108 protein-coding genes and 1 pseudogene (1 of these 109 running past the window's edge) are annotated in these 113367 nt (G+C 70.8%); 72 read left to right on the top strand and 37 right to left on the bottom strand.

What is annotated here, in order from left to right; genetic code table 11:
• On the top strand, positions 1-687 hold the 3' portion of the coding sequence (locus tag OIE67_RS31500; protein ID WP_106245532.1) for a GntR family transcriptional regulator. 27 nt of this gene lie to the left of the window's left edge; only the last 687 of its 714 coding nucleotides appear in the window; the start codon falls outside the window, past its left edge; the stop codon is at positions 685-687.
• Here the strand turns inward: OIE67_RS31500 and OIE67_RS31495 are convergent.
• On the bottom strand, positions 684-2177 hold the full coding sequence (locus OIE67_RS31495; RefSeq protein WP_326627260.1) for a carboxylesterase/lipase family protein: 1494 nt from the start codon (positions 2175-2177) through the stop codon (positions 684-686). The two genes, OIE67_RS31500 and OIE67_RS31495, sit on opposite strands and share 4 nt — an antisense overlap.
• A gap of 76 nt (positions 2178-2253) precedes the next feature.
• Between OIE67_RS31495 and OIE67_RS31490 the strand changes: the two genes are divergently transcribed.
• The 3 genes from OIE67_RS31490 to OIE67_RS31480 all read left to right on the top strand — a co-directional run bounded on the left by OIE67_RS31490 (position 2254) and on the right by OIE67_RS31480 (position 4875).
• Positions 2254-2847 (top strand): TetR/AcrR family transcriptional regulator, encoded by a 594-nt coding sequence (locus OIE67_RS31490; RefSeq protein WP_326627258.1) that lies wholly within the window; start codon positions 2254-2256, stop codon positions 2845-2847.
• Positions 2848-2975: 128 nt separating this feature from the next.
• Positions 2976-3935, top strand: a complete 960-nt coding sequence (locus tag OIE67_RS31485) for an ornithine cyclodeaminase family protein (protein ID WP_326627256.1) — start codon at positions 2976-2978, stop codon at positions 3933-3935.
• A gap of 46 nt (positions 3936-3981) precedes the next feature.
• Positions 3982-4875 (top strand): LysR substrate-binding domain-containing protein, encoded by an 894-nt coding sequence (locus tag OIE67_RS31480; protein WP_326627254.1) that lies wholly within the window; start codon positions 3982-3984, stop codon positions 4873-4875.
• Here the strand turns inward: OIE67_RS31480 and OIE67_RS31475 are convergent.
• On the bottom strand, positions 4872-5480 hold the full coding sequence (locus OIE67_RS31475) for an NAD(P)-dependent oxidoreductase (RefSeq protein WP_326627252.1): 609 nt from the start codon (positions 5478-5480) through the stop codon (positions 4872-4874). The two genes, OIE67_RS31480 and OIE67_RS31475, sit on opposite strands and share 4 nt — an antisense overlap.
• An 82-nt stretch (positions 5481-5562) precedes the next feature.
• Complete coding sequence (locus OIE67_RS31470) at positions 5563-6474, bottom strand: LysR family transcriptional regulator (RefSeq protein WP_326627250.1); 912 nt, start codon at positions 6472-6474, stop codon at positions 5563-5565.
• Between the two features lie 118 nt (positions 6475-6592).
• Here OIE67_RS31470 and OIE67_RS31465 point away from each other — a divergent pair, with 118 nt between their 5' ends.
• The 9 genes from OIE67_RS31465 to OIE67_RS31425 all read left to right on the top strand — a co-directional run bounded on the left by OIE67_RS31465 (position 6593) and on the right by OIE67_RS31425 (position 15686).
• Complete coding sequence (locus OIE67_RS31465; RefSeq protein WP_326627248.1) at positions 6593-7720, top strand: FAD-dependent monooxygenase; 1128 nt, start codon at positions 6593-6595, stop codon at positions 7718-7720.
• Positions 7717-9588 carry a CocE/NonD family hydrolase gene (locus tag OIE67_RS31460; RefSeq protein ID WP_326627247.1) on the top strand — a complete coding sequence of 624 codons (1872 nt, stop codon included), beginning with the start codon at positions 7717-7719 and terminating at the stop codon, positions 9586-9588. The genes OIE67_RS31465 and OIE67_RS31460 overlap by 4 nt, the downstream gene beginning before the upstream one ends.
• 35 nt (positions 9589-9623) lie before the next feature.
• Positions 9624-10127 carry a nuclear transport factor 2 family protein gene (locus tag OIE67_RS31455; RefSeq protein ID WP_326627245.1) on the top strand — a complete coding sequence of 168 codons (504 nt, stop codon included), beginning with the start codon at positions 9624-9626 and terminating at the stop codon, positions 10125-10127.
• A gap of 6 nt (positions 10128-10133) precedes the next feature.
• On the top strand, positions 10134-10448 hold the full coding sequence (locus OIE67_RS31450) for an NIPSNAP family protein (protein WP_326627243.1): 315 nt from the start codon (positions 10134-10136) through the stop codon (positions 10446-10448).
• 163 nt (positions 10449-10611) lie between these two features.
• Positions 10612-12309 carry an AMP-binding protein gene (locus OIE67_RS31445; RefSeq protein ID WP_326627241.1) on the top strand — a complete coding sequence of 566 codons (1698 nt, stop codon included), beginning with the start codon at positions 10612-10614 and terminating at the stop codon, positions 12307-12309.
• Between the two features lie 66 nt (positions 12310-12375).
• Positions 12376-12999, top strand: coding sequence for a DedA family protein (locus OIE67_RS31440; protein WP_106245515.1), 624 nt, complete (start codon positions 12376-12378; stop codon positions 12997-12999).
• 44 nt (positions 13000-13043) lie between these two features.
• Positions 13044-13829: an MOSC domain-containing protein gene (locus OIE67_RS31435; RefSeq protein WP_326627238.1), complete on the top strand. Its 786-nt coding sequence runs from the start codon at positions 13044-13046 to the stop codon at positions 13827-13829.
• Positions 13819-14769 carry a PDR/VanB family oxidoreductase gene (locus OIE67_RS31430; protein ID WP_326627236.1) on the top strand — a complete coding sequence of 317 codons (951 nt, stop codon included), beginning with the start codon at positions 13819-13821 and terminating at the stop codon, positions 14767-14769. Before OIE67_RS31435 ends, OIE67_RS31430 begins: the two co-directional genes overlap by 11 nt.
• On the top strand, positions 14766-15686 hold the full coding sequence (locus OIE67_RS31425) for an acetamidase/formamidase family protein (protein ID WP_326627235.1): 921 nt from the start codon (positions 14766-14768) through the stop codon (positions 15684-15686). The genes OIE67_RS31430 and OIE67_RS31425 overlap by 4 nt, the downstream gene beginning before the upstream one ends.
• Before the next feature lie 69 nt (positions 15687-15755).
• On the opposite strand, the gene OIE67_RS31420 is transcribed toward OIE67_RS31425, so the two are convergent.
• From OIE67_RS31420 to OIE67_RS31400, 5 genes are all read right to left on the bottom strand, one after another.
• Positions 15756-16829 (bottom strand): adenosine deaminase family protein, encoded by a 1074-nt coding sequence (locus tag OIE67_RS31420; protein WP_326627234.1) that lies wholly within the window; start codon positions 16827-16829, stop codon positions 15756-15758.
• Positions 16826-17878: an ABC transporter substrate-binding protein gene (locus OIE67_RS31415; RefSeq protein WP_106245509.1), complete on the bottom strand. Its 1053-nt coding sequence runs from the start codon at positions 17876-17878 to the stop codon at positions 16826-16828. Before OIE67_RS31415 ends, OIE67_RS31420 begins: the two co-directional genes overlap by 4 nt.
• A gap of 61 nt (positions 17879-17939) precedes the next feature.
• Positions 17940-18917, bottom strand: coding sequence for an ABC transporter ATP-binding protein (locus tag OIE67_RS31410; protein WP_326627231.1), 978 nt, complete (start codon positions 18915-18917; stop codon positions 17940-17942).
• A complete protein-coding gene (locus OIE67_RS31405; protein WP_326627229.1) occupies positions 18914-19705 on the bottom strand; it encodes an ABC transporter permease in 792 nt (263 codons plus the stop codon). The genes OIE67_RS31410 and OIE67_RS31405 overlap by 4 nt, the downstream gene beginning before the upstream one ends.
• Positions 19702-20493, bottom strand: a complete 792-nt coding sequence (locus tag OIE67_RS31400) for an ABC transporter permease (protein ID WP_245956114.1) — start codon at positions 20491-20493, stop codon at positions 19702-19704. The genes OIE67_RS31405 and OIE67_RS31400 overlap by 4 nt, the downstream gene beginning before the upstream one ends.
• A gap of 165 nt (positions 20494-20658) precedes the next feature.
• Here OIE67_RS31400 and OIE67_RS31395 point away from each other — a divergent pair, with 165 nt between their 5' ends.
• Positions 20659-21600, top strand: a complete 942-nt coding sequence (locus tag OIE67_RS31395; protein WP_326627226.1) for a LacI family DNA-binding transcriptional regulator — start codon at positions 20659-20661, stop codon at positions 21598-21600.
• Positions 21601-21624: 24 nt separating this feature from the next.
• On the opposite strand, the gene OIE67_RS31390 is transcribed toward OIE67_RS31395, so the two are convergent.
• On the bottom strand, positions 21625-22296 hold the full coding sequence (locus tag OIE67_RS31390) for a TetR/AcrR family transcriptional regulator (RefSeq protein WP_407674916.1): 672 nt from the start codon (positions 22294-22296) through the stop codon (positions 21625-21627).
• 181 nt (positions 22297-22477) lie between these two features.
• Between OIE67_RS31390 and OIE67_RS31385 the strand changes: the two genes are divergently transcribed.
• The 7 genes from OIE67_RS31385 to OIE67_RS31355 all read left to right on the top strand — a co-directional run bounded on the left by OIE67_RS31385 (position 22478) and on the right by OIE67_RS31355 (position 32102).
• Positions 22478-23737, top strand: coding sequence for an oxygenase MpaB family protein (locus tag OIE67_RS31385; RefSeq protein ID WP_326627222.1), 1260 nt, complete (start codon positions 22478-22480; stop codon positions 23735-23737).
• 45 nt (positions 23738-23782) lie between these two features.
• Positions 23783-24994 carry an oxygenase MpaB family protein gene (locus OIE67_RS31380; protein WP_326627220.1) on the top strand — a complete coding sequence of 404 codons (1212 nt, stop codon included), beginning with the start codon at positions 23783-23785 and terminating at the stop codon, positions 24992-24994.
• An 8-nt stretch (positions 24995-25002) separates the two neighbouring features.
• Complete coding sequence (locus OIE67_RS31375) at positions 25003-27285, top strand: molybdopterin cofactor-binding domain-containing protein (RefSeq protein WP_326627218.1); 2283 nt, start codon at positions 25003-25005, stop codon at positions 27283-27285.
• 15 nt (positions 27286-27300) lie between these two features.
• A complete protein-coding gene (locus OIE67_RS31370; RefSeq protein ID WP_326627216.1) occupies positions 27301-27777 on the top strand; it encodes a (2Fe-2S)-binding protein in 477 nt (158 codons plus the stop codon).
• 165 nt (positions 27778-27942) lie between these two features.
• Positions 27943-30018: a right-handed parallel beta-helix repeat-containing protein gene (locus OIE67_RS31365; protein ID WP_326627214.1), complete on the top strand. Its 2076-nt coding sequence runs from the start codon at positions 27943-27945 to the stop codon at positions 30016-30018.
• A gap of 58 nt (positions 30019-30076) precedes the next feature.
• On the top strand, positions 30077-31066 hold the full coding sequence (locus tag OIE67_RS31360; protein ID WP_326627212.1) for a phosphotransferase family protein: 990 nt from the start codon (positions 30077-30079) through the stop codon (positions 31064-31066).
• 139 nt (positions 31067-31205) lie between these two features.
• Positions 31206-32102, top strand: a complete 897-nt coding sequence (locus tag OIE67_RS31355) for a helix-turn-helix domain-containing protein (protein ID WP_326627209.1) — start codon at positions 31206-31208, stop codon at positions 32100-32102.
• Positions 32103-32219: 117 nt separating this feature from the next.
• Here OIE67_RS31355 and OIE67_RS31350 read toward each other — a convergent pair whose 3' ends face one another.
• Complete coding sequence (locus OIE67_RS31350) at positions 32220-33047, bottom strand: SAM-dependent methyltransferase (protein ID WP_326627207.1); 828 nt, start codon at positions 33045-33047, stop codon at positions 32220-32222.
• A 153-nt stretch (positions 33048-33200) separates the two neighbouring features.
• Here OIE67_RS31350 and OIE67_RS31345 point away from each other — a divergent pair.
• Both OIE67_RS31345 and OIE67_RS31340 read left to right on the top strand, forming a co-directional pair.
• Positions 33201-33547, top strand: a pseudogene (locus tag OIE67_RS31345) (IS5/IS1182 family transposase); the annotation flags it as partial.
• A 145-nt stretch (positions 33548-33692) separates the two neighbouring features.
• Positions 33693-34337, top strand: a complete 645-nt coding sequence (locus OIE67_RS31340) for a DUF6461 domain-containing protein (protein WP_326627205.1) — start codon at positions 33693-33695, stop codon at positions 34335-34337.
• 51 nt (positions 34338-34388) lie between these two features.
• On the opposite strand, the gene OIE67_RS31335 is transcribed toward OIE67_RS31340, so the two are convergent.
• The 5 genes from OIE67_RS31335 to OIE67_RS31315 all read right to left on the bottom strand — a co-directional run bounded on the left by OIE67_RS31335 (position 34389) and on the right by OIE67_RS31315 (position 38360).
• Positions 34389-34790: a DNA-binding protein gene (locus OIE67_RS31335; RefSeq protein WP_326627203.1), complete on the bottom strand. Its 402-nt coding sequence runs from the start codon at positions 34788-34790 to the stop codon at positions 34389-34391.
• Positions 34787-35035 carry a type II toxin-antitoxin system CcdA family antitoxin gene (locus tag OIE67_RS31330; protein ID WP_326627201.1) on the bottom strand — a complete coding sequence of 83 codons (249 nt, stop codon included), beginning with the start codon at positions 35033-35035 and terminating at the stop codon, positions 34787-34789. Before OIE67_RS31330 ends, OIE67_RS31335 begins: the two co-directional genes overlap by 4 nt.
• Before the next feature lie 193 nt (positions 35036-35228).
• A complete protein-coding gene (locus OIE67_RS31325; protein ID WP_326627199.1) occupies positions 35229-36824 on the bottom strand; it encodes an ATP-binding protein in 1596 nt (531 codons plus the stop codon).
• A gap of 97 nt (positions 36825-36921) precedes the next feature.
• Positions 36922-37167 carry a hypothetical protein gene (locus tag OIE67_RS31320; protein WP_326627197.1) on the bottom strand — a complete coding sequence of 82 codons (246 nt, stop codon included), beginning with the start codon at positions 37165-37167 and terminating at the stop codon, positions 36922-36924.
• 74 nt (positions 37168-37241) lie between these two features.
• The gene (locus tag OIE67_RS31315; RefSeq protein ID WP_326627195.1) at positions 37242-38360 is read right to left on the bottom strand and encodes a hypothetical protein; all 1119 of its coding nucleotides are present in this window, start codon (positions 38358-38360) and stop codon (positions 37242-37244) included.
• A 319-nt stretch (positions 38361-38679) separates the two neighbouring features.
• Between OIE67_RS31315 and OIE67_RS31310 the strand changes: the two genes are divergently transcribed.
• Both OIE67_RS31310 and OIE67_RS31305 read left to right on the top strand, forming a co-directional pair.
• On the top strand, positions 38680-39504 hold the full coding sequence (locus OIE67_RS31310; protein ID WP_326627193.1) for an IS5 family transposase: 825 nt from the start codon (positions 38680-38682) through the stop codon (positions 39502-39504).
• Positions 39505-39660: 156 nt separating this feature from the next.
• Complete coding sequence (locus OIE67_RS31305; RefSeq protein ID WP_326627191.1) at positions 39661-39993, top strand: hypothetical protein; 333 nt, start codon at positions 39661-39663, stop codon at positions 39991-39993.
• Positions 39994-40210: 217 nt separating this feature from the next.
• On the opposite strand, the gene OIE67_RS31300 is transcribed toward OIE67_RS31305, so the two are convergent.
• A complete protein-coding gene (locus OIE67_RS31300) occupies positions 40211-41128 on the bottom strand; it encodes a GlxA family transcriptional regulator (RefSeq protein ID WP_326627190.1) in 918 nt (305 codons plus the stop codon).
• A 134-nt stretch (positions 41129-41262) separates the two neighbouring features.
• On the opposite strand from OIE67_RS31300, the gene OIE67_RS31295 reads away from it, so the two are divergent.
• Positions 41263-42033 carry a DJ-1/PfpI family protein gene (locus tag OIE67_RS31295; protein ID WP_326627187.1) on the top strand — a complete coding sequence of 257 codons (771 nt, stop codon included), beginning with the start codon at positions 41263-41265 and terminating at the stop codon, positions 42031-42033.
• Positions 42034-42331: 298 nt separating this feature from the next.
• Entirely contained in the window at positions 42332-43081 is a 750-nt protein-coding gene (locus tag OIE67_RS31290) for a phosphotransferase family protein (RefSeq protein ID WP_326627185.1), read from the top strand.
• Between the two features lie 24 nt (positions 43082-43105).
• On the opposite strand, the gene OIE67_RS31285 is transcribed toward OIE67_RS31290, so the two are convergent.
• Together OIE67_RS31285 and OIE67_RS31280 are read right to left on the bottom strand one after the other, a co-directional pair.
• Positions 43106-43390, bottom strand: coding sequence for a hypothetical protein (locus OIE67_RS31285; protein ID WP_326627183.1), 285 nt, complete (start codon positions 43388-43390; stop codon positions 43106-43108).
• 52 nt (positions 43391-43442) lie between these two features.
• Positions 43443-44411 carry a golvesin C-terminal-like domain-containing protein gene (locus OIE67_RS31280; protein ID WP_326627182.1) on the bottom strand — a complete coding sequence of 323 codons (969 nt, stop codon included), beginning with the start codon at positions 44409-44411 and terminating at the stop codon, positions 43443-43445.
• A 259-nt stretch (positions 44412-44670) separates the two neighbouring features.
• Here OIE67_RS31280 and OIE67_RS31275 point away from each other — a divergent pair, with 259 nt between their 5' ends.
• Genes OIE67_RS31275 through OIE67_RS31240 form a run of 8 tightly spaced genes read left to right on the top strand, consistent with a single transcriptional unit; the run spans position 44671 to position 53115 of the window.
• On the top strand, positions 44671-45975 hold the full coding sequence (locus OIE67_RS31275; protein WP_219912067.1) for a hypothetical protein: 1305 nt from the start codon (positions 44671-44673) through the stop codon (positions 45973-45975).
• A gap of 10 nt (positions 45976-45985) precedes the next feature.
• A complete protein-coding gene (locus tag OIE67_RS31270; protein ID WP_326627178.1) occupies positions 45986-47311 on the top strand; it encodes an extracellular solute-binding protein in 1326 nt (441 codons plus the stop codon).
• Between the two features lie 2 nt (positions 47312-47313).
• A complete protein-coding gene (locus OIE67_RS31265; RefSeq protein ID WP_326627176.1) occupies positions 47314-48219 on the top strand; it encodes a carbohydrate ABC transporter permease in 906 nt (301 codons plus the stop codon).
• A complete protein-coding gene (locus OIE67_RS31260; protein ID WP_326627174.1) occupies positions 48216-49109 on the top strand; it encodes a carbohydrate ABC transporter permease in 894 nt (297 codons plus the stop codon). Before OIE67_RS31265 ends, OIE67_RS31260 begins: the two co-directional genes overlap by 4 nt.
• 3 nt (positions 49110-49112) lie before the next feature.
• Entirely contained in the window at positions 49113-50198 is a 1086-nt protein-coding gene (locus OIE67_RS31255; protein ID WP_326627172.1) for an ABC transporter ATP-binding protein, read from the top strand.
• Between the two features lie 22 nt (positions 50199-50220).
• On the top strand, positions 50221-51147 hold the full coding sequence (locus tag OIE67_RS31250) for an acetylxylan esterase (RefSeq protein WP_326627170.1): 927 nt from the start codon (positions 50221-50223) through the stop codon (positions 51145-51147).
• A 43-nt stretch (positions 51148-51190) separates the two neighbouring features.
• Positions 51191-52036: an acetylxylan esterase gene (locus tag OIE67_RS31245; protein ID WP_326627168.1), complete on the top strand. Its 846-nt coding sequence runs from the start codon at positions 51191-51193 to the stop codon at positions 52034-52036.
• Positions 52033-53115, top strand: coding sequence for an aminotransferase class V-fold PLP-dependent enzyme (locus tag OIE67_RS31240; protein ID WP_326627166.1), 1083 nt, complete (start codon positions 52033-52035; stop codon positions 53113-53115). The genes OIE67_RS31245 and OIE67_RS31240 overlap by 4 nt, the downstream gene beginning before the upstream one ends.
• Before the next feature lie 7 nt (positions 53116-53122).
• Here the strand turns inward: OIE67_RS31240 and OIE67_RS31235 are convergent, their stop codons facing one another.
• The 4 genes from OIE67_RS31235 to OIE67_RS31220 all read right to left on the bottom strand — a co-directional run bounded on the left by OIE67_RS31235 (position 53123) and on the right by OIE67_RS31220 (position 57934).
• Positions 53123-54598: a glycoside hydrolase family 130 protein gene (locus tag OIE67_RS31235; protein ID WP_326627164.1), complete on the bottom strand. Its 1476-nt coding sequence runs from the start codon at positions 54596-54598 to the stop codon at positions 53123-53125.
• Entirely contained in the window at positions 54598-55599 is a 1002-nt protein-coding gene (locus OIE67_RS31230; protein ID WP_326627162.1) for a glycosyltransferase, read from the bottom strand. The genes OIE67_RS31235 and OIE67_RS31230 overlap by 1 nt, the downstream gene beginning before the upstream one ends.
• Positions 55596-56726, bottom strand: a complete 1131-nt coding sequence (locus tag OIE67_RS31225; protein ID WP_326627160.1) for a glycosyltransferase — start codon at positions 56724-56726, stop codon at positions 55596-55598. The genes OIE67_RS31230 and OIE67_RS31225 overlap by 4 nt, the downstream gene beginning before the upstream one ends.
• 200 nt (positions 56727-56926) lie before the next feature.
• Positions 56927-57934 carry a glycosyltransferase family 4 protein gene (locus OIE67_RS31220; protein ID WP_326627158.1) on the bottom strand — a complete coding sequence of 336 codons (1008 nt, stop codon included), beginning with the start codon at positions 57932-57934 and terminating at the stop codon, positions 56927-56929.
• A gap of 385 nt (positions 57935-58319) precedes the next feature.
• Here OIE67_RS31220 and OIE67_RS31215 point away from each other — a divergent pair, with 385 nt between their 5' ends.
• From OIE67_RS31215 to OIE67_RS31200, 4 genes are all read left to right on the top strand, one after another.
• On the top strand, positions 58320-58676 hold the full coding sequence (locus OIE67_RS31215) for a hypothetical protein (protein ID WP_326627156.1): 357 nt from the start codon (positions 58320-58322) through the stop codon (positions 58674-58676).
• Between the two features lie 157 nt (positions 58677-58833).
• A complete protein-coding gene (locus OIE67_RS31210; RefSeq protein ID WP_326627154.1) occupies positions 58834-59145 on the top strand; it encodes a UBP-type zinc finger domain-containing protein in 312 nt (103 codons plus the stop codon).
• A gap of 18 nt (positions 59146-59163) precedes the next feature.
• Complete coding sequence (locus OIE67_RS31205; protein ID WP_326627153.1) at positions 59164-60171, top strand: acyl-CoA desaturase; 1008 nt, start codon at positions 59164-59166, stop codon at positions 60169-60171.
• A 145-nt stretch (positions 60172-60316) separates the two neighbouring features.
• Positions 60317-61291: a LysR family transcriptional regulator gene (locus OIE67_RS31200; protein ID WP_326627151.1), complete on the top strand. Its 975-nt coding sequence runs from the start codon at positions 60317-60319 to the stop codon at positions 61289-61291.
• A 32-nt stretch (positions 61292-61323) separates the two neighbouring features.
• Here OIE67_RS31200 and OIE67_RS31195 read toward each other — a convergent pair whose 3' ends face one another.
• Entirely contained in the window at positions 61324-61629 is a 306-nt protein-coding gene (locus OIE67_RS31195; protein WP_326627149.1) for a hypothetical protein, read from the bottom strand.
• Positions 61630-61817: 188 nt separating this feature from the next.
• On the opposite strand from OIE67_RS31195, the gene OIE67_RS31190 reads away from it, so the two are divergent.
• Positions 61818-62660, top strand: coding sequence for an alpha/beta hydrolase (locus tag OIE67_RS31190; RefSeq protein ID WP_326627147.1), 843 nt, complete (start codon positions 61818-61820; stop codon positions 62658-62660).
• A gap of 68 nt (positions 62661-62728) precedes the next feature.
• The gene (locus OIE67_RS31185; RefSeq protein ID WP_326627145.1) at positions 62729-63862 is read left to right on the top strand and encodes an AI-2E family transporter; all 1134 of its coding nucleotides are present in this window, start codon (positions 62729-62731) and stop codon (positions 63860-63862) included.
• A 16-nt stretch (positions 63863-63878) separates the two neighbouring features.
• Here the strand turns inward: OIE67_RS31185 and OIE67_RS31180 are convergent, their stop codons facing one another.
• The 6 genes from OIE67_RS31180 to OIE67_RS31155 form a co-directional block, all read right to left on the bottom strand.
• A complete protein-coding gene (locus tag OIE67_RS31180) occupies positions 63879-66212 on the bottom strand; it encodes an ATP-dependent Clp protease ATP-binding subunit (RefSeq protein ID WP_326627143.1) in 2334 nt (777 codons plus the stop codon).
• 524 nt (positions 66213-66736) lie between these two features.
• On the bottom strand, positions 66737-67426 hold the full coding sequence (locus tag OIE67_RS31175; protein ID WP_326627140.1) for an HAD family hydrolase: 690 nt from the start codon (positions 67424-67426) through the stop codon (positions 66737-66739).
• Positions 67423-68148, bottom strand: a complete 726-nt coding sequence (locus OIE67_RS31170) for a glycerophosphodiester phosphodiesterase (RefSeq protein ID WP_326627139.1) — start codon at positions 68146-68148, stop codon at positions 67423-67425. The genes OIE67_RS31175 and OIE67_RS31170 overlap by 4 nt, the downstream gene beginning before the upstream one ends.
• An 85-nt stretch (positions 68149-68233) precedes the next feature.
• The gene (locus OIE67_RS31165) at positions 68234-69571 is read right to left on the bottom strand and encodes an ABC transporter substrate-binding protein (protein WP_326627137.1); all 1338 of its coding nucleotides are present in this window, start codon (positions 69569-69571) and stop codon (positions 68234-68236) included.
• Positions 69572-69614: 43 nt separating this feature from the next.
• Positions 69615-70487, bottom strand: a complete 873-nt coding sequence (locus OIE67_RS31160; RefSeq protein ID WP_219911928.1) for a carbohydrate ABC transporter permease — start codon at positions 70485-70487, stop codon at positions 69615-69617.
• Entirely contained in the window at positions 70487-71467 is a 981-nt protein-coding gene (locus OIE67_RS31155) for a carbohydrate ABC transporter permease (protein WP_326627134.1), read from the bottom strand. The genes OIE67_RS31160 and OIE67_RS31155 overlap by 1 nt, the downstream gene beginning before the upstream one ends.
• 137 nt (positions 71468-71604) lie before the next feature.
• Between OIE67_RS31155 and OIE67_RS31150 the strand changes: the two genes are divergently transcribed.
• The gene (locus tag OIE67_RS31150; RefSeq protein WP_181307621.1) at positions 71605-72384 is read left to right on the top strand and encodes a DeoR/GlpR family DNA-binding transcription regulator; all 780 of its coding nucleotides are present in this window, start codon (positions 71605-71607) and stop codon (positions 72382-72384) included.
• Between the two features lie 113 nt (positions 72385-72497).
• Positions 72498-72998, top strand: coding sequence for a CAP domain-containing protein (locus OIE67_RS31145; protein ID WP_326627130.1), 501 nt, complete (start codon positions 72498-72500; stop codon positions 72996-72998).
• 54 nt (positions 72999-73052) lie between these two features.
• Here OIE67_RS31145 and OIE67_RS31140 read toward each other — a convergent pair whose 3' ends face one another.
• Positions 73053-73961: a hypothetical protein gene (locus OIE67_RS31140; RefSeq protein ID WP_326627128.1), complete on the bottom strand. Its 909-nt coding sequence runs from the start codon at positions 73959-73961 to the stop codon at positions 73053-73055.
• 503 nt (positions 73962-74464) lie between these two features.
• Here OIE67_RS31140 and OIE67_RS31135 point away from each other — a divergent pair.
• From OIE67_RS31135 to OIE67_RS31065, 15 genes are all read left to right on the top strand, one after another.
• A complete protein-coding gene (locus OIE67_RS31135; protein ID WP_326627126.1) occupies positions 74465-75223 on the top strand; it encodes a hypothetical protein in 759 nt (252 codons plus the stop codon).
• On the top strand, positions 75213-76943 hold the full coding sequence (locus OIE67_RS31130; protein ID WP_326627123.1) for a serine/threonine protein kinase: 1731 nt from the start codon (positions 75213-75215) through the stop codon (positions 76941-76943). Before OIE67_RS31135 ends, OIE67_RS31130 begins: the two co-directional genes overlap by 11 nt.
• 132 nt (positions 76944-77075) lie before the next feature.
• A complete protein-coding gene (locus OIE67_RS31125; protein ID WP_326627122.1) occupies positions 77076-78344 on the top strand; it encodes a glycoside hydrolase family 16 protein in 1269 nt (422 codons plus the stop codon).
• A 40-nt stretch (positions 78345-78384) separates the two neighbouring features.
• Positions 78385-81162: an AfsR/SARP family transcriptional regulator gene (locus tag OIE67_RS31120; protein ID WP_326627119.1), complete on the top strand. Its 2778-nt coding sequence runs from the start codon at positions 78385-78387 to the stop codon at positions 81160-81162.
• Positions 81163-81227: 65 nt separating this feature from the next.
• The gene (locus OIE67_RS31115; protein WP_326627117.1) at positions 81228-81626 is read left to right on the top strand and encodes a hypothetical protein; all 399 of its coding nucleotides are present in this window, start codon (positions 81228-81230) and stop codon (positions 81624-81626) included.
• Between the two features lie 5 nt (positions 81627-81631).
• Positions 81632-83350 (top strand): serine/threonine-protein kinase, encoded by a 1719-nt coding sequence (locus tag OIE67_RS31110; RefSeq protein WP_326627115.1) that lies wholly within the window; start codon positions 81632-81634, stop codon positions 83348-83350.
• Between the two features lie 54 nt (positions 83351-83404).
• Positions 83405-83872, top strand: a complete 468-nt coding sequence (locus tag OIE67_RS31105) for a hypothetical protein (RefSeq protein ID WP_326627113.1) — start codon at positions 83405-83407, stop codon at positions 83870-83872.
• A 163-nt stretch (positions 83873-84035) separates the two neighbouring features.
• A complete protein-coding gene (locus OIE67_RS31100; RefSeq protein ID WP_326627111.1) occupies positions 84036-86462 on the top strand; it encodes a hypothetical protein in 2427 nt (808 codons plus the stop codon).
• Between the two features lie 138 nt (positions 86463-86600).
• Positions 86601-87314, top strand: coding sequence for an RraA family protein (locus OIE67_RS31095; protein WP_326627109.1), 714 nt, complete (start codon positions 86601-86603; stop codon positions 87312-87314).
• Positions 87311-88477 carry a pyridoxal phosphate-dependent aminotransferase gene (locus OIE67_RS31090; RefSeq protein ID WP_326627107.1) on the top strand — a complete coding sequence of 389 codons (1167 nt, stop codon included), beginning with the start codon at positions 87311-87313 and terminating at the stop codon, positions 88475-88477. The genes OIE67_RS31095 and OIE67_RS31090 overlap by 4 nt, the downstream gene beginning before the upstream one ends.
• Positions 88478-88492: 15 nt before the next feature.
• Positions 88493-89110, top strand: a complete 618-nt coding sequence (locus OIE67_RS31085) for a TetR/AcrR family transcriptional regulator (RefSeq protein ID WP_326627105.1) — start codon at positions 88493-88495, stop codon at positions 89108-89110.
• Positions 89111-89364: 254 nt separating this feature from the next.
• Entirely contained in the window at positions 89365-89487 is a 123-nt protein-coding gene (locus OIE67_RS31080; RefSeq protein ID WP_326627103.1) for a hypothetical protein, read from the top strand.
• A 91-nt stretch (positions 89488-89578) separates the two neighbouring features.
• Positions 89579-90376, top strand: a complete 798-nt coding sequence (locus OIE67_RS31075) for an alpha/beta fold hydrolase (RefSeq protein ID WP_326627101.1) — start codon at positions 89579-89581, stop codon at positions 90374-90376.
• A gap of 95 nt (positions 90377-90471) precedes the next feature.
• Complete coding sequence (locus OIE67_RS31070; protein ID WP_326627099.1) at positions 90472-91575, top strand: DUF3500 domain-containing protein; 1104 nt, start codon at positions 90472-90474, stop codon at positions 91573-91575.
• A 250-nt stretch (positions 91576-91825) separates the two neighbouring features.
• Complete coding sequence (locus OIE67_RS31065) at positions 91826-93232, top strand: MFS transporter (RefSeq protein ID WP_326627097.1); 1407 nt, start codon at positions 91826-91828, stop codon at positions 93230-93232.
• A gap of 145 nt (positions 93233-93377) precedes the next feature.
• Here the strand turns inward: OIE67_RS31065 and OIE67_RS31060 are convergent, their stop codons facing one another.
• The 3 genes from OIE67_RS31060 to OIE67_RS31050 form a co-directional block, all read right to left on the bottom strand.
• Positions 93378-94142 (bottom strand): DUF899 family protein, encoded by a 765-nt coding sequence (locus OIE67_RS31060; RefSeq protein WP_326627095.1) that lies wholly within the window; start codon positions 94140-94142, stop codon positions 93378-93380.
• 183 nt (positions 94143-94325) lie between these two features.
• Entirely contained in the window at positions 94326-94985 is a 660-nt protein-coding gene (locus OIE67_RS31055; RefSeq protein ID WP_326627093.1) for a hypothetical protein, read from the bottom strand.
• Positions 94986-95133: 148 nt separating this feature from the next.
• Positions 95134-96180: a hypothetical protein gene (locus OIE67_RS31050; protein WP_326627091.1), complete on the bottom strand. Its 1047-nt coding sequence runs from the start codon at positions 96178-96180 to the stop codon at positions 95134-95136.
• A 343-nt stretch (positions 96181-96523) separates the two neighbouring features.
• Here OIE67_RS31050 and OIE67_RS31045 point away from each other — a divergent pair, with 343 nt between their 5' ends.
• The gene (locus tag OIE67_RS31045; RefSeq protein ID WP_326627088.1) at positions 96524-97822 is read left to right on the top strand and encodes an MFS transporter; all 1299 of its coding nucleotides are present in this window, start codon (positions 96524-96526) and stop codon (positions 97820-97822) included.
• Between the two features lie 42 nt (positions 97823-97864).
• Here the strand turns inward: OIE67_RS31045 and OIE67_RS31040 are convergent, their stop codons facing one another.
• Positions 97865-99307: a sulfatase family protein gene (locus OIE67_RS31040; RefSeq protein WP_326627086.1), complete on the bottom strand. Its 1443-nt coding sequence runs from the start codon at positions 99305-99307 to the stop codon at positions 97865-97867.
• 259 nt (positions 99308-99566) lie between these two features.
• Between OIE67_RS31040 and OIE67_RS31035 the strand changes: the two genes are divergently transcribed.
• A complete protein-coding gene (locus tag OIE67_RS31035; protein ID WP_326627084.1) occupies positions 99567-100136 on the top strand; it encodes a hypothetical protein in 570 nt (189 codons plus the stop codon).
• Entirely contained in the window at positions 100136-100840 is a 705-nt protein-coding gene (locus OIE67_RS31030) for a hypothetical protein (protein WP_326627082.1), read from the top strand. Before OIE67_RS31035 ends, OIE67_RS31030 begins: the two co-directional genes overlap by 1 nt.
• A gap of 49 nt (positions 100841-100889) precedes the next feature.
• Here the strand turns inward: OIE67_RS31030 and OIE67_RS31025 are convergent, their stop codons facing one another.
• The gene (locus OIE67_RS31025; protein ID WP_326627080.1) at positions 100890-101903 is read right to left on the bottom strand and encodes a LacI family DNA-binding transcriptional regulator; all 1014 of its coding nucleotides are present in this window, start codon (positions 101901-101903) and stop codon (positions 100890-100892) included.
• Positions 101904-101977: 74 nt separating this feature from the next.
• On the opposite strand from OIE67_RS31025, the gene OIE67_RS31020 reads away from it, so the two are divergent.
• Positions 101978-103234, top strand: a complete 1257-nt coding sequence (locus OIE67_RS31020) for an MFS transporter (protein ID WP_326627078.1) — start codon at positions 101978-101980, stop codon at positions 103232-103234.
• Between the two features lie 116 nt (positions 103235-103350).
• On the opposite strand, the gene OIE67_RS31015 is transcribed toward OIE67_RS31020, so the two are convergent.
• Positions 103351-104226 carry a hypothetical protein gene (locus tag OIE67_RS31015; protein ID WP_326627077.1) on the bottom strand — a complete coding sequence of 292 codons (876 nt, stop codon included), beginning with the start codon at positions 104224-104226 and terminating at the stop codon, positions 103351-103353.
• Positions 104227-104715: 489 nt separating this feature from the next.
• On the opposite strand from OIE67_RS31015, the gene OIE67_RS31010 reads away from it, so the two are divergent.
• Positions 104716-105456 carry a DUF6461 domain-containing protein gene (locus tag OIE67_RS31010; protein ID WP_326627075.1) on the top strand — a complete coding sequence of 247 codons (741 nt, stop codon included), beginning with the start codon at positions 104716-104718 and terminating at the stop codon, positions 105454-105456.
• Positions 105457-105558: 102 nt separating this feature from the next.
• Positions 105559-105711, top strand: a complete 153-nt coding sequence (locus tag OIE67_RS31005; RefSeq protein ID WP_326627073.1) for an NUDIX hydrolase — start codon at positions 105559-105561, stop codon at positions 105709-105711.
• On the opposite strand, the gene OIE67_RS31000 is transcribed toward OIE67_RS31005, so the two are convergent.
• On the bottom strand, positions 105705-106364 hold the full coding sequence (locus OIE67_RS31000; RefSeq protein WP_326627071.1) for a TetR/AcrR family transcriptional regulator: 660 nt from the start codon (positions 106362-106364) through the stop codon (positions 105705-105707). The genes OIE67_RS31005 and OIE67_RS31000 overlap by 7 nt on opposite strands.
• Positions 106365-106425: 61 nt before the next feature.
• Between OIE67_RS31000 and OIE67_RS30995 the strand changes: the two genes are divergently transcribed.
• The 8 genes from OIE67_RS30995 (at position 106426) to OIE67_RS30960 (ending at position 113263) form a co-directional block, all read left to right on the top strand.
• Positions 106426-107088, top strand: a complete 663-nt coding sequence (locus OIE67_RS30995; protein ID WP_326627069.1) for a class I SAM-dependent methyltransferase — start codon at positions 106426-106428, stop codon at positions 107086-107088.
• Between the two features lie 146 nt (positions 107089-107234).
• Positions 107235-108887 (top strand): malonate decarboxylase subunit alpha, encoded by a 1653-nt coding sequence (mdcA, locus tag OIE67_RS30990; RefSeq protein ID WP_326627067.1) that lies wholly within the window; start codon positions 107235-107237, stop codon positions 108885-108887.
• A gap of 7 nt (positions 108888-108894) precedes the next feature.
• Positions 108895-109767, top strand: coding sequence for a triphosphoribosyl-dephospho-CoA synthase (locus tag OIE67_RS30985; protein WP_326627065.1), 873 nt, complete (start codon positions 108895-108897; stop codon positions 109765-109767).
• Positions 109755-110045, top strand: coding sequence for a malonate decarboxylase subunit delta (locus OIE67_RS30980; protein ID WP_326627063.1), 291 nt, complete (start codon positions 109755-109757; stop codon positions 110043-110045). The genes OIE67_RS30985 and OIE67_RS30980 overlap by 13 nt, the downstream gene beginning before the upstream one ends.
• Entirely contained in the window at positions 110042-110917 is an 876-nt protein-coding gene (locus OIE67_RS30975; protein WP_326627061.1) for a biotin-independent malonate decarboxylase subunit beta, read from the top strand. The genes OIE67_RS30980 and OIE67_RS30975 overlap by 4 nt, the downstream gene beginning before the upstream one ends.
• The gene (gene mdcE, locus OIE67_RS30970; protein ID WP_326627060.1) at positions 110914-111720 is read left to right on the top strand and encodes a biotin-independent malonate decarboxylase subunit gamma; all 807 of its coding nucleotides are present in this window, start codon (positions 110914-110916) and stop codon (positions 111718-111720) included. The genes OIE67_RS30975 and mdcE overlap by 4 nt, the downstream gene beginning before the upstream one ends.
• Entirely contained in the window at positions 111711-112331 is a 621-nt protein-coding gene (locus tag OIE67_RS30965; protein ID WP_326627058.1) for a malonate decarboxylase holo-ACP synthase, read from the top strand. The genes mdcE and OIE67_RS30965 overlap by 10 nt, the downstream gene beginning before the upstream one ends.
• Positions 112328-113263, top strand: a complete 936-nt coding sequence (locus OIE67_RS30960; RefSeq protein ID WP_326627056.1) for an acyltransferase domain-containing protein — start codon at positions 112328-112330, stop codon at positions 113261-113263. Before OIE67_RS30965 ends, OIE67_RS30960 begins: the two co-directional genes overlap by 4 nt.
• The last annotated feature ends 104 nt before the right edge of the window (positions 113264-113367 follow it).

Genomic DNA, 113367 nt, shown 5'->3' with positions numbered 1-113367 from the left:
GTCGCCGATTCTCTGCGCACGCAGATCCTGGACGGCCGGTACAAACCAGGCGAGCGGCTGCCGTCCGAGGAGGCGCTCACCGACGAGTACGGCGTCAGCAGGAACACCGTCAGAGTGGCGCTCGACCGCCTGGCCGCGGCCAACCTCATCACCCGGCGCCGCGGCTCGGGCAGCTACGTCAACGTGGAGATCGGCATCAGCCACTCGCTCGGCAGCCTGCGCAGCTTCACCACCCTGCTGCGCGACCTGGGCCTTGAGCCGGGCATCACCGGGGTCGAGATCCGCCGCGACCCCGCCCCGCCGCTGGAGATCCTCGGCTTCCTCCCCTCCGAGGCCGTGTGGCTGGTCCGCCGGGTGCGCACGGGCTCCGGCTCCCCCTTCGCGCTGCTCGACTCCTGGCTGCCCGACCGGATCGGCTCCCGCATCGACCCCGAGGTGCTGTCGGAGCGCCAGTCCCTGTACGCCTCCCTCGCCGAGGACCTCGACACCAGGGTCGCCGAGGCCACCGAGAGCATCCACGCCGAGGCCGCCGATGAGCGGGAGGCGGGCGTGCTCGGCGTCCCTGTCGGCAGCCCGCTCATCGTGATCAGGCGGTGGACGTACGACCGGGCGGGCCGGCCGGTCGAGTACACCCGCTCGGCGGCCCGCGGCGACCGCTACCGCTACGTGGTCAAACTGCGCGCTTAGGGGAGATCGAAGGGGGCGGGGTGGTGGCCCGCCCAGATCCGGCGGGACGCCTCTTCGGGGTAGGGCCGCGTGTCCGGCTCGACGTCCAGGACACGGGTGAGGCGCAGGTCCGGCCGGTAGGCGGCCCATCCGGCGTCGCCGGTGGTGACGAAGCGGACCCATGCTCCCTTGAGCTCGCCGGAGACCGCGACGGCCTCGGGGGTGGGTTCGCCGCCGAGGAGTTGCGTGCCGACGGGGCTGTCCAGCGTGCCGAAGGCCAAGGGGATGTCGAGGCTGTGGCAGGCGCCCAGGGCGCCGCCCTGGGCGGGGGCGGTCCAGCACAGTTCGAACAGGTAGGAGGTGCCGCCGGCCGCGGTGTTCGCCTCGGCCAGCCCCTGCGACGGCATGCGGAACAGGGCGTCCGCGTACACCGTCTCCACCAGCTCCTCCGGACCGGCCTGCGGGAACCCGGCACGGTAGGCATCCGCGCCGTGCGGTCGCGGGGCGAGCAGGTCCAGCGCGTCGCGGGCGTGCTGCCCGGTGAACGTGCCCCGGCGTCCGCTCATGACGCTGAACAGCCGGAACTCATCCCGTGCGTGGCCGGCGAGCAGCTCGATCCCGCTCGCCCGCGCGCCGGTCAGCGCGGACCACGGCGTCTCCTGGAGGATCTCCCCGTCGATGACCGGGCACAGGGCGGTGCCGGACTCGGTGATCCGGCCCCAGCGCTCCCGGCAGGCGTGGAGGCCGGCGCCGAAGGCGGTGAGCTCCGCGGCCAGCCGCCAGGGTTCGACGTCACGCAGGGCCGCCGCGGTGGGGGCCGGCGCGCCGACCCGCTCCGCGAACGCGGCGGTGATCTCCCGGGCCAGCGCGGGCGTACTGTGCAGCCCCGGTACGGAGTGGGCGATGGCGCGCCGGAACAGGCCGCGGGCCGGCTTCATCGTGAGCAGGGCGGCGACCGACCCCGCCCCCGCGGACGTCCCGCCCACGGTGACCCGGCCGGGATCGCCGCCGAACGCGGCGATGTTGCGCCGCACCCACTCCAGCGCCGCGATCTGGTCGAGGAACCCGCGGTTGGGCGGCGCGTCGTCGAGGAACGCGAAACCCTCCGCGCCCACGCGGCAGTTGACGCTCACCACGACGAGTCCCGCCTCGGCCAGCGCCGCCGGATCGAACATCGGGTCGTTCGACGCCGCCGACACGTAGCCGCCCACGGGCAGCCACACCAGCACCGGCAGACCCGCCGCGCCCGGGTCCGGGGTGCCCACGTTGAGCGTCAGCCAGTCCGTGCCCCGCGGCGGGCCCGTGTCGATCGGCAGGGACAGCGGCACCGGAGGGCCGAACTCCGTCGCCTGCCTCGTCCCCTCCCAGCGCCGCGGCGGGGCGGGAGCCTGGAAACGCAGCTCCCCCACCGGGGGCCGGGCGTACGGGATGCCGCGGAACACGGCGTGTCCCTCTCGCCAGAGCCCCTGCACCACACCTTCCGTGGTGCGCACCTTCGGCTGTTCCGGCATGACATCCCCTTCCGTCCGGTTGTAGGTCAACTGTATTATGTCAGTTGTATGGGAAAGACATCCGGGAGGGCCGGTCATGCCGAAACAGGTGGATCACCGCGACCGCCGCGAGACGATCGCCCGCGCCCTGTGGCGGGTGGTGGAGCGGCGCGGCGTCAGCCAGCTGACGATGCGCGTGGTGGCGCAGGAGGCGGGCATCTCCCTCGGGCAGTTGCAGCACTACTTCGCCTCGCGGAGCGCCATGCTCTCCTTCGCCATGGACTTCGCCTCCGAGCAGACCTCGCTGCGCGTCGGCCAGGGCCTCGCCCGGCTCGGCGACCGTCCGCACCCGCGTGACGTGCTGCGCGTGACGCTCGCGGAGATGCTCCCCCTGCACGCCGACGCCCGCGCGACCAGCCGGATGAGCGCCGCCTACGTCCTTGAGGCGCTGCACGACGAGGCCGTGCGCGAGCAGGCCCGCCGCGGTCTCGTCCAGGGACGCGCGCTCGTCGGGGAGCTGGTCCGGCAGGCGATCGCCGACGGGGACATCGGCCCCGATCGGGATCCCGCCACCGAGACCAACCTGCTCCTCGCCCTCACCGGTCTGACGCCGCTGCTCGAACTGGGGGTGATCGAGCCAGGCGACGCGCTCACCGCCATCGACGCGCACCTGGAACGGCTGTTCCGCTGACGGGCGGCCGACGTTCGCTCCGACCGGCTGCTTCGCTGTCCGGCGGCCGACGCGTACTCCGACCGGCTGCTTCGCCCTGACGGGGGCGACGATCCTCCGGAAGGACCGCGCCTGTCATCATGGCCGGCATGACCAGAATCCTCACCCGTGGTGACCTGCTCACCCTGCTCGATCCTGACGCCTGTCTCGCGGCCCTGCGCGACGGTTTCGTCCAGGACGGCGGCGGGGCGTTCGCCGGGCAGAGGATCCGGGCGGAGCTGCCGTTCCCCGGCACGGCCACCGCGCTGATCCCCGGACTGCTGCCCGGGATCGACGCGTACACGGTGAAGGTCAACGCGAAGTTCCCGGCGGCCAGCCCGGCGCTGCGCGGCGTCATCTGCCTGCACGGCGGCCAGGACGGCGAACTGCTCGCCTTGCTCGACAGCGCCACCGTCACGGCGTGGCGCACGGGCCTGGCGGCCGCCCTCGGCACCGACGCGCTGGCCGCCCGGAGCAGCGACGATGCGGGTGACGTCGTGGGAGTCGTCGGTGCGGGGGCCCAGGCGGACCTCGTGGTGACCGGACTGCGGCGGCTGCGTCCCGTACGCGATCTGATCATTCACGACGTGTCGCCTGAGCGGGCCGCGGCCTTCCGCGACCGGCACGGCGGCCGCGTCGCGGCATCGGCGGCCGAGGTGGCCGCGCACGCCTCCGTCGTGGTGCTCGCCACCTGGTCCCGCACCCCGCTGCTGACCCTCGCCGACGTCCGCCCCGGCCGGCACCTGACCACGCTGGGTGTGGACGAACCGGACAAGCAGGAGCTGGCGCGCCCCGTTCTGGAGGCCGCGGGGGTGCTCGCGGTGGACGACCGGCCGCTCGCCGCAGCCATGGGCGTCCTCGCCGCGACCGGCCTGCCGGCGGAGGCGGCGCACGCCACCCTCGGCGAGATCCTGCGCGCCGACCACCCGGGCCGCACCGGCCCCGAACAGCTCACGGTGTACGGTCCGGTGGGTCTGCCCTGGCAGGACCTCGCCCTCGCCTGGCTGGCCTACCGCGAAGCCGAACGCCGCGACCTCGGCCGCACGGTCGACTTCCTCGGCGCGTCCTGAGCCCGGCCGATCACCGACGTCCGCCGCCGGGAGGGGAATCACTGGCATGCACGTGGATCTGAACCTGCTCACCGTGCTCGACGCCCTGCTCGAAGAGGGCAGCGTGATGGGGGCGGCCGAGCGGCTGGGGCTGTCGTCGCCCGCGGTCAGCCGTACGCTCGGCCGGCTGCGCAAGGTCACCGGCGACGACCTCCTCGTCCGCACCGGCCACACGATGACCCCCACCCCGTACGCGCTGGCGATCAGGGAGGACGTGCACCGGCTGGTCAGGCAGGCGCACGACGTGCTCGCGCCGGCCCGCCGGCCGGACCTGGCCACACTGGAACGCACCTTCACGATCCAGTGCCACGACGCGCTCGCCGCCCCGCTCGTGCCCGCGCTGGTCGCCAGGATCCAGGAGCGGGCCCCCGCCGTACGGCTCCGATTCCTGGGCGAGCACTCCGCCGACACCGACGACCTGCGGTACGGGCGCGTCGACCTGGAGCTCGGCGGCGGCCGGCCCGACCAGCCCGAGTTCCGGTCGGAGACGCTCGGGCACGATCCGCTCGTCGTGGCGATGCGCCAGGACCACCCGTGCGCGGGCGGCCTCGACCTGGGCGGGTACGCGGCGCGGCCGCACGTGGTGGTCTCCCGGCGGGGCCGCCTCACCGCGCCGATCGACGACGTGCTGGCAGCCCAGGGCCTGCGCCGCCAGGTGGTCGCGGCCGTGGCGAGCCTGCCCGTGGCCCTGCTGATGGCCCGTGGCGGCGAGGTGCTGGTCACCTGCACGGACCTGCTCAGCCGCCCGTACGTCGAGGCGTTCGGGCTGGTCACCCGGCCGCTGCCGGTCGAGTTCCCGGCGGCGGTGATCAGCTGCGACTGGCACCAGCGCTACGACTCCGACCCCGCCCACGCCTGGCTGCGCGATCAGGTACGGGCCTGCCTGGCCGAGATCGTCTAACCGGGCAGCGGCAGGGCCACGGCCCCGGGGAAGCGGGGCGACTCGGCCTCGTCCAGCATGGCCGCGGCGACGCTCTCGCGGCTGACCTTCGCGCCGAGGTCGAACGGCGGCGCGGCGTCCAGGCCGGCCGTGCGCCTGCCGGGATCCTCCGGCCCGTCGCCGAGCACCCCGGCGTGGAAGACCGTGCCCCCGGCCGCGAGGACGGCGCCGTCGGCCGCGACCTTGTCCGCGAGCCGGTCGCCCAGCAACCGCACGAGGACGCTCGCGCCCGCTCCCGCCGCGGCGGCGGATTCGCCGGTGCCGTAGGCGCCGAGCCAGATGACGCGGCGCGGCCCGGCGGCGAGGACCGCCTTGGCGCCGGCCAGGAGGACGCCCGCCTGGTCGGTGCCGAGAGCGGACAGGACGACAGAGTCCGCGCCCACGATCGCGGCGATGCTCGCCGGATCGTGCACGTCGCCGGCCACCTTGGTCAGGCCGGGGGAGCCGGGCAGGTCGATGCGCGCGGGATCGCGGGCGATCGCCGTGACGGTGTGGCCGCGCCGCAGCGCCTGCCGGGTGAGGGCGAGTCCGGTACGGCCCGAGGCCGCGAGAACGGTGAGATGCATGCCGGGAACGCTAGGCACCCGCCCGGATAACGGCAAATGCAAGTATCACAACGGATGATTTACCGTGGCGCAATCCGCATGCTCACTCCAGGCCGGCGAGGGCGGCCATGATGTGGCTGATGCGCTCGCGGAGCAGCTGGTGCGTGCGGTCGTGGTGGTTGCGCGGATGCCACGCCATGTCGATCGTGACGGTGGGCAACGTCAAGGGGATCGGGAACGTACGCAGGCCGAGCGTCTCCAGCATCGGCCGCCCCAGCCGGGTCGGGGCGACGCAGACCACGTCGGTCTCGCGGGCCAGGAACAGCGCCCCCGCGAACGTCGGCACCACGGCGACCACCCGCCGGCGCAGGTCAAGGGCGGCCAGCTGCTCGTCGATCGGGCCGTGGGCCCGCCCGCGCCGCGACACCACGATGTGATCGGCCGCGGCGAACCGCTCGGGCGTCACGGCCGCCCCCTCCGCCAGCGGGTGGCCGGGCCGCACCACGCCGGCCAGCGTCTCCGTGACCAGCGTCGCCACGCGGATCTCGGGATCGCCGGGCCGGATGCTGCCGATCTCCAGATCGACCAGCCCCTCGCGCAGGGCCGGGGTGTCCTCCAGGTTCTCCGGCCGCAGCCGCAGCGAGATGCCGGGCGCCTCGACGCGCAGGTCGTCGATGAGGGCCGGGATGAACGTCGTGGACAACATGTCGGTGACCTGGAGGTCGAACACCCGCACCGTGGTCCGCGGATCGGCGGCCGTCGACGGCGCGAACAACGCCCGCGCCCGGGTCGCGATCGCGTGCGCCTCACCGCGCAGCTCCAGAGCCCTGGGCGTGGGCACGAGATCGCGGCCGGCGCGGACGAGCAGCGGATCGTCGAAGGCGCGGCGCAGCCGGGACAGGGCCCGGCTCATCGCCGGCGCCGACGTGTGCAGGCGCGCCGCCGCCTTGGTCACGCTGTTCTCGGCGAGCAGCGCGTCCAGCGCCTCGATCAGGTTGAGATCGACGTGGTCCATCCGCCGATTATCACACGCGCAATGAGTCCGTACCGATGTTGCACTGGTGCTAATCCGGAGTCGTTCCTACGGTGGGCAGCGCGACGGACATGTGCCGAGAACGACGGAGGTGGCTGTGATGCGGGCTGTGCTGATCGGTGGCGGGATCGTGGGCTTGACGACGGGGCTCGCGCTGCGCCGCGCCGGGATCGAGGTGGTGATCTGTGAGCAGGCGCCGGAGATCCGCGCCGCGGGGGCCGGGCTGGGACTGTGGGCCAACGCGCTGGCGGTGTACGACGAACTCGGCCTCGGTGACGAGGTGCGCGCCATCGGCAAACCCAGCGAGATGTACTTCCACGACCCGGCCGGGCGGCTGCTCGAAACGCCGGAGTTCGGGCCGGAGGACCATCGGTACCTGCTGGTGCACCGGGCGAAGCTGAACGATCTGCTCGCCGACGCCGTGGGCCGCGCCAACATCCGCCTGTCCACCGGGTTCGACGCCTACGACGAGCACGCGGACCACGTCACCGTCCGGTTGACCGACGGCAGCGAGGAGCAGGGGGACGTGCTCGTCGGGGCGGACGGGGCGTACTCGGCGGTACGCGCGCAACTGGTGCCGGGCGCCGAGGCCCGTGAGCACGACGGCCACCACGCCTGGCGCGCCGTCTTCCCCGCCCCCGGCATCCCCGTGCCGGACGACCGGCTGATCCTGGGCGGCGACGGCTGCCGGGGCGGGTACCTGCGTACCCAGGACGGGAAGGTCTACTGGCTGGTCAATCAGTTCAACTCGCCCCCGCTGACCGGCACTCCGAAGCAGCAGGCCCTGGAACGGGCCGCCCACCTGGAGGAGGACGGGCGGGACGGGATCCTGAGCCGGCTGATCGAGGCCACGCCGGACGAGGTGATCCTGCACAACCAGATCATGCTCGTGCCGCCGCTGCCGCACTGGGTCTCCGCGCGGGTCGTGCTGGCCGGCGACTCGGCCCACGCGATGTCGCCGCACATCACCGCCGGCGCGACGCTGGGCATCGAGGACGCCGCCCTGCTCGGTCGCCTGCTCACCCCCGGCGGCGACGTACCCGCCGCTCTCGCCGCCTACGAGGCCGCCCAGATCCCGCGGTACGAGCACGTCGCGCGGCTGTCGGCGGCGGTCGAGCACGCTCCCACGCCGGAGCTCTTCGCACGGAACTACGCCGCCTTCAGCCACTGGATGATCACCCCCCAGTCCCAGCCCCAGCACGCTGAGACGGGACGGGCACGGGCATGACGTTCACCGTCGAGGTGGACGTGCCGGTGCCGATGCGCGACGGCATCGCCCTCGCCACCAACGTCTGGCGGCCCGCCGGCCCTGGACCGTTTCCCGCGCTGCTGGTCCGCACCCCCTACGGCAAGGACGACGCCGGGCTGTACGGCAACCCGAAGCTGCCGGACGTGTTCGCCCTCGTGGCCGCAGGCTACGCGGTGGTGGCCCAGGACGTGCGCGGCACCTCCCGCTCGCCGGGGACGTTCGTGCCGCACGCGCACGAGGGCCGCGACGGCGCCGACACGCTCGCCTGGCTGGCCGCGCAGCCGTGGTGCGACGGGGCGGTCGGCATGTGGGGCGGGTCCTACATGGGGTTCGCGCAGTGGGAGGCGGCCGTGCGCGAGGTGCCGGCGCTGCGGGCCATCGCACCCGTGATGACCTCCGCCGATCCGTACGCGGCGCCGTGGTACTCGACGGGGGGCGCGCTGTCGCAGGACGCCGTGCTGACCTGGGGCACCCTGTCGGCCCTGCGCAACCTGCACCGCACCCTCGCCGACGCCAAAGGCGACGGTGAGGGCGGTGGCGGTGTCGACGACGGGAACGCCGACGTTGCCGATGCCGGCAGGCTCATGGCTGGATTGTCCGATCCCGGGCTGCTGCACGACTCCCTGCCGCTCGCCGACCGCGCGGCGCTGACCCGGCACCTGCCCTGGGCCGGCCAGGTGCTCGGCCATCCGCAACGGGACGCGTTCTGGCAGGAGATCGCCGCGATCGACCGCTGCGCCGACATCACCGTCCCCGCGCTGCACATCGGCGGCTGGTACGACGTCTTCATCCGCGAGACCGTCCGCTCCTACACCATGATGCGCCGCCACGGCGGCAGCGCCGCGGCCCGCGACGGCCAGCGGCTGATCATCGGCCCCTGGAGCCACGCCGACGGCACGGACCTCGGCACCTTCCCCGACCGGTCGTTCGGGCTCGACGCCGGCATCAAGGCCGCCGACGTCACGGCCGCACACCTGCGGTTCTTCGACCGATGGGTCCGGGGCAGGCCGGATGCCTCCGACGGCGCGCCCGACAGAGCGCCCGACCGCGCCTCCGACGACACGCACCGGGTGCGCATCTTCGTCATGGGCGCCGACCGGTGGCGCGACGAGGCGGACTGGCCGCTGCCCGGCACCCGCCACACTCCGTTCTTCCTCGACGGGGCCGGCCGCGCCAACACCGCCGCCGGCGACGGCCTGCTGCGGCGCGACGTCCCGGCGGCGGAGGCGGCCGACACCTTCCGGTACGACCCGCGCCACCCGGTGCCGAGCCTGGGCGGCACCGTGCTCGCCGCCCTGCCCGGCGCCTACCCGGGCCCGGCCGACCAAGCGGAGGCCGAGGCGCGCGACGACGTGCTGTGCTTCAGCACCGCCGTCCTGGAGCGCCCGATCGAGGTCACCGGCCACGTCGGCCTGGTCCTGCACGTCTCCTCCTCCGCCCCGGACACCGACTTCACCGGCAAGCTCGTGGACGTGCACCCCGACGGCAGGGCGATCCTGCTGTGCGAGGGCATCCAGCGCGCCCGCCACCGCGGCTCGCTCACCGAGCCCGAGCTCATGGAGCCGGGGACGGTCTACGAGCTGAGCATCGACCTGGGCGTGACGTCGAACGTCTTCCTGCCCGGGCACCGCATCCTGCTGGAGGTCTCCAGCAGCTGCTTCCCCCGCTACGACCGCAACACCAACACAGGCGCGACGATCGCCACCGACGGCCCGGACGACCTGGTGGTCGCGGTCAACCAGGTCCATCACGGCCCGGGCCATCCCAGCCGCCTGGTGCTGCCGCTGATCGACCGCCCGGACCCGGCACCCCTGACAGAAACCACGGAAGCGGAAGCGGACGCATGACCCCGCACCGAGAGCATGGAAGCGGAGGCGCGGTCATGACCACGCTGGAGGAGCTGGCCGACCGGGCGGCCGTCGCCGACGTCGTCGCCGGCCTCGCCCACGCCCAGGACGACCGGGACTGGCCCGCGCTGCGCCGGCTGTTCGCCGACGAGGTGCTGCTGGACCTGTCGACCCACCACCACGGCCGGCCGCCGACCACCGTGACGGCCCCCGACCTGGTCGAGCTGGCCAGAAAGACCCTGGACGGCTTCGACTGCACCCACCACGCCGCCTCCAACCTCGTCGTACGGCTGTCGGGCGGCGAGGCCGAGTGCCGTACGCACATGGTCGCCTACCACCACGTCCCCGCCGATCCCGGTGTCGTCGACCACTGCACGATGCGCGGCTACTGGCAGCTCAGGCTGTGCAAGCTCGGCGGGCGCTGGCTGATCACCCACTGGGCCGTGGTGCGCACGGGCCCGTGGGAGGGATCCCCCGACGCCTACGCGCTCGCCGCCGCGCGTGTCACCCCCCGCTCCGACGACCGCCACGAAGGATGAGCATCGATGTTCTACGAGATCCGTACGGAACACGCCCGCCCCGGCCGGGGCGCCGAGCTGGCGGGCTACATGGACGAGACCGTCATCCCGCTGCACCAGGAGCTGGGGATGCACGTGGTGGGCGCGTTCACCGTGATCGGCGACGAGGACGCCTTCGTCTGGATCCGCCGCTTCGAGGACGCCACCGACCGCGAACGCGTCCTGAAGGCCGTCCACGGTGATCCCCGGTGCGCCGGCGTGGCCGAGACCGTCTCCGATCTGACGGCCGGGACCGAGTCCACGATCCGCCTGGAACCCGCCCCCGGCTCCGCACTCCGCTGACCCGCCGAACGCCTGCCCCGCCGAACGCGTGACCGACGAACGAGCGACCCGACGAACGAGCGACCCGCCGAACGCCTGATCCGTCGAACACCCGCCCCGACACCCGACGAACGCCCCACCTGACGCACGCCGTGCCCCGTACCCGCACCGAGGAGGACACACCGTGAACGTGACCGCCGCGTACCGGCAGAGCCGGGACCAGCTGCTGCGCCTGCGCGACCGGCACGACCGCGCCGTGGCCGAGTTCCGCTGGCCGGAGCTCGGGACCCGGTTCAACTGGGCGGTGGACTGGTTCGACGCCGTCGCGCGCGGCAACGACCGCCCGGCCCTCGTCGTCGTACGGGAGGACGGGTCCGCGACGGAACGCACCTTCGCCGAGATGTCCCGCGCCTCGGACCGCCTGGCGCACTGGCTGGCCACGGCCGGCGTCCGCAAGGGGGACCCGGTCCTGCTGATGCTCGGCAACCAGGTCGAGCTGTGGGAGTCGATGCTGGCCGTGATGAAGCTGGGCGCGGTCATCCTGCCCACCACGACCGCGATGGGTCCCGAGGGCCTCGCGGACCGGATCACCCGTGGCCGCGTCCGGCACGTGATCTGCGACGCCGCGCACACCGGCGCGTTCGATGACGTGCCCGGCGGCTACACGCGGATCAGCGTCGGCGCCGCGCTGGGCTGGTCCGACCTGCGGGCGGCCGCGGAGCTGGCGCACACGAGCGTCGCGCACCCGGGCACGGCGCCGGACGACCCGCTGCTGCTCTACTTCACCTCCGGCACCACGTCGCGGCCCAAGCTGGTCGAGCACACGCAGGTGTCCTACCCGGTCGGCCACCTGTCCACGATGTACTGGCTGGGCCTGCGGCCCGGCGACACGCACCTGAACCTCTCCTCACCCGGCTGGGCCAAGCACGCCTGGTCCTGCTTCTTCGCGCCGTGGATCGCCGAGGCGACCGTCGTCGTCCGCGACTACCGCCGCTTCGACCCGGTGACGCTGCTGGAGCAACTGCGCGACCGCGGGGTCAGCTCGTTCTGCGCCCCGCCGACCGTCTGGCGGATGCTGATCAACGCCGACCTGGGCGCGCGCCCGGACGCGCTGCGCGAGGTGATCAGCGCGGGGGAGCCGCTCAACCCCGAGGTCATCGAACGGGTCCGGCAGGCATGGGGCCTGACCGTGCGCGACGGATTCGGCCAGACCGAGACCACCGCCCAGGTGGGCAACCCTCCCGGCGCCGCGGTCCGGGCCGGATCGATGGGCCGGCCGCTGCCCGGCGTCCCGGTCGTCCTGGTGGACCCGGCCGGCGGCGGCCTGGTCACGGGCGCGGGCGAAGGGGAGCTGTGCCTCGACCTGTCGGCCCGGCCGCTGCCGCTCATGACCGGCTACCGCGACGACACCGCGCGCGACGCGATGAGCGGCGGCTGCTACCACACCGGCGACGTGGCGGCCCGCGACGCCGACGGCTACATCACCTACATCGGCCGCACCGACGACGTGTTCAAGGCCAGCGACTACAAGATCAGCCCGTTCGAGCTCGAATCGGTGCTCATCGAGCATCCGGCCGTCGCCGAGGCCGCGGTGGTGCCCGCCCCCGACCCGGTCCGGCTGGCCGTGCCCAAGGCGTACGTCGCGCTGGCGCCCGGTCACGAGCCGACGCGGGAGACGGCGCTGTCGATCCTGCGGTACGCGCGTGAGCACCTCGCCCCGTACCAGCGGGTCCGGCGGATCGAGTTCTACGACCTGCCCAAGACCATCTCCGGCAAGATCCGGCGCGTCGAGCTCCGGACCCGGGAACAGGAGCTGGCCGACGGCCCGGGGGCGAGCGCCGAATGGCGCGACGACCAGCTCCCCGGCCTCACCACCCCCTGACGCACCGACGCGATCCACCGACACGACCCGCCGACGCGACGCACCGACATCCCTGAGGGAATCACCATGATCGACTGGCTGGAGCTCGCCGAATCGCTCATCACCTCACCCTGGCTGTACGCGGTGCTCATCGCCGTGTCCTGCCTCGACTCCTTCCTCCCGCTGATCCCGAGCGAGGCCGTGGTGGTCGTCGCCGGCGTCTACGCCGCCACCGGCAAGACCGACCTCGTGCTCGTCATCGCCGCGACGACGCTCGGCGCGTTCCTCGGCGACATGGTGCCGTACGTCGCCGGGCGGCTGCTCGGGCCGCGCGTGCTCAAACGGCTGCCACCCGGCACCAAGCGGCGGCGGGCGCACGACTGGTTCACCCGGCAGCTCGACGCCCGTGGCGGCTTCGTCCTGGTGACCACCCGGTTCATCCCGGTCGGCCGCTATCTGGCCACCCTGTCCACCGGGATCGTCGGTTACCCCCTGGGCGCGTACATGGCCTTCGTCGGGTTCGCCACCGCGACCTGGAGCGCCTACACCGTGCTCACCGGCTATCTCGGCGGCGTCATCTTCCAGGAGAACACGCTGCTCGCGATCGCCGTCGGCCTCGCGCTCGCGTTCCTGGTCACCGGCGTCATCGAGGTCGTCCGCCATCTGCGCCGGCGCGGCGGCGCCGTCGCGACGGAGACGACCGTCGAGTGAGGGACGCGCCGGAGGGAGCACTCCGCGAAAAGGAGGGACATGTCGTGACGCGCACGAGCGCCGGCCGGGTGCGTGAGCTGTTCGTCTACCCGGTGAAGGGCCTCAGCGCGCAACCGCTCGACCACACCGAGCTCCGGCCCGGTGAGGGCGTCCCGTACGACCGGAGGTACGCGCTCGCCCGGCCGGACGGCGCGTACCGGCCGGGGACCCGGGAGGGACTGTCGAAGCGGGAGTTCTACGCCTTGGTCTCGGACCACCGCCTGGCCGGGCTCGGCACGCACCTCGACACGGAGACCGACGTGCTCACCGCCCGCGTCGGCGGCCACGACGTGCTCAGGGCCGGCCTGCGCACCGAGCGGGGACGCGACGGCGCGGCGCGCTTCTTCGCCCGGGTCCTCGACCTGCCCGCCGGGGTGACGCCGCTGCTCGCGCGGGAGCCGGGCCGGCGCTTCACCGACGCCGCCGCGGCCGGGGACGGGCCGATGGGCTGGATCTCGCTGGTCAACCTGGCCTCGGTGCGCGACCTGGAGTCACGTACGGGCAGCGTGGTCGATCCGCGCAGGTTCCGGGCCAACGTCCTCGTGGACGGCCTGCCGGCCTGGTCCGAGCTGGAGCTGATCGGCCAGGAGTTCGACCTGGGCGGCGTACGCGTCCGCGCCGTGCACCGGACCAAGCGCTGCGCCGCGACGGAGGTCGACCCGGACACCGGCCGCCGCGACCTGCCGGTGGTGACCCTGCTCGACAGGACGTACGGGCACCAGCTCATGGGCGTCCACCTGGAGGTCCGCACCGCCGGATCCGTGCGGCGGGGCAGCGACCTTGTCCTCTGAGCTGCGGCTGCGCGTCAGTGAGGCGGCCGACCTCACGCCGGCCGTGCGCCGCTTCGTCCTGCGGGACCCGGACGGAGGCGCGCTGCCGGCGTACGAGCCGGGCGCGCACGTCGTGGTGACCACCCCGGCCGGGCACAAGCGCGGCTACAGCCTGGTCGAACCGGGCGGCGCCCGGCCACGGGAGTACGTCGTGTGCGTGCGCCGCGACGACGCCGGCCGGGGCGGCTCCGCGAGCATGCACCGCGACGTGACGATGGGCACCGAGCTGGTGGTCTCCGTGCCGGCCAACGGCTTCCCCCTCGAACCGTCGCCCCGCTACCTGTTCATCGCCGGCGGCATCGGCATCACGCCGATCAGGGCCATGGTGCGCCGGTTACGCGCCGGGGGCCGTACCGGAGTACGGCTGCTGTACCTGACGCGGTCGGCGGCGGAGACCCCGTTCCTGGACGAGTTCGGCGGCCCCGAGGACACCGTGCACCACAGCGACGACCACGGGCCGCTCGACCTGTGGCCCCACCTCGCGGTGCCGGACGACGACATTCGCGTCTACTGCTGTGGGCCCGCCCCGCTCATGCGGGCCGTGCGCACGCTGACGGCGCACTGGCGGGCGAGCCGGATCCACATGGAGGAGTTCACGGCCGCCGGCACCGGGATGTCGCTGCCGTTCACCGCCGTCTGGGCTCCCGACGGGCGCCGGGTGCCCGTGCCCGCGCACCTGTCGCTGCTGGCCGCGCTGCGCCGGGCCGGAGTGCGCGTCGACTCGTCCTGCGAGGCGGGCATCTGCGGCACGTGCCGGCTCACGGTCCTCGACGGTGAGGCGGATCACCGTGACGCGGTGTCCACGGAGAAGGAGCGCCTTGGGAGCATGGTGGCCTGTGTGTCGCGGGCCGGATCGCCGGAGATCGTCGTCGGCCCCTACGAGAACGAGGAGCCGGTTTGACCATCCACCACCTGCATCCCGAGCCCGGATCCACGATCGACGTGCTCGACCGCGACACGCCGCCCGCGCTCAGCGTGGATCCGGGTGACACCGTCGTCGTCCGCTCGCTCGACGCGTCCGGCCACCTCGAACGGCAGCGCACGCCGGGGGAGCGGCGGCCGACCATGTTCGCGGACCGGCGCGGTCACTGCCTCACCGGTCCGGTCGAGGTGCGCGGCGCGGGGCCGGGCGACGTGCTGGCCGTCCGCATCGACTCGGCCAGGCCGGGAGAGTGGGGCTGGACCGTCGCGGGCGCCAAGGACAACGCGCTGAACCGCGCGCTCGGGCTCACCGGGGAGCCGTCCTGGCTGCTGTGGGAGATCGACGCCGACGCCGGGACCGCCACCAGCGACCGCGGCCACACCGTACGGACCGCGCCGTTCCTCGGCGTGATCGGCCTGCCGCCCGCCGAGCCGGGCCCGCACTCCACGGTCCCGCCGCGCGCGGCCGGCGGCGGCAACATCGACTGCCGCGAGCTGACCGCCGGCGCGACGTTGTTCCTTCCGGTCACCGTGCCCGGCGCGCTGCTGCACCTCGGCGACGGTCACGCCGCGCAGGGCGACGGCGAGGTGTGCGGCACCGCGATCGAGTGCCCGATGACGACCGAGGTGACGCTCGACGTCCTCACCGGCCCGCCCGTGCCCGGGATCCACGCGGTGACGCCCGGCGGGCGCGTCACGTTCGGGTTCGACGCCGACCTCAACGCGGCCACCGCGGAGGCGCTCGCCGCGATGCTCACCTGGATGCAGCACCTGTACGAGCTGGACCGGGGCACCGCCACGGCGCTGGCCAGCACGGTCGTGGACCTGCGCGTCACCCAGGTGGCGAACGAGACGTGGGGCGTGCACGCCGTCCTGCCCCACGACGCGATCACCTGAACCGGGCGAAGGCCGCACCCGTTCCAGCCGCGCGCCGGCCGCCCCCCACGTCGGCCGGCGCGCGGCGGGTCACTCCGAGCCGGCCAGCTCGCGTTCGAAGCGCTCGCGCAGCGCGGCCTTCTCGGGCTCGGGCAGCCAGCACGCCTCCACCCCGGCCAGCGCCATCGCGCGCAGCCGCTCGTCGGGCACGGCGAGCTCGTCGGACAGGATCCGGTACTCCTGCGCCAGCGACGTCGGGAACATCCCGGGATCGTCCGAGGCCGGGATGACGTTCAGCCCGGCCGCGAGCATCGCCGCGATCGACGCCCGCCGCCACGGCCGCCACGAGCGCCGCGACGTGGTGGAGATGACGGTGAACGGCACCTGCTCGTCCCTGACCCTGGCCACCACTTCGTCGTCTTCGAGGACGAAGTAGCCGTGGTCGATCCGGTCGCAGCCGAGCACGTCCAGGCAGGTGATCGTGTTGACGGCGACGGGCGCGTGCTCGGAGGAGTGCGCGGTGCGGCGCAGCCCGGCCGCCCCGGCGAGCCGGAAGGCGGCCTCGAACCGCTCGGGCGGCCCGGACGTCTCCAGGTTGTCCAGCCCGATGCCGGCCACGTAGTCGTGCGGATGGTCCACGACCGTGCGCACCCAGGACAGCGCCTCATCGCCCGACCGGCTCCGGTCCACGGCCGCGATGAGCCGGCCCGACATGCCGAAGTCGCGCTCGGCCATCCTGATGCCCTCGGCGTACGCCTCGACCACCGTCGCGTAGCCGAGCTTCTCCTGATGCTCGGTCAGCGCGTCGAACGACACCTCCAGGTGCCGGGTCGCGCTGGTCCTGTGCGCGTCCTCGAACGCCTCGTACGTGATCCTGGTCAGGTCGTCGGCGTCGCGCAGCACCTGCAGCACCCACGACGACACCTGGAACAGCGAGTACGACACCTCCGGCTCGTCCGCGCTCCTGCCCTGCGGCACCGGGATCCGGGTGTCCAGGTAGAGCGCCGGGTCCGGCGGCAGCGAGTTCACGTCCGCGTAGATCCGCTCGGGCGGGGCGGGCAGGTCGAGCCGCTCCCGCCTGGCCAGCTCGGCGAAGGTCGAGGCGCGCACGGTGCCGATGAGGTGACAGTGCAGGTCGACCTTGGGCATCAGGTCGAGCCTCACTTGCCGGCCACCTCCCGGGTGAAGCGGTCCACCCACGTGGCGCGGGTGTCCACGAGCTCGGCGGGGTCGAGGGTCTTGTATCCGGCGGCCACGGGGTCCTTCGCCGCCTCGCCGGTCACCTTGGCGATCTCGGGCGGGATGTCCGCCTTCGGGTTCGTGGGCAGGTCGCCGACCGTCTTCGCCATGGCGCTCTGCGCCTCGGCCGACAGCATGTAGTCGATCAGCTTCGCCGCCCCCTCCGGGTTGCGGGCGCCCTTGGGGATCATCGCCCGGTTCGTGGCCATGTAGCGGCCCTTGGCGGGAGCCGTCCAGGCGATCGGCTCGCCGGAGGAGACGAGCTTGGTGGCGAAGCCGCTCAGCGCGTCGGCGGCGACGATCTCGCCCTGGGTGAGCAGGTTGGTGACCTCGGTGGATGAGGTGTAGAACTGCAGCACGTTCGGGGCCCAGCCGGCCAGCGTGCGCAGCGAGCCGTCGATGTCGTACGGGCCCTTGCCGTACGCCTCGCCCACCCCGGAGATCATCAGCTGCCCGGCGGTCACCGAGATGTCGGGCAGCGCCACCTTGCCCTTGTGCGCCGCGTCGGCGAACAGGTTCCAGTCGGCGGCCTGCTTCTGGTCCAGCTGCTCGGTGTTGTAGATGACCCCGTTCAGCTGGTGGGTGTAGGCCGGCCCCTCGTAGCCGCCCTCGGTCGCGAACGGCGCCAGCTGCTTGATGTTGGGCACGTCGACCTTCTGGAACAGGCCGTCCTTCTGCCCGAGCGCGGCGAAGTAGTCGGAGATCAGCACCACGTCCGCCTCCGGCTCGCCCTTGGCCAGCTTCAGCTTCGACAGCCGGTCGGCGTTGGACCCGGTGTCCAGCTCGACCTTGATGCCGGTCTGCTGGGTGAACGGGGTGATGACCGCCTGCTCGAACTCCTTCACCCCGAAGGGGAAGGTGCTGACGACGACGGTGTTCGCCTCCGCCTGCTGCTCGCCGGAGCCGGAGCCGGAGCATCCGGCCGCGGCGAGCACCATCAGGGCGGCGGCCAGTACGGCGCGGCGCGTGGGCATGGGGTTCCTTCTTTCAGCGGGGTTCAGCGGGGTTCGTCGGGGCTTGGCGTGGTCGCGTGGTTCAGCGGGGGAGCCGTACCAGGTGATCGTCCGGCGTGACCACCGTGACGCTCGATCCGGGAGCGGGAGCCGTACCGCCGCGGACGTCGGCGAGCAGCCGGACGGTGGCCCCCGACGGATCGACGACGTCCAGCGAGACCAGCAGGTCGACGCCGCGGAAGGCGACGTCGGCCACCGTCGCGGGCAGGCCGGGACCCTGCTCGGCCAGGCGCAGGTGCTCGGGCCTGATGGTCAGCGGGGTGCCGTCCGCCGCGGTGAGGAAGTTCTCGTAGCCGAGGAACTCGGCCACGAAGCGGTCGGCCGGGCGCGGGAAGACCTGCTGAGGAGCGCCCTGCTGGACGATCCGGCCCTCGTTCATGATGACCATCTCGTCCGACATCTCCAGCGCCTCGTCCTGGTCATGGGTGACGAGGATGACGGTCAGCTCGGTCTCGGCCTGGATGCGCCTGATCTCGGTGCGCATCTGCACCCGCAGGCGGGCGTCGAGGTTGGACAGCGGCTCGTCGAGCAGCAGCAGCCTGGGCCGGATCGCGATGGCCCGGGCCAGCGCCACCCGCTGCTGCTGCCCGCCGGACAGCTTCTTCGGCTTGCGACCGGCCAGGTGCGCGAGCCCGACGAGTTCGAGCGTCTCCATCACCCGCGCCCGTCGCTGCGCGGCGGGCACCTTGCGCAGCTTGAGCCCGTACCCGACGTTGTCGGCCACCGTCATGTGCGGGAACAGCGCGTACGACTGGAAGACCATCCCGAGGTTCCGCTTCTCCGGCGGCGTGCGGGTGCTGTCGATCCCGTCGATGCGGATCGTCCCCGACGTCGGCGCCGAGTAGCCCGCGATCATCCGCAGCGTGGTGGTCTTGCCGCAACCGCTCGGCCCCAGCAGCGTCGTCAGCTTGCCCGGCGGGACGGCCAGATCGACGGCGTCCACGGCGGTGAAGGAGCCGAACCTCTGGGTGACCCCGATCAACTCGGCGGCGGCGGTCATCGGCTGATCCCTCCGAAGATTTTGGCGAATCCGACCGTGCGCTCGGCGATCACGGCGATGACCACGGTGGCGGCCAGGATGAGGGTGGACGCGGCGGCGACCATCGGGTCGTACGACTGCTGCACGTAGTCGAGCATGGTCACCGGCAGCGTCCGGAAGTCGCGTCCCTGCAGCAGCAGCGACAGCGGCACGTTGTTGAACGACGTGACCACGCTGAGCAGCCCGGCGGAGAAGATCCCCGGCCGCAGGACGGGCAGCGTCACGTTGACGAACGCGCGCAGCGGCGAGGCGCCGAGCCCTCGGGCGGCCTCCTCCAGCGCGGGATCGGCCAGCGCGAGCGAGGCGCCGGTGACGCGTACCGCGTAGGGCAGCATCAGCGCGGTGTGCCCGACCAGCAGGGCGGTGAAGTTGTCCAGGCCCAGGCCGACCATGAGCTGCTGGAACAGCGCGAGGCCGACGACCAGCTCGGGCACGATGAGCGGCGACAGGAACAACCCCTCGACCAGCCCCTTGCCGGGGATCCTGCCGCGGTGGACGGCGAGCGTGGCGGGCACGCCGATCAGCAGCGCGAGCGCGGCGGCGAGCACGGCCAGCTGCACGCTGGAGATCGTGGCCTCGACGAACGGCTCGTACGCGAACGCCTCGCCGAACCAGCGCAGCGAGAACCCGTCCGGCGGGAAGCGCAGGGTGCTCCCGGCGGTGAAGGCGGTGGCGACCACGAAGACGATCGGCACGATCATGATGATGTAACCGACGACCGCCAGCGCCGCCGTGACCGGCCGCTTCACGAGGTGGCCCCCTTCCGGCCGATCAGCGAGGACAGCCCGGAGACCAGGAAGACCAGGACCGTCATGATGAGCGCCGTCGCCGAGGCCGAGGCCCAGTCGACCGTGGTGGTCGCGTACGAGAACAGCTGCGTGGACAACATCCGCTGGCTGGACCCGCCGAGCAGGTACGGCGTGGTGTAGGCGGTGACGGAGCCCGCGAAGACGAGGGTGGCGGCCACCACGATGCCCGGCATGGTGAGCGGGATGACGATGCTCCACATCGTGCGGATCCGGCTCCCGCCGAGCCCGCGCGAGGCGTCGTCCAGGCCCGGATCGACCTGGGCGACGGCCGAGTAGCAGGAGATGATCGCCAGCGGCAGGAACAGCTGGGTGAGTCCGAGCACGATGGCGAGCTTGGTGTAGAGCAGCTGCGGCGCCACGTCCACGACGCCGAGCTGCACGAGCAGCCGCCCGAGCGCCCCTTTCGAGCCGAGGATCACGAGCCAGCCGAACGTGCGCACCACGTTGCTCAGCATCAGTGGGAAGATCGCCACTGCCAGCAGCACGCCGCTCCAGCGGGACGGCGAGCGGGCCAGCCAGTAGGCGATGGGGAAGCCGAGGACGACGCAGATGACCGTGACAGCCAGGGCGAGCCCGACCGTGCGCCCGATCACCTCCAGGTCGTACGGATCGGTGAGCATCTCGCCCAGGCGCGTGAAGATCTCGCCGGTCGCCACGTCCGGCGGCGCGAAGAGCATCGCGGCCGAGGGGATGAGGAAGCCCACGACGAGGAGGACGAGACCGGGCACCAGGAGAAGGGCCGATGTGCGTGAGATGTCGGCGTCCTTTCTGCATGGCGTACGGTGGTGCGGAACCGGTTGCGGAACCGGTTCCAGGAGCCTGACCATAGATTATGGGCGGCCTCCCGCACAAACCCCTGTGTGAAATCCAGGTAACGACCCAAGGGAGCATCAGTGCCGACACTCGCGGACGTCGCCGCGCTGGCCGGGGTTTCCAAGGCGACGGCCTCCCGCGCCCTGGGCCGGCCCGACCTGGCCGCCCCCGAGACGGTGGCCCGCGTCCGCGCCGCCGCCGAGCAGCTCGGATTCGTCCCCAACCGGGCGGCCACCCAGCTGGCCCGGGGGAAGACCGGAGTGGTCGCCGTCGTGGTGCCGACGCTCGACAACACCTTCTTCAACCCGATCATCGGCGGCGCCCAGGCCCGCGCGGCCGGCTCGGGCGTGCAGCTGACCATCGCGGTGCACTCCCTGGAGCACCCGGCCCAGCTCGCCGCGGTCGAACATCTCGCCCACCAGGTCGACGGCTTCCTGTTCACCGCGCCCCGGGGGTCGGACGAGATCGTCCGCGCCGCCGCGTCGTACAAGCCGACCGTGCTCATCGACCGCGAGATCGACGGCATGACCTCGGCCGTCGCCGACACCGCCACCGCCTTCGGCGCGCTCGTCACCTGGTTCACCGGCAAAGGTCACGAGCGCGTCGTCTACATCGGCGGCCCGGCCGGATCCTGGCAGGACCGCCAGCGCCAGGCCGCCATCCGCGCCGCGGCCGAGCCGAGCGGCGCGACGCTGACCATGCTCGGCCCCTGCCCCTCGACGTTCGCCGCCGGCGTGGAGGCCGCCGAGGCCGTGGTCGCCGCCCGCGCCACCGCCGTCGTCCCCTACGCCACCTCGATCGGCCTCGGCCTCATGTTCGCCCTGCTCAACCGGGGCGTCCGCGACGTCGTGGTCAGCTCGGAACGCATGGTCGTCGAGAGCCTGGGGCTGCACGACGTCCCCTCGATCGACGTGGACGGCGAACGGCTCGGCGAGGTCGCCATGGACCAGCTCATGGACCTCCTCGGCGAACGCAGGGAGCCCGCGCCGGTCAGACGCCGGCTCACCGTCCCGCTCGGCTAGCGCCGCCCCGGGCGGCCTGGCGCCTCACCCCGTGACGTCCCGGCTCTCGGAGCGGGCGGGGCGCAGCATGGGGACCAGGAACTGCCGGGCGACGGCGGCGAGCTGGGCGTCGTCGTCGAGGTCGATGACGTGGCTGGGCGTGGCCAGGAAGGAGGCGGAGATCCGGACCATCATCTCGGCCACGAGGTCGGTGTCGAGGTCGGCGGAGACGTGGCCGGCGCGTTGCTCGTGGCGGAGCTGACCGGCCACGAACTGACGGACGGTGGCGAGCGTCTGGCCCCCGTCGGCGATCATGGAGGGCACGAGCAGGTCGGGTTCGGCGGTGATCAGGCCGCCGATCAGCGGGTTGCTCCTGATGGCGCGCAACGAGCTGACGAAGCCCAGGACCACCCGGTCGGCGGCGGTGCCGGCCCGCTCGATGTCGATCAGGAAACGGTCGAAGTAGCGCCGGAACTCCCGCCGGACGACGTGCTCGACCAGGGCGTCCTTCGTGGCGAAGCGCCGGTAGACGGTGATGCGCGAGACCTTGGCCCGGCGGGCGACGTCCTCCATGGTGGAGCGTCTGATGCCCATCCGGCAGAACTGCTCGTAGGCGGCGTCGAGGATGCGGGCGCGGAGCTCGTCGGTGTCGCCGACCTGTTCGACGGCGTCGAGGTAGGCACGTTCCAGCAGCGACTCCGAGTCCGACGGCGTCATGAGCCCTGACCAAGCGGATTCCACGATCACCTCCTGCGGTTGATTCTGCATCATTCCGCACCGTCGCCGGCGCGCTCTTGTGATCCCCCTCACGGTGTGCTGTCATGAGCATGATACACGGAAGCGTTTCTTGTTTCATCGTATCAACGGGTGCTCCGCTCCGGCGAGGAGGAACCAGCGCATGGATGGACGGAACGACGGACGTAACGGCGGGCGCAGCGACGGGCTCAGCAGGCGCGACATGCTGATGGCCGGAGGGGCGCTGGGCGCGCTCGGCGCGCTGAGCGCCGCGGTGCCGGCGTACGCGCAGGGCCCGTGGACGTGGTCGGCGCAAGGCTCGGTGGCGGGCACGGGGGCGGGCACCGATCCGCGCTGGGTGTGGGACGAGGAGGCCGATCCGCTGGTCGCCTCGCTGCTCGACCGGGGCGACGTGCCCAGGGTCAACGAGCTGTTACGCACCTGGACCAAGAACGGCCAGCCGCTGCCCGCCGGGCTGCCGGCGGACCTGCGCGACTTCATGGAGCGGGCCAGCCGGCTGCCCGCGTGGGCCGACCACGGCAAGCTCGCGACCGCGTTCGCGTTCAACGAGAAGCGCGGGCTCTACCTCGGCGTCCTGTACGGCCTGGCCAGCGGCATGATGAGCACCGTCATCCCCAAGGAGGCGCGCGCGGTCTACTACTCCCAGGGCGGCGCGGACATGAAGGACCGCATCTCCAAGACCGCCAAGCTCGGCTACGACGTCGGCTCGCGCAACGCCTACGAGCCCGACGGCGAGATGATCGTGACCTGCGTCAAGACCCGGCTGGTGCACGCCGCCGTACGGCATCTGCTGCCGCAGTCCCCGCACTGGCCGCAGGTCGCCGACGAGGAGATCCCGATAAGCCAGCGGGACATGATGGTCACCTGGCACAGCCTGCCCACGACCGTCATGCAGAAGCTGACCGCGTGGAGGGTGCCGATCCCGGCCGCCGAGTCCGAGGCGTTCCTGCACTCGTGGCAGCTGGCCGCGCACATGCTCGGCATCAAGGACGAGTACATCCCCGCGTCGTGGTCCGAGGCCGACGCCCAGGCCGAGCAGGTGCTGGATCCGGTGCTCGCGCCGACGCCCGAGGGGATCAAGCTGGCCGACATCCTGCTCGGCCTCGGCACCCCGGTCGACGCCGGCATCCTGTCCAAGCCGATCCTCGGCGCGTTCACCCGCTTCATGCTCGGCGACAAGATCGCCGGCTGGCTGAAGATCCCGAGGGAGCCGATCTGGGACCCGCTGCTCAGACTGTCCTGGCGGCCGTTCGTCGCCGTCCGCGAAGGGCTGCTGCCGTTCCCGCTGGCGCCGGAGGCGTACTGGCTGTTCGACGAGTTCCTGCGCAAGGCGGCGCTGCTGTTCCTGTCGGAGGCGCGGCCGATCCGGATCGAGATTCCGCAGACGAACCGCCCGTCCTGACGTCGGGGGCCTGTCCATGGGGGATCGCGAAAGGAGTTCGAGAGCATGGCGGAGCTGAGCAGACGCAAGATGCTGATGACGGGCGGGGCCCTGGGCGCCCTCGGAGCGCTGGGCATGGCGTCCCCGGCGCACGCGCGCCCCTGGACCTGGTCGCCGGCCGGCTCGATCGCCGGTTCCGGCGCCGGCGCCGACCCGCGCTGGGTGTGGGATGAGGAGGCCGACCCGCTGGTCGCCTCGCTGCTCGATCGCGGCGCCGTACCCGAGGTGAACCGGCTGCTGTGGGACTGGAACCGCAACGACCAGCCCTTACCCGCCGGGCTGCCGGACGACCTGCGCGATTTCATGGAGCGCGCCCGCCGGCTGCCCTCGTGGGCGGACCAGGGCAAGCTGGAGGCCGCGGCCACGTTCAACAAGTCCAGAGGGCTCTACCTCAACCTGCTCAACGGCGTCGGCGGCGGCATGCTCAGCACCGCCATCCCCAAGGAGGCCCGCGCGGTCTACTACTCCAAGGGCGGCGCCGACATGGAGGATCGGGTCGCCAAGACGAGCATCCTCGGGTTCGCCGTCGGGTCGCTGAACGCGTACCGGCCGGGCGGCTCCTGCGTGGTCCAGGCGGTGAAGACCCGCCTGGTGCACGCGGCGGTGCGGCACCTGCTGCAGCAGTCGCCCCACTGGAACGGCGACATCCCGATCAGCCAGGAGGACATGCTGGTCACCTGGCACACGCTGCCCACCTTCGCCATGCGCAAGATGCGCGAGTGGCAGGTGCCGATCAGCGCCGCCGAGTCGGAGGCGTACCTGCACGTGTGGCAGGTGACCGCGCACCTGCTCGGCATCAGGGACGAGTACACCCCCGCCACCTGGGACGCCGCCGGCGCCCAGTCGGATCAGATCCTGCCCCGCAACATGGGCCCGACGCCCGAGGGCGTCATCCTCACCGACATCCTGCTCGGCCAGCTCGCCGAGCAGACCAGCCCGCTCAGCGTCAGCCGGCCGCTGTGCAACGCGCTCGCCCGCTATCTGGTCGGCAACCAGGTGGCGGATTGGGACGGCATCAGGCGCGAGCCGGTGTGGGACCCGCTGATCGCCGTCACCTGGCCGAAGCTCGTCCGGTTCCGCGAAGGGCTCATCCCGCTGCCGCTGGTGCCGGAGGTGGCCTGGGTCATCGACGAGGCCGTACGGCAGTACATCCTGTTCTTCCTCACCAAGGGCGAGCAGACCAGGATCGACATCCCCACCGCCAACCGGCCCGGATGAGCCGCGCGATGACCGGACCGCACGCGGACGACGCCATCGGGCGGCGGCGCTTCCTCGGGTACGTGCTGGCGGCGCCGACCCTGGTGACGGCCGCCGGACTCGACCTGACACCCCCAGCGTCCTCGCCACGAGCGGCCACCGGGGTGGACCTGCTCGACCTCAACGACCTGATGACCGCGGCGGCCCTGCCGACCTCGGGCCTGATCGCGGTCGAGGTGAACCGGGACGGCACCGTGTCGTTCGCGCTGCCGCGCGCCGAGGTGGGGCAGGGCATCACCACCTCGACGGCCATGCTGATCGCGGAGGAGCTGTCCGTACCGGTGGAACGGGTCCGCGTCACGCTCGCCGACGCCCGCCCCGAGCTGCTCTTCAACCAGCTCACCGGCGGATCGAACACGACGTTCGCCACCTACACCCCGATCCGGGTGGCCGCCGCGGTCGCCCGGCTCCGGCTGATGGCAGCGGCGGCGGCCGAGCTCGGCGCGCCGGTCACCGACCTCACCCTGCGGGCCGGAACGATCACCGACCGCTCCGGCCGCCACGTCGGCATCGGCGCCCTCGCCGAGCAGGCGGCCGGCACGCGCACCGAGCGGGTGGCCGTGGAGCTCACCCCACGCCGCGACTTCACCGTCATCGGCGCACCGCACAACCGGATCGACGCGCTGGACGCGGTGACCGGGCGCAAGAAGTTCACCATGGACCTCGACGTTCCGGGCGCGAAACCGACGATGGTGTGCCGCCCGCCGACCATCAACGGCAAGGTCGGCTCGGTGGCCAACCTCGCCGAGGTGCGCGCCATGCCGGGCGTCACCGACGCCGTGGTGATCTCCACCGGGGTGGCGGTCCGCGCCGACACGTTCGGCCAGTGCATCGACGCCGTACGCGCCCTGCGGGTCTCCTGGAGATCCGGCACCGCGGACGGCAAGTCCGACGAAAGCGTGCTGCGCGAGCTGAAGGCCGCGGAGATCCCGCTCGGCCCCAGACCGCCCACCCCGGTCGTCGAAGGCACGTTCACCTTCGCCTTCCGCAGCAACAGCGCGCTGGAGCCCAACTGCGCCATCGCCGACGTACGGGCCGGCCGCGCCGAGATCTGGTCCGCGCTGAAGTCGCCCATCGTGGCCCGCCAGGCCATCGCCGCCCGACTCGGACTGCCGCCCGGCCAGGTCACCGTGCACGTCGTCGAAGGCGGCGGATCCTTCGGCCGCAAGCTGTTCTTCGACGCCGCGCTCGAAGCCGCCGAGGTGTCGCAGAAGGTCGGCAAACCGGTCAAACTCATGTGGCACCGCGCCGACGACTCCCGCCAGGGCCGTACCCATCCGATGGCCACCTCACGGGTCCGCGTCGCCTACCTCGGAGGCGCCGTGCTCGGCTACGAGCAGCGCCACACCAGCGTCTCCACCGACCTCGGCCACGGCCTCGGCGAGATCATCACCGCGATGGCGGCTCGGCTCCCGGTGGGCGACATCGGCTTCGCGCAGACGTTCTTCCAGCTCAGCCAGGAGATGCCGTACGCGTTCGGCGTCGTCGGCCAGCTGCTCAGCGAGACGGGCAAGGGCTTCAACACCGGCAGCATGCGCAACGTCTACTCACCCGACGTCGCTTGCGCCCGCGAGCTGATCGTCGACCGGCTCGCCGCGAAGACGGGCCGGGATCCGTACCGGCTCCGGCGTGACTTCCTGCGCGACGACCGCTCGCGGGCGGTGCTGGCAGAGGTGGCCGAGGCCGGCGCGTGGGGCCGGGCGATGCCGGCCGGCACCGCGCAGGGCATCGCGTTCCACGCCGAGTACAAATCGGTCAGCGCCGCCCTGGTGGAGATCGACTGCCGGCCGGAGACCGTCAACCGCCCCATCCGCGACGGCGTGTCCGGGCCGCGCGTCACCAAGGCCGTCTTCGCGGTGGACGTCGGCCTCGCCGTCAACCCGCGCGGCCTGGAGGCGCAGATGATGGGCGGCGTCATGGACGGCATCGCGCTGACCCTGACCGCCGGCCTGCACCTGCGCGACGGCCACTTCCTCGAGGCCAGCTGGGACAACTACTTCTACACCCGGCAGTGGAACAGCCCGCCCGACCTGCGGATCATCGTCATGCCCAGCACCTCGGAGCAGCCCGGCGGCGCCGGCGAACTGGCCGTGGCCGCCTCGACCGCCGCCGTAGCGTGCGCGTACGGCCGCGCGACGGGAACGATGCCGACCAGCTTCCCGATCAACCACGGCACCCTCTCCTTCACCCCCAAGCCCACCGTCCCGCCCGTCCCTCCTTCGCCGGCCGACGGCCTGGACCACGCCCGCTGAACCGAGGAGAGCCACGTGCCCGAGTACACCTTCCGCGTCAACGGCGAACAGGTCACCGTGGACGTCCCCGGCGACGTGCGCCTGCTGTGGGTGCTGCGCGACGTCCTCGGCATCACCGGCCCGAAGTACGGCTGCGGCATCAACGTGTGCAAGGCGTGCACCAGCCACCTCAACGGCAAGGCGATCAACCCCTGCGCGATCCCCGTCCAAGACCTTGAGCCGGCGGACGAGGTGACGACCATCGAGGGCCTCGCGGCCACGGCCGGTGCGGACCTGCATCCCATGCAGCGGGCCTGGCTCGACCACGACGTCGCCCAGTGCGGCTACTGCCAGCCCGGCCAAATCATGGCCGCCGTGGCGCTGGTCCGCCGCGCGGCCGCCGAAGGCCGCGAGATCACCGACGCCGACCTCGACGGCCTGCGCAACATCTGCCGCTGCGGCACGTACTTCCGCATCCGCGAGGCCATCAAGGCCGGCGCCGCGCTGGATTGACCACGGCGAGCAGCCGCACGGTTGATCACGGTCAACCCTGTTTCCCGAGGCCAAGGGCGGTCGTCACGGTTCCTGACCGGGCGACTTGACGCTATTCGCCAACCCGTAGGCGATCTTGGCGCTAATCTTCGCTGGCAACAACGTCAGCGCAGAACGGGAGCATTCATGCGACACCCTGTTGTCATCGGTGCGTTACTCATGGTGGCCGCCGGCCTCTGGGCCACCCCGGCCGGCGCCGCCCCGACCAGTGCCGCCCCGACCAGTGCCGCCGCCGCACAGGCGGAGCGCGCGTCCGGCGGCTGGTACGCCGAGTTACCGGCCTCCATGAAAGTCTGTGACAACGCGACCTGGCAGGACGGCCCGTCGAGCGCGCCGTCAGGCGCCATCGTGGTCCCGGCGGGCGACAACCTCGGCGTCGACTTCGGCCAGGCCGGCAAGACCTACTGGTTCGCCCCGGGCACCCATACGGTCGGTGACGGCGAGTACAGCCAGATAACCCCCGGTGACGACAGCGTCTTCATCGGAGCTCCGGGCGCCGTCCTGGACGGCAGGAATCTCAACAAGTACGCCTTCGGCGGCCACGCCTCCGACGTGCGCATCGCCTACCTTGAGATCCGCAACTTCGGCCGCGGCGACAACCTCAACGAAGGCGTCATCAACCACGACTCGGGCAGTGGCTGGGTGATGGAACACCTCTACGCCCACCACAACGACGGCGCGGCGGTGTTCCTCGGCAGCGCCAACACGATCCGCGACAGCTGCCTGAAGGACAACGGCCAGTACGGCATCAGCATGTACAAGGACCCGGTCGAGGGCGATTCCGCGATCAAGGACCTCGTCGTGCACAACAACGAGATCGCCGGCAACAACCAGGACGACTGGGAGAGCCGGGTCGAGGGGTGCGGCTGCACCGGTGGCGTGAAGTTCTGGGATGTCGAAGGCGCCGCCGTCACGGAGAACTACGTCCACGACAACCTGAGCGTCGGCCTCTGGGCCGACACGAACAACATCGACTTCCGCTTCGACCGCAACTGGATCGAGCACAACGAGAGCATCGGCCTCTGGTACGAGATCAGCTACAACGCCACCATCACCCGCAACGTCTTCAAGCGGAACGCCTGGGTGAGCGGCAACGAGAACCTGGGCTCACCGGCGCCGGCCATCTACATCTCGGAATCAGGCGGTGACGCCCGGCTCGCTTCGGAAACGAGCGGCAGCTCGAACCTCAACATCAACGACAACTATTTCGAGGACAACTTCTCCGGCATCACGATCTTCGAGAACACCAACCGGTTCTGCAATTCCAACGGCAACACCAGCACGGGCTACTGCACGCCGTTCGTCACTCCGACGGTGATTCCGGCGCCGCACGACGGTGACTATCTCGACCCGATCAACGCGACCCACCCCTGCTACACCTCCATCGCGAACGAGCCGTTCCGCAGCGACTGCCGCTGGCATTCGCGCAACGTCAAGGTGTTCGGCAACGAATTCCGCTTCGACCAGGCGAACGTGCCCTGCGCCGGAACCTACTGCGGCGTTCAGGCCCTGTACGCCCAGGGGGCCGACAACCTGCCCTGGATGCCGTACACGGTCGCGGAGATCCAGCAGAGCGTCATGCACACCAGCGGCAACAGCTTCCACGACAACACCTACGTCGGCAACTGGAAGTTCGCCAAGGGCTGGGGCGAGACCGTCTCATGGAACGCCTGGCGCTCGGCCCCGTTCAACCAGGAGGCCGGCAGCACCCTCAACGGCGTGACCGACCCGCCTCCCGTGCCCAACGCCCTCGACGAGGACACCGCGACGCTCGAAGGCTCACTCGGCCAATGGGACGCCTGGTACGGCAGTGCCGTGCAGCGAGCCGCGGAAGCGGCCCACGGTGGCGCCTACGGCCTGCGGATCGACGTCACCGAGGACGGGGGATGGGGCGTGCAGCTCGGCAACTGGCCCGGCTTCGACGCCGCTCCCGGCGGCAAGCGGGTCAGCGTGTGGGCCCGGCAGGGCACTCCCGGCATCTCCACCGCGACGCTGCGGCTGCGGTGGTACGACGCCGGCCAGCAGGCGTTGCGGAGCGACGAGATCACGCTCGGCGGGCTGAGCGCGAGCTGGCAGGAGTTCACCGCCCAGCTCACCGCACCCACGGGCACCGCCACGGTCGCGCTGGAACTGGCCGGCGGCACCGGCGGCACCGGCGCCTCGCTCCACCTCGACGACATCGTGGTGGCCGACCAGCGCTGACGGCCCCCGGCACCGACGCGCGGGCCCGCATCTCGACGCGCGGGCCCGTCCGGCGGCCTTGACAGACACCCCCGTACGGATCACAGTCGTCCAGTGCGGGAAGGGTAGAAGACGCGGTCCAGGCCCCACTGAACAGCTGCGCGCCTGGCTGGCGGAACAGCTGGACAGCCGGACGACGATCAGCGCCGTCCGCTCCCTCCACGGCGGCGAAAGCCCGTGGTGGATCGCCCTGACGACGCCAGACGACACGACCTGCCCAGAGGGTCACCGATCCGGCACGACCCGCTCGGCGTTCCTCCAGTCCCGCACGACCTGCTCGCTGGTCCTCCGATCCCCGAGCAGTCGCATCTCGTCGGACCAGATCGCCACGAACGTAGCCGCACTCGCCGTCGCCGAGAAGTACGGACTGCCGGCTCCCCGGCTGCTCGCCGCCGACCTCGACGGCCATGCCGCCGGCACACCGGCGAGCCTGGAGACCGTCGTGCCCGGAACGAGCACCTGGCCCGAAGCACCCTCCACCGAACTCCTCCTGGCGGCGGGCGCCGCACTCGCCCGGGTCCACGCCGTCACCCTCGACCCGACGCCGGACCTCCCGTTCCGGCCCCGCCCCATCGCGGTCGACGATTTCGCCCGGGACCGCCGAGAGGGCCGGATGCCGACCACCGCCCTACTCGATTTAGCCGACGAACGCGTCCGGGCGATCAAGCGTCCCGGCACGCCGGTCGGTTTCGTGCACGGCGACGTCTGGCCCGGCAACACGGTGGTCGCCGGCGACGGGATCCGCGGCCTGATCGACTGGAAGACCGCCGGCGTCGGCAACCCGGGTGTGGACCTCGGCGAACTGCGCAAACAGGTCGCGATCCGCTACGACGACGACGCCCCCGGCCACGTACTGGAGGGCTGGGAACGGGCCGCCGGCAGGCGCGCCGACGACATCGCCTACTGGGACGCCGTAGCCGCGCTCAACACGCCGACCGAGACCTACAGCCCCCACGCCACACTCCGGCGCGACCACTTCCTCCGGGCCGCCATCGCGCGGTTGCGCTGACGCCGAGCCGTCCGCCCGCCGCGCCACACCCGGCGTCACAGGCTCGACTTGGACCGAAGAGATCGACAGACGATTTTCTCGTGGCAGGATGGGTTTCAGGGATGAATCGCGGTGGGGTACGTCCGATCGAGGAGACTGCATGCCGACGACTGACGACGATCTCAGTGACGTCACCCGTGAGGCACCCGCGTGGTCGGGGTCCACGGCCGTCCGCCTCCTGATCGGCGTACAGCTCCGTAAGCATCGCGAAGCCTGCGGCATGGACCGCGAGCAGGCCGGATACACGATCCGGGCCTCGCCGTCGAAGCTCAGCCGGATGGAGGCCGGCCGCACCGGCTTCAAGGTCAGAGACGTGGCCGATCTGCTCACCCTGTACGGCGTCAGCGACGAGGCCGAGAGAGGGACCCTGCTCGCCATGGTGGAGCAGGCCAACGCGCCCAGGTGGTGGCAGGAATACCGGGACGTGATCCCCGACTGGTTCGAGTCGTACCTCGGGCTGGAGCAGGACACCAGCCTGATCCGCACCTACGCGGTCCAGGTGGTGCCCGCCCTGCTGCAGACCGAGGACTACGCCCGTGCGGTGATCAGCCGGAGCTCGCCCAGGCCCTCTCCCATGCAGGTCGAGCGGCGGCTCGCGCTGCGAGCGCGCCGTCAGCGCCTGCTCGGCGAGCCGGACGCGCACCGGCTGTGGGTGATCATGGACGAGGCCGTACTGCACCGCCGCGTGGCCGAGCCCGACGTGATGGACGCCCAGTGGGAGCACCTGGCCCGGATGGCCGAGCAGCCGCATGTGAGCGTACAGGTGCTGCCGTTCACCTCCGGCGGCATCGTCGGCGGCATCGGCCCCGTCACGATCCTGCGCTTCCCGCAGCAGGAGCTGCCCGACGTCGTCTGCATGGAACACCTGACCACCGCGCAATACCTCACCAAGAGCACGGACGTGCTGCCCTACCACGCCCTGATGGACCAGCTCAGCGTGGCCGCGCTACCGGCCTCGGCGACGGCCGCGCTGGCCCGCGACCTCATCGGCGGCTGAACAACCTCCGGATCAGCTCGTGCACGCGACGCCTCAGCTCGTGCACGCGACGCCTCAGCTCGTGCACGCGACGCCTCAGCTCGTGCCTGAGACGCCTCAGCTCGTGCGCGCGACGCCTCAGCTCTTGCGCGCCATGCCGCCGAAGGCGTCCACCTCATCCGGCACGCCGTCGATCGCCTCGCCCTCGTACCGCCAGCGCGACACCGACACGACACCCGGTTCGAGCAGCTCCAGACCGTCGAAGAAGCGGGCGATCCGCTCCGGCGTACGCAGCTCGTACGAGTAGACCTGCCCCTCGTCGCGCAACTGCTCGGCCTGGGCGGCCGCCTGCGGCTTGACCACGTTGGTGCCGTCCTCGACGACCAGGAAGCTCCCGGCAGGCACGGCGTGCAGGTAGCGGCCGATGAGCGCGCAGGCCTCGTCGTCATCCCGCACGGTGCCCATGACGCCGAGCATCAGCAGCGCGATCGGCTCGGTGAAGTCCAGCGTGCGGGCCGCCCGGCCGAGGATGTCGTCGGGATCGCGTACGTCGGCGTCCAGATAGTCGCAGGCCCCGTCCGGATGGCTGGTCAGCAGCGCGCGGGCGTGCACCAGCACGACCGGGTCGTTGTCGACGTAGACGATCCGGCTGGCCGGATCCACCCGCTGCGCCACCTCGTGCGTGTTGTCCACGGTGGGCAGCCCGGTCCCGATGTCCAGAAACTGGCGGATCCCCTCCCGCTCGGCCAGATGACGCACGGCCCGCCGCAGGAACGCCCGCGTGTGCAGGGCGATCTCCTGCATCCCGGGATAGGTCTGCTCCAGCATGTCGGCGAGCTCTTTGTCGACCGGGTAGTAGTCCTTGCCACCCAGCCAGTAGTTCCACGCCCTGGCCTGACTGGGCCGGGTGGTGTCGATCCGATCGAAGGCATCGGAGGGGGAGGGATCGCCCACAAGCTGCTCCATTCCTAGCTTTGTCACGATTTACCGCAAAATAAGCCCGTTCTATCAAGTCGGCCCACAGGCCAGACCGTTACATGATCTTCCCGCACAAAAGGAAGCGCTCCGCCCCTCCGACGATCGCCGTCCGGGTGACCGGACGGCCGGCACCGGCCGTGCCACCGTAAGGCCATCGGGTCGATCTGGCGGCGGCTCAATCCCGGCCACCAAGCCCTGCTGGTGCTGGTCACCTGCACAAGGGCGAGACGTTCACCGAGCCCGCGGCCGGTTTCGGAGGGGCGACGGCGACCGCGTGGCGGCACGCAGAGGAGACGGTGGCACTGTTGTCGGCCCGCCCGCCCAAGCTGGGCCAGGCGCTGCGCAAGGCCGAGCGGGACGGGCTGCACGACCTGATGCTCGACGGCACGCTGATCCACATCGACCGGGTCAAGGCCGGTCGGTCCTACTTCTCCGGCAGACACCGCGTGCACGGCATGAATGTGCAGGTCCTCGCCTCACCCGCCGGACGAGGACAAGGCTCCTGACTGCTTGAACCCTTCCCCGCCTGGCGGCGCTGGTCGCGATGGGCATGGAGAGCTCGGCCGAGAAGAGGAGCGCTCCTTCAGCATCGCCCGTGCTCATCGTGTCGGTGGGTACTGCGAGTATGACGCCATGATCGCTACTCCTGAGGACACCACCCGGTTCCGCGATGTGAGCTCTGTCATGGGGCACGGATACTGCTTCACCTATGTCCACGGCTTGACGTCCGAGGAAGTAGTGACCCGGCTCGGTGGCAGGCCAGAGGAGTTCACGCCCATGACGCTCGAGGAACTGTCCGGGGTCGCCTACTCCCGTCACGACGGGAAGAACATGTTGTTCGGTGTCGTCGTCGTCGGAGATTGGGCACTCCTCGTCGAGCCCCTCGGCTCACTCGGCGTCACCGAAGAGATCATCGTGCCGCTCTCGGCGGGCACCCGTCTCGTCTCTCAGTACTACCGCGATATTAAAGGCATGGACTACTTCTACTGGATCGAAGACGGAAAGATCCGGTTCGAGTACATGAACCAGGACGGTTACTCCCACTGGATCAACGACGGAGAGATCCAGCTCAAGTTCCCGTACCCGGAACACTACTCAGAGGAGATGCCGGACGAACTAGCGGGGACCATGGAGCGGATCGACTCCGTCTACCCCGAGCTCCCCTACCCCCACGAAGGACCGGCTTTCCTTCTGGCCGAGTGCCTCACCGGGATCACGCTGACGCCGCAACTGCTGGAGGAGTCCACCTACCTGTGCGGAGACCTCAACCCGGGGTGAACAGAACCCACCGGCCGCCGAATCGTCGGGCAGCATAGTGAGTCGCGAGTTTCAGATGCCGATGAGCCGGACATGACGGCCGCACAGTCGAGCCATGTCATCGATATCCGAGGTGAGCATGGCGACAGGGCCGGGCTGCCGTAGCGCCATTTCGGCGACTGTCGCGTCGATCGCGTATTTGTGACCGTGCAAACCGGCCGTTCTGAGCAGATCCGCGGACGCCTTCGCCGTACGTTCGGTGACCGGTTCGACCTTGACGTGGGAGAGCGCCCACCGCAGCCGAGGCATGTTCACTCGCGTGTGGGCGACCTCCACGATGGTGTTGGCGCCGATCACCAGATCGGCGCCCATGGTGTAGAAGACATGGAACATCGCAATGACCTTTCGGTCTTGCGCAATCCAGGCGGAAAGCCCTTGGGAATCGAGAACGACAGTTTCGACATGGTCGATCACGCCGCGCCCACCGAACCACCGAGGTCCGTCTCACCGAAGATTCGAGTGTGGGCCTCGATGAGTTCCTCGTCGGCGAATTCGCCATGCTCCTCTTGGTAGCGCATCAGCTCCGCTCCGAGAAGCTGGTGCCGCAGCTGGCGTGCCACTGCCTCGGCGACATAGCCGGAGATGTTGTCGGTGAGTTTCCTCAGTTCGGCGACCTGGTCATTCGGCAGGGTCACCGTGATGCGTGTCGTCTCGGCCATGAAGCAAGCATACTGCGGTATGCGCCATGTTGGCGGATGGACGGCCCGTTTCGGAGTCGTGCTTCAGGATCGATTCGGGGCGGTGCCTGAGCCTCGTCGTGCGGCACGACGTTCAGCACCAGAAACGTTTCGATGCCGTCGTCGGGAGTCAGGACCACGCCGTGCCAGAACTCGGTGACGCGGTCGGAGACCGTCACACGCGCAGGACGGTGACCTGGCGGCCGGACGGTGTGGTGGCCTGGTCGAAGTCGCCGCGTTCCCTCCAGGGCAGAGCTTCGGGGCGGCGGTCGAAGATGACTAGGACGCCGGTGGTGAGGGTGAGACGGTCGAGGTAGCGGTCGAGCTGGGCCAGTCCTTCGGGTTCCGGGTCCTCCGCGCCGGGTCGCCACACCTTCAGTTCCATGGCCTCGCGTTGCATCAGCCGTTCACCATCGGGGCCGCTGTACGGCCAGCGAACGAGGACGTCCAGGCGTTTGGTGCCGGCGGCGTACTCGCGGTCGAGCTGGCCGCCGCCGTTGACGAGGCGGTGCAGGAAGGCCATGAGGATGATCTGGCAGGCGGCCTCGTGATAGCCCTCCTGCTGGATGAGGACTTCGCCGTGTTCGCGCCAGAAGACGACGAACTCCCGCAGCAGGCGTGGAAGGTCGAACCGGCCGTCGGGCAGCACGAAGCTGCGCGGGTCGGCGTTGATGTTCTGCTCCGTCAGGTCGCCCAACACGCGCAGGATGACTTCCCGGTAGATGGGGTTGGCCACCTGCGGCGGGGGTGTCTGCGTGATGAGGCCCAGGTCGCGGGCGTAGGCCAGGTCTTTGGTGTTGTGGCGGTCGATGTAGGGGCCGCCGGCCACGATCGGTTCTATCACCCGCTTGACCCTAGGCTCGTACAGTCGGGCCGCCAGGGAGTCGAGGTGAGTGGCGCGGGCGCGGATCAGCCGTTCCTTGGCAATGTCCACCGATTCGACGGTGATGGTGTCGGTGACTCGCATTTCGGTGATGATCTCATCGGCGAGCGCGTTGACCAGCCAGGGTTGTCCTTGGGTCAGCTCGTAGACCCGGTCTACCGCGTCTTTGGTGAACTCCTGGCCGGCCGTCTGGGTGTGCTGGTCGTACAGCTCCGCGATCTGATCGGCGGTGAAGTCGCCCAGGCGTAGCGATTTGCGGAGGATGTTGAACGGGCTGGCCGCGTTGTACCGGTCGGCGGCGCCGCCGGAGGCGATCTTGTAGTCGCGCAGGTCACGCAGCCCGCACAGCACCACGGACGCGGGGAACGGGTAGCCATCCGGCCGGATGTTGTGGCCGTCGCGGAGCTGGTTGAGGATGCTGACCAGGCTGTTGCCCTGCAGGGCGTCGATCTCGTCGATGAGCAGTACCAGGCGGCGTGGGCAGCGGCGGCTCCACGCGCTCACCGCCTCTCCGAACTGTGTTCTTACCGGGAACTGCGGCCAGGGGTCCGGGGGTAGGAGTTCCTTCGGCCATTCCAGCACCTCGGTGGCCCGTCGCATGGATTGCAGCAGGATCGTCTCGGCGGCGCCGATGTCATCGCCGGTGGTTCCAGCGCGTTCGCAGGAGAACGTCAGGGCGGCGATGTCGCCCTCGGCGGTCAGGTCGGCGGCCAGGGTGCGCAGCATGGTCGTCTTGCCGGTCTGCCGGGGCGCGTGCAGCACGAAGTAGCGGTCCATCTCGATCAGCTCCCGCGCCTGGGGAAGCCGTGGCGTGGGAGGCAGCATGTAGTGCAGTCGCGGATCACAGGGGCCGGTGGTGTTGAAGTACTTCGCTCGGGGTGGCCGCATGGTCACATTCTGCCACTCTCCTGGTGTGAGGACCCGAAGATCCGCAGGTAGGCTTCGGTGAGCTCCTTGTCGGTGAAAGGTCCGTACTGTTCCCGGTTCAGCAGGTCGGCGGACAGGAACCAGTGCCGCAGCAGGAACTCTCGCCCTCGGCCTTCAGCTCGGATTTCAGTTCGTACAGCGCGGTCGCCTTGCCGGTCTGCCGGGGTGCGTGCAGCACGAAGGAGCGGTCCGACTCGATGAGCTCGCGCGCCCGCCTGAGCTGCGGCGTGAGCGACAACATGTAGTGGCGCTTCGGGTCACACGGGCCGGTGGTGTTGAAGTACTTCGCTCGGGGTGGTCGCATGCTCACATCCTGCAATCGCGATGATCGTCGCGCCGGGCACAAGCCATCTCTCACGACGACATGGGTCTTGGGTGCTAGAGGAGGCGTTCGGTTCTGGAGCCTGCTTCTTGGCGGATGGTGGTGAGGAAGGTCTGGCGGAGGTCTTGGGGTGATGTGGGGGAGTTGCTGGGGCTGAGGCGGCTGGTGTGGTGGTGGTAGAGATGCCAGCAGGTTTCGATGCCGTGGAGGAGGTTGTCGAGGAGGTCGGGGGCGGGGCGGGCGGGGTCGAGGGAGGTGAGGGGGAGGTAGATGGTGTCGGGGCCGAGGTCGATGTCGGGGTGGTCGGTGTGGGCTTTGGTGATGAGTTCGTGGGCGGCGGTGATGCGTTGCTCGATTTCGTGGATGCCGTGGAGGTGGCCGTCGGCGACGTGGAGGGCGTTGCGGATGAGAGGCATGACGACGTGGCGGGCTCGCATGCCGGCGTCCATGGCGGTGGTGATGTCGGTGAGGCTTTCGAGAGCGAGGGGTTTGTCGGGTTGTTCGGCGCTGGCGACGATGTGGACGGGGTGGATGCCGGTGCGCTGGGCGGTGATGGTGACGGCGGCGTAGTACCAGTGGGCGGCGGCGATGGCGGCTGCTGTGGGGTCCACCTGGATGAAGAATTCGTGGCTGCCGAAGGGGCTGTCGCAAAGGAGGCGGTCGGCTTGAGAGATCTGCAGGGGCGAGGCGTCTTCGCGGCTGAGGGCCGTGGCCTGCTGGGCGCGTTCGGACAGGTCGCCGCGTTCGGCCTGTTCGATGGCGGCCAGTTCGGCGGCGACATCGGTGGTGATGTGGGTGGTGAGCTGGGAGCTGTCGAGTATGCGCAGGGTGCGGGCGACGGCGTGGGCGGTCTGTTCGACCTTGGTGGTGGTGGGTTTGGCGGGGACTTGGGTGGTGGTGCTGATGGTGGGGAGGATTGTGGTGAAGGCGTCGCGCTCTTGTTGGCGATGCCAGCCGAGGCTGTTGGGGCCGTGCCGGTCGGCGGCGCTCGGGGGGTGAGTGTAGGAGCGCCAGCAGACGTGTGACAGGCGGGTGAGCTCTGCGGCGAGGCGGCGGGTGTTGTGGTGGAGCTGGTCGTGGGTCAGCCGGGCCACGACGGTGGCGGTGTCGCCGAGGCCGGTGCTCCACTGGGCGAGGAGCGTGTTGTGGGCACGGTCGATGGCATACCGAGTCACGGAGACCTCTTCAAGGGAAAGGGGGTACCAGAGAGTGAGAGCTCAGCTCAGGCCAGGATCTGGTTATGCTCAGGATGCTGGATGCGTGGTTCTGGTGGCGCCTTTTTCACGTTGTTGAGGGTGCCTGATCAGCGGGTTTGTTCATAGACGCGGCATAATTCCTTCAGGTGCAACGTCATGAAATCGGCTGGCGGTACGGTCTGCGTACTCGGCGATTCGGCCTTTCTCGGCCTTTGTGATGCTTAGAGCGTGTTTGAGAAGATTCTTCATGTTCGGCGTGGTGGGGTGACGATCGGCGTGCAGATCACGAGGGTGGGTGATGCCCCCTGATCGTTACCCCTCGGATCTGACCGATGAGCAGTGGGAACTGATCGAGTCCTTGCTGCCCGAGCCGAACACCGGCGGGCGCCCGGAGAAGCACCCGCGCCGGGAGATCGTCAATGCCATCCTGTACGTGGTGCGTTCCGGCTGCCCGTGGCGCTACCTGCCTACCGACCTGCCGCCCTGGCAGACCGTGTACTGGTACTTCCAGCAGTGGGAAGCCGTCGGCGTCACCGAGAGGCTGCTGACCGAACTGCGGATCAAGGCCCGCAGGCAGGCCGGACGGGCCGACGAGCCGTCGGCGGGCATCATCGACTCCCAGAGCGTCAAGGGCGCCGACACCGTCGGCCGTGGCAGTCGCGGCTACGACGCGGGCAAGAAGGTCAACGGCCGCAAGCGATTCATCATCACCGACACCACCGGCATGCTCATCACGGTCGCGGTGCTGGGGGCGAGCTGGCGGGACCGCGACGGTGCCAAGACCACGCTGCTATCGGCGTACCTGACCACCCCGATCCGGCATGTCTTCGCCGATCAGGGTTTCGCGGGACGCCTGGTGGACTGGGCTCGTGACACCCTGCGTACCACCTTGGAGATCGTTCGCAAGCCCGCCGACCAGCCCGGCTTCAGCGTCATCTCCCGACGTTGGGTGGTGGAGAGGACCTTGGCCTGGCTGACCGCCTGCCGCCGCCTGGCGCGTGACGACGAACGCGACCCCGCCGTCTCCGAGGCGATCATCCGCTGGGCCGCCATCGCTGGAATGACCCGCCGCCTCACCCGAGAGGGACCCGCCCAGCGCCAATCGCGCTACATCTGCGACTGAAACCGTCATAAACGATCTTCTCGCACACGCGCTCAGACCCGGTCGAATGCTTCAGTGATTCTTGAAATGGATTTCGTCGATATGGAGATATCTAGAGTATTTCTCGCATAGAGGCCGGTCCGATGCGTGGATCGAACGGTTGCGTAGGAGGTAGCGGTGATGCGTCGCAAGATTGGCCTGGTTGCGGTTGTGATTGTGATTGTTGGAGGGTTACTTGGAGGCGCGGGGTGTGCAGCGGAGGCGCCCTCGTTACGGGAGCGGCTCGTTCAGGAGATGAAGTCGAACCCCGCATATAAGGAGTACTCCGTCAAGCAGGTGGAGTGTCTGGCTGACGTGCATGTCAAGTACGCCACTCCGGAGGCAATCGAGCAGGTCCTCCAAGGCAAGACGCCTACTGGGAGCGGCTGGAAGGATGGCGTGGACGGCAAGGCGCTCACCAGTGCGCTAGCCGCCTGTGAGGGCCCCATTGCGCCTTCGCCGAATGGATGACTCCTCCGGCCGACGGCTCCGTCGCCACCTGGACGTGTGTCCTCGATGGCGATCGCCAGCTCCGGGAGTGGGGCTCGATCAGCTCCCACTGTGTGTCGGTCAGGTCCGAGGGGTAGCGGTGTGGGGCGTCATACCACCCTGAGGGCATCTGCACCGGCCGTCACGCCGCCACACCGAACATGAACGATCTTCTCAAACACGCTCTTAGGGTCATATGTCATACAGGGGGCCAGCGAGCTGGGTGGCCCTGTTGGCGGTGGGCGGTGCGGTAGGCGCTGGGGCTTACGCCGAGGCGGTTCGTGAAGTGGCGGCGCAGGGTCACCGGGGAGCCGAAACCGGTCAGGTGGGCGACTCGGTCGATCGGGGTGTCTGAGGTTTCCAGGATCTCCCAGGCGCCGTCCAGACGCGCCGCCAGCAGCCACTGCAGCGGGGTCGTGCCGGTCTGAGCGCGGAACTGGCGGTTGAGGGTGCGCACGCTCACCCGGGCCTGCCCGGCCAGGTCGGCCAGGGTCAGCGGGTGGTGCAGGTGATGCTGCATCCACTGGAGCAGCGGCTGGAGCGCGGCGCCGTCGGGCTCGGGAGCGGGGTGGTGGATGAACTGGGCCTGGCCGCCCTGCCGGTGGGGCGCCATGACGACGGCGCGGGCGGCCTCGGCCGCGACGGCGGCGCCGTGGTCGGCGCGGATCATGTGCAGGCACAGGTCGAGGCCCGCCGCGACGCCCGCCGAGGTCAGCACCTGGCCGCTGTCGACGTACAGCACGGACGGGTCGACCGACGCGAGGGGAAAGGCCCGCGCGAGCTGGTCCGCGAAGCTCCAGTGGGTGGTGACCCGGCGGCCGTCCAGCAGGCCGGCGGCGCCGAGGACGAACGCGCCCGTGCAGATGGAGGCGATGCGGACGCCGCGGGCGGCCGCGGCCCGCAGCAGGTCCAGCACCGGCGGCGGTGGCGGCTGGGTGGGCGGGGAGAGGCCGGGGATCACGATGCTGTCGGCATCTAGAGCGCTTTCTAGGGGGAAGTCGCTGCTGATCCGGAAACAGGGTGCCTGTACGACGTGGGCGCTGACCTCCTGCGGACCGCACACCTTGATCTCGTACCGGGGTTCTCCGCCCGGTCTGGCGGCGGAGAGACCTGACACGGCACCACCAGATCGAAGGCCACCACTCCGTCGAAGGCGAGGACGGCCACGGTGTGCAGCATGACCAGAATGTAGCGGAGATCGGCACGGCTGCCGCTGGTTCGAGGCGTCGCGCTGGGCCGACACTTCCGATCATGAAACGCAGGCACCTCATACAGGCGACCGCCGCGGCGGCGGCCGGAGTCATCGCCCTGTCCGACGACGCGGCCGGCGCCACCGCATTGTCCGACGACGCGTCCGCGCAGGCGGCCGGGCGGTCGGCGCCCGGTGGAAGGCGACGGGTGCACGTCGTGCTCTTCGACGGCGTCGAGGAGCTGGACTTCGCGGCGCCGCTGCAGTCCCTGGGCATCGCCGGGCGATTCGGCGCGCCGATCGAGATCACCTTGGTCGCCGTGGAGGGGCCGCGCACCATACGGGCCAGTCACGGCACTGAGATCAAGGTGGACGGCGCCTGGGCCCCCGGCACGGCCGACATGATCCTGGTGCCCGGCGGCGGGACCGGGAGGGACGCCGACAAGCCGGGCGTCGCGGCGGAGATCCGGCGCGGAACGATCCCCGCCGCGTTGCGGGCCGCCCGCCGGCCGGGACTGGTCATGGCGTCGGTGTGCACCGGTGCGCTGCTGCTCGGCGCCGCCGGGCTGGTCCGTGGCCGCCCGTGCACCACGCACCACGGCGCCAAGGATCTACTCGCCGAGCAGGGCGGGAAGGTCATCAACGGGCCGGGCCCGAGCTCGCCGGGCCCGCGGGTGGTCGACGACGGCGACCTGCTCACCTCGGCCGGCATCACCAGCGGGCTGGAGCTGGCCCTGTGGTTCGTCGAGCGCACCTACGGGCCCGAGATGTCGATGAACGTGGAGATGGTCCTGGAGTACGAACGCCGCGGCCTGGTCTACCGAAGCCGTTGAGTCGTTGAGTCGTTGAGTCGTTGAGTCGTTGAGTCGTTGAGTCGTTGAGTCGTTGAGCCGTGGGGCCGCGAGGCAGTGGGTCCGTGGGCCCGTGGGTCTGTGGGGCAGTGGGTCCGTGGTGCCGGAGGCTGCGGTGGCCGGTGACCAGCGGTGGCGGCTCTTATCGGTCGGTCGGCGGCTTTCTCGTGGTGATGGCGCGACGCCCGGGATTCCATCGGGTCCAGGGCGTTGCGGGAGGGTGCGGCCTGCGGATAAACCCGGTGACGTCGGCGATCGTCCCCGGTAATACTGGTCGGCCATGGATGAGGTCGAGGTGGTCGTGGCTCATTCCGAGCGCGCGACGCTGCGTGTCGGTGACGTGTTCCTGAAGGTGGACGCCGATCGGGCGCGCATCGAAGCCGAGGTCGAGGCGATGGCTTCGGCGCCGGTCCCGACCCCGGAGGTTCTGTGGCACAAGCCGCCCGCGCTGGCGATCGCCGCGGTCCCGGGGACGGCGCTCGGCCGCCTCGGTGAGCCGGTGACCGCGTCCCCGGCGGCGTGGGCCGCGGCGGGCGCCGCCGTCCGGAAGCTGCACGACGCGCCGTTGCCGCCTCGGCTCGGCCGGGCCGGTCGGGGCGTCGAGGAGTTGAGGGCGGAGCTCGACGGCGAATGCGAGTGGCTCGTGACGAACGGCGTCCTGCCCGCCGAACTGGTCACCCGCAACCGCGAGGTCGCCGAGGCCGCGCTGCGGCCGTGGGTTCCGGTGTTCACGCACGGCGATCTGCAGATCGCGCACGTGTTCCTCGACGGCGACGACAAGGTCACGGGCATCATCGACTGGTCAGAGGCGGGTCAGGGTGATGGCCTGTTCGACCTCGCCATCCTGACGCTCGGGCATGAGCGGCATCTCGGCGACCTCGTGGCCGGCTATGGCGGCGACGTCGATCTGGACGTGATCCGCGGGTGGTGGTCGATGCGGAGTCTGCTGGCGATTCGCTGGCTGGTCGAGCATGGTTTCGACCCGTTCGCTCCGGGCTGCGAGGTGGACGTGCTGCGGGCCCGGATGTGAGGTCCGCGTGTCGGGTTGGGCTGATCAGTCAGGCGTGTCGTCCGCGGTTCGATCGCTCCCGTACGGCTCCCGTACGGCATGACGGGTCGAAGGCGACGTGCCCAGCGCGGCGAGTCGTTTCTGCAGGTCGATGTGCCGGAACTGGTAGACGGCCCCGGTCTGCCGCAGAAGCCCGAGCCTGTGAGCGTCCTGCAGGAACGCCATCCGGATCGGCGTCCTGCGGCGGACGGACAGACAGGTCAGGTTGATGAGATAGACGACGCTGGAGCTCGCCAGACCGCCGGCGAGCGCGACGACGAGCCCACGCATGAGACCGACGACGAGTCCACCCGCCGGCGGGCGGAGAAGGAGGCGGTGAGGCTCAGCCGAGCGGGATGACCGGCTCGGCGTCGGCCGACCGGTTGGTGTAGGAGCAGCCCGTCGTCGGCAGGCTGCTCGCCGCCGGCGGGGTGACACCGTCGTAGAGGGCCAGCAGGAAGTTCTGCGGGCACCGGCGGGTGCTGCCGGTACGGATGCCGAAGTGCAGATGCGGGCCGGTCGAGTTGCCGGTGTTGCCGGTCAGCCCGATCTGCTGCCCGGTCCCGACCGACGCGCCGTTGGAGACCGACCACGACGAGAAGTGGCAGTAGGTGTAGATGGCGCCGTCGTTCCCGGTCAGGTTGATGCCGCGCCCGCACAGGCTGTCGTCGATGATCGTCACCGTGCCGGGGCGCACCGCGTACGCCGGGGTGCCGGTGCCGACCGGGAGGTCGATGGCCGGGTAGTCGTGGTGCGGGTCGTCGTACTCGCTGCGCGGCAGCGCGGTGCGCGCGAGGGGCAGCGAGAAGGCGGGCGAGCCGGTGGAGGACGTGATCCGGACGGCGTCGGCGACGACGTAACCCGGCTGACTGCTCCAGCGGCTGACGCCGACCACGTTGTAGTCGCCGGCGGCCAGGGTGAACGTGCCCAGGCTGACCCAGCGGCCCCCGTTGGCACGCTGGTCGACGACCACGCTGCGGGCGCCGTCGGCGGTCGCCACCAGGAACGGGGTGGCGCTGTTGTAGCCGGGGTCGGCCGGGTACCAGACCTCGACCAGGTGCGCTCCGGCCGCCGCGATCGCGGCCTTGAACCAGGCGGCGTCGCTCGTGGTGGTGTTCGGCGCCGCGAAGCGGTAGTCGGCCTCGTACCGCTGCGCGGACCAGGCCGAGGTGCCCCAGCCGGAGCCGGCGGTGAACCGGCCGGCGGTGGCGTTGTCGACCGTGGTGGTCGCGGCGGTCGCGGGCGCCGTCGTGCCGAGCAGAACCAGACCGGCCGCCACGACGGCGGCCGATAAGCGAGTGATGACGTTCACGAGCTGATCCCTCCTGGGGATTGAGGGGAAGCACGGGCGAAGGCATCTAACCAAGTCGCGAGCGTCGATGAAAGATATCTGCACAAATCGGACTGGATGCCCGAAAAAACCGGTTCGGTGGCGTCCGATTACCCGGATCTCCCGCTTTGTCGCCGGTGAATTTCTTCGGCTGAGCCCTTGACCTGGACCCCGGGGAGGGGGAAGTTTGTCAACATCGGATTTACGAGTCATTTACGAACATGGTTCGTAAAGGGGTGTCGTGGCCATAGTGATCGGAGTGGTGACCCACTCGCTGCACGGTGAATTGTTCCGGGAAGCCGCGAACACTCTGCGCGGAGTCGACCTGGAATGGGTCAGTTACGACCACGAGGACGAGATCCACGCCAAGGTCGCCGAGTTCCTCCGCACGACTCGGCTGGACGGCTTCCTGGCGGGCCCGGTCCCGTACACGGCCAGCCGCGAACTCCTCCCGCCCGGCCTCCCGGTCGGCGTGATCCGCTCGTCGGCGCTCGATCTGACCCTCGCGCTCTACCGCGCGCAGGAGCGCGGGTGGGGCCGTACCCCGGTGAGCATCGACACCTTTCCCGCCGAGGCGGTCGAGGCGGTCGCCGCCGCGCTGGAGCTCGACACCGACGCCATCGAGTTCCTGCCGTACGCCCCCACGCAGTCCGTGCGGGACATCGTCGAGTTCCACCGCTCCGCCCACCGGCGGTTCGGCGGCCGCGGTTACGTGATCAGCGTCCGCGCCGCCGCCCGCGAGCTGCTGTCCGGCGAGCTGCCGATCATGAGCGGCATGCCGGTGCCGGCCACGATCAGGACCGAGCTGCACGAGCTCGCGCTCCGGATCGAGTCCGAGCGGGCCAGCGCGCAACGCTTCGCCGCCGGGGTCTTCCTCATCTCGCACTCGCAGGACGAGGAACGGGCCCGGATCGGCCTGATGAACCTGCTGCTCAACACCCCCGAGTTCGCCGGCGCGTGGATCGAGGACCGCGGCCGGCGCGGCGTCGTCGTCTTCGCCCACAAGGCCCTGTTCGAGCGCATCACCCGCAACTGGGTCGCCGTGCCCGCGCTGGCCGAGGCCGCCGCGGCGCTCGGCGCGCAGGTCTCGGCCGGGTTCGGCGTCGGCGCGTCCGCCCGCAACTGCGTGGCCCTGGCCGAGCAGGCCGCCGCCAGGGCCGAGCGGGAGAGCGAGCCGTGCGGCTATCTCATCGAGGACAGTGGCGTGATCATCGGCCCGATGGGCCCGGTCCGGGCGGCGCTCAGCTACTCCTACCGCGAGCACGGCGACGACGTCGAACGGCTGGCGAAGTCCGTCGGCCTCAGCGCCGCGACCGTCTCCCGCCTGGCGGCGCTGGACCACGAACTGGAAGGCCGCGCGATCTCGCCCGGCGAGCTGGCCGGTCATCTCGGCATCACGGATCAGAGCGGCCGGCGGCTGATCCGCACCCTCGACGCCGGCGGCCTGGTGAGCGTCGAAGGCACCGCTCAGCACCACCAGAAGGGCCGGCCGACGCGTCTGTACCGGCTACGCATCGCCCAAGCGTTACTGCGCTCATCGCGTTGAAGGGACAACCATGGAGCTCAACCGCCGCCAGATCCTGAAGTACGCGGGACTCGGGCTGGCCATGCCCGCCGTGTCGCCCCTGCTGGCCGCCTGCTCAGGCGGCGGAGCAGGCTCGGGTGACGGCAGCGTGAAGTTCGAGGGCTGGGACTACGAGGCCGCCCTCGTCCAGCAGAACCTGGACAACTTCACCAAGACCACCCACATCAAGGTCGACTACACCCCCATCACCAGCGCGCAGTACGTGCAGAAGGTAGTGGCCGAGTTCACCGGAGGCGGCGGCCCCGACGCCCTCTACGTCTACGACGACTCCCTCGCGGCCTGGGTCGACGGCGACTACCTGCAGCCGCTCGACGGCCTGCCCGGCGTCGACGAGGTGTACGCGGCCATCTACCCGGGCAACGCGGCCGCGATGACGTACCAGGGCAAACGGTACGGCCTGCCGTACTACACCGACTCCAACTGCCTGCTCTACAACAGCGAGATCCTCGACAAGGCCGGCATCAAGAAGCCTCCGGCCAGCCTGGAGGAGCTGGAGGCGCAGGCCGTCAAGATCAAGGAGGCCGGCCTGCTGGAGTACCCCATCGGCGTGCCGGCGCAGCTGTCCGACACGTGGTGGGCCTGGGTGTGGGCGCTGATCTTCGGCAGCGGCGGCAACATGTTCGACGAGCAGCAGGCGCCGATCATGAACACCACCGACACCGTGGTGAAGGACGTCTTCTCCTGGCTGCAGCAGGCGGCGACCAAGTCGAAGGTGATCGACCCGGCCTGCCTGCAACTGCTCGCGGTCCCGGTCGACAACGCGATGAAGGCCAACCGGTACGCGTACACGATCGGCGCGCGCTACGCCAGCCGCGACTACAACGACGCCGCCAAGTCCAAGGCCGCCGGCAAGATCCGGCTGGCGCTGGTGCCGAGCCTCGACGGCAAGGAGCACGGGACGGTCAGCAACACCCGGCTCTACGCGCTGGCCAAGGACACCGCGGTCAAGGACGACGCGTTCAAGCTGCTCACCTACCTGGGCGGGCTCGACGCGAACAAGCAGCCCTACACCGCGAAGTTCTGGTTCCTGCAGCGCGGCCTCGGCTTCGCCTACAAGTCGATGGCGACCGACCCGGAGGTCACCGCGTCGCTGGAGAAGTTCGCCGACCCGAAGGTCTACGCCCACCTGGGCGAGATCGCCACGCCGCGCAACGTGCTCGGCGTGCCCTGGTACACCGAGTTCGAGATCGAGATGCACAAGGTCGTGCAGGGCGTGCTCAGCAACCAGGTGCAGCCGGCCGCGGCGGTGGCGGGCCTGGCGCAGACCGTCGAGACGCTGAAGAAGAAGTACAACTGAGCATGGCCGCACTCGCCGAACGCCGGCCGCTGGGCGACAACGCCAAGGCCTGGGCCCTGAACGCCCCGGCCATCATCGTCATCACCCTGCTGATCGCCTACCCCATCGCGTACTCGTTCTGGGTCAGCCTGCAGCGGCACAACCTCAAACGCCCGCGCGCGACCAAGTTCGTCGGCCTCGACAACTACGGCGCCCTGCTCAGCGACCAGGCCTTCCTGTCCGCGCTGAAGGTGTCGGCCCTGTTCGTCCTGCTCGTGCTCGGGCTGACCGTCGTCCTCGCGCTCATCCTGGCGCTGGTGCTGAACGAGCGCTTCCGCGGCCGGGGGCTGCTGCTCAGCCTGGCCCTGCTGCCGTGGGCGATGCCCGGCGTGGTGAACGGCCTCATGTGGCGGACCATCTTCGACGCCAAGACCGGCGCGCTGAACGGCCTGCTGACCCAGCTCGGGCTGATCGACAGTTACCAGGCCTGGCTGACCTCTGGGACCGGCGCCTTCCTGTTCACCGCGCTGGCCCAGGTGTGGAACACGCTCCCGTTCTCGGTGATCATCCTGCTCGCCGGGCTGTCGACGATCCCCGCGGAGCTGTACGACGCCGCCACCGTCGACCGGGCCGGCGGGCTGCGGCGCTTCGTCCACGTGACCCTGCCGTGGCTGCTGCACCCCCTGCTCATCGTGCTGATCCTGGAGACGATGAACGCCTTCCGCGCCTTCGACACCATCTACGTGCTGACCGGCGGCGGACCGGGCGACGCGACCACCACCATCGCCCTGCTCGACGTGCAGACCGTGCTCACCTTCACCGACTTCGGCCTGGGCAGCGCCTACGCCTGGGTCATCACCGCGATCACCCTGCTGATCTCCGTCGGCTACATCGGCCTGCTCTACCGGAAGGGGAACTTCGAGGTATGAGCACCGTCGTCAAGGTCCCCCTGCGTTACCGCATCCCCTGGAAGAAGATCGTCCTGTACGTGCTGGCGGTCGCGTTCGCGCTCTACCTGGTGCTGCCGTTCTACTGGATCGTCGCGATGAGCTTCATGCGCGAGGTGGACGCGATCTCCGTACCGCCGCACTGGATCCCGGACCCCGCGACGCTGGAGAACTATCTCGGCTTCGTCAACCCGAACGAGGCGCAGCAGCTCGTCGGCGGCCGGGCGATCGACGAGACGCCGTACTCGCTGCGCAACAGCCTGATCGTGGCCACCTCGACGGCGGTGCTGAACCTGGTGCTGGCCACGTTCGCGGCGTACTCGTTCTCGCGGCTGAAGTTCCGCGGCAGTCAGGTGCTGCTGGTCCTCTACCTGCTCACCCGGATGGTGCCGGGCATCGCGATCATCATCCCGTTCTACCTGCTGATGCGGACGTTCGGGCTGCTGGACACCTACCTGGCGCTGATCCTGTCGTACACGACGTTCGCGCTGCCGATCACGATCTGGATCCTGAAGGACTTCTTCCGCTCGGTGCCGCGCGAGCTGGAGGAGGCGGCCCGGGTGGACCGGTGCGGCTGGTTCCGGACCATGTGGTCGGTGTTCCTGCCGGTCGCGGCGCCGGGGCTGGTCGCGGCCGCGGTGTTCGCGTTCATGACCGCCTGGAACGAGTTCATGTTCGCGTTGTTCCTGACCAGCACCGAGGCGGCGAAGACGATCCCGGTCGTGGCGGCGAACTTCGCCACCGACTTCAACACCCAGTTCACCGTCATGGCCGCGGCCGGCGTGCTCGCGGTCGTCCCACCCCTGGTGCTGGCCCTGCTCTTCCAGCGCAAGCTGGTCCAGGGCATGGCCGCCGGATCCGTGAAGGGCTGACAGATGGCAGAGGTACGGCTCGAAGGCATCACCAAGGCGTTCGGCGGCAAGACCGTGGTGGACGACCTGAACCTGACCGTCGAGGATCAGGAGTTCCTCACCCTGGTCGGCCCGTCCGGCTGCGGGAAGTCGACGACCCTGCGGATGATCTGCGGCCTGGAACGGCCCACCAAGGGGAACGTCTTCTTCGACGGCAAGCCGGTCAGCTGGCTGCCGGCCAACAAGCGCGACGTCGCGATGGTGTTCCAGAGCTACGCGCTCTACCCGCACAAGACCGTGCGGCAGAACATCGGGTTCGCGCTGAAGATGATGCGGGTGCCCAAGGCGACGATCGACGAGCAGGTGCTGCGGGCGGCCAGGACGCTGGACATCGAGGACCTGCTGGACCGCAAGCCGCGCGAGCTGTCCGGCGGCCAGCGGCAGCGGGTCGCGCTCGGCCGCGCGATCGTCCGCGACGCCGGGGCGTACCTGCTCGACGAGCCGCTGTCCAACCTGGACGCGCAGTTGCGGGTGCTGATGCGGGCGGAGATCAAGCGGCTGCACGTGGACGTCGCCCGCACGTTCATCTACGTCACCCACGACCAGGTCGAGGCGATGACGATGTCGGACCGGATCGCGGTGATGCGTGACGGCGTCGTGCAGCAGTGCGCGACGCCGGGGGAGATCTACGAACGGCCGGCCAACCGGTTCGTCGCCTCGTTCATGGGCTCGCCGCCGATGAACTTCGTCACCGGGGAGCTGGCCGACGTGGACGGCGTGCGGGTCTTCCGGGGCGGCGAGCTGACGCAGGAGCTGGGCCCGTACGACGAGGCGCCGGACGACCCGGCCGTCGTCCTCGGCGTCCGGCCGGAGGACGTGACGTTGTCGCCGACCCCGGTAGAGGGGTACCAGCCGGGGAAGGTGTTCGTGTCCGAGCCGCTCGGGCCCGACGTGCTCGTCACCGTCCGGATCGGCGGCGAGCTGCTGAAGGCCCGGGTGCCGGTGCCGTTCCGGCTGGGTCATGACAGCACGGTGTACGCCGGCTTCAACCGGGAGCGGCTGCACCTGTTCAAGGCCTCCGACGGCACCGCGCTGCACGCGCCGTCCTAGCCCCGTACTGAGAGGAACGCTGTTGAGAGACCCCGAGAACGCGGTCGTCGAGGTCGAGCTGCCGGACGACTTCGACGACTTCTGGGCGGCCGGTCTGGCGGACTGCGCGTCGCACCCGCTGGACCCCGTCCTGACCGAGCTGCCGGCGCTGTCCACGGACCGGGTGATCGTGCACGACCTGCGGTACACCAGCTACGGCGGGCTGCGGGTGGCCGGCTGGTACACCGTGCCGCGCGGCCCCTCCGCCCCCTATCCGGCACTGGTCACGATCCCCGGCTACATCTCCGAGCCGACGATCCCGAAGGAGTGGTCCGAGCTCGGGTACGCCGCGCTCGCGGTCGCGCCGCGCGGGAAACTGCGGTCGAACGAGCTGTTCGACCCGGGCTATCCGGGACTGCTGACGCACAACATCGCCGACCCCCAGACCTATGGATATCGCGGCTTCTACCTCGACGTGGTGCGGGCGGTCGAGGTGCTGCTCGAACGCCCCGAGGTCGACAGCGCGCGGATCGGGCTGCAGGGGTCGAGCCAGGGCGGCGGGCTCGGGATCTCCACGGCCGCGCTCATGCCGGACGTGATCCGGTGCGTCGCGGCGGGGGCGCCGTACCTGTGCGGGATCATGACCGCGGCGACGCTGACCCGGTCGTACCCGTACGAGGAGATCAACGAGTACCTGCGGCTGCACCCGGAGGACGCCGGCCGGGTGCGGGAGACGGTCGCCTACTACGACGGGCTCAACTTCGCGCCCAAGGTGCGGGCGCCGACGCTGCTGTATGTCGGGATGGAGGACGACGTGTGCCCGCCGGAGACCGGGTTCGCCCTGCGCCGGGCGCTGACCTGCGAGACCACCCTGCACGCCTACCCGCACTGCGCGCACCACGCCGGGCTGCCCGGCGTGCTGCGCATCGTGGAGGACTTCCTTGCCGCACACCTCACCCCGGGACGGTGAACCGATGAACTCCGACGTACCTCCCCCCGGGACGGTGGCCCCGATGACCTTCGACGCCTACTGGTCCGCCGTGGACGACGAACTGGCCGCGATCCCGGCCCGGCCCGTGCTCGACCCGGTGCCGGCCCGGACGACGGACGAGGCGACCAGCTACACCGTGCGGCTCACCAGCGTCGGGCCGTACCGCGTCACCGGCTGGCTGAGCATCCCGGCCGGTGACGGGCCGTTCCCCGCGCTGCTGCAGACGCCGCGGTACGGGAGCGTCAACGACATGCCGCACCCGAACGACCGGAGCCGGTACGTCCTGTTCGGCCTGATGCACCGGGGCCAGCGGCTGGCCGACGAAGGGTTCGCGGCGGCGTACCCGGGACTGCTCACGATGGGCATCGACGACCCGGCGACGTACGTCTATCGCGGGATCGCCGCGGACTGCCTGCGGGCCGCGGAGTTCCTGATGAGCCTGGCCGAGGTCGATCCGGCGCGGGTGGCCGTCCGCGGCGACGACCTGGCCCTGCTGACGGCCGCCCGGCGGCCCGGCTTCAGTGCGGTCCGGCTCTCGGAACTGCTCTTCCACCGGGCGATGGAGGCCCGCCTGAAGTCGAGCCACTACCCCCTGGAGGAGCTCAACGACCACCTGCGGGCCGGCTCGTCGCCGGAGACCATCGGCCACACCCTCTCCTACTTCGACCCGGTCCGGCACGCACCCGCGGTGACCGCCCGCACGCTGCTCGCCGTGGACGACCCCGGCTGGTGCGCCGCGCTCGTCGACGCCCTGCCCGCCGCGACCGTCTACGAGCTGACCCACCTCGACGGCACCGACAACGACCACCTGGACGCCTGGCTGGCCGAGCGCTGCGGCGTACCGGCGATGTCGAAGTTCGTCGTATGAGCAACCCCTTCGGCGTCCGGCCCGTCGTCAACGCCTCCGCGACGCTCACCGCGCTGGGCGGCTCGCTGATGCCACCGCCGGCGCTGAAGGCGATGGCGCAGGCCGCGTCCTGCTTCGTCGACCTGCCCGAACTGCACGACCGGGTCGGCGAGCGCCTGGCCGCGCTCACCCGCAACGAGGCGGCCTGCGTGACGTCCGGCGCGGCGGCGGCGATCACCCTCACGGTCGCGTCCTGCGTCGGGGGGCCCGCGCAGGCGTTCCCGGCCGAGGCCGAGGTCGTCATGTTCACCGGCCAGCGCAACGGCTACGACTACGCGGCCCGCCTGACCGGCGCCCGCATCGTCGAGATCGGCCCGTCGATCGCGGAGCTCCGAGCCGCCCTGGCCCGCCGGCCCGCCTGCGTCCTGTGGTTCGCCGGCGCCCACTACGCGGCGGGCACGCTGCCGATCGAGGACGTGCTGCGCGTCGCGCGGGAGCTCGACCCGGCCGTACCGGTGATCGTGGACGCGGCGGCCCAGATCCCGCCCGTCTCCTCACTGTGGCACTTCACCACCGGCCTCGGCGCCGACGCCGTCATCTTCAGCGGCGGCAAGGGCCTGCGCGGCCCCCAGGCCAGCGGCCTGGTGCTGGGGCGGCGCTGGATCGTCGACCGGTGCCGGGCCCACGCGTCACCGAACCAGGAGATCGGCCGCGGCATGAAGGTCGGCAAGGAAGAACTCCTCGCCCTGTACGCCGCCGTCGAGTGGACCCTGGACCAGGACGAGCAGGCGTTGCTGGCGAGCTACGAGCAGATCGTCGACCGGTGGATCGCGGGCCTGCGCGGACTGCCGGGCGTCGTCGCCGAACGCGGCTACCCGAGCGAGGCGGGCCAGCCGCACGGGCGGGCGATCGTCCGGCTGCGGCCGGCCAGCGGCTGGACCCGGGACGCGCTGGTGCGGGCCCTGTGGGACGGGGACCCGCGGATCGCGGTCGGCGTGACCGGCGTCCCCGGCGACGCGATCGCGCTGAACCCCCAGACACTGGAGCCGGGGGAGGACGCGGTCGTCCTCGACGCCCTGGTCCGGCACCTGCGCTTGTGAAGACGGCTCACCGCAGCGGACGCATCGCGTTGATGAGGGTGCCGAGCGGCACCCGGGCGAATCCGATCCGGGTGTCGCTTGCCCCATAGGGCAACCACACGGCGTCATCGTGGAGCAGGCCGCCGCAGGAGTACACGACATTGGGCACATAGCCTTCGCGCTCGCTGTCGTCGGCGGTGAGGAGCGTTCCTGGCAGCTCGGTGATGACACGGTGCGGCTCGTGCAGGTCGAGCAGCAGGGCGCCGATCGAGTAGTCGCGCATGGGGCCGACGCCATGGGTCAGGACGAGCCAGCCGGCGCCGGTCTCGATGGGGGATCCGCAGTTGCCCACCTGGATGAGTTCCCAGTCCTGGCGGGGGCTGTGCAGGGGCGTCGGCGGCTGCCAGCTGTTGTGCCGGTCGAGCGCCGTGAGGCCGATGGTCTCGCCGTCGGAGCGGCACAGCGCCAGTGTCCGTCCCCCCACCGGTCGCGGGAAGAGCGCCATGCCCTTGTTCACGGCGGCCGGGCCGCGCATGGGAGTGATCGCGAAGTGACGCAGGTCGTCGCTGGCGATCAGGTGTGAGCGGATGTGCCGCCCGTCATAGGCGGTGTAGGTGGCCCGGTACGAAGGGGTGCCGTCCTGGTCGACGATGCGGACGAATCGCGCGTCCTCCATGCCGTTGGACTCGGCCGCGGTCGATGGCCAGAGAACGCGCCGGTGCAGGGGGAGGTCGGCGGGGAAGGCCACGGCGTAGTCGGAGTGCGTGGCGCGGCGCATCTCTTCCAGGGTCGGTTGTGTGGACGTGCGGGTGAGCAGGTCGCCGGGAAGCCGGGCGATCGCGTGCTCGAAGTCGGTGTCGTCGAAGCGTTCTGGCAGGGATCGCAGAACGGCGGCCGTCACCTCGTTGTCCCGGGCGCCGTCGCTGAGCCCGGCGGCGAGCAGATCGCGTCGATGGCGGATCCGGTTCCGGCATCCGACGGACAGCGTTCCCGAGCGGTCGCCGATCGCCAGCTCGGAGCCGGGGCCGAGCAGTGCCGTGGCGAAGCCGATCGAGGACAGGTGTCCCTCGCCGATCTGCCGCAGGCTGATCGCCACACGGAGTTGCCCGGGGCGCAGGCCGGACTGGTCGGGATGGGGAACCATGGAGGGATTGCACACCGCCGCGCCCTCCACGGCGTACTCGTGACTGAAGTAGGCGCCCACGAGGAGGCGGGCCGGCAGGGACAGGTCGACGTCGCGCGGGACACGATGGCGGACCAGGTCGTGGTGATGGGCGAAGATCGTTTCGAGGTCGTGGTGCCGGTTGCCGAAGCGGCGCAGTGTCTCCTGGAGCATCTCGGTGGTCTGGTCCTCGTCGAGGAGCGTGATGCGGTCGATCAGCGCGGCGGCCCTGCTACGGGTGAGCGCGGCGTCCTCGCCGGGCACGAAGAGCTTGATGATCACTCTTCGCGGGTCGGGAGTGAGGGTCGGGCCGAGCCGGGTGGCCAGATCCCTGATGCTCATCAGAGCCGCCTGGCATGCTGCATGGTGGAGATCAGCGCGATGGTCGACTCCGCTCCCTGGTTGAGGTTCGGACCGTGCCGGGTCAGGCCGTCGTAGCCGCCGCCGGTCGCCGGGTCCCGCATCGGGACGTGGGCGTCGTTGGCTCCCTCGAACCAGGCCACCGACTGTCGTACCCGCTCGTGCCACACGTCGTCGCCGGTCACGCAGGCCGCGGTGGCGCAGGCGTCGGCGAGCGCGGCCACCTCGATCGGCTGCTGGTCGTAGCGGGCCCGGGGCGCGTCCTGCCGCCAGCCGGTGGCGGGCACGACGGCGAGCAGGCCGTCGTGTGTCTGGATGTCCGACAGCCAGGTCAGCATGCGCAGGCCGGTGGTGAGCAGCTGCCGGTCATCGCTCAGCTCCCCGGCGGCGATGATCACTTCTGCGAGAGCGGCGTTGGCGTAGGTCAGCTGGGGTTGCGGCCACGGCCAGGTGGGTTGCTCCGAGGGTGTGCCGATCGCCGCCACGGCGTCCATCAGCAGGGAGGCGGCCACGGTGCTGTCCGGTGTGGTGCGCAGGACCTCCGCCGCGCCGAGCCCGGCGAAGGCCATGGCGCGGGGATGCGGGGAGCGCTGTTCGGCGCCGCGAACGAAGGTGTGCAGCGCCTCGTCCCGGATCCAGGGGATGCCGGTGCGGGCCGCCGCGGTGCCCAGGCCCCACATCGCCCGTCCCCACCAGTCGCCGACGCCCGGCGGCTCGACCCAGCGGCGGCCGAAGGTGAGCCGGTTGCGGAACGCGCCGGAACGATCCTGGGCGTGAGTGAGGAAGGCCAGGTAGCACTCGGCCAGCCGGGTCAGTCGCCGGCCGGGGCGGGGTTCGCGGCAGGCGACGACGAGGCCGCGGGCGACGTCGTCGGTGCAGTAGCCGTGCTCCCGGCGGACGACGGCGTGCCGGGCGTGCTCGAACAGGCCCGTGTCGTCGCTCAGCCGGAGCAGATGCTCGAAACCCGGTGTGGCGGCGCTCACGGCAGCATCGCGGCCGGTCGCGCGGCGACGAGCGACCGGCCGAGCCCGTCGTATCGGGCCGCGACCGACGGCCACAGCAGCGTCGGGAGCAGGGCGCTGGTACGCCCGGTGAGCTGCTGGGCCAGCCCCGGTTGCGTGAGGACGCGGCGGATGGCGGAGGCGAGCGCGGCGGGGTCGCCGTGGGGAACGAGCAGCCCCGGGCCGTTGGTGAGCAGTTCCACGGCGTGCGGGAAGGAGGTGGCGACGACCGGCACGCCGGCGGCCACGGCCTCGATGAGGACACCGGACGTCACCTGCTCCGCCGAGTCGTACGGCAGGACGACGACGTCCGCTGAGCGGATCAGCCGGCTCAGCGAGTGCTGATCCCGGTAGACGGGGTCGTGCCGCACGGCCGCGGACACCCCCAGCCGGGCGGCGAGGTCGTGCAGGCCGTCGCGATAGGTCTCGCCCTGGAACTCCAGCACCTTGGGGTGGGTCTTGCCGGCGATCGTGTAGATCGGTGCGGGGTCGAGGCTTACCAGGAGCGCCAGGGCACGCACCGCCCATTCGATCCCTTTGCCGGGGCCGAGCAGCCCCCAGGTGAGCAGATGCGGACGGGGGCGCCGCCGCGCCGGGACCCGCAGGTGGTCGGCGGCCCCGTGCGGAATGACGAACACCTTGCCGGCATCCACCCGGTAACCGGCCGTCAACCGGTCACGAGCGGTGCCGGTCATGGTCACGATCGCGTCGGCGGCGTCCCCGATCTCTTCGAGCAGGGCCTTCTGCGGGGGAGTGGGCCCGACCAGGACGGTGTGCAGGACCACGATGCTCGGCACGGTGAGCGACCGCAGCAACGGCAGGACGTCCTGACCGTCCAGGCCGGGGTAGATGCCGTACTCGTGTTGCACGATGGCCACGTCGAAGTCCTCGAGAGCGGAGGCCGCGGCCTCCCAGCCGCCGGGCCCGCTGGGAGTCCAGGTGTGCACGACTCCGGGCTGCGGCCGTTCGTCGTCACCTTCCGCGGTGACACGGACGATCCCGCCGGACCTTTCGCCCTTGGCCAGATGCGAGGCCAGGGCGGAGTTGAAGGTCGCGAGGCCGCACTGGGTGGGCGGGTGGGTGCTGAGGAACCCGTATGTGAGGGCCAACTGTCTCGCCTTTCGGTCATCCGGCCGCACCACGATGGGACTCGGGTGCCGCTCGCTCGGTGAAGACGGTTACCCGTCTGCCTGTGCGTCCGCGGGGGAACCTGGAGACTTCACCCGGGGGCCCGTCCTCATTCGGGGGCCCGGCCGACGCGACCGATCAGCTGATGGCGTGGTTCGCGTAGGCCTGACACTATCAGTCGCTAAATTTGTCCTAACATTTCGCGATAAATGGACAGATAACTCCCCACCATCCGATCGGCGCTGAACCTGCGTTCCGCCTGCGCGCGGCAGCTCGCGCGGTCGATCGTCGCGATGCGTGCCACGGCGGTTACCGCCTCGTCGAGGGAGTCCGCCAGGAAACCCGTCACGCCCGGATCCACGACTTCGGCCATGGACCCGCGCCGGTAGGCGACGACGGGAGTGCCGCAGGCCATCGCCTCGACCACCGACAGGCCGAAAGGCTCGTCGAACGCGATGGGATGCAGCAGTGCGGCGGCGCCGCCGAGGATCCGGCCTCGCGTCTCCGGCCCGACGGAGCCGAGGAAGCTGACCCGCTCGCCGTCGACCTTCGGCACGATCTCCTCCTCGAAGTACCGCTCGTCCTGGACGATGCCGCAGATCGTCAGCGGCATCCCGGACCGCCGGGCGATCTCGATGGCCGTGTGCGTTCCCTTGTCGGGGTGCACGCGGCCGAAGACGACCAGTCGCCGGCCGCCCACGGGATCGAAGGGGAACGCGTCCAGTTCGACGCCGTGGTGCACGGTGGCGACGTAGTCCAGCTCAGGGGCACGGTCCGCGTCCGAGATGGACACGTAGGCGGATCGGGCGCGGGCGTAGGCGGGCAGGATGCCCATGCCGGAGAATCCGTGCACCGTGGTGAGCAAAGGGGCACGGCAGTGCTCGGCGAAGGCCAGCGGCAGCCAGTCGAGATGGCTGTGGACGAGGTCGAACTCGCCGGAACGGCCCAACGCGTGCGCGACATGCATCGCCTCCCACACCCGCCCGTCGAGCGACGGATCGTCGGCGTAGCCGCGGGGGCACACACCGTCCAGCGTTCCGGAGGTGACGGAGTCCAAGGTGGCGAACAGCGTCACATCGACCCCGGCGGCGCGGAGCCCCTCGGCGAGCAGGCTCGTCACCTGCTCCCACGGGCCGTAATGGAGCGGAGGCGTGCGCCAGGCGATCGGTCCCAGCAGCGCTATCCTCACGTGACGGAGGTTTCGCTCCGGCGTACGTCTGGCATCGGCGCCTTCTCTCCCTGGGGTGCGGTTTCGCCGGAAGGCGCCGCGAGGATGCCCGCCATGGCTGCGGCAGCAGCACCATCGCGGACGCGTCCCATGCTTCGACTCCCTGCTCTGTCCGGCCGAGTCAACGCCACGGTGAGCCGGCCGGAAACAGTCGATGCCGCACGCGGCCATCACCACGGCTGATGACCGGGGCGAGAACACGCCCGTTGTGCCCGGAAAGGCCCCGGCGCGCACCGTTCGCGATCACCTGTGCGCTGCGACCTGTGCCCTACCCTGTGAGGCAAGGCTGAGAATGCTTCTCCGATGTCTCGGAGACAACAGCCATCACCAGAGAGCGAGACGCGACATGAGCAGTGCTCGCAACACCGAAGGTCATACCGCAGAGGCTCCCTCCCAGCACGAAGAGGCCGACGAGCAGCCCGATCACGCGGCCAACGCGCAGTGGCTCAAGGACAACCCGGACTCCATGCCGCAGGTGGGCGCGGGCCGGTGGGCCGTGTACGACCGCGCCCACCGGCTGCGCGGTCACCTCGTCGGTGACGGCCCGACCCGCGACGCCCGCTTCAAGGCGACCAGCGCCACACGCGATGGGGCGGGTCCTGACCAGGTGCTGGGCCACGGCATCACCTTGCACGACGCCGGAGCTCACCTCCTCGACCACAGCGTGGACGGGAGGCGGCCCGAGGAGAAGCCGGAGGACTGAGCCGGTACTCCTCGAAGGCCACGTGCCGGCAGGCTCTTTATCGCCGCAGATGATGAGCTTTGCTGGGATTGAGCGTTTCCGCTTCCTCGTTGATCGCCTTGACTGGTCGCTGAACAGACGGCGCAGCTTGCGTCGCTGTCATCGTGAGGGGGTCTTCATGGCCCTGGACGCACAAGGAACGAACGCGACCGCCCGCGCGGGCCTGAACGGTCAGGCCGTGCGCTGCGACCACATCGACCACCTCCCAACGGTGAAGCCCGGGCTACCCGAGTGCAAGGAATGCCTGGGCCTGGGCCGCACCTGGGCGCGGTTGCTGGTGTGCCTGAGCTGCGGGTGGGTGGCCTGCTCCGACGATTCACTGGGCGGTCACTCCCGCGCCCACTACGAGGAGACCGACCATCCGGTGGTCGCCACCCTGGCATCGCGATCGACCTGGCGTTGGTGCTACGTGCACCGCCGCACCGTGTAGACGAGACGAGGGAGACCCATGACCATTTCCGAACAGACGGTGGAACGCCGTCAGGACTACGACGGCGCATCGCCCTTCCCCGGGGCGGAAGAGCACGCTCCGGCAGGCAGGCTCCAGGTGGGATTGACAGGGGCGATCGTGGTGGTGCCGTTCGTCGCGCTCGGCGTCGCGATCTTCCTGGCGTGGGGGCAGGGAGTCACGCTCACCGATCTCCTGCTCGCCGTGGTGCTCTACGGGGTGACCGGCCTAGGGGTGACGGTCGGTTTCCATCGGCTGCTCACCCATGCTTCCTTCACGGCCCGGCCGTGGTTGCGCGTGGCGCTGGCGGTCGCCGGTTCGATGGGCTTTCAGGGGAACGTGATCGACTGGGTGGCGGTGCATCGCCGTCATCACGCCTTCACCGACCGGCCGGGCGACCCACACTCTCCTTACCGGTACGGCACGGGCCTGCGCGGGCAGCTTCGGGGGCTTGCCCACGCTCATCTGGGCTGGCTGTTCGTCGACGACCAGACCCCGGCCGAGCGCTACGTCCCGGATCTGCTGGCCGATCCGGCCATGAAGCGGGTGGCGCGCGCCTTCCCCGCACTGTGCGCGCTGTCGCTGACGCTGCCGTTCCTGGCCGGCTGGGCGATCACCGGCACTCTGTACGGCGCCCTGACCGCCTTCCTCTGGGCCGGCCTGATCCGGGTCGCGCTCTTGCAGCACGTCACCTGGAGCGTCAACTCGCTGTGCCACGTGCTCGGTGACCGGCCGTTCAAGACGCGCCGGCACGACCGCTCCACCAACCTGTGGCCGCTGGCGCTGCTGTCGTTCGGGGAGAGCTGGCACAACGGCCACCACAGCGAGCCGTCCTGCGCCCGCCACGGTGTGAATCGCGGTCAGGCCGATCCGTCCGCCGCCGTGATCGGCCTGTTCGAGCGGCTCGGCTGGGTGAGCGGCGTGCACTGGCCCGATCAGGAGCGCCTCGAACGCCGCCGGGTCACCCCACTGCGACAGGAACAGGCCCGCGCCCCGGCTGGAGACTGACGGACGGCTTTTCGCGGCCCCGCTACCGGCACTCCGGCTCAGTGAGCGGGCCGGCCTCTCTCCACGGGCCCGCGCCGCCAGGTGGCACTTACAGTGGGGGAGATGGTCCCGATAGGCGCCGCCCGGCCGGAAGGGGGTGGTGGACATGGAGTTGCGGCAGTTGCGGTATTTCGTGACGCTGGCCGAGGAGTTGCATTTCGGCCGTGCCGCCGTCCGCGAACACATCGTGCAGTCCGCGCTGAGTCAGCAGATCCAGCGGCTGGAACGCGAGTTAGGCGTGCGACTGCTGGACCGCAGCACCCACCACGTCGATCTGACTCCGGCGGGCGCCGCCTTCCTGATCGAGGCACGGCAGATCCTCGACCACGTGGGCCGGGCGGCGCAGGCCGCCCGCAACGCCGCCACGTCCGCGCCCACGCTGCGCGTCGGCATCATCGACGCCGGATACGACACCATGCCGCAGATCCTGCGCGAACTGCAGCGCACCCATCCCGGCGTCACGATCCACCAGGTTGAAGCGGGTACTCCCGAGCAGTACCGGCAACTGGCCGACGGCCGCCTGGACATCGCCATCGGACATGCCTCCCAGGCTCCGGCCGAGGTGACCTCCAAGCTGATCAGGCTCGATCCGCTCGGCGTACTGGTGCCCGACGAGCACCGCTTCGCCGAGTCCGACGGCGTACCCGTGGCCGCTCTGGCCGATGAGCTCCTGCTGCTCGGCGAGGAGTCACAGACTCCGGAGCTCAACCAGTTCGTCTTCACGCTGTGCCGCTCGGCCGGGTTCGCCCCCACCCTCTACGAGGGCACGGTGCAGAGCAGCCGCGCCGCCGCCGACCTCGTCCTCCAGCACCGCTGCGTGCACTGCGTCCCCTCCTCCTTCCGTACCTCCAACCGGCCGGGCACCACCTGGCGGCCCCTCATCGAGCCCGCCACGCACTACCCCTGGTCCCTGCTGTGGCACCAGGACAATCCCTCACCCCACATCGCCGCCGTCATCGACAGCGCCCGCCGCCTGGCCGAGCGGCTCGGCTGGCTCGAACCCATCAGCCCGTCCACCGGGCCCGCACCCGCCGAAGGCGCTCCGAGCCCCGCCACCAGCCCCACGGACGGTCTCACGTGATGCTGCTGCCCGCGTCACGAAGGGTCAGGTGGTCAGAGTTCGCCCGAGGCCGCGTCGGCCGGTGACGCACACCCGTCCCGGGCCCTCCTGGCCAGCGCCCGGCCGGCCTCGACGCTGAGCAGGTGTGCGGCGTCGGCCATTCCGGCGAGCTGGTCAGGCGTCATCGCCTCCAGGTAGACGGCGAGCCGCTGCCGGTCGGCGTCGCGGGCCATGCTGATCGCGTTCTGCAGGGCGAGAGATCGCGAGGCTACGCCGATCGCCTCCAGGACGCTGGTCAGGGCCTGATCCACCCCGCCGGCGGGATCCGCCCACTGCGGAGGTCGAGTGTTCGACATCATTCACCTTGCCGTCCTTGAACTCTGAGCGTGTCCGGTCTCGTCACCCGAGGCTCCGGTTATCAGCTCAGGAGATGAGCTGTGCATGAATTGCCCGTTTCCTCCGGCCGCCTACTCCTGTGCGCTGAAGGGGACAGCGCGGGTACCCGTCTCTACCGGCTGCCTGATCGATGCCCTGGCAGGAGAAACTTATGAACGAGAGCACAGATAGCAAGTGTCCCATCGTCCTCATCCATGGGCTGTGGCTGACCCCGCGTGCCTGGGAACACTGGATCGAGCGCTACACCGCGCTCGGCCACCGGGTGTCCGCTCCCCCCTGGCCGGGCATGGAGATCGAGGTCGAAGCCCTGCGCAAGAATCCGGCCGTCATGAACGGTCTGGGCGTCACCGAAGTGGCCGACTTCTACGAGAAGGTCGTCCGCGAGCAGACGCGGCCACCCATCATCGTCGGCCATTCCTTCGGCGGCCTGATCACGCAGATCCTGCTGGATCGCGGCCTCGGCGTCGCCGGCGTCGCGATCCACCCCGCCCCGATCAAGGGCGTGCTGCGGTTGCCGCTCAGCAGCCTGCGTTCGGCCCTGCCGGTCCTGGCCAACCCCGGCAACCGGTCCAGGACCGTGGCGCTGAGCGCCGAACAGTTCCACTACGCGTTCACCAACACCCTGACCGCACAGGAGTCCGAGGCGATCTACCAGCGCTACCACGTGCCCGCCCCCGGCCGGCCGCTGTTCCAGGCCGCCACCGCCAACCTGCGCCGGAATGCCGCCACCCGGGTCAACGTGCACAACGACACCCGTGCCCCGCTCCTCCTGATCGCCGGGGGCGCCGACCACACCGTCCCCGTCACCCTGGTACGGGCGATCTACAACCTCTACCGCAAGTCCCGTGCGGTCACCGACTACCAGGAGTTCGCCCGCATGCCGCACTTCTCCCTCGGTGCCCCCCAATGGGAGAAGGTCGCCGACCATGTCGTCTACTGGGCGCAGCGGCACATCACGCGACAGGCCAGAAACAACGCCGGCGGAGCACGATAGATGATGCGGTCCCCTGATTCGATGCTGCGAAGTGTGCCTATCTCCGGCCGGTGGGGAAGATCTCGGGTATGGACTCACCCCAGGAGCGCCTGCTGCGGCTAGTTCCTGTGACCTTGGCGAGGATGGCCGCGTGGTGCGCGTGTCTGATCGTCATCGGCATCGTGGCCGACTATGTGTTCGGTTTCGTGGCGACGATGCGCATCGTCGCCCTGCCGGTGGCGGTCGCCCTGTTGCTGACCGCGTTGCTGTTCCCGCTCACCCGGCGCCTGCGCGCGTCGGGCCTGCGGCCGATCTACGCCACCTGGGTGACCATGTTCGTCGCCTTCGCCGTGCTGGGCGGAACGGGCTGGATCGTCGGCGTCCGGGCCAACGAGGAGTTCCCCGGCCTGGTGACACAGGTCAGGAAGACGGCCAAGACGGTGGAGGGCTGGCTCTACACCGGTCCTCTGCACCTGGAGCCGATCCAGCTCAGCGGCTGGGTGGACGAGATCGCCAAGTTCGTCACCGAGCGGCAGCAGCAGATCACCTCGACGGTTCTCGCGGGCACGGTAGTGGTGGTGGAGGTCCTGGCCTCGATCGTGCTCCTGCTCTTCGTGACGTTCTTCCTGCTCAAGGACGGTGACCAGATCTGGTCCTGGTTCCTCAGGGGGTTCGGCCGGATGGCGCCGCGGGTCGACCGGGCCGGGCGGACCGCCTGGACCACGCTGTCGCACTACGTGCAGGGCACGGTGGCCGTGGCCGCGGTGCACGGCGTGCTCATGGGCGTCGTGCTGGCCGTCATGGGCGTCCCGCTCTGGGCGGCACTCGCCGTGCTGATCTTCCTGGCCAGCTTCGTCCCGATCGTCGGCATCCTGTTCGCCGGCGCGGTCGCGACGCTGGTCACGCTCGGCGCGAAGGGCCCGATCTACGCGCTGATCTTCATCGGCATCCTGATCGTCGAGCAGCAGCTGGAGAACCACGTGCTCCAGCCGCTGATCGTCGGCCGGGTGCTGCACTTCCACCCCCTGGCGATCATCATCGTGCTGGCCGTCGGCGGCATCCTGGCCGGGATCGCGGGCGCGGTCGTGGCCGTGCCGATCACCGCCATCCTCTACCGGGCCGTACCCGAACTCTTCAAGGACGATCCCATCCCCCTCCCGCCGGGACCGCCGCCGAAACCGCCGGCCGTACCTCGGGGGAAGGAACCCGGGCCGAAGAACTGACGGGCCCGGCGGGATCTCAAGCCGGAGCCGTCACCTTCTCATCCTGCCTGCTGGGCGCGTCCTCGCTGGTGAAGACGAACCCGAGCGCGTCGACGGTGACCTTGGCGATGTGACCGGGCCGGAGCTCGCCGTAGAGGATCTTCTCCGACAGGGAGTCCTCCAGCTCGCGCTGGATCGTCCGGCGCAGCGGCCGGGCGCCCATGACGGGGTCGTAGCCGCGGTCGGCCAGCAGCTGCTTGGCGTCGGGAGAGACGTCGAGCCCCATGTCGCGGTCCTTCAGCCTGGCGTCGACCTGGGCGAGCATCAGATCCACGATCTTGATGATCTCGGCCGGCGTGAGCTGGTGGAAGACCACGATGTCGTCGACACGGTTGAGGAACTCGGGCCGGAAGTGCTGCTTGAGCTCCTCCTGCACCTTGGCCTTCATCCGGTCGTAGTTGGAGTCGGCGTCGTTGGACTTCGCGAACCCGACCCCGATGCCCTTGGAGATGTCGCGGGTGCCGAGGTTGGTGGTCATGATGATGACCGTGTTCTTGAAGTCGACCACCCGGCCCTGGGCGTCGGTCAGGCGACCGTCTTCCAGGATCTGCAGCAGCGAGTTGAAGATGTCGGGGTGGGCCTTCTCGATCTCGTCGAACAGGACCACGGAGAACGGCTTGCGCCGCACCTTCTCGGTGAGCTGGCCGCCCTCCTCGTAGCCGACGTAGCCGGGAGGCGAGCCGAACAGCCTGGAGACGGTGTGCTTCTCCATGAACTCCGACATGTCCAGGCTGATCGACGCGTCTTCGTCGCCGAAGAGGAACTCCGCCAGCGCCTTGGACAGCTCGGTCTTACCGACACCGGACGGACCGGCGAAGATGAACGAACCACCGGGACGCCGCGGGTCCTTCAGCCCGGCGCGGGTGCGCCGGATGGAGCGCGACAGGCCCTTGATGGCGTCGTCCTGGCCGATGATCCGCTTGTGCAGCTCGTCCTCCATGCGGAGCAGGCGCTGCGACTCCTCCTCGGTCAGCTTGAAGACCGGGATGCCGGTGGCGGCCGCCAGGACCTCGGCGATCAGCTCCTCGGTGACGACGTCTTCGGCGTACGAGCCGGCCGGCCCCGTCGTCCGCCCGAACCGGTGGACGCGCAGCCGCGCTCCTGCCTCGTCGATGAGGTCGATCGCCTTGTCGGGAAGGTAGCGGTCGCTGACGTAGCGGTCGGCCAGCCGCGCGGCGGCGATCAGCGCGTCGTCGGTGATCGAGACGGCGTGATGGGTTTCGTAGTGCTTGCGCAGACCCTTGAGCATCTCGATCGTGTGGCTGAGCGAGGGCTCGGTGACGAGAACCGGTTGGAAGCGGCGGGCGAGGGCGGCGTCCTTCTCGAAGTGCCTGCGGTGCTCGTCGAGGGTGGTGGCGCCGATCGTCTGCAGCTCGCCGCGGGCCAGCATCGGCTTGAGGATGCTGGCGGCGTCGATCGAGCCCTCGGCGGCGCCCGCGCCCACGAGCGTGTGCAGCTCGTCGATGAACAGGATGATGTCGCCGCGCGTGCGGATCTCCTTGAGCACCTTCTTCAGGCGCTCCTCGAAGTCACCGCGGTAGCGCGAGCCGGCCACCAGGGCGCCGAGGTCGAGTGTGTAGAGCTGCTTGTCCTGCAGCGTCTCGGGCACCTCGCCGCTGACGATCTTCTGCGACAGGCCTTCGACGACGGCGGTCTTGCCGACGCCGGGCTCGCCGATGAGAACGGGGTTGTTCTTGGTCCTCCTGGACAGGACCTGCATGACCCGCTCGATCTCCTTCTCCCGGCCGATGACCGGATCCAGCCTGCCCTCGCGGGCGGCCTGGGTCAGGTTGCGGCCGAACTGATCGAGTGGTCCCGCGGACGGCTGCCGGCTCGACTCGAAAAGGGTGGCGGGCGCATCCGGCTGGTCGCCGTCGCGGCCGGAAAGGGACCGCAGGACCCAGGTCCGGACCCGCCCGGGGTCGGCCTCAAGGTTGACCAGCACCTGAGTGGCCACGCCTTGGCCCTCGGCGATGAGTCCGAGCAGAATGTGCTCGGTGCCGATGTAGTCATGGCCCAGCTGCACGGCCTCACGGACCGACAGCTCCAGGACCTTCTTGGCCCGCAGCGTGAACGGAATCTGTCCGGGCTCGGTGGGCCGGCCCTGGCCGATGATCTCCTCGACCTGCTGGCGCACACCCTCAAGGCTGACGCCCAGGCTCTCCAGAGCCTTGGCGGCCATGCCTCTTCCCTCATGGATCAAGCCGAGCAGAAGGTGCTCGGTGCCGATGAAATTGTGGTTGAGCGTCCTGGCCTCCTCCTGTGCCAGGACGACGGAACGCCTCGCCTGGTCGGTGAACTTCTCGAACATGTCAAGCCTCCTGGCGGGGCGGGATATGCCAGATGAGCGTGGCCGGATCGTTTCGGATCGTCGATGGTCCACGTCGGGCCACCGTCAGGAGTTCCCGGGGCGTGGCCATGGTCGGCCACCGTCAGCGGAGCGCCTTGCCGGCGGAGCGCACGGGCTCGGTTCCGAGCCGTGCTCGATCAGCGGGGATTTCGCGCCGGCCGTCGCGCCGGCCGTGTGTCCCACGTTCATTCACACGTTCCACGGGACGGGCGGTGTGATCACCGCTCGACGTCGTCCGGCGTACTGAGCCCGCCGACCTGTGGCCTTCGCATGAGGCTGCGTGGGCGAACTCGCCGGACTCCGGTAGCTAACCTGCCTGTTTCCCAGCTTAGTCCTCATTGTGGGGATAGCCGCCAATTAAGCCGCCGGCCGAACGGGCGGGCAGCCTGACGCGCGCCGGGCGGTCGAGCGGGATTGCGGAACGAACCTCGACAAGAGGCGCCCTGGCCTCCGTCCAGGGGGCCAGGGCGCGATATTCCGTCCGTTCAGCCGGTCCGGTCCGCCAGCAGCGAGATCAGCCGATCCACGGTGACGGTCTCCAGCGGAGCCACGACGGCGCCGTGCCCGCCGGCCAGCGCCGCGCCGTCCTCCGGCACGGCCACCACCAGGCAGCCCGCGGCCAGCGCCGCCGCGATGCCCGGACGGGAGTCCTCCAGCGCCACGCAGTCACGCGGATCGACGCCCAGCCGTTCCGCCGCCGTCAGGTACGACTCGGGGTCGGGCTTCGGGCGCGTCACCTCGTCGCCGCAGACCACGGTGTCGAACATGCCGGGATCGAGCTGGGCCAGCACCTCGTCCACCAGGACCCGGTGGCTGGAGGTCACCAGGGCGGTCGGGATGCCGCGCCCGCGTACGGACCGCACCACCTCCTGGGCGCCCGGCCGCCACGGCACCCCGAGGGCGAACAGCTGCCGGGTACGCTCCAGCAGCCAGGCGGCCGACTCCTCGACGTCCGCGGCGACGCCGAGGTCCTCCTGCACGATCCGGGCGGTGTCCCGCAGATTGCTGCCGACCACCCGGCGGCGGATCTCGGCCGACAGCGTGCCGCCGAGCCTTTCGGCGAAGTCGGCCAGGCTCACGTCCCACAGAGGTTCGCTGTCGAACAGCGTGCCGTCCATGTCGAACAGCGCCGCCGCCAGCACACCTGTGCCGGGGGCGGCCGTCTCGGTCGTCACCGGAGCGCCTCGGACAGCCACCGCCGCGCCGTGCGGGGATCGTCGCTGGTCGTCCCGTCCACGCCGAGTTCGAGCCAGCGCCGCAGGTCGCCCGCGTCGCGCGTGGGCCAGCCGTGCACCGGGACACCCTCGTCGTGCAGCTGCTTGACGACCTCGGCGGTCAGGCCCTCGCCGCCGCTGTGGATCCGGCTGGACCCGGTGTCCTCGATCAGCTTCCGGTAGCCGCCCGGGTGCGCCTCGGCGGTGGTCCACTTGGACACGATGATGCCGCGCGGGATCTCCGGCAGCTTCTCGGCCACGGTGGCCATCGCCTCGACCGAGAAACCGGTCAGGATCGTCCGCTCGGCGTAATCGGGGTGCAGGGGGAAGAAGCCGGTCAGGCCGTCGATGGCGGCCAGATCCTTGATCTCCAGCTGGACGAACCGGGTCGTCGCCGCGTACATCTGCTCCAGCGTGGGCACCCGCTCACCCCCGCCCACGTCGACCGCGCTGATCTCCGCCCAGGTCAGCTCCGCGACGGGGCCCAGATCCCGGCCGGCCGGCCCGGCCGCGGTCCGGTCCAAGGTGGCGTCGTGCAGCATGAAGAGCTGCCCGTCCGAGCTGATCCGCACGTCGGTCTCCAGCTCGTCCACGCCGACCTCTTCGGCCACGCGAAAGGACGCGATGGTGTTCTCGGGTGCTTCGGCCATGGCGCCGCGGTGTCCGACGATGGCAAATGCCACGATCTTCCTCTCTCACTGTGGTTTGTTGCGGGGGGAGTCTCGTGGGGGGAGCAGCCGGCGGAGCGGCGGCACGAGAGGTCCGGGGTCAGGAGGCCACCAGCCGCTGATACTTCGGCAGGACTCGCTGGACGGCCGGGTCGAGGGTCCGGTTCGCCTCACGCAGCGCCTCGCGCGGGTCGGCGTTGGAGGCGTACACCTTCTGCAGCACGATCAGCATCTCGGAGATCGTCTCGTTCACGTACCGGCGCATCACGTCCGCCTGACGGGCGCGGCTGAGCTGGTCCTGGGCGACCTGGTACGCGGGCGTCGCGGCGTTGCGTTCCTTGATCTTCGGCGAGTTGAGCGAGCTGGTGGTCACCGGGAGATAGCCGGTGTTGAGGCTCCACTCGGGCGCGCCCTTGTCGGCGAGGTACTTGACCAGCTCCCAGGTCGCCTGCTTGCGCGTCCTGGTCGAGTTGCGCATGATGGCCAGCCCGCTGCCTCCGGTCGGCACGCCCGGCGCGTCCTGCTCGGGCAGGAAGGCCGCGCCGAACTCGAACTCGGCCGCCTTGAGCAGCGAGGTCAGCGCGCCGGTGGAGTTGCAGATGGTCGCCGTCACGCCGGCCGCGAAGTCGGCGTTGACGTCGCCGGCCAGGTAGGCCATCTGGTCGTCGTGGATGAACGCCCGGTCGAACTCCAGGGCGGCGACGGTCTGCTCGGAGTCCAGCCGCGACGTCATGCCCTCGGAGTAGCTGCCGTCGAAGGCCCAGCTCGACCCCTGGAAGTACCAGTCGTCCTTGCCGGTGTAACCGCGCATCTTGACCGGTGAGCCGCGGTACTTGAAGCCCTTGAGCTGGCGGCCCCACTCCCGCAACTCGGTGAACGTCTTCGGCCCGCGGTCGGGCAGCCCGGCGGCGGCGAAGATCTCCTTGTTGTAGTAGAAGAGGGGCGTGGAACGGGCCCAGGGCAGCCAGTAGACCTGGTCCCTGATGGTGCCCTCGGCCAGGAACCTCGGGTGGAAGGCGTCGGCGCGGAAGTCGGCGTCGAAGTAGCCGCTGAGCGGTTCCAGCGTCTCGGCGAGGAAGTAGCGGTTCCAGTTCACGTCGCTGAGCGTGACGAGGTCGGGAACCTGCCCCACCGCGAAGCTGGCGGCCAGCTTCGAGTCGAGCGCGGGATAGCCGGGGAACAGCTGGATCTCGCAGTAGATGTCCTGCTGCGCGGCGTTGAACCCGTCGATGATGGTCTGCAGGACCTCGGCGTTGTGCGCGGTGAACGCACTCCACAGCACGACCCGCCGGCGGCGCGCGAACTTCTCCGGCACCTGCCCGCTCACCTGGGCGTAGTCGCCTTCCATGCGGCCGACGCAGCCGCTCAGCGCCAGACTGGCCACGGCGGCGGTGGCGCCGGTCAGGAGCCGGCGCCGGCTGAAACTCGTCCCGGTCACGCTGGGTCCCTTCTGATCGAACCGGATCGCAGGCACATGGTCATCACCGGCGAACCGCGCTGCCGGCCAGACCGGCGACGATGTAACGCTGTGCCAGCAGGAAGACGATCGCCACCGGCAGGACGACGAACAGGGTTCCGGCCATCAGCGCGCCCCAGTCGTTGATGCCGTCGTTCTCCTTGAGGTAGAGCAGCCCGATCGGCAGGGTCCGCATGTTGACCGAGTTCGTCACGATCAGCGGCCAGACGAAGCCGTTCCACTCGTCGATCAGGGCGATCAGCCCGACCGTGATGATCGCCGGCCGGGCCATCGGCATGATGACCGAGAAGATCCTGCGCAGGTGCCCGGCGCCGTCGAGCTGCGCCGCCTCCAGCACCTCGTACGGGAGCGATCGGAAGAACTGGTGCAGCAGGAAGGTGCCGAACGCCGACGCCACGCCCGGCAGGATCAGGCCGGCATAGGTGTTCAGCAGGTTCATCTGGCCGACGGTGATGTAGTTCACCAGCAGGGTCACGTGCCCCGGCACCATCAGCGCGCCGAGCATGAAGATGAACAGGTAACGCTTGCCGGGGAACGGCAGGAAGGCGAAGGCGTAGGCGGTGGAGATGGCCAGCACCACCTTGAGCACCGTCCCGATCGCCGCCACCACCACCGAGTTGATCAGGAACTGGTCGAACGGCGCCAACGTCCAGGCGTTGACGAAGTTCTCCAGCGTCAGCGATCGCGGGATCAGCCGCATCGGCCAGCTGTTGATGTCGGCGTTCGTCTTGAACGCCGTACTGACGAAGAGATAGAGCGGGATCAGGAAGACCAGGGCGGTGATCACCAGGGCGAGCACGCCCCACCAGCGCGTACGGCGGGAGCCGGGCTCGCGCGGGGCGGGCTCGGTCGCCGCAGCGGTCGGCATGACCGTCATCAGTAGTGAACCCTCCGCTCGACGAATCGGAACTGCAGGACGGTGATCGCCATCAGCACCACGAACATGATCATGGATGCCGCACTGGAGACACCGACGTTGCCGCGGTTGAACGCCTCGTCATAGATGAACCAGCTCAACGTGGTGGTGGACCGGGCGGGCCCGCCGCCGGTCATCATGGCGATCACGTCGAAGGACTGGAAGGCCGAGATCGTCTGCGTGATCACCAGGAAGAACGTGGTGGGGGAGAGCAGCGGGAAGATCATCCGCCGGAACTGCGTCCACCGGCCGGCGCCGTCGATCCTGGCCGCCTCCAGCACCTGGGCCGGGATCTGCTGGATGCCCACCAGGTAGACGATCGCGACGAAGCCGAGGCCCTTCCAGATGGAGACGATGATCAGCGCCCACAGCGCCCACGAGTCGTCGTTCGTCCAGGCCGGCGAGCTCGCTCCGAACGCCTCGAACACGAGCCGGCTGAGGCCGGTGTTCGGATCGAAGATGAACAGCCAGATGGTCGCGATCGCCGCCCCGGACAGCACGTGCGGGGCGAACGCGAGCGTCTGCACCGCGTTGGCGCCCCGGAGGCGCTGCGCGAACAACATGGCCAGCGCCAGGCCGAGCACCAGGGTCACGACCACCACCACGACCACCCACACCAGCGTGCGGAACAGCACCTCGGGGAAGGACCAGCCGCTGAACAGGGACTGATAGTTCAGCAGGCCGGCCCACTCCGCCTGGGGCGAGATGAAGTCCCAGGTGGTGAAGCTCAGGTAGACGTTCTCGATGATCGGCCAGTACGAGAACACGGCGATCAACGCCAGGTTGGGCAGCGCGAACGCGGCGAACAGCAGATACCCGCGCCGGCGGCGACGTGCCGCGGCACGCCGCCCATCGGCCGTCGTTTCCCGGGCATCGGCCGTTTGGCGGGCGCTGTCGGAGAGGGCTGATCTCGCGTCGAGATCGCTTGCTCCACTGCTCACGGGCTACCACCCATCCGCATCGAGGTCGAACAGGTGCAGACTTTACTGGCGGTCTCGTGGACGAATCTGTTCATATGGGGGTGAATCTGTGACCATTACGCGAACGTTTCGTCCAGATGTGCAAGGGTGACAACAAGGTGTCAAGCTCGTTTCACGGCCGTGCCTTCGATCGTCAGCAGCGGATCCTCACCTATGTCAGGAGCGAGGGCCGCGCGGTCGTCTCCGACATCGCCGACCTGTTCTCGATCTCGCCCGCGACGCTGCGCCGGGACCTGCGGGCGCTCGAGGCTCAGCGCCTGATCGCCCGCTCGTACGGCGTCTTCTACCCCACGGACATCGGGCGTTTCGAGACGCCGGTGGAGCACCGGCGCAAGGCCAAGACCGAGGAGCGGCTGATGATCGCCGAAGCCGCGGTCGCCATGATGGTCGACGTCGACACGGTCTTCCTCGACGAGGGAGCGCTGCCGGAGGACCTGGTCGGGCCGATGCGCCGGCTGCACCGGATGACCGTCGTGACCCGCTCGCTGACCATCGCCGCCGAACTCAACCGCCAGACCGACCACGACGTCATCATGGTCGGCGGCCGGCTACGCCCGAAGACCATGGGCACCGTCGACCGATGGGCGACCGCGATGCTCGCGGAGCTGAACGTCGACCTGGCCTTCATGGGCACCAACGGCGTGTCGCTCGACCGCGGGCTGACCACTCCCGACCCGGCCGTGGCCCAGGCCAAGACGGCGGCCCTGCAGGCGGCCCGCCAGACGGTGCTGGTGTGCGAGCACACCAAGTTCGGCGTGGCCAGCTTCGCCAAGTTCGCCGACATCGAGCAGCTGACGTACGTCATCACCGGCAAACAGCTACCCCGGGCCACCGCCCAACGCTACGGCGACTCCGGCCCACGCGTGCTGCGCGTTTAGTGCGGTGACCACTGACTCACGTAGCGGATGGTGATCATTCCGAAATAAGATGACGCATCAACCGGGGGCGCGCCAGAATGCGGAGGCCGCCCGCCGCACCTGGAGGATCCCCCATGCACCGTCCCCTCGGCCTGCTCACCGTCGCCGCCGCGCTGATCACGTTCGCCGCACCCATGAGCACGGCGCAGGCCGTCACGCCCTCCTCGTCCGCCGCCGCAGTGGGGACGGCGCGGGAGAACATGGTGGTGCGGCTGGTCAACGCCCGGCGGGCGAAGAAGAAGGGCTGCCGGGCGCTCAAGCACCACCCGCAACTCCACCGGGCCGCCCACGCGCACGCGGCCGACATGGCGGTGCACGGCTACTTCTCCCACGACTCCCGCGACGGCCGGGGCTACATCGACCGCGTCAAGGCGGCCGGCTACAAGCGCGGTGGCAGGTGGGCGGAGCTCCTCGGCAAGGGCCAGCGCACCCCGGCCGTGATCGTGGGGTCCTGGATGAACGACCCCGGAAGCAAGGCCTCCCTCATGAACTGCAAGTTCACCTACACCGGGGTAGGCGCCGTCGAGGACGCCAACGGCGTGATCGTCTGGACCCAGCTCTTCGCCACCAAATGACCCGCTCCGGGCCTGCCGTCTTCAGAGGAGGAACGGATCCGTCCGCCGGGCGTACTAGCCGGGGAGGCGGACATCGGTCAACGGAATCACCCGGCCGACGGGCGATGCGCCGCGCACGATGACCGATCGCAACCGCTTCCGGCAGAGCTCGGTCGGCGGTTCGCTCAGGACGAGGCTGCCGTAGCCCTCCTTCCGCAGCTCCAGACAGAGCGCCTTGATCAGCCGGGAGGCGAGCTCCGGGCGGCGGCCCGGCCTGACCAGTCGGAAGTAGCGGAGTTGGCAGGCGTCCGGCGTCGGATGCCCCAGCACGGCACCGATGACACCGAACACTTCACTGCGATGGTCCTGATCCAGGACCAGCAGGAGGCGCTGCTCGCCGGTGCCGGTGTCCTGGAAGATCCGCCGGCGGAGTTCGGCGACGCTGCGCGCGCCGGTCAGCCCGGTCGCCAGCGGTTCGTCGTACGGCTCGTAGTCGCGGACGCGGTCCGCATGGCCCAGGCGCAGGTCCAGGTACTCCTCGTTCTGGCAGGGCATCAGAAACCCGTGCCCGCGCGTGCAGCCGGGATCCCAGTGGTAGGCGTAGTGGATGAGAGAGGCGGCCAGCTCGGGGTGGGCGCCGGCCCATACGTCGTCGAAGACGTACCAGGGCCGGTGGCCGATGCCGTCCGCGTGCAGGGCCAGTTGCGCCAGGTGCTCGCCGACCTGGATGAGCGTCCGCTCGGGCACGCGGCCGTCGTCGGGGGTGACGGTGCGCAGGTGCTCCAGCGCCGCCAGGTGCGCCTGGTCATGCGGCCCGGGGAACTCGCCTGCGCCTTCCGCGAACCGGCTGAGCCGTTCGAACGCGGGCGCGATGCCGTCGTCGTCCGGGCCCACCAACGCCCTGAGGCCGAGGAGATCCTGGGGCCAGTCGTCGCGATTGCGGATCGGCCGGCGGAGCGCCGCGGCCAGCTGAGGCAGCCGCACACCGGGGAGCACGTACGTCCGATCCCAGCCGAGAGTGTCGTGCCTGGCCGGCAGTGTGGCGCACAGCAGGTAGGTGGCGCCGACGTCACCGGCGGCCGAAGGGGCGAGCTCTTCGCAGGGGAAGGGCGCGACGAACGGCGCCGGACCGGGAACGGCGGCGGTGGATGAAGTACATGGGCTGCGGCTCCTGACGTGAGGACGGCGTGACAGGCCAGATTACTGATCTTCCGATGGATGTCGCGGTATCCCATCCGCCGGGATGCACCCCACTCGCGTGATGACCGAATGGCCGTCTTGCGACGGCGCCGAATTGCGTGATAGCCGCTAGAGCCTTTTTGTGCGGACCGGTCGAATCTTGTCAGCCTCTATGGCGATATTGCATGATTCGCCGTTCAATGACATGCAAAGGTCGCTATTCGTGGAATTGGGATGTGATCAATGAGTTCCGCGTTCGTTGTGGGGTGGGGGAGTAGTCAAGTCGCTCAGAAGGGCGGACTTGCGACATGACGGATGTTCGGCTCGACCGGTCATCGAAGCCGGACGAGACGGTACTTGTGGCATTCGATGGCGACCAATGGTGCATATCTCGGGGGCAGTCGCTGACGCTGGGCCGGAGCCGCACCTGCGATGTACACCTGCCCGATGACGAACACCTTTCGCGCCGCGCGGGTTCACTGATCGTGCTCAATGACTGCGTCCTGATCCGCAACGATTCACATCACAAACCGCTCGTCGTACGACCGCCGGCCGGCGAGGACCGGGTCGTGGAGCCGAGGGCGGCGATCACGTCGCTGCCCTTCCCGATCTTCAACGTCGTCTTCGCCGGCCGCAGTGGCGCGGCGGTGACCGTGCGGGTGGACGCCCGGTCGCTGACCCCTAATCGCGATGACGAGGTGGTGACCCGTGCCCCCAAGACCGTCACCTCGCCGATGTCGCTCACCAGGAGCCAGCGGCTGGTGCTCGCCGCACTCTGCGAGCCGCTGCTGGTCAAGGCCGGGCCGCAGGCGGTTCCCGCGACGTACGCGCAGATGGGCAGGCGGCTGGGGCGGCAGCCGCAGTACGTGCGCAATGTCGTCAAGTCGCTGCGGGAGAGCCTTTCCGGGCACGGCATTCCCGGGCTGACCACGGACGACTTGGACATCCCGCACGACGACTTCCGGTGGGCGCTCGCACGCTGGGCGGTGCGTACCGGCGTGGTCGGTGTGGCGGAGCTCTGTGATCTGTTGCCCGAGCCGGAGGAGGGTGACGGCGATGACGCCTGACGACAGCCATGATCAAGCGGACGACGAGCGGGTCACCCGCGGCACGTCCGACATCGCGCAGTCCAGGTCCACGGCCGACGTGTCGGGCGAGGCGCCGGGCGGGCCCGCCTTCGCGGCCGACCAGTCGAGCGGCTTGTTCGTCGGCCCGCCGGAAGCACCGGACCGGTACGAGTTGCTCGGGGAAGGGATACCGGGCGGCGAAGGGATCATCTGGAAGGCGCGCTATCAGGGCGAGCTGACCTCGCCGCTGCCTCTCGCCATCAAACTGCTCAAGCGGCCTCCTGAGGCCCGAGCCGACTGGCCCTCCGCGCATGACCAGCAGCGCTGGCGCGACCAGGCCGTACTTCTGCGGCATCTGAAACTGGACCATGTGGTACGGCTCGACGAGGTCTTCGTCGGCGCGCCTCCGCACCCCGCGACCGGCACCACGACGGAGAGCCCGACCGAGAGCATGGCCTACCTGGTCATGGAGTGGGTCGAGGGCCCAACCCTGCACGCGTCGCTGGCAGCCAGCCCGGCACGCCCCGACACGATCCGCCGGCGGCTCAACTATGTGGCCCAGGCCGGCGAGGCACTCGCCGACCTGGCCTCGATGACGCGGTCCGGCGGCAATCCGAGCTTGCACCGGGACGTCAAGCCGGGCAACTGCATCGTGCACGCGAAGCGTGGTCTGGTGCTCATCGACGTGAGCACCCTGCGTCTCGTCGACGACGGGTACGACTTCGTCGGCTGGCACACGCCCGCCTACACCTCGCCCGAGGTCCTCGCCGCACCGCACCTGCCCCGCAGCGTGGCCGCGGACGTGTACTCGCTCGGCGCGCTCGCCTTCTTCTGCCTGACGGGGCAGGACCCGCCGGTCGCGGACACCCCAGGAGCCTTCGCCCGCATCGAGCGCGAACTGGAGGCCGCGGCCACGGCGGCAGGAGCCGGCGACGTCCGGCGCCTGACGACGCACATCCTGGCCGCCATGGACCACGACGCGTCCCGCCGCCCGTCCGACCTGCGCAGCTGGAGCGGCGACCTGCTGAAGGCGGTCGCTCCCGCGGGAGCCGATCCGGCCATCGGCGATGCGCACGGCGCGCCGCCGGCCGGCTGGCCGCGTCCTCCGGGGCGACGGCGGCGGCTGTCCGTCGCGATCGCGGCAGGCAGCCTCGCCGTCGCCGTGGGCGGCGTGTACCTGTCGGACCTGCTGACGGGTGCCTCCGGCGGGGGCGGCCAAGGCCAGACCGCCGCGCCCGCGGCCGCGGGCAGCACCGGTCCGCCGCCGACGCTGACCACGCCGGGCCGCACCACCGGCGACGCGGCGAAAGCCGGCGGAACCATCAGTTCGCCGGCCGAAGGCGCTGGCGTCAAATACTGCTCCTATTTCTCCGGCACGGCGTCGCTTCCGCCCGGCACCACGCTGATTCTGGCGAAGCAGAATCTGGTCAACGGCGATCCCAACAAATACGTCGAGCTCGTCTTCGGCTATGAAAAGCCCAGCGAACTCGCCACCTGGCGGGGCGCACAATATTTCGGCGGTGAGAACGAGGGCGGCGTGGGCCAGAACTACCGGATCGACCTTCTGGCGGTGGACCTGGAAGGCGCCAGACGTTTCCACGACACGCAGATGAGTATCGAGGACGTGCAGGATCTGGTGAAGTCGGGATCCGTTCTGGCCAGCGTCAAGGTGCGCAGAGTCGCCAGCGCGTCGGTGAATCAGTGCCCCGGCCCCAGTTGATCGAGTTCAGGCGTCCGTACTGTCTGCGTCATCCGTCCGACAGTGCAGTCCTGCACTGTCGGACCTTCCCGGCGCGGCATTCACTGCTCGAGAAAGCACCTGCATTCACCTCGAGTCACGTGGGAGCCTGCCATGAAACTTCGTCCGCTACGGCGGCGCCTGACAGCCCTCGCGAGCGCCGTCGCGACAGCGGCCGCTCTCCTGATCGCCGCGCCCCCGGGTCCCGGCGCAGCCGCGGCCAACGCGTGTGCCAACCCGGTGCTCGCCTCGAACCTCGACGGCTGGGGTTCCCTGGACGGCGGCTGGGTCACGCGCGACCCCGTCGGTGACCTTCCCGGGGTGAACTGGGCGTTCGACACGGGCGGGCGCTCGTTCTACATGCCGCAGCTGTCGGTGACCGCCGGCCAGACGTGGACGTTCTCCGCGAGGGACCGGGTCGTCCACGGCTCAGGCACCGCCCGGATCGTGGTCGAGTGGTACAACTCCCGTGGCCGTTATCTCAGCGAGCAGCGGGGCCCGATCACCACCCTGCCGACCTTCGCCGAATCCGGCGACCCATGGACTCCCGTCGCCGTCACCGCCACGGTGCCGAGCGGCGCGACCTCGGCGCACGTGCTGCAGGAAGGCGACTTCGGCACCGCGACCGGCACCGGCTTCAAGGCCACCCAGTGCGACTACCGGCTCGGAGCGGCCCCGCCGCCGAGCGACCTCGCGGCGGTCCGCCACGGCTGGGGCACCTCCGTGCCCAGTCAGTCGGACGAGTTCGACGGGAGCTCGGTGGACCTGAGCAAGTGGGGACTGTTCGGCGCCGATCCCGGAGAGACGACCGGATGCTCGCCCGGCCACAACAACCATGGTCAGCGATGCGCGTCACAGACCACACAGGGCGGTGGACACCTGTCGGTCACCGGCACCGCGGGCGGTAAGACGGGTGGTCTGTACAGTCGCATGCGCGCCTTCAAGTACGGCCGGGTCGAGGTCAGGGAACGTGCGATGCCGCTGGCCGACAACGGGGGCCGGTCCTACCACGCCGTTCCGCTGCTGTGGCCGGAGAACGACGACGACTGGACCAACGCGGAGATCGACTTCGCCGAACGCGACGTGAATTCCCCGCAAGTCGAGCTGTTCGTCCACCACGACGGTACGCAGAACAGCTGTTCGTTCCAGGTGGATTCGACGCAGTTCCACAACTACGCCGTGGACTGGCAGCCGAATTCGGTGAAGTGGTACGTCGACGGCGACTTGATCTGCACGATCAACGCCTCGATCGGCTATTTCAACTCCACCAACGGCGGGGCCCAGCTCGACATGTTCCCTCCGACCGGAACGCTGATGCGACCGGCACGCCAGGACGTCGACTGGATCCGCATGTACGCCAACGCCTACACCCAATACCGCTGACGGTCGCCCACCACCACGACGAATGAGGACTGAGCGTGCAATGACCATGGCGATCAATCTGCTGGGAGAGCTCGAAGTCCACGACGGCAAACGGCTCATCCCCATCCGAGTCCCGCGCCACCGGACGGTCCTGGCGGCACTGGCTCTAGCCGGCGGCCGGCCCGTGTCGGTCGGCATGCTCCAGAAATGCCTCGCGGGTGCACGGGACGTCAGCCCCGGAGTCATCCGGGTCTACCTGAGCGCCCTGCGCACGCTGCTGCCTCCGGGCTCCGTCCAGAGCGTTCCCGGGGGCAGGGGATACCGGCTGACCATCGAGCCGGAGCAGGTCGACGTGCTGCGGTTCCGCGCGCTGCTCTCCCGGCGGGACCAGCGGGTCACCGACCGGGTGAACACGTTGCGGGAGGCGCTGGCCTTGTGGCGCGGCTCCGCCCTCGGCGACGTCGAGTCCGACCACCTCCATCTGGCGGAGACCGTACCGCTGGAGGAGCTCCGGGCCAACGCCCTGGAGGAGCTGTGCGAGCTGCGCATCGAACGGGGGGAGCATCAGCGGGTGCTCGCCGACCTGCGGATCTTCGTCGCCCAGAACCCGCTGCGCGACAACGCCTACCGGCTGCTCCTCATCGCCCTCTACCGTTCCGGCAATCTCGGCGAGGCACTCGCGCTGTACGACCGGTTGCGCCGGGTCTTGGCCGAGGAACTCGGCACCGAGCCGTCCGCCCGGCTCCGCCGGCTGCACGAGCGCATCCTCAGACAGGACCCGACGCTCGACGCGGAGCCGAGCCTGACGCCCGCCCAGCTGCCCCACGACCTGCCCGACTTCACCGGTCGCGAAGAACTGCTCACCCAGCTGGCACACGCCCTGGCGAACGAACCCGACGGGGCGCCGCTGCCGGTCGTCGTGCACGGCCACGCGGGCGTGGGCAAGTCGGCCCTGGCCGTGCACACCGCCTGGCTGCACCGGCAGCGCTTCCCCGACGGCCAGCTCTTCGCCGACCTGCGCAGCGAACCGGATCCGTGGCCGGTCCTGGCACGGTTCCTGCGCTCGCTCGGCGTCCCGAGCGGATCGATCCCGGACTCCCCGGCCGAACGCCAGGCGATGTACCGGACGCTCACGTCGTCCCGCAGGCTGCTCGTGCTGCTGGACAACGCCACCAAGGAGGACCAGGTCCGCGCCCTGCTTCCCACAGGACCCTGTTCGCTCGCCCTCATCACCAGCCGATCGCGGCTGGCCGGGCTCGCCGGAGCGCAGTCGTACGAGGTGGACGTCCTCACCCGTACGGAGGCCAGGTCGCTGCTGACCCGGCTAGGAGGCGCGGCGCGGATCGCCGCAGACGACCAGGCGACCGGCCGCGTGCTCGACGCCTGCGCGGGGCTGCCGCTCGCGGTGCGGGTGATGGGCTCCAGGCTCGCGGTGAGCCATGACGACTCCGCGGCCGGCCTGGCCAGGCGGCTGCGCGATCAGCTGTCGCGCCTGGACGCCATGACCGCGGGAGACGTCGCGGTCCGTACCCCGCTGGAACTCGGCTTCGACAGCCTGGACGACGGGCCGAAATCCGTACTGAAACTGATGGCGGCGTTGTCCGCCACCGACTTCGCCGCCTGGGCGGGTCTCGCCCAGACGGGAGGAACCGCCTGGGCGGACACGATCGCCGAGCTGGGGCTGCTGCAACGGCTGGCCGCCGATGCGGCCGGCCAGGAGCGCTACCGGCTGCACGAGCTGGTCCGGTTGTTCGTACGGGAACGTTCCACGCCGCAGGACACCCGGGACGGGCTCGCCAGGCTCGCGGCGTTCGCCCTGGCCAAGGTGCAGGCCGCGGTGCTGCCGCTGACCTCGGACGTGCTCGACCCGGGCGGCGAGCCCGTCCAGCACACCACGGACGTGCGGGACGGCCTCGACTGGCTGGACGCCGAGCGGGGCTTCCTGGTCGCGCTGGTGGCGGATCTGGCGGGGCATCCGTTCCACGCGTGGCGGCTGGCGCACGCGCTCACCCCGTTCTTCGAGACACGTCTCCATCTCGACGAATGGCGGACGGCGAACCGGCACGCGCGGGCGGCCGTGCTCGAGGCGGGGGCCCGCCGCGGTCACGCGCTCGTCCTGCGCGACCTCGGCGACCTGAAACACGCTCAGCGTGATCTCGATGGCGCCGCCGAGATCTTCCAGGAGACGATCGGGCACCTCATCCGCCACGGTGAGACCCTGGACCGGGCCTGGGTGCTGCTCAGACTCGGGCTCGTGCACCTCGAACGCGGGGAACACGGCCCGGCCGAGCGCATGCTCGCCATCGGCCGCGGCGAGTTCCGGGCGGCCGGCAACCGTCGCGGTGAGGCGCGCTGTCTGCGCGGGCTCGGCGTGCTGAAGCACCGCGACGGCGACCTGGACGTGGCGAGGGACTGCCTGCTGGGCGCCCTGACCATCCTTCGCGACCTGGGCGATCGCCACGCCCAGGCCGCCTGCTCGCACGAACTGGTGGGTGTGCGGCTCTCCCGGGGCGAGCGGGCCCTCGCCAGACGCCACGCCGAGGAGGAGCACGACCTGGCGAGCCGGCGGCTGCGCGATCCGCGGCTGACCGCGTACGGTCGGCTGAGCCTGGTTCTCGTCCGGCACGCGGAAGGAGATCCCACGGCCGGCCAGGACGCGGGAGCCGTGGCGGCCGAGATGCGCACGCTGGGGGACCGGCACGGGCACGCCTGGGCGCTGGCCGCGGTCGGCCAGATCACCGGCCAGCACGACGAGCTGGAGCTGGCCCGCTCGATGTTCACCGAGCTGAGCGACGACTACGGGCGGCGATGGGTCACCCGCCTGCTGAATCCATTCTGAACCGGACCCGCCGCATGCTGGCCTCAGCCACGAGGAAGGCCCTCGCGGCAAGGAAGGTAGCAGCGATGAGAAGGATCCTCCGCAAGGCCGCCGCACTGCTCGTCGTCCTGTACATCGGGGTGAGTGTCGTCGCCGCGAGCATCCCGCCCACGGCGACGGCCGTTCACCGGCTCGGCACGCTGAGGTGCGACGTGTCGGCGTGCGACCTTTACCTCAGCCGCGGCACCACCCGCGCGCTCGCCGTGGCTACGGACCTCGGCCCGGCCTCCCGTGCCGTCTGCGCCGGCCCGGCGTCCCCGCCGGCGCGGGTGGGCTGCCACCTCCTGGTGCAGGCGATCGCCCTCGCGCACCGGCGGCTGACGTCGCTCGCACAGCGGAACCAGTGCCTGCGGATCCGCTTCGTGCGGGACCTCACCCCGCTGATCGGGCTCTCGTCGGACGGCGGCCCCTGGTGCCGCGACTGACGCCTGTGCCACGGCGACTGGGCGGCCACCGCGTCCTGCGGCTGCTCGGCCAGGGCGGTATGGGGTCCGTCTACCTGGCGGAAGGGCCGGCGGGCGAGCACGTGGCGGTGAAGGTGATCCGCGACGAGCGGCTCGGCGACAAGGAGTACCAGCGGCGCTTCACCCGCGAGGTCGAGATCCTGCGCAAGGTCGCCGAGTCCGCGCCCGACTGCACCGTGCGGATCATCGGCTCGGGCTTCGAAGGAGACCGCGCCTACCTCGCCACCGAGTACGTCGACGGCCCCGACCTGCGTGCGCGAGTACGCGAATCGGGGCCGCTGACCGAGGCCGAACTGGTGGATCTCGGCACCGGTGTCGCCGCCGCGCTGCAGGCCATGCATGACGCGCACGTCGTGCACCGGGACCTCAAACCGGGCAACGTCCTCCTGGCTCCGAGCGGGCCCAAGGTCATCGACTTCGGCATCGCGCAGATGGGGGACGGCCTGACCACGGCCACGCGGATCGCGCCGGGCACCGCCGGTTACATGTCCCCCGAGCAGGCCATGGGGCAGCCGAGCACGCCCGCCTCCGACGTCTTCGCCTGGGGAGCGGTGATGGCCTACGCCGCCACCGGGCGGTGCCCGTTCGGCGAGGACGCCGTGGCCGTGGTCACCCACCGGCTGGTCTACGAGGAGCCCGACCTGGAGGGGATCGACGGCCGGCTGCGCGACCTCATCAAGTGGGCGCTGCACAAGGAGCCCGACCGGCGGCCGACCGTCGAGCGGCTGTTCGCGGCCCTGCAGGGCCAGGAGGTTGTCGTTCCCGCGGAATCGTGGACGCTTCCCGACCCGTACGCGCTGGGCGGGGAGATCCGGCGACGGTTTCCGTACCGGGGCGCGCAACGCGTGGCCGGGCCGGCGGCCACGGCCGCCGGCGTCGCCGGCGTGCTGATCGGGACCGGTGCGCTCAAGACCGTCGCCGCGGCGGTGACGGCGTGCGGGCTGGTCCTGGCGGCCGTGCCGTTCCCGTGGCGGAGCCGGCGACTGGGCCTGCTCGTCGTCGTGACGGCCTTGCTCATGCCCTTGAACGTCGTCGCCGGCGCCGTCCCGATCGGTAGGCAGGCGTGCGTGGACATCACCCGGAGCACCTCCCAGGACCTCGAACTCACCGGTTTCGACACCAAAGGAGCCGCCGTCACCCGAACCCCCGGGTCGAGGCGGTGGACGATCGAGGATGCGAAGATCACCAGGACTCCCGACTACACCTGGGCGGGCATTCGCGCCTCTCTGCCCGACTGGTGCAGGTTCCGGGTGGATCTCGACGTCACCCTGCGCGGCCCCGGCCCGCCGCCCACCGCGGGCATGGGCTGGGGGTACGGCCTCGGAGTCTGCTCCCGCTTCGACGGCTCCCAGCCGCGCGGGCTGTCCCTGCAGTACTCCTACTACCAGGGCGAGAAGGGGAGCCGTCTGACCGAACTGGCCGTGACCCGGCTGCCCGCCGCCAACGCCTTCGTCGACGACCAGCCGGACAGTTCCACTCTCGAACTGGACGACAACGTCCATCACTGGCAGATCAGCTACGACCGCGGCAGGGTCCTCTACACGCTCGACCACGCCACCGTGCAGACCGCGTGGTACCCCGTCACCGGGTATCCGCTGCCGGACGACTGCCTCGGCACGGAGTTCCTGTTGCGGGTCTGGCTGGCCGAGGTCGAGGTGGACAACGTCACGGTCAGTGCCGGCTGAACGGATGCTGAACAACGCCTTCCTAGGGTGACGGTCATCGGAAGGAGCCCGAAGATGAGACCAGTTCTCCTGGCCGCCGCCACGACGGTCGCCCTGCTCGCACCACTCACCACCCTCCCAGCCTCGGCCTCGGCGCAGGCGGCGTGCAACGGCCGCTACCTCCGGCTCGACCGGGTGACCCAGGGCGGGCGCCAGGCCATCCTCTGGAAGTGCGCGGGAGACGCCTACCACCACGCCCAGATCATCCGCGGAGTAAAAGGCGACCGGGTGTTCGTCAGGGTTTACAATCCCACGACCTCGCCCCCGTCCCGGAAAGGCAGCTGGGGCATCATCCTCACCTCCAACGGCTGGGCCAACACCAAGGCGCAGAAGCTCAAAGACGGACAGGCTGCCAAAGTGTGCCTCTGGCTGAACGGCGCCGGGCAGGAACGGTGCTCGAAGGCACAGCCGTATGTCGAGGCCTGTGATGACTTCGAGAGCGGGACCACGACCGTGACCATCCCGAGGTCCTGCCGCCCGTGACCGCGCCCCGCCCTTCGCTCCCAACGACGTGTCACGTTCCACAGCCAGAGCATCGGGTGCGGGCCGCTACAGGGGCGCAGCCCGTCGGATGCCGTTGGGGGCAGGGCAAGTGGTGTAACTCAAGATGTGCAATTCACGATAAGTGGGCATGCGATTACGCTCAGTGATCTTCATGTTCGCGGCGGCGGTCCTGTCCTGGCCGGCCTGGACCGGTACGGCGTCCGCCGAGCGCGACCCGGAGACGGTTCTTCTCGACACGCCTCCCAGCTCCACGGGAGGACGCTGGGAGCCGTGGCGCGACGCCCCCGCCGAACCCTATTGGGCCGGGACCTCCTTGCAGTGCCCCGCGCATCTTCGCGCCTGGCGGGATCCGGCCAGACGGGTGGCGGAGCAGATCATCGTCTGGGGTTGCGAGCAGCCGAACGATGCGGCGGTCGCCCTCTGGGGTCAGTTGCGCAGCACAGTGCGGGTCGGCATGCCCGCCTTCGAGCCCCTGCCCGCACATCCTGCCGCATGGTCGCGGGCCGAGCCGCTGCGGGACGGTGTGTACACCTACACCGTGATCTTCGCCCGTTCCATCTACCTGGTGCGGACCAGCGCGGCAGGACTGTCGCCCGACGGCCTGCCCCGGCTGGCGACGGAGACCGCCCTGGCGCAGCTCCGGGCTCTGGCGGGGCCGGACCATGTGGTGCACGGCATCGAGTTCGACGGGACGCGCATGCTGCTGACGGTGCCGTTCGTCCTCTATTGGGTGATCCTTGTCCCCATCCGTGCCGCCCGCAACCCGCTGCGTGGGGAGACCTATGAGACGCCTACGGGCCGGGCGCACTGGATCGATGTGGGGAGGACCGCCACCCGGTTGAAGTGGGGGCTGCGGCTGCGGTTCACCGCACGTCTCTTCGGAGCGCTCTCGGTCTTCGGACTGGCCGGAGCCGTGGTGAATCCGCCGCAAGAGGTCCCTTGGGCGGTGATGGTGATCGCCGTGCTGGGGGTGTGGTTCGGCTGGATCAGGTCGCCGGGTCCCCTGCGGTTGTGGCGGCCCTATCGCATTCGCGGGCTGCACCTGACCCGGCGTCCCGCGAGCTGGCTGAGTCCGATCGCGGGGATCTGCAGCCTGGCCGTGGGTGTGTTCGCGGCCTGCGTTGTCATGGCCGTCGCGATGGTGGGCGCATTCGGCATCGACCGGTCGCCGCTCATCACTGATGGCGTCCTGAATCCGCGTTACCTCAACGAGGATCTCAGTCTTCCGGCGCGGGTGGCCGTCGCGATCATCGCTCCGCTACCGGCGGAAAACCTGCAACAGAGCGTTTTCGTCATCGCGGTTCTGCTGTTGGTCCTCAGCGTGCTGATTCGCCGGTACGGACGGCGGCGGGCGCTGGCGGACGCGGAGACCCGGCTGGCGAAGGACCAGCGTGCGCACGTGCTCTATCTGCGGCCGTTCGACAACGATGTGCTGAAGATCCCGACCAGCGCATTCGGCCGTACCAGCCTGGTCGAGCGCATCAGCATGGCCTACCGGCAGCCGTTCGAAGAGGTTCTCGTTCGCCATCTGCACACTCTGGGACCGGTCGTGGCCATAGCGGACCCGAACGTACGGCTGCCGGACATCGGCGCCGCCAAACAGCCCGTGCCGGACGGCACGTGGCAGAAGCAGGTGCGGGAATGGGCACGACGCGCCACCGTCATCGTCATTGTGGTCACCCCCAAGGAGGTGACCGAGACGGGCTTCGGGTGGGAGATCGATTACCTGGCGAGAAACGTGCCCGATGTGCCTCTCATGCTGGTGCTGGCACCGTACAGGAGAGGGGAATTGGAGGCCCGGTGGTGGCGGTTCCTCAGTTTCGCGGCGGTCCGCCATCGACGCTTCGCAGGCCTGGATCCGCATGCGTATCACGGCTCTGCGGCTCATGTCATCGTGACGGGGCGGCACGGCGAGTGGATCGCTTTCGGCGCTCGCAAGCGCACGGAGTTCACCTATGCGGCGTCCCTGGCACGCGCGATCGAGACAGTATGCCCCCGGCACCAGCGCGGGCTTGGTTTCGTGGCGCGCCGGATGGCGGCGCGACTGCCGCCGCCGGCCCTGGAGAGGGTGATCGACCTCGATGACCAGACGGCTCGTGCCGTGCGCGCGGCCGCTGAAGAAGGGGCGCGAAGGGACGCGGCGGCATGGGCCGGCGACAGAGGCGGGGGAGAGGGGGATGAGGGCGTGCCGCTGGACACCCGGGCCCTGCTCAGGGCGCTGATGCGGGTCGACGCCATAGCTTGGGAACGCGTACGGCAGCGCGGGCCAGGCGACATCACCTCGGCTCGCGCGTTCCGCGATCCCCTGGAGGCCCCGGAGCTCGACTGGTGCGGCTTGCGGCTTACGGCGAGTGCCGGCCGCGCTCTCCTGACCGCCGCCGCCCTGGCGGCCGAGCATGATATGAGGCTCGTTCCCGCGGGACTGCTGGCCCTCGGCCTGGTGGCCGAGCGAGACTGCGCCGCGGCCCGCCTGCTCGGCGTGCACGACGAGTCCTCGCGCTCGCACATGCTGACCGTCATTCAGGAAGAGATCCTCGGCGTTGAACTGGAAGGCGCCCAACGACTATGACTCCATGCGGCCGGCGGGGCGATGGGCGCTCCGGCTCGTCGCGTACTCCGGCGGCTTGAAGGCGTTGTGGGTGGATGCTTCAGGGGCTACGATCCTTTCATGTGAGATGACTGTCTCATTTGAGAATGGAGAACCATCGTGTTCATAGTCGCGCCCACCGACAGCGTGTCCATCGCCCCGCCCTGGGATCGGGTGCCGGCCGAGGAGATCCGCCGGCTGGGGGAGGTGCCGGCCGCCGACGTCGGTGACGCGCTGGGGCGGATGACCGTCATGGACGGCGGTATCCGGCTGCTCACCGGGCAGGCCGCGCTCCTGGGGACCGCCCTGACGGTGGACGTGCGGTCGGGGGACAACCTGGCCGTGCATCGGGCGCTCGACGACGCGCGGCCGGGCGACGTGCTGGTCGTCAACGGGCACGGGGACGGGACGCGGGCGCTGGTCGGCGACCTCATCGGCGAGATCATGGTGAACGCCGGGGTCGTCGGCGCGGTGGTCGACGGCGCCATCCGGGACGTCCGGTCGCTGCGGGAGATGGGCCTCGCCGTCTACGCGCGGACGGTCACCCCCGCCGGGCCGTTCAAGGACGGGCCCGGCGCGATCGGTGTCCCGGTGGCGGTCGGCGGTGTGGTGGTGGAGGCGGGTGACGTGCTGGTCGGTGACGCGGACGGCGTCGTCGTCGTTCCGCGGCGGCGGGTCAAGGAGGCCGTGGACGCGGTCGGCGAGGTCGTCGGGAAGCAGGAGGCGTTGCGGCGGCGCATCCTGGCCGCGCGTTCCGGCGATGTGGCGGGTTCCGGCGCTGCGGCGGGTTCCGGCGATGTGGCGGGTTCCGGCGACGCGGTGGCGGGCCGATGACCGACAGGCCGCCCGCCTTCCGGATCGGGGACCTGCGCCGCCACTCGCGGCGCCCGGCCCTGGCGCCGGCCCCGCCGGGTGCCGTGTCGCTCGCCATGGGCGAGCCGGACTTCCCGACGCCGCCGCCGGTGGTCGAGGCCGCCGCGGCCGCCCTGCGTGCGGGGCACACGCACTACGCCGATCAGAAGGGCCTGCCGGCGTTGCGTGCCGCGCTCGCCGCGCGGTTGCCCGGGCGTCCCGGACGGACCTGGACCGCGGACGACATCGTGGTCACCCAGGGCGCCACCGCCGCGCTGGCGGCCGTCGTGCTCGCGATGATCGGCCCCGGCGACCGGGTGGTCATCCCCGAGCCGGCCTACTCGCTGTACGCCGATCTGGTCGTCTTCGCCGGGGGCACCGTGGACTACGTTCCGCTCGCCCCCGACCTGCACTGGGACCTCGACGCCCTGGCCGCGGCGCTGCCCGGGGCGGCGATGATGATCTTCTCGAACCCGTCGAACCCGACCGGGATCGTGCACCGCGAGCAGGAGCTCAAGGCCCTCGGAGATCTCCTCGACGGCTCGGACGTCCTGGTCGTCAGCGACGAGGCGTACCACCGGCTGGTCTATCCGGGGCACGTGATGACGTCGGCGCTGGAGATCGAGTCGCTGCGGGACCGGACGGTGTACGTCCAGACGTTCTCCAAGACGTACGCGATGACCGGCTGGCGGGTGGGCTACCTGACCGGGCCGCGCGAGGTGGTGGACGCGGCCGCGCACGCGCACCGGACCTACAACGGCTCGCTGAACACGGCGGCCCAGCACGCGGCCCTCGCCGCCCTCGACCTGCCGGACGGCGTCGTCGACGCCATGGCCGAGACGTACCGGCAGCGGCGCGAGCTCGTGGTCGCGCAGCTGTCCGGGGTGCCCGGGTTGCGGCTGACGCCGCCGGAGGGGGCGTTCTACGGGTTCCTCCGCTACGACGCCGCCCTGCCGTCCGAGGTGGTCGCCCGCGCGCTCGCCGAGCGGAAGGTGCTGGTCAGGGCCGGCATCGAGTACGGGCCCTCGGGCGAGGGGCACCTGCGGATCTCGTTCGCGGCCTCCGAGGACGACCTGCGCACCGGGCTGGCCCGCATCGTGCGCCACTTCGGCGATGAGGGATATCCTGCGCCTGCGATTCGATGAGGGCGGAGGTTGCCGGTGACCGGTCAGCAGGGCGTCCGGCGAGGGGAGGGCAAGCTGCGTAGCGACACCCGCCGCAACCGCCGGCGCCTCCTGGAGGCCGTCGGCGAACTGGCCAGGGAAGCGCCCGACGAGCTCACCATGCAGGCCGTCGCCTCCCGCGCGGAGATCGGCCCGGCCACCGCCTACCGCTACTACTCCACCGTGGACGACGTGCTCGCGGCGTACGTGCTCAGCGTCGTCGAAGAACTGCGCGACTTCAGCGCGGCGTCGACGGCGGAAGGGCAGCCGCTGTTCGACGCGGTCGTGGACAAGTGGGTGGACCTGCTCGCCGAGCACGGCCCGGCGCTGGTGCAGCTGCGCTCGCGGCAGGGGTACCTGAAGCGGCTGCACGACGCGAACGACATCATCGTCGCGATGCGGGACGCCTGGTCGGAGCCGGTGCGCGGGCTGCTCGCCGACCTGGGGCTTCCGGACGAGATGCTCGAGTACGCCCTGTTCCTCAACAACATCATGTACGACCCCCGGGAGGTCCAGGACCTGCTGCAGGAGACGGAGCTGTCCCGCAGGGAGGTCGTCATCCGGCTGACCGAGGCGTACCGGGGCGCGCTGCGCGGGTGGGCGCGGGCGGGCTGAGCCGGCCGCACGTCGCGATAGGGCACGACTCCCCGTCGCGGAGGGCTGGGAGTTGTGCGCGCTGATGGCGGTGACAGGGCTGTTCCGTACGCCGGGTGATACCGCCCGCGGCGTGCTGTTGCCCACGCTCGCCGCACGCGCAGGAATGCCGCTGGCCAGGGCCGCCGCCTTGTACGACGGCGCGGCGCGCTGCGCGGCGCTGACCGGATCGGCGCCCGGCGGCAGGCCGGGCGGTCAACCCCATCATGGCCACGGTGACGTATGAGACGGTGCCGGAGGAACTGCGCAGCCGCCTGTGCTCGTTGCTCTTCCCGGTCTGGAGGCGGATGGACGGCCCGGCCGCCCCGACGATCGGCAGGACGGAACGGATGGCATGAGGTCTCCCTAAACGCGAAACTAAGTGATACGGTCATCTCAATTCATAGGAATGTCTATGTACTGTCGCCGAAAAGGGGGCCCGCAGTGGCCATGCGTCAGGTAGAGCACGACCCCGCCGAGACGGTACGGGCGGGTGATCTCGACGTCGGCATCATCGATGACGGCGGCAGCGGGGTGCCGATCGTGCTCGTTCACGGCGGTGAGAGCGACCGCACCCAGTACGCCACACTCCGCTCGCACCTCGGCCCGGGGATCCGGGCGATCTCCTATGACCAGCGCGACTCCGGGATCACCGTGAACCCGCCGGTCCCGTACACGCTGGGCGACCTCGCCGACGACCTCGCCGACCTGCTGGACGCGCTGAACCTCCGGCGCGCGCACCTGCTCGGCACCTCCTTCGGCGGAGCCGTCGTGCAGCACGCCGCGCTGCGGCATCCCGACCGGGTCGCGTCCCTCGTCCTGATCGCGACCACGCCGAGCTTCGCGCTGTGCCCGCAGCAGGTCGGGGACCTGTTCGACATGTCGCACGACGACCGGCAGCGGGCGGTCAAGGACTTCTTCGTCACCCCGGAGGGGCAGTCCGAGCTGCACAACCGGGCCGCCCAGACGCTCGCGTACCGTGATCAGGGCAAGGCCGGCCGCCGCCACGACGCCGCCCGCCGGCACGAGGTACGCGACCGCCTGGGCGAGATCAGCGCACCCACCCTGATCGTGCACGGCACGGCGGACCTGCTGGCGCCCTACTCCGGCGCCCTGCTGATGGAGGAACGGATCCCCGACGCCCGGCTGCGCCCGATCGAGGACGGCCGCCACGCGATCGCCATGGAGTTCGCGGAGCCGATCGCCGGATATATCCGCGATTTCCTCGGATTGTCAGTTGAGAGGTGACGTACGGCGGGGATGTACGGAGAGGTCGTACGGGTCGGGTCGCCCCGCGGCCGCGCGACTGTCGCCGTGCCGGCCCGGGAGCAGCGGAGGCAACAGTGACTGACACCGGCCGCGAAGTCGCCGACCGGATGGCCGAGGCGGCCCTGACCTGGCTGGACAGCCTGGACGACGACCAGCGCACGATGGCGGCCGGACCGCCGCCGGGCACCGGCGAGGCCGAACGCACCCGCTGGTTCTACACGCCCACCGACCACGGCGGCCTCACCTTCCACCGGCAGCGCCCCGCCCAGCACCGGCTGGTGCTGCGGCTGGTCGCGAGCGGCCTGTCCGAGGCCGGGTACACCACCGTCGCCACCCTGCTCGGTCTGGAGAACGTGCTCGACCTCGTCGAGGGCTTCTCGGTGAACTGGGGGCGGGAACGTACCCGCGACCCCGGCATGTACTACCTGCGCGTCTTCGGCGAGCCCGGCGGGCCCCGGCCGTGGGGGTGGCGGTTCGGCGGCCACCACGTCTCGCTCAACTACCTGGTCGTGGACGGGCGCGTCGCCGCCACCACGCCGTGCTTCCTGGGCGCGGACCCGGCCGCGTCGCCGCTGCTGGGCGGTGCGACGCTGCGCCCGCTGGGGGCGGCCGAGGATCTGGCCCGCGACCTGGTCCGCTCGCTGCGCCCCGAGCTCGCCGCCCGCGCGGTGCTGCTGAGCCAGGCCCCTGACGACATCGTGACGGGCAACGACCCCCGGATCGACGACCGCGTGATCCTGCGCAGTGAGCTCTGGCGTCCCGGCCCGCACACCCCGGACCGCGCCGGGAGCCCGGCCACCGGCCTGCACGGCGCGGACCGCGAGGCGGTGGCCCTCAGCCCGTTGCCCAAGGGCGTGCCGGGCGCCGAGCTCGACGCCACGCAGCGGGAGCTGCTGCGCGCCCTGCTCGGCACCTACCTCGACCGCGTCCCCGACGGGGTGTCCCCGCTGCCCCGCTACGAAGAACCGGCGGCTCTGGACGCCGTCCACCTCGCCTGGGCCGGCTCCACCACGGCGGGGGAGCCGCACTACTACCGCCTGCAAGGGCCGCGGCTGCTGGTCGAGTGGACCAACGTCCAGCGCGGCGGCAACCACGCCCACGCCGTGTGGCGGGACCCGGAGACCGACTTCGGCGGCGACGTCCTCGCCGCCCACCACGCCTCGCACCACCAGCGCTGACCACCACGCCTCGCACCACCAGCGCTGACCACCACGCCTCGCACCACCAGCGCTGACCACCACGTCCGTACCCCAGCGATGCCCACGGCGCCCGCCCGCTCGACCGGCCACACCCGGTAGCTCCAGGACCTCGGCCACAGCACCGGCGCCGGGCCATCGCTTCCGTCCGGCATGCCCGGAATACGGCACGCCGCGGCCTCCCCCTCTCTCCCCCCTCGCCTTACTCGTCGGCAACGAGGAAAGGACGTCCATGAACACGACTCAAGCTCCCCCGGTCGCCGTCGGAAAGGCCGCCGTCGCGGCGCTCGGCCTGCTGGCCACCGCCACCGGGGCCCTGGAGTCGGTGGTGTCACCGACGCTCCCGCTACTGCAACGCGAACTCTCACTGAGCCCCGCCCAAGGGGCGCTGCTCAGCATCGCCCTGCTCATCACCGGCGCGCTCCTCCTGCCCGTCACCGGCAATCTCGGCGACCGGTACGGCGGGAAACGGGTCATGACCCGGCTGATGGGGGTGGTGCTGGCCGGCGGCCTGGTCTCCTCGCTGGCGCCGAACCTGCCGGTGCTGCTGCTCGGCCAGGTGCTGCAGGGCGCGATGGTGGGCGCGCTGCCCCTCTCGTTCATCCTGGTACGCAAGCACCTGCCCAAGGGCGACTCCCAGGTGGCCATCGGGGTGGTCAGCGGGTTGTTCGTGGGCGGCGGCATGCTGGGCACGCTCATCGCCGGACCCATCGCGGAGGGGCTGTCCCGGCACTGGATGTTCGCGATCCCGACGATCGCGATCGCCGTGGCGACCCTGCTCGTGCACCGGCTGATGCCGGACGACCCGCCGGTCCGGTCGGAGGCCAGGATCGACTGGCCGGGCCTGGCGCTGCTGAGCGGCATCCTGCTGACGCTCATGGTCGTGCTCGCGATCGTGCCCGAGGCCGGCGGCCGGCCCCTCGAACTGGCCGCCCTCGTCGTGCTCCTGGCCGCCCTCGTGGCCGGGTGGATCTTCGTCGAACGCCGGTCGGCCGCGCCGATGGTCGACCTGCGCCTGCTCGCCCGGCCGGCGATCTGGAGCTCGTACGCGATCACCTTCGCCGTCTGCCTGGGCACCTCGCTGTCGATGTATCTCGTCCCGCAACTGTTCGCGGTGTCCGGCGACGGCTACGGCTTCGGGGCCAGCGCCACCGACATCGGCTTCTACCTGCTGCCCGGCGCCGTCGCGGCGGCGGTCAGCGGGCCGGTCGCCGGGATCGCGGCGCGGCGGTTCGGCCCGCGGGCCGCGGTCACCGCCGGAGTCGTCGGCCTGATGGCCGCGCTGCTCGCCATGGTGTTCCTGCACGGCGAGGTCTGGCACCTCGTCGTCGGCAAGGTGCTGGTCGCGCTGGCCAGCGGCGTCTGCGTCACGGCGGTGGTCGTCAAGACCGCGACCACCGTCGATCACACCGACACCGGCACCGCCACCAGCCTGGTCCTGGTCATCCGCGTGATCGCCTTCGCCGCGGGCGCGCAGATCGGCGGCGCCTTCCTCACCGCCGGAACCCCTGCGGGGTCGACCGTCCCAGCCGAGTCGGCCTTCGTCGCCGGCTTCGTCATCGGCGGCGCCGTCGCCGCACTCTCCCTCCTCGCCGTCCGCAAGATGGACCAAGGGGGCACGGGCGCTTCGTCACCCTGACAGCGCGGCCCACGAAGTCCATTCCGGCCGAACACGGCTCCCGACCGGCCGGCCCTCTCCGGCGCGCGCCCTCCTCGGCGCTGTCGTCGGTCATCGCACCCCCGGCCGGGTGAACATCCAGGCCCGTACGAGGGTGCCGGGCCGGTCATCCGGGGTGCGGGGAGCCGAGGTCGTCGTCGCGGCCGGCCTTCAGGCGCGACCACTGGGCGGCTGGCCGGCCGTCGAGCTGGAACTGGCCCCCCTTAGAGCCCCAGCCCTGCGGCCAGCCCTCCGGTGAGTCCTGCCACTCCTCCTGCCGCCCGTAGACGGTCAGATCCAGCAGTCCGTACGACGGCGCCATCACCTCGTTGCCCCGGCTGGTGTTCCAGTAGGTCTCGTACACCTGGTCACCGTCACGCAGATAGCAGGCCAGGATGCCGAAGTGCCGGCCGGCGATCAGCCGGTTCACGGATTCCTCCGGCACCGAGTACCAGGGGACGGGGTAGCCCATGAACTCGCGGTAGCGCGAGACCTCCTCGTACGGCCCTTCGGCCAGGACCGCGTAGCTGACGTCGCGGGAGTGCAGGTAGGCCAGCTCGGTGACCTGGGAGGTGCTGAAGGTGCAGCCCTCGCACTGCTGCCCGGCGGGATGGCCGGTGTGCCACATGTGGAAGTAGGCGATCAGCTGCGACCGTCCGGCGAACAGGTCGATCAGTGGCACCGTCCCGTCCGCCCCGGTCAGCGGGGTCCGCGCATCGACCTCGACCATCGGCAGACGGCGGCGGGCGGCGGCGATCGCGTCACCCTCGCGGGTGTGGGCCTTCTCGCGGATCCGGAGCCGGTCCAGTTCGGTCTGGAACGCGGCCCGGTCGGCGACCGGGGGCTTGGCGGCGTCGCCGATCGGTGAAACGTCGGTGGGCTGGTCGGTCATGTCGAGATCCTTCTGTTGGTGGCCGTGGAGAAACGGCCGGTTCCGTACACTTCGCGCCGTCCTTGTGGACGGCCTCACTCCTGCTACGAACGCCACCGCCCCGATCCAACACCGCCTCCCGCATTTCCGCGAAGAACTCTCCGGGACGCCGGTCGTCAGCGATCCGACAGCACGGCCCCTCGGTCACGCCACACTCGTGGACACCGGCCGGCGGGCGGTGCGCAGGGTGCTGATGCTGACCGCGAGCGTCCACAGGCTCCAGACGGCGCCCATGCTGGCGGTGGTGCCCCAGCCCTGCGCGCTGTAGAAGTCGGCGGGGTCGTCACCGAAGAACACGGCCGGCAGGAACGCGAGGTTGATCACGGCGAGAACGTAGGCGGAGCGGCCCACCCAGCGCGGCAGCAGGCCGAGCTTCGCCACGGCGATCCCGAGGGCGATCAGGAACAGGCCCATGAGCAGCCGGGAGACGGCGCCCTGCATGAGGTACTGCGCCGCGGCGAACGGCCCCGCCGACGTCGTGTCGAGGTCGTGGTCGACCGAGATCGCCGCGCCCACCTCCATGGACTGGGGGACGAACACCATCGCCACCCAGAGCACGCCCGCCGTCTGGACGACACCGGCGATCCAGTCGTAGGCCGGGTCGACGTGGCGGATGAGCTGCCGCATCCCGATGAAGTACACGATGTAGAAGGTGCACCCGGTGATGCCGATGAGGCTGCGGGTGAGGATGTTCCAGTCGGGCGGGGTCTCGTAGAGGAAGTACAGCGGCACCTGTACGACGATGAAGAGACTGGCGATGATGCCGAACAGGCCGGTGTACCTGCGGATCACGCTTTCGGTCATGATGTTCCTCTGATCGTTTCCAGACGGGGGGCTCCGGGGCGCGCACGCCGTGCGCACGGCGTGCGCATGGCCGTACGTGTGGCCATGCGTGCGGTCATGCGCACGTCCATGGGTGCGTCGCGTCATCGGACGCGAGTGATGCGGACGCTCAACGCGTGCTCCCTTCTGCGGCCGGCCGCCCATGACGGCCGGTGGGCGATGTGATGGATCCGGTTCCGGTACGGCGGCTCAGCAGCGCCAGCAGGACCACGGTGAGCAGCCCCAGGGCGGAGAGTTCGAGCTTGTCGACGAGGGTGGCGGCGTTGGCCAGCACGCCGAAGGCGGTGTGGCCCACCAGTGCCCCGCCGGCCAGGCAGATGGCGTGCCGGTCCGTCCAGCCGCCGCCCGTCGTCCAGCGGCGTACCAGCCACCAGGTCAATGCGGCGAGCAGGGCCGCGCCCAGCATCGGCGCGGCGACCCAGGCGCCGTGGGTGAAGGCGGGCTGAGCGGCCCCGCCGAACGGGAACAGCAGCGCCAGATACCCGAACCCGGCCAGCAGCCCGAACCCTGCCGCCACCCAGGGGCCGGGAGCCGGAGCCCCGGCCGGGGCGGAGGAGCGGGCGGGCGCGAGCACGCGCAGCGCCACCACCGCGAGCAGCACGACGGCGATCACGCACCCGGCCAGCACCGCGGCCGGCGCCTGGTAGCCGGGGTCGATGGAGGTCGCCACGGTGAACCGCAGCAGCAGCCCGCCCAGCACGAACACCACCCCGGCGACGACCAGGCCCGTTCGCTTCAGGTACGGCCGGTCGCGCAGGGCCGGGAAGGCCAGGTCGGTCAGGAGGATCGGCAGCGCCACGCTGAAGACGGCGTGGTAGGGCAGGTTGAGCTCGGCGTAGGCGGTGTTGAGGCCGAGGAACCGGGGCGCCCAGCCGGCCACCCCGTACATGGTGGGGCTGCTGAGCGCCTGCAGCACCAGCCCTTCCTCGACGATGCCGTACGCCAGCCCGAGCAACAGGATGGACGGCCAGCCCCCGTGTCGCCGTCGTACCAGCTCACGGATCAGCACCGTCCCGGCACCGTAGATCGGGATCCACAGCAGCATCAGCCAGATCTGGCTGAGCGGCGGGTTGCCCAGGGTGAGTTCGGCGATGAGTGGAGTGATCACCGCCAGCAGCAGTGCGGCGCGCCGGCCGCCCCTCGGTCTGTCGTCCATGGGATCAGCGTGCCGGGCGGCACAGGCCCGGCTCTGCTGGCGAACGGCCGGACCGCGCCAGCCCTCGGTCGCTCGCCCTGCTCCTTTGGATGCCATGGCCGGTGGCTTTGGTTGTGCCGCATGGGTGACCTTGGTCGTCTGCGCGAAGCTCAAGGGGGCCGCGCGCACCTGTGGATGATCGTCCGACGGTGGCAGACTGCGATCGTGGCGGACTCCGGTTTCTGCGCGCTCGGCACCCCGCGTGCGGTGCCGGGGTGCGCGGTGAGCCGGCTCGGCGACATCCGCGCCGCCCCACCCCCCGAAGTGAGGAACGGAGTTCATCGTGCCGAGTGAGTCTCGATCCATGACCCCCGACGACCGCAAAGTCCTCGCCAGCACCCTGGCCGGCACCACCATCGAGTGGTACGACTTCTTCATCTACGCCCAGGCCGCCGGCCTGGTCTTCGGCCCGCTCTTCCTCGCCCCGGTCAACGAGCGGGCTCCCGGCCTGGCGACGCTCATCTCGCTGGCCACGATCGGGATCAGCTTCCTGTTCCGGCCGCTCGGCGCGATCATCGCCGGCCGCTACGGCGACCGGCTGGGACGCAAGCGCATGCTCGTGCTGACCCTGCTCCTCATGGGCGTGGCCACCATGCTCATCGGCCTGCTGCCGCCGTACGAGACGATCGGCGTGGCGGCGCCCATCGCGCTCATCCTCCTGCGCGTCATCCAGGGCTTCTCGGCGGGCGGCGAGTGGGGCGGCGCGGCGCTGCTGGCGGTGGAGCACGCGCCCCGCGACCGCCGCGGCCTGTGGGGCTCCTTCCCCCAGATCGGCGTGCCGATCGGGCTCATCCTGGCCACCGGCGTGCTGTGGATCATGAGCGCGGTCACCACCCCTGAGCAGTTCCTGGCGTGGGGCTGGCGGGTGCCGTTCCTGCTCTCGCTGACGCTGATCATCGTCGGTTATCTGGTACGGCGGGCCGTCGAGGAGAGCCCCGTGTTCAAGGAGCTGCAGCAGCGCACCAAGACCTCCGCCGCGCCGCTGCGCGACCTCTTCCGCGGCCACACCAGGAACGTCGTGCTCACCGCGCTGATCTTCGTGGCCAACAACGCCGCCGGCTACCTGCTCATCGCCTACTTCATCAGCTACGGCACCACCGCGCTCGGCCTGCCCCGGCCGTCCGTCCTGCTCGCCACCGTCGCCGGGTCGGTGGCCTGGCTCGTCTTCACGATGTACGGCGGCGCGCTGTCGGACCGGATCGGCCGGGTCCGCACCTTCCAGATCGGGTACGCGATCGTGTTCGTGTGGATGATCCCGCTCTTCCTGCTGATGGGGACGCGCGACATCTGGCTCTTCGCGGTGGCGATCATCGTCCTGGCCGGCGGCCTGGGTCTGTCGTACGGCCCCATGTCGGCCCTGTACGCCGAGCTGTTCCCCGTCGCGGTGCGTTACTCCGGCGCGGCCATCGGCTACGCGCTCGGCGCCATCCTGGGCGGCGCCTTCGCCCCGACGATCGCCGAGGCGCTGGTGCAGGGCACGGGGTCGGCGTTGTCGATCGGGGTCTACATCATGGTGCTCTGCGTGATCTCGCTGGCGGCCGTCACCATGGTCAAGGACCCTAAGGGGGCCGACCTGGGGCTGACCCAGCAGACGACCACCTGACGCCGCCCGGCCGGCTCACCGGTGGTGGGCCCGGCCGCCGGATCAATCGAAGGGGCCGGGCCGGTCGCCGCCCTGAGGCGGATAGTCCTCCAGCTCCGCGTCGATCGCGTCCCATGCGGTGCTGAGGCGGGCAAGGAGTTCCCCCTCGTGGGCGGCGCGGTTGGCCCGTTCGCGCGGGTCGGCCGTCACGTCGTACAGCAGATGCTGTGTCGCCTGGCCCTCCTGCTGCGGCAGGACGCGCAGGTACTTCCAGTTCCCGCGGCGCAGCGCGCCGAACCGCCGCATCCGCCAGAACAGGTCCCGGGCGGGAGCCTGCGCGCCGTCCAGGAGGTAGGGGAGCAGGCTGTGACCGTCCAGCGGATAGGCGGCGTGCGGCTCGACGCCGGCGGCCTCCAGGATGGTCGCGGTCCAGTCCTGGGTGACGACCGGGACGTCGCTGACCTGGTTGCCGCGGATGCCGGCGGGCCAGCGCACGATGGTGGGCACGCGGATGCCGCCCTCGTTGAGCTGCCCCTTCGAACCGGTCAGCGGCCACAGGTACGACCAGCGTTCGCCGCCGTTGTCGCTGGAGAAGATCACCAGGGTGTCGTCCTGCTTCCCGCTGTCGGCCAGGGCCTTCAGCACCTGGCCGATCCCGGCGTCCATGGCCTCGACCATCGTGCGGTACGTGCTCAGCGAGCCGCCGTCGTTGTGCGCGAGGATCTGCCCCTCCTCCTGGCCCTCGGTGATGCGCCGGGTGAGATCGTCGCTGACGGCCCTGTCATCGGGGCCCTCCCAGGGCCAGTGCGGGGCGGTGTAGTTGAGATTGAGCAGCCATGGGCCGCCGCTGTTGTCCCTGATGAAGGCCGCGGCCCGCTCGGACACCGTCCGTGTGTAGTACTCCAGCGACTCCGTCTTCACCTCGCCCTCGTACAGGTCCGTCTCGCCGCTGCCGCTGATCTTGGAGAAGTAGTCGACGGCGCCGCCCATGTTGCCGAAGAAGGTGTCCCAGCCGGACTTGACCGGGCCGTAGTCCGGCAGGTAGCCGCAGTGCCACTTGCCGAACATGGCGGTGGCGTAACCGGCCTGCTTGAGCAGCGAGGCCAGCGTCGGGTGCGCCACGGGAAGGCCGGCGTCCGCGCCCGGACCGGGGATCGGCTCCAGCAGCCCGGCCTTCAGGCGGCCCGGGTAGCGGCCGGTGTAGAGCGCGAGGCGCGTCGGCGAGCACACCGCCGAGGCGGCGTACCCGTGAGTGAAACGCACGCCCTGGCCGGCCAGGGCGTCCAGATGGGGAGTGCGGATCTCCGGCGCCCCGTAACAGCTGAGGTCCGCCCAGCCCAGGTCGTCGGCGAAGATGAACAGGATGTTGGGGCGGGAGGGGCGTCCGGCGCTCGCGGCGGCACGGAACGGCCGCTCCCGCGCCCGCGCCGGGCGAGTCGTTGGCGCTGCGGCGGCGAACGCGGCCGCGCCGGAGGCCAGGACCCCTCTTCTGCTGAGCCCACCCATGGAGCCGTCCTTTCGTCGGTGACGGGTCGATGGCGTCGACTGTGGCGGCAGCGCTGTTTCCCGGCTGTTACGCCTCACGACCGGAAAGGCGTCGCGCGTCCTCTCGGCTCGCGACGGACGCGGCGGAAACAGCGCGGAAACCTTGGCAGGGCTACACAAGGGGCTGAGTCAGCGTGCCAAAAGAGGGACCCCATGGACGGCCCCGCATCGTCCCCGGCCGCCATGCGATCTCCGCGCGAAGATCGATCAGGGAGGAATCTTGCTCAAGCGGAAATCCGGCACCCTTCATCGCGGCGCGGCCGGGGCCGTCGCCGTGGGACTGCTCGCCATCCTCTCACCGTGGGCCGCCGCCCCGGCGTGGGCGCACAAGCTCCAGATCGGGCAGAAGTGGTCCAACTTCAGCTACCACCACGTGACCGGCTACAACGATCAATGGGAAGCGCCCATGACGAAGGCGCCCGAGCGCTGGTCGAATCATGGCCGGGTCGCCCTGCGCAGCGCGTCGGACGCCAACTGCAACGTCAAGGTCGGACGGTACGGCTCATCCCGTTACGGGACCTACTACAGCTACCACGTCAACGGCGGATCCACGGGCTGCTACATCACTCTCAACGCCCGGACCATCGCCGAAGACTCCCACCGGTTCCAGAACTTCGTGCACAGCGTCTTCACGCACGAGCTCGGCCATGGGCTGAGCCTGGCGGACAACGAGCACAACGCCTCGATCATGTGCGAGTGCCGTGACCGGGACACCATGACCCGCCGCCAATCCCACGACAACAGTGACGTGACGAGCTACTACACCGCCGGTTACACGAGGAGGTTCTGATGACGAAGCGTCACTTGGTCACGCTCGCCGTCAGCGCGGGCCTCATCCTGTCGTCGGCCGGTTGCGCGGGCGGCTCGGCCGGGACCACGGCCGCCTCCGCGTACCGAAGCGGCGTGCGCGAGGCGGTCGTGTCCGCCGATTACCCGCGCTTCACCAGTACGAAGGAGATGTGGGACGATGCCGACTTGGTGGTACAGGCCACCATCACCGGCCTGCGGACCGCCCGCGACGAACCCGGCCGGATCCTCGGACCCGGCGACGACGGCTACGACGACCCCAAGGCCAACCCGTTGTACGGGCTCGGCCCCGCAGAGCTGGCCGAGGCGAAGAAGCAGGCCGAGCGGGAGACCGGCGACATCGTCACCATCGCCGAGGCGGACATCACCCGCGTGTTCAAAGGCGACCTCGCCGGCGGAGGCTCGATCGAGGTCCGGCAACTGGGCGGGGAACTCGACGGCGAGAAGCTGACCGCGCAGGACGAGGTCAAGCTGGAGCAGAACGAGAGTTACCTGTTGTTCGTGCACTCCTGGGACGACACCCAGGACACCACCCTCGTCAATCCAGGACAGGGCCAGTATGTCGCGACAGGGCCGGACGGCAGGGCGGCGACACCGGCCGGGGAAGCCGACACCTACGCACCGCTGCCCGGCAACCCGCTCCAGATCACCCTGGCCGAGCTGAAAGATCTCGCCCAGGGCGGCTGAGTGATCCGCGGGCACGGCCACCCCGCGCGGAGCGCGTGCCCGATCGCGGTCATCGCCGGGTGGACTCGCGTACGACCAGGCGCCACTCGACCGGATCGGTGTCGGCCGCCGCCTCCTCGCCCAGGGCCAGCCGCGCGCAGCGGGCGCCCTGGGCGCGCAGGTTCTGCGCGACGGTGGTCAGCCCGGCGGCGGCGGCCGCGTCGGTGCCGTCCCAGCCGGTGACGGTGAGATCGCCGGGGACGGTGAGACCGGCGCGGGTGGCCGCGCGCAGCAGGCCCAGGGCGAGTTCGTCGCTCATGGCCATGACGGCGTCCGGCGCGTCCGGCCCCGTCAGGAACGCCGTGGCCAGGGCATCGGCCTCGCTCGCGCTGTTGCGTGCGCACACCGCGACCCGCACCCGCGGCCATCGCCCGCCGCCCGCCTCCCAGGCGTCGCGGACTCCGCGCAGGCGTTCCCGGGTCACGCGGAACGTGGCCTCGGCCGGATCCAGCCCGCTGCGGATCCCCGGTGTACGGGCGCGATCGAGCGGGAAGCTGAGCACCATCGGCCGCCGCGCGCCGGCGAAAGCCTCGGTGGCGACGGCGCGGGCCGCGGCACGGTTGTCGATGGCCACGAACGGCAGATCCCCGTGGTGCGGCCCGCCGTGCACGGCGACGGGGAGGCCGGTGGCCGCCACCGCGGGCAGCACGGGGTCGTCGTCGCTGGTCGTCCAGACGACGAACCCGTCCACCGCGGCCTCGGCGACCCGGTCGGTGTCGGACGGCGCCCCGGTGATGGGCACGATCGTGAGCCCCAGGCCGTGACCGGCGCAGACCTCGGCGACCCCGGCCAGGAACCGGGTGGCCTGGGGGTCCTCGAAGGCGTAGGTGAGGTGTTCGCCCAGCACCACCCCGAGGCTGCCGGTCCGTCCCCGGCGCAGCGAGCGGGCCCCCGGATGAGGGCCCGGATATCCCAGCCGGGCGGCGGCCTCGCGGACCCTGGCCCGGGTGGGTTCGGCGACGCGATCGGGCTGGGCGTAGGTGTAGGAGACGGTCATCACCGAGACCTTCGCCGCGCGGGCCACCTCCGCCATGGTCGGCCGGAGCCGAGAGGGGTCTTTGGCCATGCCCCACTCTAACCTGTGTATCGTTAAACAGCATGTGTACCGATACACAAGCGAGAGATCGGCCCCGGGCCTGGGTGCCGTACGCGGGATTCGCCGTCTTCGGCGCGTTCTGGGGCGCGTGGGGCGCGTCCGTGCCCGCCATCCGCGACCAGGCCGGGCTGACCGACGGGCAACTCGGCACGGCGCTGCTGTTCATCGCCGCAGGTGCGTTGCCCGCCATGCCGCTCGCGGGCCGCGCCGTGGACCGGTGGGGTCACCGCGTCACCGCGTTCACCCTCACGGCGCTCGGCATCGCCGGCATCACCGTGGCCCTCACCGCCCACGGCCTGGCTGCCTTGTGCGCGGGGCTGACGCTGCTGGGCGCGTCGTCCGGCGCCGCGGACGTGGCGATCAACGCGGCGGCCGGCGCCGCGGAACGGGCCACCGGCCGTCCGGTCATCACCCGGGCGCACGGCGTCTTCTCCCTGGCCGTGGTCGCGGCGAGCCTCGCCACCGGCCTGCTGAACGCCACCGGCCTGCCCGTGGTGGTGCCGTACCTGATGGTCCTGCTCGCCGCCGGCACCGTGAGCGCCGCCATCGTCACCGGCGCCCGCACGCAGACTGACCCGCCCCGTCATGATGACGCTCGCCCGCAAGGCGACCCTGCCCGCACCTCCTCAACCGCGCACGGCCGGCCGAGTCTGCGCGCTCACCTGCCGCTCCTGCTCGTCGCGGGCGGGCTCGGCGCGCTCGGATTCGCCGTGGAGAACGCGCACCAGAGCTGGAGCGCCGTCTACCTCGCCGACGCCGTGCACGCCGGACCCGCGCTGATCGGAGCAGGCCCCGCGGTCTTCGCGCTCGCCGTCGCGCTCACCCGCTTCGCGATCAGCGCGGTGAAGACCCTGCCCGCCTGGATCGTGCTCACCGCCGGCGCGGCGATCTCGGCGGCGGGGACGTCCCTGCTCGCCCTCACCACGTACCTCCCGCCGGCGCTGCTCGGGCTGGCCCTCGCCGCCGTGGGCACCGCAGTGCTCTTCCCCACCGTGCTCGGCCTGGCCACCGCCAACGTCCCCGCCGCCGCGCGCGGTGCCGCCACCTCGGTCGTGTCCACCTTGGCCTATGTCGGCTTCCTCGCCGGGCCGGTGTACGTGGGCTACTGGGCGCAGACCGCCGGGCTGCCGGGCGCCATGCTGGCCGTGGCCTCCCTGGCCGCCGCCCTGGCCCTGCTGGCCTGGCCCGCGCTCAGAGCCGTCGTCCCCTCGTCCGTACGGCACCGCACCGCCGAACCGACCGGCAGGCCGCACTCGTGAACGCCGCCCGGAGCCCCCAACCCCTCCTGGCACGTCTCCGAAGACGGCACCGTTTCACTGGGCTGACGACACCCGCACGCCCCGGCCCCCGGCGTGCCGCCAACCCGGTGAACGTCTCAGGAGTGGATCACGGGTGGGCGAGCGGCGATGGACTGGTTGAGTGCGTTCGCCACAGCGTGGACGAGCGGGATCTGCGAGGCGTCCCAGACGAGGTGCAGACCGCTGTGGCTGCGGAGGGTGAGCCGGCCGTAGTGGAGGACGGGCAGGAGGGCGTTGTTCTTGAACCGGCGGTCGGGGCCGCCTTTGACGTTGACGTAGCGCCAGGTGGAGTCCACGATCGTACCGTCGGGCGGCACCGGGCCCGCCTCGATGAAGCGGGCGTGTTCCAGGGCGGCGTGGAGGTGCTGGTAGGCGAGATCGACGACGTGGCGGCCGTCGCGGATCAGGACGCGGTCGGGCAAGAAGTACACCGACAGGCTGCCCGCGGTCAGGGTCGGGACGGCGACGTTGGTGACCAGGATCGGTGGTCCCGTCAGCCGGGCCGAGGCATTCACCCTGTGCAGCAGTCTGGAGGCGCCGGCGTTCACCTTGAACTGGTGGGTGCTGGTGATCGCCCCGGACGCGGTGATCAGCCAGAATCCGTGGGCACGCTGGAGATCGGTGATCGACCTGACGATGTGCTCGAAGCGCCAGGCGGCCTCGTCGGTCACGTCGTACATGACGACCACCGCGCGAGCCGCCCGATCGCACAACGCCACCCAGAGCACGCACGGCAGCCCGACGGCGACGACGACCAGGCCGAAGCGTCCTGTCACGAGCCCCGCGACGAGCACGGCGGCGAGGGCGTACGGCCAGCACCGCCGGCGGCCGGCGGCCCGCTGCAACTGCCGCACGATGTCACTCGGCTGGGCCGGCACCAGGCTGACGACATCGTGCATGACCACGTCGTGGTCGGGTGCGGTGGTGCGGTACGAGACCGTCCCGCGTCCCATGCGCACGACGTGACCACGAGGCCCCATCTTCGCTCGAAGGCCGGGGACCGCAGTCGAGACCGCCATTCCGGCCTGGCCGAGGGTGAAACGGAACGGTCCAACCCGGAGGCTGGTGCGCACATAGAAACCCACGATGAGGAATCCCGCCGGCCCGGGTGCCCGTTACCGCGGCGGATCGAGGTTCTGGAGATCGTCTACCGGCGGGCCTTTCGCGGTCTCATCGATCACCGGCTGCGGCGTGGTGACCGGCCGGTCGCTCGTGTGCGCAGGTCGCGTCTGTACGGCCCGCGCAATCGGCACCTATATCGTGACGCGGGTGATGGACGCCTCGCCCAGCCGGCCGGCCCTGGACGTCGAGTCGATCCGGAAATTGGCCCACGCGCGTGCGGGCCGGAGAAGTGCTGATCCACGCTCTGGCTCTCGTACGGCGAGCTCCGGATCATGAAAAGGTGGGCACCGGGCGCGGCAGAGGCGAAGGAAGGGTGCGGAGTGCGACGGTCAGAGCATTTGTGGCACCGGTTGTACCGATGCGGATTCGCCGCGGAGTTCAGCGCGGTCTGGGTCGACCGGCTGGAGCTGGACGAGCTGGCGGAGCGCCTGGGCGCGGACTTCCGGCAAGCTCGCCACAGGGACGAGCTGGCGGGCGAGGTGTCCGACGTCGGCGACACGACGGTGATCTGGGCCGACCGGCTGACCGACGACTGGCTGCAGATCATCGAGTTCCAGGGCTACGCGTGCAGCGGCGCCCTGCGCGAACTGTCGGCTCAGGGAGGGCGCGCGGTCAGCGTGGGATGGGGGCTGAACGGCGTGCGGGATCTCAAGTATGTGTCGGACGGGTACTACACCACCTCGTTCAGCGTCACGGTTCCCGGCGAGCGGTACGGCAACGCCCCGCACGCCCTCGATCCGCTGGCCGAGGGCCTGACGTTCGACATCGGCGACACGAGCTGGAAGACGGATCCGGAGCTCCCGCCGGCTTGGCCGGCCTTCGCGGAATGGTCGGAGTGGATGGAGGAGAACGGGTACTCGGTGGGGGACGAAGACGATGAGCGACCGCTGCCGGAGGCGTTCGGCGACTTCCACGGATGGTCGCTGAACGGTTACCACCCGCCCCTCGCCACCTGCGTCACCTCAGCCCTCACCCTGGTCGGTCGGCTCACCGGCAGGGAGATCGACGAGGCGTGGCTGAGCGGGTCGCACCCGTGGCTCACCCTTCCCCATCGGCTGTGACAGGCGACGCCCCCGCTCTCCATCGCCATCCCCGCCACCGCCACCCACATCGGGACCTACCGGGCCCAGGCACACGGCCATGCCGAGGGCGTCACCGTACAGATGACCTGCTACACCGCCGACCACCACGGAGTACCGACGCCCAGCAGCGAGATCGAGGAGATCGTCTGGCTGAGCTACGCCGACCGTGACCGCGTCTCCCCGGTCGATCAGGTCATCTTCGATCACCTGCACCGGACCGGACGGCTTCACTGACTCGGCGGCACGGGCACCATCGGGCCGGCGCAGAGCTGGGCGGTCAAGGTGGTGCGAGCCCAGTCCTCCCACGTGTCCGGTGACCACTCGCGGTCGCGGACGAAGATCAGGTAGAGCTCCGGGCTGAGCAGCGCGAACAGCAGATCCGCCGCCGTCTCGACGGTGAGGCCGGGGCGGGCGTCGGGCTTGCGGATCAGCGCCTCGGCCGCCGCGTGCTGCACGGTGTAACGCGGGTCGGGGCCGTCCGGCCACTGCGCGGCGATCTCCGGGTCGGTGGCCGCGGCGGACGCGATCAGCGGCATGATCGGGGCGACCCGGCCCAGGATCTCGCCGGTGCCGTGGACGTGCGCGCGCATCTGCCCGGCGACGGTCGGCTCCGCGCACGCGGCGCGGAACCACTCGCGGTCCATGGTGGCGACCGGCTCGGCGTCTCCGGCGATGGACGTGTCGACGACGTCCTTGAACAGCGTGCGCTTGTTGCGGAAGACGAAATAGACCGTCTGTACGGCCACGCCCGCCCGGTCCGCGACCTCCTGCAGGCTCGTCGCCCCGTACCCCTGCGCGATGAACAGCTCACGAGCCGCCTCGACGAGCTTCTCCCGGGTGCGGCGTGAGCGTTCGGCCCGCTTGTCCGGCCGCTTGACGGTGTCCATGCCGGGAGTATATCTCTAGAGTTAATCACTAGAGTTCGACTCTAGGTACTTGGAGGAGACGATGAACCACCCCGACGCCACCCAGCAGCCGGAACCGCGCGACCAGGAGGAGGAGACCGTCCACCGCGCACTGGAGGGCTTCTACCGCGACGGCAAGCCGCCGTGGGACACGGGCGTGACGCCGCCCGAGCTGGTCGCCCTGACCGAGGGGCCGCGGAGCCTGCCGCCCGGACGCGCCCTCGAACTCGGCTGCGGCACGGGCACCAACGCCCTGTACCTCGCCCGGCACGGCTGGGACGTGACGGCCGTCGACCTGATCGACCGCGCCGTCGAGCGGGCCAGGGAGAAGGCCGCGGAGGCGGGGATGGCGCTACGGCTGCTGCACGGAGACGCCACCCGCCTCGACGAGCTGGACGCGCCGGGCCCGTTCGACCTGTTCTTCGACCTGAGCTGCTACTGTGGGATCCCGCTGCACCGCCGCGACGCCTACGCCGCCGGGCTCACCCGCCGCACCGCTCCCGGAGCGCGGTTGCTGATGTTCGGGTACGGCCCCGAGCCGCTCGGCAACCCGACCACCGAGATCACGTCGTGGGCGGCAGGCGTCACCGCCGACGAGCTCAGCACCAGGTTCACCGGCTGGGACCTGCTCGACGTCACACCGGGCACCAACTCGGTGCCGACCTTCTGGTTCACCCTGCGCCGCTCCACCAGCGCGACGACCTGACGCCGTCAGGCCCCCACGCGGGCAGCAGGCGCGGTGTCCGCTTTGACCGCCTGCTGCCCTCCATGGCGGGGCTTTAGGACCACTTGGGTTAGTCGCGCGCCGTTTGCGTGCAGCACATCGGGGTCAACGCTGGATGGGGGCTGGTGATGGCGCGTACCAAGGTGGCCACTCGGGACTGGACCCGGCGGCGGACCGCGAAACGGGACCGCTTGGAGCGGGTTCGTCCCTTCGTGTCCGGCCGGGTGCTGGACGCCGAGCGGATGGGCGCGGCGCTGGAGGCGTTGCTGCGTCCAGGGGACCGGGTGGCGCTGGAGGGCGACAACCAGAAGCAGGCGGACTTCCTGGCCGAGGCGCTGGCCGGGTGCGATCCGAATGTCGTCCACGACCTGCACCTGCTGATCTCCTCGATCAGTCTCAAAGAGCATCTCGACGTGTTCGAGCGAGGGGTGGCCCGCCGGCTCGACTTCGCCTACGCCGGGCCGCAGAGCGTGCGCATGGCGCAGTTGCTGGCCGACGGCAAGGTCGAGGTCGGGGCGATCCACACCTACGTCGAGCTGTACGCGCGGATGTTCGTCGACCTCATTCCGAACGTCGCGCTGCTCTGCGCCGAGCAGGCCGACCGCGACGGGAACCTGTTCACCGGCCCGGGCACCGAGGACACCCCGACCATCGCCGAGGCGGTGGCCTTCTCCGACGGCGTGACCGTGGTCCAGGTCAACGAGATCGTGGACGAGGTGCCCCGGGTGGACATCCCCGGCGACTGGGTGGACCTGATCGTGCGCAGCCCGCGGCCGTTCGCGCTGGAGCCGCTGTTCACCCGCGATCCGCGCCACATCGGCCAGGTGGAGATCCTGATGGCGATGATGACGCTGCGCGGCATCTACGAACGGCACGGGGTGACCACGCTGAACCACGGGATCGGCTACGACACCGCCGCGATCGAGCTGCTCCTGCCCACGTACGGCGAGGAGCTGGGGTTGCGCGGGAAGATCTGCCGGCACTGGGCGCTCAACCCGCATCCGACGCTCATCCCCGCCATCGAGAGCGGCTGGGTCGAGTCGGTGCACTGCTTCGGCGGAGAGCCGGGCACGGAGCGTTATGTCGCCGCCCGGCCGGACGTGTTCTTCACCGGCCGTGACGGCTCGCTGCGTTCGAACCGGGTGCTGTGCCAGCTCGCCGGCCAGTACGCCGTGGACCTGTTCATCGGGTCGTCGCTGCAGATCGACGGCAGCGCGAACTCCTCGACGGTCACCGAGGGCCGGCTGAGCGGTTTCGGCGGAGCGCCCAACATGGGGCACGACCCGCACGGCCGCCGGCACCCCTCCGCCGCCTGGCTGAGCCTGCTCACCGGGCAGGCCCCGGCGCTGCGGGGACGCAAGCTCGTCGCGCAGATCACCCAGACGTTCCGCTCGGGCGGCGATCCGGCGTTCGTGGAGACGCTCGACGCGGTCCCGGTGGGCAAGGACGCGTCCATGGCCATCCCGCCGATCATGATCTACGGGGACGACGTCAGTCACGTGGTGACCGAGGAGGGCGTGGCGTACCTCTACATGGCCTCTTCACTGGCCGAGCGCCGCGAGGCGGTGGCCGCCGTCGCGGGCGCCACCGCGATCGGCCGGGAGATCGACGAGCGGCGGGTCGGAGAACTGCGCCGGGACGGGCTGGTCGCGCTGCCGGAAGACCTCAAGGTCGACGTACGCAGGGCGAAACGGTCGCTGCTGGCGGCCCGCAGCGTCGAGGATCTCGTGGCCTGGTCCGGCGGGCTGTACGACCCGCCCGCCCGGTTCCGGACCTGGTGATCCGCCGATGACCGTGATCGAGCACGCCCGTCCGTCCGCGGCCCTGCTCGCCGACGCGGCGGTCCTGTCGCTGTGCGCGGAGGCCCGGCTGAGCCCCAAACCCGGCCTGGTCGACGCCCGGGGCGGCGGCGCGCACGACGACATGGACCTGCCGCTCATGCTGGTCTCCGCCGAGGCGCTGCGCCCCGCGTTCCGCATGATCGCCCAGGCCGCGGAACGCACGCCCGCCGGCGTCGGGCTGCGGGAGCGGCTGGGCGTGATCGGCCGCCTGGGCGACCAGGCGATGCTGCGGGCCACCGGCGGGATCAACACCCATCGCGGGGCGCTGTGGTCGCTCGGGCTGCTGGTCGCCGCCGTCGCCGGTGGCGCGGCCGGCGAACGCGCGGCCGCCGGGGACGCGGCCCGGCTGGCCGCCCTGCCCGACCGGTGGGTGCCGGCGGGGGAGCCGTCCCACGGCGAGCGGGCCCGGCGGCGCTACGGGGCGGGCGGTGCCCGAAGAGAGGCGGAGAACGCCTTTCCGCACGTCATCGGGGTCGCGCTGCCGCGGCTGCGGGCGGGCAGGGCGGCCGGTCTCGGCGAGGACTCGGCTCGGCTGGACGCGTTGCTGGCGGTGATGAGCCTGCTCGACGACACCTGTGTCCTGCATCGCGGCGGCCCCGGCGGCCTGCGGGCCGTCCAGCACGGCGCCCGGCGGGTCCTGGACGAGGGAGGCGCGGGCACCGGCTCCGGCCGGGCCGCGCTCATGGAACTGGACGACGCGCTCCGCGCGCGGCGCCTGTCACCGGGAGGGAGCGGCGACCTGCTGGCCGCCGCGCTCTTCCTCGACCGGGTGCCGTGGCCGGAACGCCTGGAGCAGGAGGTGCTCGCGTGCGGACGCTGAGCTACGAGTTCTCCGCCGACCGCCCGGCCGCCCGGCGCAGCCACGTCGGGGTGGTGGGCTCGGGGGATCTGGAGGTGCTGATGACTCCCGCGAACGGTAACGCCCGGGTGCGGGTGCGTACCAGCGTCGACGGGTTCGACACGGTGTGGCGGACGGTGCTCGAGCGGTTCTTCGCCCGCCACCGCGTGGCCGCGAGCTTCGAGCTCAACGACTTCGGCGCCACGCCGGGCGTGGTCACCCTGCGCCTGCGGCAGGCCATCGAGGAGGGCAGGGCATGACCGCCACAGAGTGGGAGTCGTTGCTCGACCGCACCAGCTTCATCGAGCTGGACGCCAGAGAGCGGGCGAAGGCGCTGCTGGACGAGGGCACGGCGGACGAGCTGTGCGGCCCCTTCGACCGCATCGAGTCGCCCTGGCTGGAGCCGCAGGGTGTCGTCCCCCAGTCCGACGACGGGGTCGTCGTGGTCAAGGGTCTGCTGGACGGGCGGCGCGTGGTCGTGATCGGCATCGAACAGGCCTTCCAGGGCGGCGGCATCGGCGAGGTCTCCGGTGCCAAGATCGCCGCCGCGCTGTCGCTGGCGGCCAGGGACAGCCGCGCCGGCACGCCGACCGCCGCGGCGCTGCTGCTGGAGACCGGGGGTGTCCGCCTTCAGGAGGCGAACCTGGGCCTGGCCACGGTGGCCGAAGTGTGCGCGGCCGTACTGGAGCTGCGTGCTCTTCAGCCTGTCGTCGGCGTCATCGCCGGGGCGCTGGGCTGCTTCGGCGGTGTGAGCATCGCCGCCGGACTGTGCACGACGCTGATCATGACCGCGGAGAGCCGGCTCGGGCTCGACGGGCCCGAGGTGATCGAGTCCGAGGCGGGGATCGCCGAGTTCGACGCCTCCGACCACCCGCTGATCTGGTCGATCGACGGCGGGACGCAGCGCGTCAGGACCGGCCTGGCGGACACGCTGGTCCTCGACGACGTCACCGCGCTGCGGAGCGCGGTGGCTGAGGCCATGCGGCAGGGCGTGCCCGCCGAGCACCGCTCGCGGCGGATCGGCGAGCTGCGGGCCCGCCTGGAAGCCGTGGACCCGGCGCATCCGCCCGCGCCGTCCGAGCTCGCGGCGGCGTGGGGGAGACCCGCGCAACCGGAGGGAGAGCAGCGATGAGCCGCGGCCTGAAGTGGACGCACGCGCTCGCGGACGGGGCCGTGCAGAACGTCGTGCCGTCCGTGATCACCGCCGGGTGCACGCTGGGCGACGACACCGCCCGCCTCGTCACCGTCGTGCCGGACCCGGAAAGCCCCTTTCACCGCGCCCGCGCGGGCGAGGTCGGGCTGCGTGAAGGGCTCGCCATCGCCGAGGCGGTGACCGAGGTGGTCGCCGCGGACGAGCGGCTGCCCGACGGCCGCCGCCGCCCGATCGTCGCCGTGGTCGACCTGCCCAGCCAGGCCTACGGGCGGGTCGAGGAACTGCTCGGCATCCACCACGCGCTGGCCGCCGCCGTGGACGCCTACGCCACCGCCAGGACGGCCGGTCATCCGGTCCTCTCGCTCATCGTCGGAAACGCCCTGTCCGGCGGGCTGCTCGCGCACGGTCTCCAGGCGAACCAGATCCTCGCCCTCGACGACCCGGGCGTGGTGATCCACGCCATGCACAAGCAGGCCGCGGCCAAGGTGACCCTGCGGACGGTGGCCGAGCTCGACGAGCTCGCCAAGCGGTTCCCGCCGCTGTCGTACGACGTCGGCGACTGGGCGAAGCTCGGTCTGTGCGACGAGCTCCTGACGGTGGAGAACGCCGGCGAGCCGACCGAGGCGGACCTCACGAAGGTACGGAACGCGCTGGCCGCCGCCGTCGTACGCGCCAGGAAGGGTCCCCGCGACCTGAGCAACCGTCTCAGCTCGCCCGGCGCCATGAAGACCAGGGCGGCCTCGCGCCGCATCCACGAGGAGCTCGCCAAGCAATGGGGATGACGGCGCGCCCGCACGACCTGGTACGGCTCGCGGGCGGCGCACGGCCGGCCGAACTGCCCGGATGGGCCGTCGCGGCGCTGGCGGCCTGCGGCTGGGCCGTCGTCCGGCGGGCGCCGCACCCGCCCGGCCTGATCCCCGTCGGCGTACGCGGGCCCCGGCGGTCCCAGCGCCACGCCGCCTTCGTACCGGCGGGGGAGGTGACCCGCCGCGTCCCCCCGGAGGAGCTGCACCGGCCGCGCGGCCCCGACCTGTCCGCCGCGCTGCGCGACACCCTGGCCGCCGCCGGCCGGAGCCTGGCCGAGGAGCTGGGGCGCGAGGCCGTCTGGGGTCCGGTCGGCAGCGTGGGTTTCGAGCTGGCCACCAGGCACCAGGTCACCCATCCGGAAAGCGACCTCGACCTGCTCGTACGCACGCCGCACCGGCTCTCACCGGCCACCGCCGCACGGCTGGTGACCGCCTTCGCCGCCCTCCCCAGCAGGGTCGACTGCCAGCTGGAGACCCCGCGCGGCGGGATCGCCCTGGCCGAGTGGGCCCGTACCGGCGGCCCGGTCCTGGCCCGCACCGCGTACGGCCCCGAACTGGTCGACGACCCCTGGGCGGCGCGCGCATGACGGTCGCCTTCCTCTACCCCGGCCAGGGCACCCAGCGGCCCGGCATGCTGCACGACCTGCCCGGCCATCCGGCCGTCGCCGAGACCCTCGCCGAGGCCGAACGCATCCTGCCCGGCTCGTCCCGGCAGGACGACGCGCGGGCCCTGGCGTCGACCGTGACCACGCAGGTCGCGCTCTGCGTCGCCGGCGTCGCCGCGACCAGGGCGCTCGCCGCCGAAGGCGCCGAGCCCGACGCCGTGGCCGGCCACTCCGCCGGCGCGTTCCCCGCCGCCGTCACCGCCGGCGTGCTCACCTTCGCCGAAGCCCTCATGGCCGTACGTCACCGCGCCGAGCTCATGCGCGACGCCTACCCGTCGGGGTACGGCATGGCCGCCGTGCTCGGGCTCGGCGTGCCCAGGGCCCGCGCCCTGATCGAGTCGGTCACGACCGGCGACGACCCGGCGTACCTGGCCGTCATCGACGAAGACCAGCAGGTCGTGGCCGCCGGCAGCGACCGCGCGCTGGAACGCCTCGACGCGGCGGCGGAGCGGGCCGGCGCGCGGCGGGTGCGCCGCCTGGACATCGGCGTCCCGTCACACTGCCCGCTGCTCGCCGGAGTCGCCGACGCCATGGCGGCCCACCTCGGCACGGTGCCGAGGCGGGCCCTCACCGTCACCTACTTCGGCGGCCGTACCGGCCGTCCGCTCCTGGACGCGGACGCCGTGCTCGACGACCTGGCCCGCGGGGTGGCCGCCACTCTGCGCTGGCGGGACGTCGTCGCGCTGCTCGGCGAGCTCGGCACGACGCTGTTCGTCCAGACGCCGCCCGGGCACGTGCTGGCCCGGATCGCCGGGGCCGCGAACCCCGGCGCCCGGGCCGTCACCCTGGCCGGCACGTCCCTCGCGGACACGGTGGAGCTGACCCGCCGTGCCCGCGCGGCGGCCGTACGGTGATCGCTATCGCCTCCGGTAGTCACCGTCGCGGCGGTCACCGTCGCCACGCTCACGGTCCTCCGGTGGCACGGGGTACGGATCGTCCGGTGCGTCGGGAACGGGAG

Origin of the sequence: Nonomuraea fuscirosea (genome assembly GCF_035917475.1) — a bacterium.
GTDB classification, from domain to species: Bacteria; Actinomycetota; Actinomycetes; order Streptosporangiales; family Streptosporangiaceae; genus Nonomuraea; species Nonomuraea fuscirosea.
The sequence above is the reverse complement of the archived record's forward strand: the minus strand, read 5'-3'. Positions and strand labels throughout refer to the sequence as shown.

Bases quoted from the DNA above. Each gene is read 5' to 3' on its own strand.
- OIE67_RS31495 (WP_326627260.1), bottom strand. From the start codon at position 2,177: ATGCCGGAACAGCCGAAGGTGCGCACCACGGAAGGTGTGGTGCAGGGG.
- OIE67_RS31490 (WP_326627258.1), top strand. From the start codon at position 2,254: ATGCCGAAACAGGTGGATCACCGCGACCGCCGCGAGACGATCGCCCGC.
- OIE67_RS31485 (WP_326627256.1), top strand. From the start codon at position 2,976: ATGACCAGAATCCTCACCCGTGGTGACCTGCTCACCCTGCTCGATCCT.
- OIE67_RS31480 (WP_326627254.1), top strand. From the start codon at position 3,982: ATGCACGTGGATCTGAACCTGCTCACCGTGCTCGACGCCCTGCTCGAA.
- OIE67_RS31475 (WP_326627252.1), bottom strand. From the start codon at position 5,480: ATGCATCTCACCGTTCTCGCGGCCTCGGGCCGTACCGGACTCGCCCTC.
- OIE67_RS31470 (WP_326627250.1), bottom strand. From the start codon at position 6,474: ATGGACCACGTCGATCTCAACCTGATCGAGGCGCTGGACGCGCTGCTC.
- OIE67_RS31465 (WP_326627248.1), top strand. From the start codon at position 6,593: ATGCGGGCTGTGCTGATCGGTGGCGGGATCGTGGGCTTGACGACGGGG.
- OIE67_RS31460 (WP_326627247.1), top strand. From the start codon at position 7,717: ATGACGTTCACCGTCGAGGTGGACGTGCCGGTGCCGATGCGCGACGGC.
- OIE67_RS31455 (WP_326627245.1), top strand. From the start codon at position 9,624: ATGACCACGCTGGAGGAGCTGGCCGACCGGGCGGCCGTCGCCGACGTC.
- OIE67_RS31450 (WP_326627243.1), top strand. From the start codon at position 10,134: ATGTTCTACGAGATCCGTACGGAACACGCCCGCCCCGGCCGGGGCGCC.
- OIE67_RS31440 (WP_106245515.1), top strand. From the start codon at position 12,376: ATGATCGACTGGCTGGAGCTCGCCGAATCGCTCATCACCTCACCCTGG.
- OIE67_RS31415 (WP_106245509.1), bottom strand. From the start codon at position 17,878: ATGCCCACGCGCCGCGCCGTACTGGCCGCCGCCCTGATGGTGCTCGCC.
- OIE67_RS31410 (WP_326627231.1), bottom strand. From the start codon at position 18,917: ATGACCGCCGCCGCCGAGTTGATCGGGGTCACCCAGAGGTTCGGCTCC.
- OIE67_RS31390 (WP_407674916.1), bottom strand. From the start codon at position 22,296: ATGACGCCGTCGGACTCGGAGTCGCTGCTGGAACGTGCCTACCTCGAC.
- OIE67_RS31385 (WP_326627222.1), top strand. From the start codon at position 22,478: ATGGATGGACGGAACGACGGACGTAACGGCGGGCGCAGCGACGGGCTC.
- OIE67_RS31380 (WP_326627220.1), top strand. From the start codon at position 23,783: ATGGCGGAGCTGAGCAGACGCAAGATGCTGATGACGGGCGGGGCCCTG.
- OIE67_RS31375 (WP_326627218.1), top strand. From the start codon at position 25,003: ATGACCGGACCGCACGCGGACGACGCCATCGGGCGGCGGCGCTTCCTC.
- OIE67_RS31365 (WP_326627214.1), top strand. From the start codon at position 27,943: ATGCGACACCCTGTTGTCATCGGTGCGTTACTCATGGTGGCCGCCGGC.
- OIE67_RS31355 (WP_326627209.1), top strand. From the start codon at position 31,206: ATGCCGACGACTGACGACGATCTCAGTGACGTCACCCGTGAGGCACCC.
- OIE67_RS31350 (WP_326627207.1), bottom strand. From the start codon at position 33,047: ATGGAGCAGCTTGTGGGCGATCCCTCCCCCTCCGATGCCTTCGATCGG.
- OIE67_RS31340 (WP_326627205.1), top strand. From the start codon at position 33,693: ATGATCGCTACTCCTGAGGACACCACCCGGTTCCGCGATGTGAGCTCT.
- OIE67_RS31330 (WP_326627201.1), bottom strand. From the start codon at position 35,035: ATGGCCGAGACGACACGCATCACGGTGACCCTGCCGAATGACCAGGTC.
- OIE67_RS31325 (WP_326627199.1), bottom strand. From the start codon at position 36,824: ATGCGGCCACCCCGAGCGAAGTACTTCAACACCACCGGCCCCTGTGAT.
- OIE67_RS31320 (WP_326627197.1), bottom strand. From the start codon at position 37,167: ATGCGACCACCCCGAGCGAAGTACTTCAACACCACCGGCCCGTGTGAC.
- OIE67_RS31310 (WP_326627193.1), top strand. From the start codon at position 38,680: ATGCCCCCTGATCGTTACCCCTCGGATCTGACCGATGAGCAGTGGGAA.
- OIE67_RS31295 (WP_326627187.1), top strand. From the start codon at position 41,263: ATGAAACGCAGGCACCTCATACAGGCGACCGCCGCGGCGGCGGCCGGA.
- OIE67_RS31290 (WP_326627185.1), top strand. From the start codon at position 42,332: ATGGATGAGGTCGAGGTGGTCGTGGCTCATTCCGAGCGCGCGACGCTG.
- OIE67_RS31285 (WP_326627183.1), bottom strand. From the start codon at position 43,390: ATGCGTGGGCTCGTCGTCGCGCTCGCCGGCGGTCTGGCGAGCTCCAGC.
- OIE67_RS31270 (WP_326627178.1), top strand. From the start codon at position 45,986: ATGGAGCTCAACCGCCGCCAGATCCTGAAGTACGCGGGACTCGGGCTG.
- OIE67_RS31265 (WP_326627176.1), top strand. From the start codon at position 47,314: ATGGCCGCACTCGCCGAACGCCGGCCGCTGGGCGACAACGCCAAGGCC.
- OIE67_RS31260 (WP_326627174.1), top strand. From the start codon at position 48,216: ATGAGCACCGTCGTCAAGGTCCCCCTGCGTTACCGCATCCCCTGGAAG.
- OIE67_RS31255 (WP_326627172.1), top strand. From the start codon at position 49,113: ATGGCAGAGGTACGGCTCGAAGGCATCACCAAGGCGTTCGGCGGCAAG.
- OIE67_RS31245 (WP_326627168.1), top strand. From the start codon at position 51,191: ATGACCTTCGACGCCTACTGGTCCGCCGTGGACGACGAACTGGCCGCG.
- OIE67_RS31240 (WP_326627166.1), top strand. From the start codon at position 52,033: ATGAGCAACCCCTTCGGCGTCCGGCCCGTCGTCAACGCCTCCGCGACG.
- OIE67_RS31235 (WP_326627164.1), bottom strand. From the start codon at position 54,598: ATGAGCATCAGGGATCTGGCCACCCGGCTCGGCCCGACCCTCACTCCC.
- OIE67_RS31215 (WP_326627156.1), top strand. From the start codon at position 58,320: ATGAGCAGTGCTCGCAACACCGAAGGTCATACCGCAGAGGCTCCCTCC.
- OIE67_RS31210 (WP_326627154.1), top strand. From the start codon at position 58,834: ATGGCCCTGGACGCACAAGGAACGAACGCGACCGCCCGCGCGGGCCTG.
- OIE67_RS31205 (WP_326627153.1), top strand. From the start codon at position 59,164: ATGACCATTTCCGAACAGACGGTGGAACGCCGTCAGGACTACGACGGC.
- OIE67_RS31200 (WP_326627151.1), top strand. From the start codon at position 60,317: ATGGAGTTGCGGCAGTTGCGGTATTTCGTGACGCTGGCCGAGGAGTTG.
- OIE67_RS31195 (WP_326627149.1), bottom strand. From the start codon at position 61,629: ATGATGTCGAACACTCGACCTCCGCAGTGGGCGGATCCCGCCGGCGGG.
- OIE67_RS31190 (WP_326627147.1), top strand. From the start codon at position 61,818: ATGAACGAGAGCACAGATAGCAAGTGTCCCATCGTCCTCATCCATGGG.
- OIE67_RS31185 (WP_326627145.1), top strand. From the start codon at position 62,729: ATGGACTCACCCCAGGAGCGCCTGCTGCGGCTAGTTCCTGTGACCTTG.
- OIE67_RS31180 (WP_326627143.1), bottom strand. From the start codon at position 66,212: ATGTTCGAGAAGTTCACCGACCAGGCGAGGCGTTCCGTCGTCCTGGCA.
- OIE67_RS31160 (WP_219911928.1), bottom strand. From the start codon at position 70,487: ATGACGGTCATGCCGACCGCTGCGGCGACCGAGCCCGCCCCGCGCGAG.
- OIE67_RS31145 (WP_326627130.1), top strand. From the start codon at position 72,498: ATGCACCGTCCCCTCGGCCTGCTCACCGTCGCCGCCGCGCTGATCACG.
- OIE67_RS31135 (WP_326627126.1), top strand. From the start codon at position 74,465: ATGACGGATGTTCGGCTCGACCGGTCATCGAAGCCGGACGAGACGGTA.
- OIE67_RS31130 (WP_326627123.1), top strand. From the start codon at position 75,213: ATGACGCCTGACGACAGCCATGATCAAGCGGACGACGAGCGGGTCACC.
- OIE67_RS31125 (WP_326627122.1), top strand. From the start codon at position 77,076: ATGAAACTTCGTCCGCTACGGCGGCGCCTGACAGCCCTCGCGAGCGCC.
- OIE67_RS31120 (WP_326627119.1), top strand. From the start codon at position 78,385: ATGACCATGGCGATCAATCTGCTGGGAGAGCTCGAAGTCCACGACGGC.
- OIE67_RS31115 (WP_326627117.1), top strand. From the start codon at position 81,228: ATGAGAAGGATCCTCCGCAAGGCCGCCGCACTGCTCGTCGTCCTGTAC.
- OIE67_RS31105 (WP_326627113.1), top strand. From the start codon at position 83,405: ATGAGACCAGTTCTCCTGGCCGCCGCCACGACGGTCGCCCTGCTCGCA.
- OIE67_RS31090 (WP_326627107.1), top strand. From the start codon at position 87,311: ATGACCGACAGGCCGCCCGCCTTCCGGATCGGGGACCTGCGCCGCCAC.
- OIE67_RS31075 (WP_326627101.1), top strand. From the start codon at position 89,579: ATGCGTCAGGTAGAGCACGACCCCGCCGAGACGGTACGGGCGGGTGAT.
- OIE67_RS31065 (WP_326627097.1), top strand. From the start codon at position 91,826: ATGAACACGACTCAAGCTCCCCCGGTCGCCGTCGGAAAGGCCGCCGTC.
- OIE67_RS31060 (WP_326627095.1), bottom strand. From the start codon at position 94,142: ATGACCGACCAGCCCACCGACGTTTCACCGATCGGCGACGCCGCCAAG.
- OIE67_RS31055 (WP_326627093.1), bottom strand. From the start codon at position 94,985: ATGACCGAAAGCGTGATCCGCAGGTACACCGGCCTGTTCGGCATCATC.
- OIE67_RS31050 (WP_326627091.1), bottom strand. From the start codon at position 96,180: ATGGACGACAGACCGAGGGGCGGCCGGCGCGCCGCACTGCTGCTGGCG.
- OIE67_RS31045 (WP_326627088.1), top strand. From the start codon at position 96,524: ATGACCCCCGACGACCGCAAAGTCCTCGCCAGCACCCTGGCCGGCACC.
- OIE67_RS31040 (WP_326627086.1), bottom strand. From the start codon at position 99,307: ATGGGTGGGCTCAGCAGAAGAGGGGTCCTGGCCTCCGGCGCGGCCGCG.
- OIE67_RS31030 (WP_326627082.1), top strand. From the start codon at position 100,136: ATGACGAAGCGTCACTTGGTCACGCTCGCCGTCAGCGCGGGCCTCATC.
- OIE67_RS31020 (WP_326627078.1), top strand. From the start codon at position 101,978: ATGTGTACCGATACACAAGCGAGAGATCGGCCCCGGGCCTGGGTGCCG.
- OIE67_RS31015 (WP_326627077.1), bottom strand. From the start codon at position 104,226: ATGGGACGCGGGACGGTCTCGTACCGCACCACCGCACCCGACCACGAC.
- OIE67_RS31005 (WP_326627073.1), top strand. From the start codon at position 105,559: ATGACCTGCTACACCGCCGACCACCACGGAGTACCGACGCCCAGCAGC.
- OIE67_RS31000 (WP_326627071.1), bottom strand. From the start codon at position 106,364: ATGGACACCGTCAAGCGGCCGGACAAGCGGGCCGAACGCTCACGCCGC.
- OIE67_RS30995 (WP_326627069.1), top strand. From the start codon at position 106,426: ATGAACCACCCCGACGCCACCCAGCAGCCGGAACCGCGCGACCAGGAG.
- mdcA (WP_326627067.1), top strand. From the start codon at position 107,235: ATGGCGCGTACCAAGGTGGCCACTCGGGACTGGACCCGGCGGCGGACC.
- OIE67_RS30985 (WP_326627065.1), top strand. From the start codon at position 108,895: ATGACCGTGATCGAGCACGCCCGTCCGTCCGCGGCCCTGCTCGCCGAC.
- OIE67_RS30975 (WP_326627061.1), top strand. From the start codon at position 110,042: ATGACCGCCACAGAGTGGGAGTCGTTGCTCGACCGCACCAGCTTCATC.
- mdcE (WP_326627060.1), top strand. From the start codon at position 110,914: ATGAGCCGCGGCCTGAAGTGGACGCACGCGCTCGCGGACGGGGCCGTG.
- OIE67_RS30965 (WP_326627058.1), top strand. From the start codon at position 111,711: ATGGGGATGACGGCGCGCCCGCACGACCTGGTACGGCTCGCGGGCGGC.
- OIE67_RS30960 (WP_326627056.1), top strand. From the start codon at position 112,328: ATGACGGTCGCCTTCCTCTACCCCGGCCAGGGCACCCAGCGGCCCGGC.